The sequence below is a fragment of the Helicobacter bilis genome (genome assembly GCF_001999985.1).
Classification (GTDB): Bacteria; Campylobacterota; Campylobacteria; order Campylobacterales; family Helicobacteraceae; genus Helicobacter_A; species Helicobacter_A rappini.
The window spans coordinates 1,786,076-1,901,418 of the sequence record NZ_CP019645.1 but is presented as its reverse complement, the minus strand read 5'-3'; the positions used below and the strand labels follow the sequence as shown (position 1 = coordinate 1,901,418).

Sequence of the window (115,343 nt, the reverse complement as noted above, 5' to 3'; positions counted from 1 at the left end):
ATTTGGTAACTATATACACAAAGACCCCTATTTACATTTATATGAAGACTTTCTAAAAGAGTATGACCCCGAGCTAAGAGAGTTAAGGGGAGTATATTACACTCCAGCCCCAGTAGTTAGATTTATCATAGATTCCATAGATTTAACTTTGCAAAAAGACTTTAATAAGAAAGGGTTAAAATCCGCCCTAGATAAAGATAGCGATATTACTCTGCTAGATTTTGCCACAGGCACAGGGACATTTTTGCTAGAAGCCTTTAGAAAAGCCCTAGAATCTAGTAATAAAAACAGCGTGAAATACAACCCAAAAGCCTTGATACAAAGATTCTATGGATTTGAGTTTTTAATCGCACCTTATACCATAGCACATTTAAAAATCTCTCAAGCCCTAAAGGAAGAGTTTAGTATAGAGTTAGAATACAACGATAAGAAAAAAGAATATGAAAGTCTAAACATTCGACTTACAAATACGCTTTATTCAAACAAACAAGAAGAAGAGTTGAATAAGCAAGTTATTCTTGTTGCAGGAATGAGGGAATTGGCAGAAGAATTTAAAGAATCTCAAAAAATTAAAGATAGCCCACAGATTCTTATCATTACAGGCAATCCCCCATATAGCGGAGCTAGTGCAAATAAGGGCTTATATGAAGATGAAGTGCGTATCGCCTATGGACTAGAGCCAAAACTCGCTGAGCTTACAAAACAAGATAAGGAGCATATAGAAAAATATTTCGAAGCTAAAATAGCCATGCCCCAAAAGAAAGAAGAATATTATAAAGACTGGTATAAAACTAATGAAAGTTGCATTTCAACCTTTAAGATAATTTTCGAAAAACACAAACTCCAAAATGAGAAAAATCCCAAATGGCTACTTGATGATTATGTCAAATTTATCCGCTTTGCTGAAAGTAAGATTGAGAAGCAAGAGGGCGGAATCTTTGCCTTTATCTCTAATAACGCCTTTTTAGACAACCCTACATTTCGCGGTATGCGTTATCACTTGCTAAAGACATTTGATAAAATCTATATTTTAGACCTACACGGCAATACGCGTAAAAAAGAGACCACACCAAGTGGAACTAAAGATGACAATGTGTTTGACATTATGCAAGGCGTTTCTATCAATATTTTTGTAAAACTTCCCTGTGAGAGTAAATCCACTCATCACGCAGAATCTTTATCTCCTTGCAATACTGAATCCACACCCACTTGTCATACTGAGCGTAGCGAAGTATCTAAAAACACTAAAAATAAAGATATTTCGCATTCGCTCAATATGACAAATAATCTAGCTACAATCTACCATTATGATCTCTATGGCAAAAGAAAAGATAAATACAACTTCCTTGCTAAAAACACCTTAGATTCTATCCCTTGGCAGATTCTAAATCCACAAAATCCTTTCTATCTCTTTATCCCACAAAATGAGTCATTAAGGGTAGAATATGATAAAGGCTGGAGTGTAAAGGATATTTTTAAGGTTTCTGGTGTGGGGATTTGCTCCAAAAGAGATAAGATAGTGTTTCACAATTCTAAAGAAAGTTTAAAATCAATGCTACACGATTTTATCACTAAACCAAAAGATGAGCTATATAAAATCTATGATATAGGGGAAGATTCTAGAGACTGGAAACTAGAATCTACCATAGAAGCAATTAGAGAAAATAAAGATAATTTAGATGAGTTTATAAAACTCTGCCATTATCGTCCTTTTGATATGCGTTGGACTTATTATATCAACAAATCTCGTGCTTTTATGGCGTATCCTGTCTATGATGTGTTTCAACATTTTCTACAAGATTCCAATAAAGCACTTTTAGTTTCAAGGCAGAGTCAAGCCGTTGGTGATAACGAGTTTAACGCTGTTTTTGTAAGCGATAAAATTGTGGATTTAAACTTTTATCGTAGAGGTGGGGAAGAAGTAATGCCCCTTTATGTCAAAGATTCTAAAACTTGTCATACTAAGCCTTGCGAAGTATCTATAAAATCCAAAAATACAAAAAAGCATAATAAAGATTTTTCGCCTACGGCTCAAAATGACAAGATGGAATCTCAAAATAACACCACAGAATCTACAATGCAATGGGTAGAAAACTTTACACAAAATTTTAGGGAATTTATAGATTCTAAGTATAAAGAGCATTTTAGCCCCGAGCAAATTCTAGGCTATATCTATGCAGTGCTATTTCATAAGGATTATAGAGAGAAGTATTTAGACTTTTTGAAAATTGACTTTCCTAAAATCCCCTTTGTAGAATCTAAAGAGAAATTTCTAGCCTTAAGCGATTTAGGCTTAGAGCTACTTAATACGCATTTAATGACAGATATTACAGAGAGAGAGAGAGAGAGAGAGAACAGAAAATGATGAGAATGACTTGCAATATAGGCTTAAATGTAGCACGACAATACAAAATAAGCGGTTCGTGGCAATGTGTGATAGCGACAAATACACTAGTAGATTTATCGCTAATGGGCGGTGGCAACACGGGAGCAGGGACAATATTCCCACTTTATCTCTACAAGGAAGCTTGATGAAAAATATCGGTTTAGTCTGTGATAGGGGGAGTAAATTATCTCATATTGATAATATTTTCATCACAGATTCTATTATTGATTTGCATTTAGTAGGCAGTGGGAGCTATGTTTTCCCACTTTATTTGACACAAAGGATATAGAATGAATGAGTTAGAATCTATCGGTGATCCATTTTATAATGACAAAAATGATAAAAATCCCATTATAGAAAAGCCCAACTACAACGCAGAATCTAAAAGACTTTTTATCAACAAAAGCTTATATTTTGACAAAGTGGATTCTAGCGTATGGGGATATAAAATCGGTGGTTATCAAGTCTTAGACAAATATCTTAAATCCCACAAAGGCGAAGAGATAGACTTCACGCATTTTCAAAAGATAATCCAAACCTTGCATAAAAGCCTAGAGATAGAATCTAAAATTAGTGATATTTCATTAGATTGAAAATACCATACAAAAGCCCCTATTTATACCTGAAATACAAAAGATTCTATTTTACTCATTGAAATATCCAATCGCTTAATTGGTGCTAATACTTTATTATTCACTGCTTTTCAACTCAAAACTTTTAGATTTTATATACAATAACTTGTTTAATAAACTATCAAATCTCAATAATCTCAAAAAAGCACACATAGCCTTGGCGTATTCTATCGCTCTTAGCAAAACCGCCTTTACTAATTTTAAGAATCTAAATATAAATCAAAATATCTTAAAACTTCTTACTATCCACATCTTCTAATATCTTACTTGCAATGGAATCTACTGCATTATAGATTTCTTGTGAATGATTCGCAATGCTTACATTTTGTTCTGTAATGCTTTCTAATTGTGAGATTGTCTCATTCATATTACCTACATTTTGTGTTTGCTGCTTGATAGATTCTGCCATATCATTAATGCTTTGGACTAAGACATTTGTGTTTGCTTCAATCTCACCTAAAGACTTTTGCGTTCTCTCTGCTAGTTTTCTCACCTCATCAGCTACGACTGCAAATCCTCTGCCATGCTCCCCTGCCCTTGCTGCTTCAATCGCTGCATTAAGTGCTAGTAGATTTGTCTGATCAGCTATATCTCTAATAATACCTATAATACTCTTAATGTCTTCGCTTTGCTTGATGACTTCATCTGTTTGACTTGAGACACTTTGCATAGATTCTGTGATAGTCTCTATTTGCTCTGCTGTATTTTGCAGAGATTTACTTTGTGTATGCGCACTTTCTGTGAGATTTTCAACTGCGTTTTCTAAATCTTTGTTTTTCTCACTCAATTCATGGGCGTAATTTGCTGATACCTTTAGCATGTGTGCGATAGAATCGCCTAGTCCATTTATCGCTACACCAAAGCCCTTTGCATTCTCGATTCTATCGGTAAAATCATTATTTGCATAGGAAGTAAATACGCGTTGGCTTTTCTTCAAATCATCGCCTAGCAATTCTAACAAGGTAGAAGACATAGCATTTATCGCATCTTTTAATTCATTAATTTGTGGATTAAGACTATTACACACTACAAGCTTGCCAAATCGCCCAACTTTTGCTTCTTCTACAACATTCAACACATCTTGCACGAGTATAGAATCTTGCTCTAAAGATTTATTTGTCTGCTGTATATTATCGCCAATGGTTTGAGCCATACGACCTAACTCATCTTTAGATTTTAAAGGGATAAAATCTATATGCGGAATCTCTCGGTTAAGATAGCGGAAAAAAGACACAACATTATGTTGTAAAACCTGTATCCCTTTCATCAAATTACTATAAAACATAATAATTGAAGGGCAGAATATAATTAAGAAAATGACGACTGAAAGCCACATATTTCTATATAGAATATCTTGCATACTGGTAAGCATAAGCTTTGATATTTTCCCTGTATGGTCTTGCAAGGTATCAATATATACACCAGTTGAGATCCATATATCATTTGTATTTGGTATCATAGCCGAATACGCAACCTTTTGTGCCTCGCCAAGCCGCCCATCTGGTAGTGGTTTAGAAAATACGAAATATACAAATTTTCCCTTGCCTTCCTTTGCATTCTTATAGAGTTCTTGCACATAATAGACTCCATTGGAATCTTTTGCATTTTCTAAAGAAGTCCCGATTAAATCTTTTCTGTTTGGGTGTGCTACATTGATATGCCCTTTATATGCAAAATAATATCCAGACTTATCGTTTTCAAAGTGAAAATCCTCAATAGCTTTTGCGATGATTTCAATTTGTGCTTTTTCATCTAAACCAGCGACTAACGCACCAAGACTTGATGCCATAGAATCTGTGCCTAACTTTATCTTTTCTTCTATCTCTTTTTGTATGACTTTATCAAGGTTATCTTGCATACTTTCAGCAATTTCTTCTTTTCCAAGCAGCATAAAACCAACAAAGATTGCAAAACTCATTAAAGAACCAAGTGCTAGTGCCAAAAACTTATATTTCAATGACAGATTGCTATACATCATTATGTTACCTCCCACTCTTAAAATAAAGTTGGGATTATAGCATATTTTACAGCATTTAGAATGATCATATATGAAAAATAAAACTCTTATGACAATTTCTTACTTTGATATAATGGACGATGTAAAATAAGTAAAGCAAGAATGCAAAGCATACCTACAAAGATAACTTCCCCAAATGAATTGAGTGCTTTTGTCTTGCTTATGATTAAGATTCCAAACGATACGCCTGTTGTTAAAACTGAAAAGAATATCGCATGGGCTGTGCGTAGATTCTGCCCTTCTTTTACAGAATAGATCCCATAATCAACACTCACAACTACAAGGATAAGCAAAGCAAAAAGGTGCATAATATTAAGCGTGCCATGTGCTGCTATCACACAAAGCGTGCAAGCAAGTGGAAATAATACAAACACAACAGAATCTAAAAATGCCTCTCTAGCTGTGATAAAAAGCATACAAATCATTAAACACAACGCAATAGCAAGGACTATAAGCATAGGCTTATAAATCGTATCTGTGATATTATCCATAATATGCTGTAAGCCTCGCATTTCAATGCTAGATTCTGTGTTTTTTAGCTGTTGCATGTTGGTGTTAGAATCTTTTATGCTTTCAAGTAATTCTGCATTCTCAAGGCGTTGTGAAAAAGTTTTAATATAATCTAAATCACTATTATTTACGATAGCTAAGTAATAGAATCTTTTTGTGCTAGATTTTGTAGAATCTTTAGTTTCTGCTGTGCTGTTAGATTCTATGTTTGTATCAGTAGATTCTGTAATTTTATTAGAATCTTTAGTTATCCCAGAATCTGTAATAGCATTAGATTTTATAGAATCTACAATAGCTTTAGAATCTCTATCTTCTACAACGATATTAAAGCCCATAGCAGAGAGATTCTCTAAGCTTAGTTGTGGTTTATCACCGAGCATATAACTCTCTTTAAACATAGCGAATAAATCATCTATAAAAGCCATTTTATCTTCTAAACTCATATCTTCATCTATGGAATCTTCATGTAATATTTGTAGTATTTTTGTGCGTAAATGTGGGAGTGATTGCAATAATGCGGCTTTATTTTCTGCTACAAGCTTAGATTCTATAAATTTAGCATTTAAATCCATTTGACTTTGTGTAGGCAAGAGTGAGAGTGGGATAAAAGTCTTTGCGTTGTTTGTATGTAAAAAGTCCTGCAAATCCCTAGCAAGAGCAATTAGGCTATCAAGACTACTACTTGATAATAAAATCTGTGTCGTATTATTCTGTGCGTTTGTAAAAAATGTGCGTTCATTCTGCATACGCTTATTTTGATAATCAAGCTTTGAGAGATCAAAATCAAGTCGCAAAAACATAAACGCAAACACAAAGGCACACAAAGACAGCCCTAAAAATGTATAGCTAGAGACTTTTTGGAATCTAATCTGTGCGAGTTTGGGGAATAATCTAGGCTTACTAAAACCAATCTTTGGATACATAAACGCAAAGCTAATATAGCAAAGTGTAAGCGAAATAATCGCGTATAAAGAAAGTTGAGAAAGCAGGGGAAATGGTATAAACAAACACGCACTAAAGCCAATAATAGTGGTAATATAGCCATAAAATACAGGGCGATTAAACACCTTTTTAGCGCTTACATAGAGATTGAAGAAATTATGGTGCATCATATAATCAATAGCAATATTGCTAATCCCCATGCCAAAGCTTAATGCCATAATCGTTACCTTTGGATATACGCTTGATACCACTAAAATGGCGATAATATTTGCAGTAATAAGAGTGCAAATCGTATTTAATGTAAGTAGTGGAATGCGGATAATCACAAAATACAGCGTAATAAATGCAAGGGTTGCAAAACTTAGCAAGAAATTGACTTCATTAAGGATTAAGCCTAGATTTTCTACACTCATAAAATTTTGTGAAAAATACCGAATGTTTGGATACTCTGTTGCAATGCGTGCAAAGCCCTCCAAAGTCTCTTTTACACTCTCACTCTTTACATCTTTCATGGTTACAATCGCCATATAGCCATAATCTTTTGCCACAAAGATATAGGGCTTTGGTGTCTGCAATATTAAAAGTTGCAAAGGATCACTTGGGTGAAATATCGTATTATAAGATTGTGCGTTGTTTTTAGATTCTATGTTTTTGTCATTTTGAGCCTTTAAAAAAGGTGAAATATCCTTATTTTCATTGACTTTAGATTCTATATTTTTTTGAGTATTTTTCACATTCTCTTTTTTAGAATCTTTATTAGAATCTACACTTTGTTTAGATTCTATATCTTTAGAATCTCTCATTTTTTCTATATCAATTAATCCACTATCAAGCACTTCTTCTTCAAGCATTTGAGATTGTAGTGATTTTAATCCATTTAGCACACGCGATTCAATCTCTTCTTTTGTAAGCACCTTATCTAAAGGCTTGGGACTAGCAGTATAGAGATAATCCTGTGCGAGAAAATCTTCTAGAGATTCTGAAGCACTTGTGCGAGTAATCACACTATCTATATTTGGCATATCTTTTATTTTAAATAAAAACTCATCTAGCGTATCCCTAGATTCTCGACTAAATCCTTTTATAGCTACAAGGATATGATTTGAGTTTGCAAACTTTTGATAAATGTCAATGATTTGCTTATCCTCTGTTTGTGGGAATAAATCAAGCACTTCTTGCGTGATTTTTATCCTATCATTATAAAAAAATATTGAAAATAAAGCCACAGCAAACACCAAAGCCACAACATTTACAAAATGACGCATAAAAACCCTTAATAAATTATTTTTTCAAATATAATGCAGTGTATTTGCCCTTATTTCTGTTGATTATCTGTTTTTAAATCCCGCATTATATCCTAAAATTTATGCTAAATTACACAACAATGACTTATATTTGTTATTATAATTCACACATAAAAAAGGAAAATCATGCGACTAGAAGTTTGCAACATTAATCATACTTTCACATATAATACTTTTTTTAAAAAACACACAAAACAGATTCTAAATAATGTAAGTTTTAAAATGAAGCAAGGGGAAAACATTGCACTTATAGGACCTAGTGGTTGTGGCAAAAGCACATTGGCAAAGATTATCGCACAACTCCAAAAGCCACAAAGTGGGCAAATACTCTTTAATGGCAAGGCAGTAAATTTAGAGAATCTTCAGCAAAAAAAAGAGTTTTACAAACAAGCACAAATATTATTCCAAGACCCTTTAAGCTCTCTTAACCCACGATACAATGTCCTAGAGCATTTACAAGAGCCACTCAACCACCTTTTAAATATTCAAAGCAAATCAGCACAACTACAAAAAATATACCCCATTCTAGAGCAATTAGACCTACCAAATAGCATACTCTATCATTATCCCGCAATGCTTTCTGGCGGACAAGCACAGCGGGTATGTATCGCACGAATGCTACTTATAAAGCCCTTATTTGTTATCCTTGATGAGACTACTTCTGGGCTTGATTATGAACTACAAGAAGAGATATGGAATCTCTTTTTAGATATGCAAAAAACATATAACACAACCTTTTTGTTTATCACGCACGACCTTATACTCGCAAGAAAATATTGTCAAAGAATTATACTCATGGAAGAGGGCAAGATTATCGAAGATCTAAATGCAAACGATGAATTTAAGTCGAATTTAGGCAAAGAATTTGACGCATGTTTCCACGCGGTGTTGTAAAATCAAACTGCATGGTTTAGAGACTTTTATGTGAGATTGCATTATTAATGCGTATGAGCAAAAGATTGATCCACGGAAACACCCTGAAAAAACGAAAAATCTTTTTAAGTTCTGTATAAGATATTTCTCTTTGCCACCTACACATAAAGACTATTACACTAAATCTAAACTATTGTTTTATAAGTTTTTGCGAAGCATCCCTGTTTAAATGTCGAAACAGGCATAAGTTTTAGATCTAGAGTAATACAAAAGGCATAAAAAGTTAAATACATATCCTTAAAGAGATTCTATAAACATAAAATCTCTTTAAGCTTTAAGCAATTCTTAGTTTGCTTTTTGTGCTATGGATTGAAGTGGGTTAGAATCTAAAATTCACCCCTAAATGAAAGCTAAAAGGGCTGTTTAAATCTACCATTTGATATTTTACCTGTTGTCCCGCAACCATCGGTGGAAAACCTTGCGTTGAGTATTTCTCTGGTATATCATAGATTAAATAGCGGATTCTAAACTCAAACTCAAGAAAAGATAAAGCATAAGCCACCCCAGCATTAATGCTACCACCAAAGGCATTCATATTGCCAAGGTGTTGAGTATTAATAATATTATGAGCTAGTCCTGCCCCAGCAAACGCACTTAGTCCCCCTGTGATAACAAAGCGATAATCAGCGTTAAGTCCAATTGTGTGCATGTTATATGAACCAAGTGTCCTTTCATTGCTATTAAAGTATGAGTTCATATAATCAATATAGATTCTTACACCATGACGAGTGAGAAAATACATATCATAGCCAACTTTTGCTCCATAGCTTGCCCCAAACAAGCTTTTATCATAATCGCCGGGTAAATCATCATAGGGGTGAGTTGTGTTGTAATATTCTGATGACATTTGCATAAGACTACCACCACCAAAGATCCCTAGCACAAACTTATTTTGATTTTCTCCGTTAGTATCAGTAGAATCATTGCTTTCATCTGCATAGGTTAGCATTGATAAACACGTACATATACTCAATGAAGCAACAAGCTTTTTTAGGGTATTCACACTTATAATGTGTGATCTTGTATCACAAACTTTCATATCACTCTCCCAAATGTTAAAAATGTCAATGAAAATACGGCGGTGATTCTACCATATCATAATAAATAACATATTGATGACAATTTTTATGTAGTTTTATTACACAACATATTGTAGTAAAGATTCCAAATTTCTACAAATTCTACTCATTATCATTTTTAATACCAAAATGAGTTTTAGCTAAAACGAGATAAAAATAATAATTACATATCGTATTTATAAAAATATGCTATCATTCCAGCTTTTATTTACCACTTTTATAAAGATTAGAGCGATTAAGGCACAAAGTGATTATACTAAAAGATATTACAAAGACTTATGCGAATGGATTCCAAGCGATTAAACCCTTAAATCTTCAAGTAAAAAAGGGGGATATTATGGGGATTATCGGCTATTCTGGTGCGGGGAAATCCACACTCGTGCGTCTTATAAATAAGCTAGAGACACCAAGCACAGGCGAAGTAATAATCGATGGGACAAATATCTTAACGCTAAAGGAATCTAGTCTGCAAAAAGCAAGGCAAAAGATAGGCATGATTTTTCAGCATTTTAATCTTTTAGATTCTAGAAATGTGTTTGGCAATGTAGCCTTTGCCTTAGAGATAGCGAAGTGGAAAAAGACTGATATTAGATCGCGTGTGAGTGAGCTTTTAGAGTTAGTGGGCTTAGAAGATAAAGCAGACTTTTATCCAAATCAGCTAAGTGGCGGACAAAAGCAAAGGATAGCGATAGCAAGAGCATTGGCAAATCACCCAAAGATTCTATTATGCGATGAGGCTACAAGCGCACTTGATACTAAAACTACACAATCCATTCTGCAACTTTTACAAGATATACAAAAAAAGCTTGGATTAACCATTGTTATGATTACGCACCAAATAGAAGTGGTGCGATCAATTTGTAATAGCATGTGTGTGATGAGTAATGGCGTGATTGTAGAAGAAGGGCAAGTCGAACAAATCTTTGCAAATCCAAAGCATGAAGTAACAAAAGAATTAATCTCTTTTCTCCCTGCATTATCACAAGAAGAAATCTTGCAAAAATCACATAAGAATGCGTATAAAATCTCATTTGTTGGCGAATATATCCACGAGCCTTTAATTGCTGAAATTATTAGAGAATTTAATGTAAATGTAAATATTTTAGCAGGTAATATTGAAGCACTTGCAACGGCTGAAGTGGGACATTTAATCGTTGATTTTGGTGATGACATACAAGCAAGAGAGAGAGCAATAGAGTATTTAAGAAGTAAAGATTTAATTATAGAATCTTTGCAGGATTTAGTTAAGAGTAAGGCTAAAGATATACAAGATTCTGTATTGCCACAAGATTCTATAATAAAAGATTCTAAAACAAAAGACTAATAAGGGATAAATATGGAAGAAGCACAACCATGGATTCTAAACTTTTTTCAACTACCACAAGCCTTAAGTGATGATGAAGTCAGCTCATCACTGCAGGTGCTTTGCTATCTGCTTTTTAGTGATGAAGACACTGCAGCAAGAGTATTTGATGTGATAGATTTACTTATGGAAGGCACATTTGAGACATTATATATGGTGTTTTTATCAAGCTTTTTTACAATCTTATTTGGGCTTCCTTTAGGTGTGATTCTTACTATTACCAAAAAAAACTCTCTTTTAAGTGCGCCAACTTTTAATAAGATTCTAGGCATGATAGTAAATACTATACGATCATTTCCTTTTATTGTGCTAATCGTTGCCTTGCTGCCTATCTCAAAAATGCTAATTGGGACTAGTATAGGACCTGATGCGGCTTCTTTTGCCTTATCTATTGCTGCTATACCATTTGTAGCGAGACTTTTTGAGGGGGCATTAGAGGAAGTCAATCATGGCATAATAGAGGCGACTTTAAGCATGGGAGCGAGTAAGCTAGAAGTAATCTTTATGATGATAGCAGAATCTCTTCCTTCACTCATTAATGCTGCTACAATCGCAATTATTGCTATTATCGGCTTTTCTGCTATGGCTGGTAGCGTTGGCGGTGGTGGTTTAGGCGACTTGGCTATTAAGTATGGCTTTTATGATTCTAGACTTGATGTGTTGTATTCCTGCGTGATTGTGCTAATTATCATGGTGCAATGTGTGCAAAGCATAGGCGATTATCTCTCACGCATTTTACGCACTCATCAATATGGAATCTTAACGCCTATCGTGCATTTTGTATATAGGATATGTGGTAGAACGCAAAAATAATGTATTGTATATAATTTTATTTGATTATGTAGATTTTGCAAATCACTCAAGGGCTTCATAAGAAAGATTGTGTTTATCTTTCACTTTAGATTCTTTATGTTGCTTAATAATGTTACTTATTGTATTTAATCCATTTTTTTCGAAGACAAATAGAAACAGATTTAACAACTTATACTATTATGAAATCTTAATGCTATGAAAATTAACTTTATATAGGAGATATTATGAATACACTTGAAGTGCAAAGTCTAGGCTTCCCTATTTTTGCTACTTTTGGCTTATATGCTGTGGTAATGATAGGTATTGGATTATATTTTTGGCGAAAGACAAAAAATCCTGAAGAATTTTTCCTTGGTGGAAGAAGCATGGGTCCAGCGGTGAGTGCCTTATCTGCTGGGGCGTCTGATATGAGTAGTTGGCTACTTATGGGTTTGCCCGGGGCATTGTATGTTGCAGGGCTTTTAAACGCATGGATTGCCATTGGGCTTAGCATTGGCATGTTTTTAAACTGGCTTTTTGTGGCAAAAAGACTTAGAATCTATACAGAAGTCATTGATAATTCAATCACTATCCCGGATTATTTTGAGACAAGATTCTCTGATGATAAGCATATTTTGCGACTTATTTCAGCGATTGTTATCCTTGTGTTTTTTGTGTTTTATATCTCATCTGGGCTTATTGCTGGGGCAAAACTTTTTGAGCAAACTTTCCATATTGATTATCAAATATCACTTATGATTGGTGCTGGAATTATCGTTATTTATACTTTTTTTGGTGGATATTTGGCGGTTTGCTGGACTGATCTTTTGCAAGGTGTGCTTATGATGTTAGCCTTAATTGTAGTGCCTATTGTTATGCTAAATCAAATCGGTGGCTTAAGCGAGGCAAAAAGCTATATACAAAAAAGTGATGAAGTCCATAATGAAAAAGTATTAAAGACACAACAATACCTTGATACCGATGTCAATACAATTTTAGATGAAATCAAACAAGCACAAAACAATAAAGATATTGATACTATCAAGCAGAATCTACCCATGCTTATAGAATCTTTAAATACTCTAAGTGAAATCAGCAATAACCCTAAAGACTTTAGCACACTTGCAAATGAAGCTAGTGAAATCAATGCAACTCTCTCAAATCCACCAAAAGATGTTGATAAAAAGATTCAATCCTTGCTTTCTAGCATAGATTCTGCTATTACTGCCTCTATGGAAGAAAAAGCACATTTTTCTTTCTTTCAAGGGGTTACGCTGCTTAGTGTAATATCTGCTATTGCTTGGGGGCTTGGCTATTTTGGACAACCACATATTATTGTGCGTTTCATGTCTATCCGCTCCACAAAGGACATTCCAACAGCGACTATCATAGGTATGTCATGGATGATTATAAGCCTTATTGGTGCGTGTTTTGTGGGTATGTTGGGCTTAGCTTATGCTACAAAGTTTGATATAAGCTTTAGCGATCCTGAAAAGATATTTATCATTATGTCCCAAACGCTTTTTAATCCATGGGTTACTGGAATCTTACTTTCTGCCTTGCTTGCTGCGATTATGAGCACAGCGAGTAGTCAGCTTTTAGTATCTGCTTCAACTGTGGCAGAAGATTTTTACAAAAAGATTCTAAAGACAGATGCGACACCAAAGCAGGTTATGTTTTTTAGTAGGGCAAGTGTTTTAGTCGTGTCATTTGTTGCGTTTTTCATCTCTACAAAGAAAGATTCTAGCATTCTTAGCATTGTAGCGTATGCTTGGGCTGGATTTGGTGCGAGTTTTGGTAGTGTTGTGCTATTTTCTCTATTTTGGCGGCGAATGACTAGAATGGGTGCTATTGCTGGTATGATAACTGGTGCGGTAGTCGTGGTATTGCATAATAACTTCTTTTACACATATTTTCCTATTTATGAGATTGTGCCGGGCTTTGTATGTGCGAGTATTGCTATCATTCTTGTGAGTTTAATGCAGCCTGTGAGACCGGGGACTAAAGAAGCATTTGATAAAATGATGGTAGAAATGAAAGCAGGGAATATTTAAGCTTAAGTATCGTTCTTAGCATATTTTTTGTATAATCTTAGGCTATTGCAAATAAAGGAAGTCAATGCAAAATAAAGATTTAAAACCCATGCTTGCAAAACATGCAAGAGAAATTATACAACTACTTATCAGTCAAAATATCCACTTTTCTGTGCAATGTAGTCGGCATAGAGTGCAGTTTGACCCGGAATTACCCGAAGAGATTTCAAGTCAGTTTCACCCTATTATAGATTTTATACTTGCAGGTTTTACCTTTGAAAGCATTGAAATATGGCAAGATGATATGTCATTTGAAGCAGGTTTTGGTAAAGATAACTTTCCAAGCCTTGTTGTTATCCCTTTTGCAAGTATTATACAGATTACTATCCCAGTAAATAATAGTGCTGTGCGTGATATATGCGTATTTATGAATGCGATGAATGTGCTAGAGTTAAATATCTTTGGGCAATCAAATGCAATGCAAGATTTTGATGAAACCAAAACACAAGAGATAAAATCAAACGAAGAAGACGCATTATTAGAAAGCTCTAGAAATGCTATCCTATCAAACCCAAATAATAGATTCTAAAACAATATAAAGAGATTAACCCAAATTATGTAGAATCTAGTCATTATACATTCCAAAAAGATTCTATAACACAAGCTATAAGCTAACATATTTTGAGCACTTGTCAAGTTACAATATTTTTCAAAGTTTCATAGTAATTTATATAAAGTCTTAAAAGTTTGGTTAGAATACATTTTTCAATAATACACAGCAAGACGAAAGGGCATAAATGGGAAACAAGCAAGGCATTGTTATCGCTATCACTTCAGGTAAAGGTGGTGTTGGCAAATCTACTGCTACTGCAAATATCGGTGTTGGTTTAAGTGAGAGTGGTAAAAAAGTCATTGCAGTAGATTTTGATATTGGCTTGCGGAATCTTGACATGATACTTGGACTTGAACGCCGCATTGTCTATGATGTGATCGATGTGATGGAGAATAAATGCAATCTTTCTCAAGCCATAGTCAATCACAAAAGGGCAAAAAATCTCTACTTTCTACCCGCAAGCCAAACAAAGGATAAAACAATACTTGATAAAGATAAGGTCAAAGAGTTGCTTGAGAAGCTGAAACTAGAGTTTGATTATATTTTGCTTGATAGCCCTGCAGGTATTGAGAGTGGTTTTGAACATACGATATTTTGGGCTGATAGGGCGATCATTGTGGTAACACCTGAAGTTAGCTCAGTAAGAGATAGCGATCGTGTTGTTGGAATCATAGATTCTAAAAGTGATAAGGCAAAGCAAGGCAGTGAGCTAGAAAAACATATTATTGTCAATCGTTTGCGACCAGAATTAGTCGCAAAACAAGACATGCTATCATGCGATGATGTTTTGCAGATCTTAGCCTTGCCTTTGATTGGTATCGTGCCAGAAGATGAAAAGGTGATTGGGGCTACAAATAGCGGTGAGCCAACTATTTTTTCAAAAACAGAGAGTGGTTTAGCCTATGAGAGAATCTCGCGTAGAATCTTAGGGGAAGAAGTGCCATTTGAAACCTTTAAGCAATCAAATGGTTTTATCAGTAATTTAAAGAAATTTTTTGGTTTTTAGGGGGCTATTATGTTATTTCTTTTTAGAAACAAAAGTGAAAGTAGTGGCACCGCCACACTTGCAAAAAATAGACTAAATAATGTGTTAATGAATGAAAGAGGTTTGCAGATTACCTATCTTGATAATCTCAAAAAAGATATTGCAAACCTCATGAAACAATATGCCAAAACACCACATATCGTAGTCAATGCAACAGCACATAGGGATAATACCCTTGATGTTAAAATTTATATTGGAAAGGACGAACAATAATCTTTATTAGTTTTTAGAGTTTTAGACCATAAAATTGGCATACAAGTGGTAATTGTAATAAAAACAAGATTCTAAAAATCAGAATGTTATAAATTTTCTATATTTTCAATAGAAGTTTAGACAATACATTTCCCTTATACTGCAGAATAACTCTTAGTCCCCAGTACACAATATTTAAAGTATTCTTTTTATAAGATGTAGGTTTAAAAGAAATGCCAAGGTAATATTACAACATAATAGCACTAACTCGATTGATTACTTTTTCGCTATTCTCTCAAGCGGCGTATTTTTGCACCAAGTCTATTCAGCTTTACTTCAAGTTGCTCATATCCTCTGTCTAAATGATAGATTCTATGCACTCTAGTGATACCTTTTGCTACAAGAGCGGCAAGCACAAGGGCAGATGAAGCACGCAAATCTGTTGCCATCACATCTGCACCTATGAGTTCGCTTTTCCCATTAATCTGTGCTACATTGCCATCGATAGCTATATTTGCACCTAGTCTTTGTAACTCATTCACATGCATAAAACGATTTTCAAATAAAGTTTCTTTAATAAAACTTGAGCCATTGCATTGTGTGCTTAAAGCCATAAATTGTGCCTGCATATCAGTTGGAAAGCCCGGATATTCTGTTGTTGTAATACGGAATGCTTTTAACGGGGTCTTGCATGGATATATCGTTATCGCTTTGTTTGTATCACTAGAGCAAAACTCTGTCTCAAAGCCTATTTCATGTAGCTTTAACACAATGCTTTCAATATGGTCTTCACATACATCATGTAGCGTAATCTGTGAGTTTGTAATCGCGCCAATACACAGATAAGTCCCCGCTTCAATCCTATCTGGTATCACTCTAGTTGGTTTTAAATCAAGTAATTCCCCGCCTGTTCCCTCAATAATAATCTCTGAAGTGCCAATGCCTTGTATCTGCAATCCACTCTCTTGCAATATTTGACATAACTGCACGACTTCTGGCTCTTTTGCCGCATTAATAATACGCGTTTTGCCTTTTGCAAGGGCGGCTGCCATGACTACATTGCTTGTGCCTGTAACGGTTATCCTATCAAACACTATGTCAGCACCTTTTAGCCCATCTTTTGCATGAGCGATGATATAGCCCCCTTGCACCTCTATATTTGCCCCAAGCTTTTGCATAGCTTTTATATGTAAATCAACGGGTCTAGCCCCTATCGCACAACCTCCGGGCAAACTCACCTCGCAATGCCCAAAACGCGTTAAAAGCGGTCCTAAAACGAGAATTGAAGCACGCATTTTACGCACAATATCATATACTGCCTTTGTGTCATTCACACTTGTAGTATCTATGATTCTATGTCCTTTGCCCTTTGTTGTAATATTTGCCCCAAGCATTGTAAGCAAACGCATAAAAGTATTAATATCAGCAACTTCAGGTAGATTATAAAACTCCATAGGCTGCCTAGAAAGCAGTGACAAAGCAAGTAGTGGCAATGCTGCATTTTTTGCACCAGAGATTCTCACACTCCCATGCAATGTATTCCCACCTTCAATTTCTAAATAATCCATAAAAAAGCCCTTTTGATTCCAATGTGTATGATAAAAGTCGCTATTGTAGCATATTTTATAGAATCTATAATACAAGTCTATTTGAAATCCAACTTGCAAAATAAAACAATCTCAAAGATAATATGATGAATGCTTAAGTAAAAAAATAAATATTTGTGTTGAAATTACACAAAACAATAAAATTGTGATAAAATGCGAGAATCTATTTTAATCTTTAAGGTAATTTTGTATGTTTTCATCTTCAAAAACATTGCGACAAGAGTTGCAAGCTAAGGAACAAGAGAATAAAACTTTGACACAAGAGGCTGAATTTTATCGTCAAGTAAGTGCATTTGCATTTGAAGAGGTTATTTTTGGTATCTCTCAAGGTGAAATCGTTTTTCGCAATACGAACGCAGAGTCCATAAAGGACACAAAATCTTTATTGACGCAATTGGCAAATAAAAATGCGGTTATAACGCTAGATGATGTGTCCTACATAGCAAAACATAAGAGAGTGCAGGATACAGATTTGTATTGTCTCAAAAAATGTTCGTTTAGAGATAAGGATTTAGGTGGGCTTGATATTACGCATTTACATCATGTTGCCCTAAAGGGTGGGCTTGGTGCAGCACAAGAATCCTTTGTTGCAATCTTTAATGACTTAGGACAGATTCTAAAAAGCTCAGAAGCAGCAGCAGATATTTCACAACAAGGGCTTGATATCACAAAAAAGTCTTTGTCTGACATTGGTGAGTTATGCGATAAAATGCAGCATGCACAGACCTTAGCACAATCTCTTAGCGGAAGAAGCAATGACATTACAAATGTTATTTCACTTATTGATGATATTGCAGAGCAGACTAACTTACTTGCATTAAATGCAGCAATTGAAGCAGCAAGGGCTGGAGAGCATGGCAGAGGCTTTGCAGTTGTTGCAGATGAAGTAAGAAAGCTTGCAGAGAAAACACAAAAAGCCACAAAAGATATTGCAATCGTTGTGAAAGCAATGCAGCAAGAAAGCGGCGATATACATGTGAATACCGAAGAGATTAATACGATTTCAGAATCTATGCGATGTAATGTTGATGATATAGTGGGTATGATGCAAGACCTATCATCTTCTTCTATTAGATCCAAATATATGCTTAGCATTATAAATAACCTTGTATTCTGCTCTCTTGCAAAATTAGACCATGTGATTTATAAGAATAATCTCTATTCATTCATACTTGGCACTTCTGATGAGTTTGGCATTACAGACCATAAGGGTTGTCGTCTCGGTAAATGGTATTATGAAGGTGATGGACATAAAAACTTTAGGGATACTCAAGGCTATAAAGACTTGGAAAAAGAACATGCGACTGTGCATTCTTACGCAAATGCGATTGCTGTGCCAATGAAAGAAAAACAAATGGTAAGTAAAGATTTTGTAGATAAAAATCTTAGCATATTTGAAGAAGGCACAAAAGGCGTTGTGCGTGAAATCGATAATATGCTTAATGAGAAAAATAGCGAGTTAAGAAATCTGTGTGGCTCAAATTGTAGTGAGTAAAATGAGTAAGTCTAAGATAAGCACTACTTCTCTATCTTTCGTTAGGTGTGGTGCGAATCTAGCATTGCTCTCAATATCAAGGCTATTTTAGGGTTGCGAAGTCTAGCGTAATTATTAGACTTTGTAGCCTTGAATGTATATGAAAATATAGCGAATTTAAAAATTAATTTTATCGGTATGACCAAACTATGACTAAATAAACCAAGCAAACAGGATTAAATATATGGTATTAGCAATAGTTATTCCTTGCTATAACGAAGAAGCGGTATTGCAAGAAACTCATAAAACTATATCTAAAAAGTTAGAGCAACTCATAGATTCTAGAAGTATTTCTAAAGACAGCTTTTGTGTGTTTGTAGATGATGGTAGCAAGGATAACACTTGGTCTATTTTGAAAGATTTAAGCAGTAAAAATACAACATTTACCCCCCCCCCCCACTGATATAGCTAAGATTGATATAGACAAACATAAAGCTACTTTAAATATCTCTTTGGATAATACAGCAGAATCTAATCTCACAGAATCTACAACAAACAATAAGGTTAAAATCATCTCTTTAAAACTCTCACGCAACTGCGGACATCAAAACGCCCTTTTAGCGGGGCTAGAATATGTGGCGGATAAATGCGATTGTGCTATCAGTATAGATTGTGATTTACAAGATGATATTAGCGTGATTGATGAGTTTGTAGCAAAGGCGAAAATGGGGGCTGAAGTCATTTTAGGTGTAAGAAAATCGCGGCAGAAAGATAGTTTTTTTAAAAAGCATACCGCACTTGGTTTTTATAGACTTATGGAGATTATGGGTGTAAAAATCACTTATAATCACGCTGATTATAGACTGCTCTCAAATAGGGCTATTCAGGCTCTGCTAAGATTTAGTGAAGTAAATCTATTTTTGCGTGGTATTGTGCCCTTACTTGGCTTTCAAACGGCGGTAGTAGAGTATGATAGGCTAGAGCGTTTTGCTGGAGAGTCAAAGTATCCTTTAGGCAAAATGCTATCTTTCGCGTGGAATGGCATAACAAGCTTTAGTGTCGTGCCTTTAAGGCTTGTGAGTGTGCTAGGCATTGTGTTTTTTATACTTTCCATCGCACTTGGTTGTTACGCTCTTTTTGTGAAGCTTTTTACCGATGGTGTGGTGTATGGCTGGGCTTCTACGATTATTCCCTTATGCTTTTTTAGCGGGATTCAGCTTTTAAGTCTTGGGATTATTGGCGAGTATGTCGGTAAAATTTATGCGGAATCTAAGCGGCGACCGAGATATTTTATTGAAGAAGTAGTTTAGTTTTGTCTTCCTTTGTATCGATAATTTAAGCGTATTATTGCACTATCACATACAATTTAGTCAAAGCATTACTCATTGTATTGTGCGATAAGTTTATTACATATTTTTTAATCCTAAGTTCTACACATTCGCTTGATGCAAGAATCTAAAACTTTCAAGATAGCTTTCCATGCTTATGTTATTATTTGATTGATAGGCTTTATCAAAGCATGTGCCATGATCTGGGCTTGTGCGTAATATGGGGAGATTTAAGCTTACATTAATGCTTCTATCAAAATAGAGTGCCTTAAGTGGGGCTAATCCGCTATCATGATACATTGCGATAAATATACTATATTTTTCTCTATTGTGCGGGATAAATGCAGAATCTGGGGCAATAGAGCCGATAAAGACTTCAGCACCAATCTCTTTATTTATAATTTCTATACATTCATTAATAATCATATCTTCATGTCCCAATACGCCATTATCACCTGCATGTGGATTAAGCCCTAAGACTGCTATTTTTAACTCTTTTTTGGGTTGCAATGAGTGATTATGCGGTGCAATCTCTTGTATAGAATCTTGTGTTTTTTCTATTATAGTTTTTTCAATATTTTTTTCATCATAAAGCAGTCGTTTAACTAAATTTGCATTAATCGCATTTTGCTTTAAAGTGTTTGAAGAGAGTTCTTGCAAGGATTCTAGCTGGATTTCTTTAGAATCTTGTGTGCCATGCTTGGTGTCATTTTTTGGTGTTTGTGTTGTTTGCAAAGGTGCAAAAAGCAAACTATACGCATGATAAAAATCCCTAAAAAATTGTAAAAGTTTCTCTTTTTGTATCAAGCTTGAAACCTTGCTTAAGGGGATATGATCGGTAAAAAGTGCGACAAACATTTCCTTGCAGCCAAGCATCATAATCGCTTCTTTTTGGAATCTATGTCGCAAATACTGCGTATGTCCAGCATACTCTATACCCGCTAGCTGCCACGCATATTTATGTATAGGCAGTGTAACTAGACTTGCCTCATGCTCTATGCTTAACTCTACTGCCTTCTCAAACGATTTAAAGCTATAAAGCCCGCTTTTAGCACAGACTTGCCCTGCCTTTATTATCTCATCATCAAAAATATCTTGCATATTAAGCGGGTGGATATACATATCTTTTGGAATCTGCAGGGCTAACTTTTTTGCCGCACACTCCAACACTTCAAAATCTATGCAATAAATAGGTTTGCAATACGCCGCAATTTCTGCATGATTGCGTAAAATAAGCTCCAGCCCAATGCCATTAATATCCCCAACTGATACATATACTAGCCTTTTTGATTCTATATCTTCATCTCGCTTTTGTGTATTTTTGGGATTTTTTGCTAAATCTTTTGCAGCGTTTATGTATGGATTTTTTGTGCTATGAATGAGTGCTTCTGTCTCTAATGAATGCAGGGTTTTTGATAGATTTATCGCTTTAGAATCTTTATCTTTCATTAAAGAGTCTTTTATGGGGTGTTTTTGTGCTGTGCTAGTTTCTAATCTTTTTATAGATTCTATTTTATTGATAGAATCTTGCTTTTTAGAATCTGTATTTTGCTGCAAAGATTCTAGACTTTCAAGCGTATTTAAAGACTGCAAAGTCTCGCTTATTTCATCGCTATTTGTGCTTAAGTCTAGGCTATCTGCATTTAATAAAGCGTTTAGATTCTGTTCTCTCATATTTATCTCTAGCTAGAAACAATACTGCTCAAAGCTTGATTTTAGAATAGTCTGCCCTTCTTGTTCTTCAAACTCTAAGAGTTCTTTACCGCAAAGATTATCATCTTCTATCCTTGTATTTGTGATGGATAGCTTTCTATCCCCACTCCAAATATACATAAGCACATAGCCCATACGATCTTCATTGCTATCTGCCCTATAAGCCTTATTCATCTTTGGCAATTCCTTATGCAATATACTAGACCCAAAGCTATCTTTTGGGTGTGCTGTGATATAGGCATTATACACACTCTCTATTGTTTGATTTGGGAAGATAAAAGTCTCATACTCCTCACCAGATTTGTAATGCTTTTTTAGAAAAGCCCTTTTTTGCTCCAATGTCTTTAGCTGCTGCGGATAGAGAATCTCAAATACTTTTGTGCGTGTAGCTTCTAAAGTCGTCAATTTATCACCACCAGACTCCGCAAAACTTGAAACAGCCAGCACGCAACATAGACTAAAACCACATGCAATTTTCTTAAAATACGACATAGACACACCTTTTTTTATTAAAATAAAGTCTTTATTATAACGAAAATAAAGCGTTTTTGCAGTATTTATTGCTATGATTGCATTTTATATTTTATGGAAAGGTATGTATGCAAACTCTACTTTTTTATAGTGTTAGAATCTCTCTTTTGTTTAGTGTATTTATATTTTGCGGTTGCACTTTTTATGTATTTGACCCGCAATATTACAAAGCTAGAAAATACTCAAAAGAGTATAGTGGCACTTATGTGCTAAATAAAGCCCTATATGATGAAATCATGCAAAAACAAAAAGATTCTAAAGATACCAAAGCAGAGAATCTAAAACTAGAAGAAAAGATTTATTCACAAATAAAGCATAATAAAAATGAATTATGGCTACAAAAAAGGGAACATTACTTAAAACTTGCATATAAACATAGCGGCTATTATAGTGAGAAAAACGCTCAAAGGCTCTTTGTGCTTGATATGATTAATAGTCAAAAAGATAGGATTCTAAGCAATGGATATGCCTATTATAGCGGTGCATATAGCACTGATATTGCAGTAGAAATACCACAAGTTTTAAGGGAGAAAATCGGCGGCTTAACAGATAAAAATATGAAATTCCAACAAGTAATCTATCCGCAATTTTTCTATATTGATGATGGCGGCAAAGCCCATATTATATCACTTGGAATCTTATATCGCTATGTCAATATAAATAGAGTGTATGGACTAAAAGAAGATTCAAATATTGAGAGTGTATTTGCAAATGGCGAATGGCTCTATTTGCGTAAAAATAAGGTGAGATATGTGGATTAAAAGTGGTTACAAACATGCTTCATGCTATATTCTAAACATGCACTGAAGCACCCTAAGTAATATAAAAATAACCACATAAAATACTTTCTCCAATATGCCTTTTCTAAGATCTCATCTAGATAAAGTTATCTTTGACTTCAGGTTGCAAAATTTACAAAGTAAGGCATGAATGCAGTTATCTAGCATAAGACTTCTATAATTTTACTTTTACCCTTGACTTGTTTTTTTTTGGTAAAGTCGTGCTTTCATTTTATAAACTTTAAGGAATAAGACTATGCAACCACAAGAAAGAAATCCATACAATACAAGACATAATATAGAGACTTGGCAGGACTATTTACGCACAGATTATGCGCAAATGCAAGATGAGTTAGGTGAAATAGATAGAAATCAAACACAACCAAATGATTCTATACAAGCCCTTAGAATCCACATTGATAGTGAGTTGGAATCTACCATACAAGAGCTAGGGGAGCTGCAAGCACAGCTGCCTAAAGAGTAGAGTGCTAGCCTCTTTCAGCAGTGTGCGGATAATGCACTAAATGCGGTGGTGTGGCATTTTGGGCTAGCGGCTGCGGTGCTAGATTCTAAAGATGGCGGGAATGTCAATACTACGCATAATGTGCGACAAGGGATTTATGCAAGCGATAAAGAAAGGCAAAGATATGAACAAAGGGGAGATTATGATTCAAAGGCATACCAAGCGATGAAAACTATATCGCCATAAACAAACAACAAGGCAACCTAAAAGAGCAAGGAAAGCCGACAGATTATATGACAGGGCAACAACTTGCCCCAAACGCTAAAACTGACTTAGATCATAAAGTCGCAGCAAAAACAATCCACGATGATAGGGCAAGGGTGTTAGCCGAAGTAGATGGCACAAAGATTGCCAATACAGAATCCAATCTTGCAATGACAGATAGTAGTCTTAATCGTATGAAAAAGGATAAAACTGCACAAGAGTTTATCCAAAGGCGAGATGAACGCCTAGAAGCCATAGCAAAAAATCAGCAAAAAAGGGGCTATCTTACAGAATCTGAACAAAAAGAGCTGGCAAAACTTGAAAAACAAAAGCAAATCAATGATGAGCAATTTATAGCAGAATGTGAGAGAGCAAAAAAGGATATTGATAGGGCGGTAGATAAAGCCTATTACACAAGCTCTAAGTCCTATAAAGAAGCCGTCTTAACAGGGGCAAAGGACGCGGGGAAAATGGCGTTGCACTCTGTGATAGGCATTGTTTTACACGATTTGATTAAGGGAATGATGATTGAGATAAAAATACTTGTGAAAGAATTTGGCAATGAGAGTTTTAAAGAGATTTTTACACGCTTTAAAAATCGCTTACAAACAATTTGGGAAGATTTAAAGGCGAAGTGGAAAGACATTATTGCTGGCTCACTAGAATCCGCCATTCTTAGCTTTTTCTCAAATATTCTTGTGTTTGTCATCAATACAATCTTTACAACTTTAAAAAAGATAGTGCAGATTATCCGTGCTGGGTTTAACTCACTTTATCAAGCGATAAAGATTCTTGTAAAACCTCCAAAAGATATGCCCAAAGATGATGTGATGAGAGAGGCAGCAAAGGTGCTTGTCTCTGGACTAATTGCTGCTACTACAATGCTTGGGGCAGCGGCAATGACTGAAATGTTGGAAGGATTATGTCCGGCTTTGAAAACTGTGCGACTGCCTTTTGCGGAAAATGAGACGATTTTAGGTGCTGTTGCGCTTTGTCTCACAGCGGCACTCGGGGCAATACTTAGCACTATTGCAATTTACTATATTGATAAATGGGCAAGTGATAGCAAAGAGAGTCGCTTGCAGCTGCAAATAATGGGTAAAAGTGGTGAAATCGTGCAACTAAAGACTGCTCAAAGCTGGTTTGTCTTGCACGATGCGTGGCAATTTACATTAGGCATCACACAATCCACAATCAATAAGATCAATGAAGCACAAGAAGCTATCGCAAAAAGTTCGCAAGAGACAAAAGAGTCTTTTGATGATCTAGATTCTACTATGGCAAAACTTCGTGCATTTAGAATGCAACACAACTAACACAAAAGGAGTAAAAATGTTTGGATTTTTAATCAAACCTCAACAAGAAGAGCCCAAAGAAAGTGAAGTAGAAGTGCTACAAAAGCAAGTCGCCACGCTAAAGCCTGAAGATTTGAAAGTCCTTGCCGAAGAAAAAGCGGTAGAGATTTTTAGCAATATCCAAAGAGTAAGTAGCAAGATTGATAAAGCAAAGGATTTGACAAGACGGGCGGACAATGTCAAGAGGGGTTGGTTTGGAATTGGAAAAACAAAAGAAAAAACAGAGCTAAACACCAAAGCAATTAGTATGCAAAATGAAGCAATGGCAGAGATGAATACACTGATACAAGAGAGCATAAAGCTTACCACCATATCCTATGGCTTTGCTCAAGCGATGACGCAAACGATTGCCGCAATGCTAGAAAATGGCTTTAAAAATAAAGATGGGGATATACAGCAGCTACACGGAGTAGCCAAAGAGCAAGCACTGGTTATGCTTGATGAAGCACAAAGGTTTGTCAAACATCAGCAAGAGTATGAAACAAGACAAGAGAAGCAAGAAGAGCAAATCTCCGCATTACAGAGCGGTATCACCGAGCATAAGCAAGAGTATGAAAAAAGGCAGGAAAAGCAAGAGCAAGACATAAGCACTCAAGGAGAAAAGATACAAGAGCTACAAGAGCAGCTAGAATCTAAACGCACCAAAATCAAAGAGCTAGAATCCACTTTGAAATCTAAAGACTCCCTTGATGATAAGCAAAGCCAATCTATACAAACTCTCCAAAATGAACTAGAAAAAAAGCGTGAAAAAATAAAAGAGCTAGAATCTGCCCTAGATTCTAAAAAACTTATCGATGAAGACCAAGAAGCAAAAATCAATGAGTTGCAAAATCGTGTGCGAGAGTTAGAAAAAAGCAATGGTGGGAAAACAAGCTTTATAGTATCTATCATAGCATTGCTTGTAGGTATAGGTGGTATTGCTTTGCAATTTTTGCGATAGATTTGTGTGTTTTAGCATATTATTCCGTATTATTGTTTAAGTAAAATATTTGCAGGGATTTATTTATAAAAACTCCCAAGCAGGTGATATTCTCCAAGTAGCAATGCCAGAGCATAAAAGGCAATATACGCACAAAGTGTGATGCTTAAGCGATAGTATTTCTTAAAAATAAGAATGGTAAGTATAAAGCTATATAATAGTATCTGTGCAAGCAGATATGTCCAAAAACTATAATGACTTTGAGAAAACACATAAACACTAAAAACCCACACAAAAGCAAAAATAAGGAAAGCTTTTATATTATGCTTATAGATTCCATTGCTGATAAAAAAGAGGCAAAAAATACCATAAGAGACAAAAATATGGGGAAGTTCTCCACGCAGATGTAAGACCAAAAGCCCACCCCAAAAGAGCGTAGTATAAAAAAGCCACTTAAGCTGAAAAATAGTGATAGAATCTAGCCTTTTTCTTTGCCCTTCCTGTGTGTTTGATGACATAGGAATCCTTTTGTGCGTTAAGTTCTTATGGTTGGCAGTGGCTTTGCAGGGGCTAGATAGCCCCGCTTAGATTCTAGCCTATCATATCGGCAATACTCTAATTTTAGAATCTAGCTGCTCTTGCAACACAGATTCTATGGCATAGAGTGTGCCTGTTGCCCCACTCGCACAGCCGCTACACGCCCCAAGATAGCGGATATACACATCAATGAAGCCATCGCTTGTATCCTTAATGTCTAAAATCTCCATATCGCCCCCATCCATCATAAGCATAGGGCGGATATTTGCATCAATGACTTTATCAATCGCCTTTACCTTTTGCACCATTGTCATTTCAGCAAATGCGATGTCTCCGCCTTTATCAGCGACTTTTTTCACAGATTCTTTATCCATTTCAGCCCTTACTTCAGCAAGTATATCTACCAAATAATATTCCCTTTCCTCGTGTCCGCCGGGCTTAATACAGCTTTTACAAAACGCCCCTGCTTTTGTGTAGTTGGTAATGTCTTCTACACTTTTTAAATCATTTAGCCTTATCACTTCTTTAATGGTAGATAGGCTTACCCTCGCACATTCACACACGATGATTTCACTCTCAAAGTCCGCTGCGTCCTTACCTAGATAGATTCCTGCTGCTTTTTTAATCACATCATACGCCATAACAGAGCAGTGCATTTTCTGCCCCGGCACAGCCGGTGTATCAGGGTCATCACGCAAGGCGTGCTCTACATCAAGGTTGGTGATTTTTACCGCGTCTTGCACCTTTTTGCCAAGGCAGAGTTCTACCATCATATCACTACTTGCAATCGCCGTCCCACAGCCAAAGCTTTTAAACTTCGCGTCAATGATTGTGTCATTGCTATCCACAAGCCAATACAGCCGCACCGCATCGCCACACGCCTCTGCGCCATAGTCTGCCACGATGAGCTTTGCACCCTTTTCATCAGCGTCCTTTTGTGTCAAAACGCCCAAATGTGTGGGATTATCCATTCTTTCGCTTACTTTGTTTGAATATGCGTCCCATAACGCACCACCGATTAAGTCATTCTTTGCCATTTTCTTTTCCTTTCAAATTTATGTTTAAACAAAAAGTTAGTAACACTTTATCTTGTGTTGCTAAGTTTTTGTTTAATCTTTTCTTTCAAATTTGGTTTAGTCGCTTATTTTTGCATAAGCAACAGGGGATTAATCTTAAATTGTAGCATTTTTGCACTTTCTCTGCCACCATCGCCGCCCTTTCTTTGCATAGTAACCTTACCAATCTTAAGACTTCCTTGTAGAGAAAACACAACTTTACCGCCATAAAAATTTATCACTTCATTGATAGGTTTTAGCACCCATTCTATGTTGCTTTCTAGTCTTAAAATAACTAAAAACCATTCACTTGCAAACTGCCCCCTACCTTTTAGAATATCATTTAAAATGAGAATCTTGCTTTGTATCAAAAACATATTTAAAAACTTTTTTACTAGACACATTACACACACTCCACAAAGCTAATTTTATAATCTAACTCCTTATTAAAAAGGGCTTTAGATTCTATATCTTTTAGCTCTTCTAAACTTTTTGCTAAAAGTCTTTTTTCGTGTTCTTTTTCACTTATATTATCCCACAATACACCATAGCCCACAAGGTAAGTAGCAAGTAAGATTCTATATTTTTCTAAGGCTTCTTGCTTCGATTTAAAACTAAAAGATTCTATGAGTTTTGGTATCATATATTCGTGCATACAGCCTAAATATTCTATTTGTATTTTATACATTAAAACTTCCTTGATAGCTTGTTTGTGTGATTTGCCTACTCTGCTTGGCAAAATTAAAGCATTTTATGGGATTAAAAAATACATTTTCTCTAGGTTTTTCCTTGAGATTACTTACAATATAAAGGCAATATTTATCCTGCAAACTTTGTGCAACATTATATTCTTTTTCTGTTAGCATAAAATTCCCACTTATCTCATTTAACCCTTTCACTTCAACGCAGTAAAAATCTTTTTCATTTTGCATTTTAAAGTCAAACCCACAGCCAAAATCTCTACCATCAAACAAAGAAAAATCTTTAAAGTATTGCATAAAATTATCCCTAAAATACTGCTCTGCGGCTTTGCCTGTTGCTACTCTTTTAATAAAACTAGATTCTATTTTAGAATCTAGAAATTCATTTACTTGCAATTTTTCTTCATAATTTTCAATCAAAAAGCTAGAAACTAGATTTTTAAAAGGGTCAAATTCCATATCTTTATACTGATCAAAAATTATTCTTGTATAAGCCCTTAAATCTCTCTGCCAACCTTTTCTAGCATTATCAAAATATGGATCAAACTCATCTCTGTAGTTTTTGATATTACTAGGCTTTCCTTGCAAAGAAAGTCCCAAAATATTAAAAGCCTCTATAAAGCTAGAAAAGCCTAGCGACCTATAAGCCAATGTATCAAATTTTGCAAGAAACAAACCGCAAATAATTAATTGATCCCTGTTTTTTATTGCAATTTTAGGCATAGTTTAGCCTTTTATTTAAATTATTTGTAAATAGACTAAAACTAAAATCACGCTTTTTATCCTTTCTAATCCCTACAAAATATACTCTCTCTCTAGCTTGGGCTAAGGCAAAATCAAGGCTATTTAAAAGCTTATGAAAAACTTGATAGCCACAAGATTCTAAAAGTTTTAGAATCTCTTTTAGCGTTTGTCCTTTATTATGATTGAGCCAACCTTTAACATTTTCTAAGATAAAAAAACTAGGTTGTTTAGCCTTTAGAATCTCAGCAAGATAAAAAATAATCTGCCCTTTTTCTTTATTCTCTAAGCCCTCTCTTTTGCCAACAATACTAAAGCTTTGACAAGGAAAACCAGAAACAAGCAAATCAAAATCAGGCAAAGATTGTGGATTAATCTGCGTTAAATCGCCGAGTTCTAGCTCATTTGAAGTATTAAAAAAAGTTTTGTAAGTTTTAATGGCTGCTCTATCAATCTCACTAAAACCCAAGCATTTCAAACCACAAGATTCTAGCCCCAAACGCCCCCCGCCAATACCACTACAAAAATCTATAAAAGTCATCTTTTGCCCTATAATCGCAAATTTCTCATTAAAAATATGCGTCCCATAACGCACCACCGATTAAGTCATTCTTTGCCATTTTCTTTTCCTTTTTTTTGTTGTATAAATTTTACCGCTTAGATTCTAAAATCTAGCGCATCAAAACACATTGCGGAAGTATTTTGTAAAACACAACGCAAAACACATTCTAGCAGTTGCGGTATGGCTTTCTAAAGAAACTTCGTTTTGCGTGTTTTGTGGGGATTTTAGGGTAGGAGTTACCTAAAGCGGTAATGACTATCCTAAAATCCCCATAATCGCGCAAATTGCATACCCAAATGTGAATGTTTTTAGAATCTAGCTCCCATAGCTACTAGAGATCGCCCTAAGCCTCCCCACCGCCTTCTTAAACACTTCAATCGTGTAATCAATCTCTTCACTTGTAGTGAATCTACTAAGAGAGATTCTAATAGCCGTATGGGCTAACTCCTTATCCGCTCCAATGGCTACCATTACAGGATTTGCCTCTAAGTCTTCACTCGCACACGCACTGCCCGTTGATGCGGCAATCCCAGCCTTGTTTAAATCCCACAGCATTGCTTCACCCTCAATGCCTCGCACACTGATGAGTGTCGTGTTTGGCACACGATTTTCCCTTGTGCCAACGACAAATACATCAGGTATGCTTAAAAGCGCATCTTCTAGCCTATCTCTAAGCTTTCGCACTTGTGTAAGCTCAAAGTCTAGGTAGTCTGTGGCAAGCTTCATCGCTTCGCCCATACCGATGATATAGGGGACATTGAGTGTGCCAGAGCGTCTGCCCCGCATATGCTCACCGCCGTGCAAAAGTGGCGTTAGCTCCACGCCTTTTCTAATGTAAAGCCCACCAACGCCCTTTGGTCCGTGAAACTTATGCGCTGAAAAGCTTAGAAAATCCACATTTGCCTTTTTCACACTCACAGGAATCTTACCGATAGCCTGCACCGCGTCAGTGTGGAAAAGCACACCTTTTTGTCTGCATAATGCACCGATTTCTTCAATAGGGAAAATAAGCCCGGTCTCATTATTCGCCCACATTATGCTAACAAGTGCGGTATCTTCACGCAGGGCTTCACGCACTTGCTCGGTAGTGATTGTGCCTTGTGCGTTGATAGGCAGATAGGTAACCTCAACACCTAAAGATTCTAAAAAGCTGCAAGTTGCCCTAACTGCGGGGTGTTCCACCTCTGTGGTAACAATATGCTTCTTGCCCTTTTTTACAATCTCATCAAAATACACGCCTTTAATCACCCAGTTATTTGACTCTGTCGCACAAGAAGTGATGATAATATCATCATTATCGTCCGCATCAATGCCCTTATACAGCTTCTCTATGGCTTCAGCAATCGCTGGGTGCGTCTCTGTGCCGTATTTATGCAAACTATTTGGATTCCCAAACTTTTCGCAAAAATAAGGCTCCATCAATGCCTTAATGCTAGGGTCTAGCATTGTCGTGGCATTGTTGTCTAAATAAATCCTTTGCACTATTATCTCCTACTTTAAAATTTCACACAAAGAAATATAGCAAAAGTGTGTCATTTTATCTCGCAAAATCGGCAGTTTTTAGGAAATATATTTAAATGTGTAAAATATTTACACATTTAAATTATGTCTCATGTTTGTCGTTAATGTAATAGAGATTCTAAATAAATTTTGTATGGCATTACGAGGGATAAAATCAAGAATTATAGAATCTGTGTTAAAAAATCCTATAGTTTTATTCATAAATCTTTATTGTGTAAAACCTTAGGTAGTGTAATGCCCTTTTGTCCTTGGTATTTGCCTTTTTTATCTTTATAGCTTATCTCACAAGGCGAATCGCCCTCTAAAAATAGCACTTGGGCTATGCCTTCATTTGCATAAATCTTTGCTGGGAGTGGCGTTGTATTTGAAATCTCAATGGTGATATGCCCCTCAAATTCTGGCTCAAAAGGCGTAACATTCACAATTATCCCACACCTTGCATAAGTGCTTTTGCCAAGACAGATAGCAAGCACATTGCGTGGCATTCTAAAGTATTCTATCGTGCGTGCAAGGGCAAAAGAGTTTGGCGGCACAAGGCAGTAGCCCTTTTCACTTGCATCGACTTCTACAACATTGCGTTCATCAAAGCTTTTAGGATCAACCAAAGTCGCACCGATATTTGTAAAAATCATAAATTCACTACCCACGCGAATGTCATATCCATAGCTTGATAGCCCATAGCTTACGATATTCTGCCCCACTTGCTTTTCACAAAATGGCTCAATCATACCCTTTTTACTCATCTCTTTAATCCATAAATCAGACTTTAAACCCATGATAACCTACCCTAAAAAATACCAAGAATTATAGCAAAAACAAATCTCATTCACTCTCAAAATGTGAAAAATCAACTAAGATATAACGCAATGGAATCTGCAAGAAAAAAATCATTCGCATAGATTCTATTGTCATACTCATAGCATAAATTACTCTCAATCACATATTTTAGCTTTGTTTTATTTAGCAGACTTTTTTCTACACCGATTTCACTTCTAAAACCCATGAAAATAGACTCAAAATTAAGATCATTTTGACTTAATGCTTCTTCTTTTCTTTGAAATGGATTAGTGATATATTGCTCTAAGTTTGGTGTGGCAAAATAACGCACAGAATCCACTCTACCAACAGAACTCGCCCCAACGCCAAGATATGCCTCTCCATTCCAATAGCCTAGATTATGCCTGCATTTATTTTTATATGAAAAATTTGATACTTCATACTGCCTAAAACCTTTTTTTTGTAAAAAATCACGCACAAACACACCAAAACTCTCCCTAGATTGCAGGGAATAAGCCTTTCTATCGCCAAAACGAGAATTAGAATCTATGCTTAAACTATATGCTGAGAGATGGCTAATAGGCAGTTTTAGGGCAGATTCTAACTCATATTCCATGCGTTTGTTTGTATCAAGTTTGCAATCATAGATTAAATCAAGGCTGATATTTTCAATATGCTTATAAGCAATGTCAAACGCCCTACAAATATCATCATAGCTATGCACTCGCTCAAGCATTTGCAGTTTATCATCATAGAAGCTTTGCACCCCAATGCTTAATCGATTCGCCCCAAGCCCCTTTATCTCGCTAAGCCAAGAGTGTGTAATTAAGTTTGGATTCATCTCAAAAGTAATCTCACAATCACTCGCACACAATGGCATTAAAAGATTAAATATCTCTTTATAATGTTTGGAATCTACAAAGTTTGGTGTGCCACCGCCAACAAAAATGCTTGTAATCTTTTTTACGCTAAAATGCTTTAATGTGTGCTTTATATCCTTTAGTAATGCTTGAAAATATGGCGTAATCATATTCTCTTTATTGACTTGTGAGAAAAACGCACAATACCCACACTTAGAATCACAAAATGGAATGTGTATGTATAAAAGCAAAGAAATCCTTTTTATTGTGTGAGTTGCAGAATCTAAAGATATGCAAATGCTTCTATCTTAAGATTCTAAAACGCTCAATCATTTAGAATCTAGCTATGATATAAAGTATCAATCAATTCACCTTGTTTTAAGAAAAAGTAGTGATCACCATCTAAAACATGTGTTTTTGCATGTGGCATGAGAGAGCAAATTATGTGAAACGCACTTAATGGTGTAGCACTATCGTCTTTACCCCAAAAGATTGTAGCCTTGTGTTTGAAAGCCTTATAATACGGGGCGTAGTCTTCCTGCACGACTTGCTTAAAGACTTCATACATTATAGGACTTAGCTCTTTTGCATCATCTGCCCTTAGGGCGTTTATATTTAAAGGTAGCTTTTTTAACACTTTTGCAGTTGCTATTTTAAATTTTACTTTGAGTGGTTTTGGCAGTAAGATTCCCGCACTACTAAGCAAAATAATTTCAGAATCTAGCAATAAGGCTATCTTACCGCCAAAGCTGTGTCCAGCGATTATGCGATTTTCTTTAGCAATATTGCATGCTTGTAGAAAGAGTGAAATAATATTTGCATAATCTTGTGTAGTTAAAAAGACTTCATTAGGACTTGCACCAAATCCGGGCAAATCAATATAAAGATGATTGTAGTTACAAAAAACTTTATTAAATGCTAATGCCATAAGTTCCTTATTACTTCCCCAGCCATGTAGAAATATGATATATTTTTCTGCGTTATTATCTATCATATTATAGGCGATATGAAACTTGTTATTGTGATATAGAATCTCTTTTGCCGCCATAAATACTCCATTAATCTAAAAGGTTAATTTTAATATAAAAACATTTTTTCTATCTATTTTTTTGTATAATTATGCTTTTTATTTTTTGAAAAAGGCAATAAACATGACAGAACCAATGAGTAAATATGGATTTAATAAACTAACACAAGAATTAAAAGACTTAAAAGAAGTGCAAAGACCAAAAGTAGCCCAAGAAATAGATATAGCCCGCTCTCATGGAGATTTGAAAGAAAATGCCGAATATCATGCTGCAAAAGAAAAACAAGCATTTATTGAATTTAAGATTAATGAACTAAGCAAAATGCTATCAAACGCACAAGTCATTGACCCATCAACCCTGCCGCATGATAAAGTGAGCTTTGGTAGCACTATAACTATCCTTAATCTTAATACAGACAAGGAAGTCGTCTATACGATTGTAGGCACGACTGAAAGTAATCCTTCAAAAGGGCTTATATCCTTTAACTCACCATTAGCAAAAGAATTGATAGGTAAAGAAGAGGGTGATGAGGTGATTATAAATCTACCAGCAGGTGAGACTGAATTTGAGATTCTAAAGATTGAGTATAAACCTATTAGCTTTGAGTAGTTGAGTTAGGAATAAAGAATTTAATCGCTTATAGTATAATATTTGTTTTATTTTTAGAAAGCATAAAGGAAAGATATGTTTCATGCGACGACGATTTTAGGGTATGTTGGACAAAAAGATGGTAAGCCCTATGGTGTGATTGGCGGAGATGGGCAGGTGAGCTTTGGTAACTGCGTGATGAAAGGCAATGCGACAAAAATCCGCTCTCTTTATAATGGCAAGATTCTAAGTGGTTTTGCTGGAAGCACAGCTGATGCCTTTAGCCTTTTTGATATGTTTGAGAGAATCTTGGAGGGTAAAAAGGGCGATTTATTAAAATCTGTAATGGAGTTTAGCAAAGAATGGCGTAAAGATAAATATCTAAGAAGACTTGAAGCCATGATGATAGTTTTAAATGCTACACATATTTATGTGCTAAGTGGCACAGGTGATGTCGTAGAGCCAGAAGATGGCAAGATAGCAGCTATTGGCAGTGGTGGAAACTATGCTTTAAGTGCGGCTAGGGCTTTAGATAAATTTAGCAATATAGCGCCAAAAGATTTAGTCTTAGAATCCTTAAAAATTGCTGGAGAGATCTGCATTTATACAAATACAAATATTAAATTATTGGAGATTACAGAATGAACGAATTAATTATTACACAAACGCCACGAGAGATTGTATCCTATCTTGATGGCTACATTATCGGGCAAAAGGACGCAAAAAAGGCAGTCGCCATAGCCCTTAGGAATAGATATAGAAGACTACAATTACCAAAAGAAATGCAAGATGAGGTAACGCCGAAAAATATCCTTATGATTGGCTCTACTGGTGTGGGTAAAACAGAGATTGCAAGGCGTATGGCAAAGCTTATGGGGCTGCCATTTGTGAAAGTTGAGGCAAGTAAATATACTGAAGTGGGCTTTGTTGGTCGTGATGTAGAATCTATGGTAAGAGACTTAGTCAATGCAAGTGTAAATCTATTGCAAAATAAGCAAAAAGAAGATTCTGCTGATAAAATAGATGACTATATCCTTAATAGAATCACACAAAAGCTATTGCCACCCCTGCCAGCAGGTGTTACCGAGCAGAAAAAGCAAGAATATGATATAAGCTTTGAAAAAATGAAAGAGAGAGTAAAAAGTGGGGCAATGGATGATACAAAAATAATGATTGAGATTGCCAAGCAAGAAGAAAAGATTGATGAAAACCTGCCTGCAGAAATTATAAAAGTGCAAGAATCTTTAATCAAAGCCTTAAACATGAAAGGCGATAAAATCAAAAAAGAAATCACAATTAAGGAAGCAAAAGAGCTTTTACGCCCAGAGGCACAAAATGCTGTGCTAGATTCTGATATGATTAAAACCGATGCATTGAAACTTGCGGAGCAAAGCGGTATAATTTTTATTGATGAGATTGATAAAATCGCAGTTGCCTCAAAAGATTCTAGCAAACAAGACCCAAGTAAAGAGGGCGTGCAAAGGGATTTATTACCCATTGTTGAAGGCAGTGTGGTGCAAACTCGCTATGGACAGATTAAAACAGATCATATTCTATTTATCGCTGCAGGGGCATTTCATTTTAGTAAGCCAAGCGATCTTATCCCAGAATTGCAAGGGAGATTCCCATTGCGTGTGGAATTGCAAGTGCTTGATGAAGAAGCACTCTATCAGATTCTAACACAGACGAAAAACTCAATTATAAGGCAATATGAGGCATTGCTATCAGTCGAGGGCATTACCTTGAAATTTGAAGATTCTGCATTAAGGGCATTAAGCAGATTATCCTTTCATGCAAATGAAAAGACTGAAGATATCGGGGCTAGAAGACTGCATACCACAATTGAGAGAGTGCTAGAAGATATTAGCTTTTGTGCGGAAGATTATAAAGGGCAGGAAGTGGTTATTACAGAATCTCTTGTAGAAGAAAAGCTTAAAGATTTAGTAGAAAATGTGGATTTAGCTAGATATATTTTGTAGAATCTGCTGGGTTAGGATAGCGTATTTTAAATGTGTTATGTAGGATTTAAGATTCTACAACAAGTTGTCATGTTGAGCGTAGCGAAACATCTAGTATGGAATCCAAAAAAAGATATTTCGTGCTTACGCACTCGCACGAGCAAAGCTCTTGCCCACACTTGCAAATATGACAAGAATTTTAGATTCTATGGGATTGATGTATAAAAAGAGTTCGTATTAAAACAAGCTATTTTTATCATATAGAATCTCATCATATAGATTTTGAATTTCATAGGATATTAAGCAAGAAATTGATACAATTACAGCTTTTAAAGGAGCAAATATATGGATAATTTACTAGACAATACGATAATTAAACCTGTTCGCATTGATGATTCTATAAAAGAGAGTTATCTTGACTATTCTATGAGTGTTATTGTCGGTAGAGCTTTGCCTAATGCAAGAGATGGATTAAAGCCTGTGCATAGACGAATACTTTATGCGATGAAGCATAATCTAGGACTTACAAGTAATGCGAAATATAAAAAGTGCGCTAAGATTGTGGGGGAAGTAATGGGTAACTATCACCCGCATGGTGATATCGCAATTTATGATGCACTTGTGAGAATGGCACAAGATTTTTCTATGCGTTTAGAGTTAGTCGATGGACAAGGTAACTTTGGGTCTATTGATGGCGATAAAGCCGCTGCTATGCGTTATACTGAAGCAAAGATGACAAAAGTCGGCGAAAGCATGCTATTTGATATAGAAAAAGACACGGTAGATTTTGTCCCAAACTATGATGGCTCTGAAAAAGAACCAGCGATACTGCCGACTAGATTCCCAAATTTGCTTGTAAATGGCTCTAATGGTATCGCTGTAGGTATGGCGACTTCTATCCCACCACATAGACTTGATGAAGTAGTCGATGCCCTAATTTATAGAATCAATAATCCACAAAGCGAGATTGAAGATATACTGCCCTTAATCGAGGGACCAGACTTTCCAACAGGCGGCATTATACATGGTAGGCAGGGCATTATTGAAGCCTACAAGACAGGACGCGGTAGGATTAAGATTCGAGCAAAAGTGCATGTAGAAAAAACTAAAACAAAAGATGTTATCGTAGTCGATGAGATTCCATATCAAGTGAATAAAGCAAGGCTTTTTGAGCAAATTGACACATTAGCAAAGGATAAAGTGGTAGAAGGTATAGCTGAAGTGAGAGATGAGTCCGATAAAGATGGTATGAGACTAGTTATCGAGCTAAAACGGGAAGCTATGAGTGAAATCGTGCTAAATCATCTCTATAAATCCAGTGCTATGGAGACTACTTTTGGGATTATACTACTTGCTATTGAGGGCAGAGAACCAAAGATATTTACACTTTTAGAATTGCTTGATATTTTTATCTCTCATAGAAAAACGATAGTTATCCGCCGCATTATATTTGAGCTAGAGAAAGCAAGGGCTAGAGTGCATATTTTAGAGGGATATAGAATCGCCCTTGAAAATATCGATGAGATTGTAGCCCTTATCCGTGCAAGTGAGAATCCAGAAAAAGCACAAAGTGAGCTTATGAGTCGCTTTAGCCTTACAGAGATTCAGAGTAAAGCAATACTAGAAATGCGATTGCAACGCTTAACAGGACTAGAGCGAGATAAGATAGAGAATGAATACAGGGAGCTTGTAGCCCTTATCGCTGAATTAGAATCTATTCTAAGAAGTGAAGATAAGATTAATGGCGTGATTAAAGAAGAGTTGCTAGAAGTGCAGAAGCAATTCTCAAGCCCTAGAAGAACGCTTATTGAAGAAAATTATGATGCTATTGATATAGAGGACTTAATCCCAAATGAAGCAGTCGTTGTAACCATGAGTCATAGGGGCTATGTGAAACGAGTGTTGCTAAAAACTTATGAAAAACAGCATCGTGGTGGTAAAGGCAAAATCAGCGGCAATACGCATGATGATGACTTTATACAATCTTTCTTTGTAGCAAATACGCATGATACCATTATGTTTATCACAAATCGCGGACAGCTTTACTGGCTAAAAGTGTATAGAATCCCAGAAGCAGGCAGAACTGCAATCGGCAAAGCAGTGGTAAATCTCATAGGCTTACAAGATGGCGAAAAGATTATGACGACCATTACTACAAGTGATTTTAATGAAGACAAATCGCTTGTATTCTTCACAAAAAATGGCATTGTAAAACGCACAAATCTAAGCGAATACAAAAATATCCGCAATAATGGTGTAAGGGCAATCAATCTTGATGAAGATGATGAACTCATCAGTGCTAGCATTATAGATTCTAGTGTGAAAGAGCTTTTCATTGCTACAAAAGAGGGGCAGTGTATCCGCTTTGCCGCAGATTCTATACGCGATATTGGCAGGGTTGCTAGGGGCGTTATTGGCATTAAATTTAAAGTAGCAAATGATAGCGTTATCGCAGCGACAACGATTAAAGGCGATGAAGATAAGCTATTAAGCATTAGTGAATTAGGCATTGGTAAGCAGACATTAGCAGGAAGTTATAGCACGATTAATCGTGGTGGAAAAGGTGTGATTGCTATGAAGCTTACAAATAAAACAGGCAAACTTGTGAGTGTTTTAAGTGTGAATGATTCGAATATGGATTTAATGGTGCTAACCACTTCAGGTAAAATGATACGCGTGCCTTTAGAATCTATAAGGGAAGCAGGACGCAATACAAGCGGTGTAAAAATCGTTAGCCTTGGAAATAAGGATAAAGTAGCATTTGCAAGTATTTGCAACAAAGAAGAGAGTGAAGAAGACAGCGAATCTAGCACGGGACCAACACTTAATTTTCCAGAATGACTATAAGATTCTAAACACAGGATTTAAGAATGAACTTTTTTAATGAAACACAAAACACAATAAATGAAGATATTTTTTTAGAAAATTACAACAAAGCCCTTGCGGCATTAACACAATGCCAAAGCAGTAAGAATATAAACTCATGCTTTACATGCAGCATGCTTTTTGATTGCACGATACGAGAGCAATATGTAAGTGCCACTTATGAAAGCATGAGCAAAGGCGAAGAAGGGGCATTTGACTTTAATTAAATTTATTCTAAGAGTGAGTTAGAATCTAGTTTTTAAAGATTTTTATATCTTTATTTTGTGTTATCTTTATCAAAGGCTATAAGCATTATTTTTCATATCTTTAAATTAAGACTATTAGCATGAAGATGTAAAGCCACGAGATTTCATACAAGCAATACAAACTAAATAAGTTTCTATCAATAGCAAGTCTATTGCTTTGTTGTATCATATTCACATTTATAGCGGTTTAATAAGATTCTATCTTGTGCGCCAAATACATTTGCTATTGCCTCTAGCATGGAATCTGCCTTCTCATCATCTGCCATTGCTTTGATTTTCATCGTTGGAGCGTGTAAAAACTCATTAAATGTGCTATGTAATAATTTCTCAACATTCTCTCTCAAAGCTTCTGGGATAAAGCCTTTTTTAATCGCGCGATTAATCTCTTTATAGCTTGCAAGCTTTGCTTGTTCCCTCATTGCCTTAATCACAGGATTTACACCAAGCCCAGATAGCCAATGTGTAAAATCAAGCACAAACTGCCCGACTATACCCATCGCCATTTTTGCGCTCTCTTTTCTTGCGTTAATGTGTGTAGCTGCTTTGCTTTTTAAGCTATCCACATCAATCACTTCTATATTATCATAGCCTAAAGCCTGCAATGTAGCAGTGTCAAATGAGAGATTTCTAGGCATTGAGAGATCAAAAAATATGCGTTTTTTCTCCACTTTTTCTAGCATTTCATGCGTTACAATCACACCACCTGCCACCGCAAAAAAGATAACATCATACTCATTTATATGTGTTTGCAATAGAGTAAAATCAAGCAAAGAAACATGCTCTAAATTGTGTGTTTGTAGCAATTCTTGTGCCTTTATTTTTGTGCGATTACAAAGCGTGAGATTTACATTATGTTTTGCTAGATTCTTAAGACATAAAAGCCCCATTTCACCAACACCTACGACCAGAATCTTTGTATTTTTAAGCGTATTATCTAAATATTCAAGTCCAAGATTCACAGCGATTGAAGCAACTGATACGGGATTTTTAGAAATATCTGTAAGCGTTCTCACTTGTGCAGCACATCGAAACGCAAAGTGCAGTAGCCTTGTCAATGCTTTAGCACATAGATTATTGTCATAGCTTAGTTTATATGCGGCTTTCATCTGTCCGCTAATCTGTGTTTCACCGATGACTACTGACATAAGAGAGCTTGCTACACTGAATACATGATGCACCGCATGGCTTTGCAATGCAATATATGCACTATCTTGCAAAATATCCTTATCAATGTCTTTAAAATTTGCAAGTTTTGCGATGATTTCATGGCAGATTGTTAGAGCATGATGGTTAGAATCCCGATTGCCATTACTTTCTAAAATAGCTTTATCTTGACAAGAAGTTGCATGAAGTGCTTCATCATGTCGTAAATGGTAATGATTGGATTCTGTAGTCTTAATCTCATTTTGTGTTGCAATGAGATCTTTAGAATCTTTTGTTGCTATACCTTGCAAATACACATAAATTTCACATCTATTGCAAGTCGCAAGCAGCATAGATTCTAGGATACCATCGATATTATTTAGTTGTTTAAGTAGCGTAATGGTATCAGTATCATCAAAGTGCAACTTCTCTCGCAAAGCCACACCCACATTTTTATGCGAAAAGCTTATAACCGCATACATTATATCCCTTTCATTAAAAATCTCGCTCAATCATAGCTTGTATAATGGCATAGAGTTTTTGATTATTCAGCATAGAAGCGATATGTAATGCCTTATTGCCATACTCCAATGCTTTTTCTCGTGCTTTCTGCAATGGGGAATCTAGTAGCAAATCTTTTAGTTCTTGTGCGTCTTTTGCGTTTAGGTCTTGTTTAAAGAGTGATTTTAGCCACACTTGTTTTTCTTTTGGGAGTTCATGATAAAGGTAGATATAAGGAAGTGTTGTCTTACCTGATTTAAAGTCGCTTAGGGCTGGTTTGCCAAGCTTTGTGCTATCTTGTGTAATGTCTAAAATATCATCTATGATTTGAAATGCCATGCCTAGATTAAAGCCGTAGTCATAGTAGAGTTTATGTATATCTTTGTTAGAATCTAGATTTTGCGTTGTCTCTTTACTAAAGAAACTGCAGCTTTGCCTTGTTTTGATGCTTTTTACAGATTTTGTGGTGTCGGCTCGCTCACTTACCTTTAGGTAACTCCCTTCACCTCCCCCTTGAGAGCCACAAAACGAAGTTTCTTTAGAAAAATCACTCAAAGATACTTCTGCAGGGTCTTTATCCATATTCCCACTAGAACCTAGTTTCTTGTCATTTTGAGCCATAGGCGAAAAATCTTTTTTAGATTCCATACTAGATATTTCGCTACGCTCAATATGACAATTTGTAGCAAATTCCAATCCCCTCGCATTTTCTCCACTAGATTCCATATTTTTAGAATTTAGCAATTCCACTTCACTATTTAGCAATGCCGCACATTCCGCACTCGCAGCAATCAAACTCGCACTTTTATGTCCTATCATGCTAAGATATTTTTCTTCATATTCATTAAAGCTTTGTTCTAGATTCACATCTTCTAGCTCACCAACGCTTAATTCCACAACGCTTTTTGATAGTGATTGTGCTATGCTTTTTGGAAAATGTGAGAGTTCAAAAAACGCACGAGAATAGAGAATGTCTCCTAGCATAATCGCATTTTTATTGCCAAATTGTGCGTTAAGGCTAGGCTTCCCACGCCTTAAATCACTCGAATCTATCACATCATCATGCAATAATGACGCACTTTGTATAAGCTCAATAACCGCACAAAGCCGATATGCCTCATCGCTATCAACAACGCTTAGCACAAGCTTAGATCGAAGCATTTTCCCGCTTTCTAAATGCTTATACAAAGTAAGCGCTTCATCGCTATTAATATCTGCAATCATCTCTGTGGCAAGCTTTGCAATCCTATCAAGCTCCATTATATTCCTTTATATGTGTGCCATGTTTTTAAAATTCTAAATGCAAACTATTATTTTAACATGAAAAAGGCTATTTTTGATAATTTAGATTCTAAAGCTATGTGTTTTATTCTGTTTGCTTTTGTGTTTATATGGCATAAATTACTTAAAAAACACAAAGTTTAGAACATGCTTGCAAAATCTGTATATAATCCAAAACTTCTAGAAGTATGGAACTCATTTTGTTTCACATATCACAAATCGCATAATACAGAAGGAAATATGCAGCAAAACATTTACACAATACATAACAAAAAAGATTCCATCGCAACGCTTTTGCATATTATAGAATCTAATATGCAAAATATGCAGGAAAAAAATATAACACAATACAGCATTCATGCTGAAGTATTTGGCATGATACAAGGCGTTGGGTTTCGCCCATTTGTAGCAACTCTAGCTCATGTTCTGCATTTACATGGCTTTGTGTATAATCAAAGTGGTAGCACACTTATAGCCCTGCATATATCCACACAAAAAGAATGCAAAAGAGAATCTATCCTGCTTTTCTACACCGCATTGCTACTTGCTTGCAAATACACTATAAATCTCAGCACACAAGATCTATCCATTATACAAAAAGCGCATAGTATTTTAGAGCATACACATACACCAAAACAAGCTTATATCACTTCATTGCATATCACAATACATACAGATACAGCCCACACACAAGGCTTTCACATTTTAGAATCAAATGTAACACAACATGCAATACAAGCCCACATCCCCCTTGATACAAAAGTGTGTGAATCTTGCCTAAAAGATATGCGTGATGAAAACTCCAGATTCTATAACTATCCATTTGTTGCATGTGTGAATTGCGGTGCGAGATATAGCATTTTGCACCAGCTTCCTTATGATAGAAAAAACACAAGCATGAGTGATATGGCACTTTGCATAGATTGTGATAAAGACTATAAGAATCTAGCTAATAGACGCTTTCACACAGAACCATTAAGCTGCAATAACTGCGCTATTAAAGTGGAATTTTATCGCTATAATCACCATGAAAAACACTATGATTTAGACGCTATAAAAACCCTTGCTAAAGCGCTTATGCAAAATAATATTGTATTATTTAAAGGGCTTGGTGGCTTTGCCTATATCGCAAATGCAAGAAGTAAAGAAGCATTGCAAAAGGTAAGAAGTATTAAAAACAGATTGCATAAGCCCTTTGTCGTTATGGCAAATATACCTACTTTACGCACAATATCCCTGCTTACCCCACAGCTTGAATCTTTACTCACATCAAAAGAAGCCCCGATAGTGATTGTCCCAAAACACCCACAATATAATCTTAGCGATGAGGTGAGTAGTTTGCAGACTATTGGCGTTGTGATTCCATATACTGCTATGCTTACGCTGCTCTTTTCCTATCTATCACCTGATTTTGCAATGATTTATACTTCAGCGAATAATAAGGGTGAGATGATTGCTACCACACTGCATAATCTAGCCCTTGATAGAATCGTGGATATTGCAGAATCATTATATATACTTGACTATAATCGTGAGATTCTAAACTGCGTTGATGATAGCATTTTGCTAGGTGTTGATACGACAGAGATTGTGGAAGATCATGCGTTTGAGTGTGGCAATGATCTTTTAGAGCGAAATTTACAGAATCTAGAAACTATAATAGCGTGTCATGTTGAGCAAAACGAAATATCTAGCATAGGAGCTAGTATAGAATCCATAAAAGATATTTCGCCTTTTTCAAAGACTCAACATGAAAAGAATCTAGATTCTACAACAAGTTGTCATATTGAGCATAGCGAAATATCTAACACGGAATCTAAAAGAGATATTTCGTGCTTACGCACTCAATATGACAAGGCTTTAGATTCTACATCAACAAACCACGCAAATAAAACCACAGATTCTAGCGATTACTCTATGGCTTTGGACGGGCTTTGGCTGAATTGTGATGGTAGGAGTTATCTAAGCGATATGACTACCCATCACAATTCAGCCAATCATTCAAATTGTATAGACGGGGGCGAATTTTTACAGAAGCTAGATCCCATAAATCTAGCGCATAACACACAAATCAACTCGCATTCTCTAAGCATAAGGGCTATGCGTATATCTCGTGGATTTGCACCATTGCATATTACAAGCGATGCGATTCATTCAAGCAACTTTAGTCCAAATGCAAACCATGCAAATATCCCTTGTCAAAGTAAATCTCACACAAACAATCCTAAAATAACAAATCTCAACCCAAAGATTTTCCATCTAAACACACTATCCGCTGCATTTGGTGCAATGCAAAAAAGCTCGATTGCCTTTGGCTTTCACAATCATATTATAGTAAGTCCTTATATGGGCGATTTATTTACCCCCTATAATGTAGCAAATTTTAGAAAAACTTATGATTACTTCAGCACAAATTATGGCACACCACAAGCCTTAATCGCAGATATTCACAATCAATACATAAGCACACAAATCGCAAAAGAGATAGCAAAAGATTCTAAAATCCCGCTCTTTCAAGTCGCACATCATCACGCACATTTTAATGCCCTTTTGCTTGAATCTAGCATGAAAGAGGGGGTTGGCGTTATCTTTGATGGGAGTGGAATGGGTGATGATGGCACACTTTGGGGCGGTGAGTTTTTATGTGGAGATTCTAAACAGGTAGAGAGAATCTTGCATTTTAAACCTTTTAAAATACTTGGTGGTGAAAAACATATCAAAGACTGCAAAAGACTTGCTTATAGCTATGCTATCTGTAATGATATAGCCCCCCTTAAAGCTTTTATAGAATCTAGCTATGATGAGAATGAATGCAAGGCGTTACAAGCACTGCATGACACAGGTTTTAATAGTCCTTTGTGTAGCTCTGTTGGGAGGTTGTTTGATGTAGCAGGATTTATCTTGGGCTTAGAAAGGCTATCTTATGAGGCACAAAGTGGCGAACTCATCGCATCAAATACACTCAAACTCGCCTATGATATACTCACGCATAAAAACCAGACAATCGACTATAATACCCTTATGCAAACTTTCTCTAACATGCCCTATAATCCATATCCCTTTCATATCACACAAAATATGATCGATATGAGTGAGTGTATAGAAATGATGTTTAAAGATCAGCAAATGGGTAAAAATAGCGACATGATAGCTGCTAGATTCATAGATACACTTGCGTATTGCATTTTAGAATCTTTAAAGCATATTGGCACAGATTATGCCTTTTTTGGTGGCGGTGTATTTGCAAATTACGCCCTTTGCATACGGGTAAAAAAGCTTTTGCATACGCATAATATAAAAGCCTTTTTCCCAAAACTTCCATGTAGCGATTATAGCATTAGCATAGGACAGCTTATGTATTTGCAACATTTTGTGTAGGGGTGTGTTGCGAAACTTCGCATAACTACTAAATGTGTGAAAACTTACTTAACACAAATAAAGCATAACTTAAATAATGAAAATAGAATCTACAACGGGGCATACATGCTTCATTAATCAATATAATTTTTAGTTATAATGCTTGAAGCGTTTTTGGATAGATTACTCACAGATTCACATAAGCAAAAATATGTTTTATATGTTGCAACAAATAAGGAAATAATATGACAAGAATGATATGTGCTTTACCAATGATATTTTGCATTGGCTATGCACAAACTAGCACAATAGATTCCAATACTGAAGCATTAAGCACACAAAATAATAACGAAACACAAAATACCGCACAGAATAACAGCACGATACAAAGTCTCTCACAAAAAACACATACAAATATACAAAAAAGGGCGAGTTTATCTCCTGTTGTGGTTGTATCGCAATGGAAAAAGGATAGTCTAAATTCGCCTTTAAGTATTGAGTTATATGGCAAAGATACAATGCTTCATAATGGCGATATAGCAAAGTCTATGCTATCTATCCCCGGGTTTTCTATGACTAGAAAAGGTGGCGGGGGCAGTGAGATATTTTTCCGCTCACAAGGGGCGTCAAGGCTGCCTATCTTTTTAAATGGTGGTAGCTTAAATGGTGCATGTGGTGGCAGAATGGATACGACAATCACCTATACTTTTCCAGAGAATTATAATAGAATCAGTATCTATAAAGGACCACAAGATGTGCGATATGGGGCGTTAGTTGCTGGTGGAGTGCTATTTGAGAGAGATATAACAAGGCTAAAAAATCCAAGCTTTCATGCGGAAGCAAGTGGGCTTTATGGGAGTTTCAATCGCCTTGATATAAACGCAAATGCCCTTATAGGTAATAAATATGGCTCACTTCAAGCGATACTCTCGCATTATTCTGCTGATGACTATAAAGCTGGGGGTAATAAAAGCGTGCATTCAGCATATAATAGGGAATCTATTAGTCTAATCGGCACGATAACGCCCACAGAAAATGCGGCAATAGAGCTTGATATAGATATGGGCAGGGGCTTTGCATCGTATGCAGATAGGGGCATGGATGCTCGCACTTTTGATAGAATGTCTTATAATCTCAAGTATCAGCAACACTTCAATGAGACCTTTGACTTGCTTGATATACGCGCTTGGTATAATGAGATAGATCATATTATGGATAATTTCTCTCATCGATCTACTAATGGAGTGTATAAACTAAGCAATCCAAAAAGGACAAATATCGGCGGTAGAATTGAGAGTAAATTCTATATTAATGATATGTTTGAGTTATATATTGGCTCAAGTTATGGTAATGATTCTCATGCGATAAGAATGTCTGGGAATACAAATAGTGAAAATGAAGCAAATACTACACTTAACACGCCTTATAAAGCAAATTTTCTTTTTGAAAATGCAGGGGTTTTTACACAAGGGGCGTATTTACCAGATTCTAGCTTTGCTATTTTCTTTGGTGCTAGATATGATTATGTATCAACCCTGCAGCATAGCACAAAAATGAGACTTCATAATAATCTTTTCAGTGCGTTTAGTCGCTATGAGCAGTATTTGGGTAATGCTACAATGTATGCGGGGCTTGGTGTAGCACAGAGAGCACCAGACTTTTGGGAGAGAAGCAAAAGTGGCGGTATGAATCTAGCCGTTGAAACAAACACGCAAATTGATATGGGGATAGTCTATAAAGATACAAACTATAATGGAAAGGCAAGTCTCTTTGCTTCATATATGCCTGATTATATTGCCCTGTATTATCAGCCAAAAAGTGGCAGTAACACCGGCAATACATATGCTTTTAATACAAATGCTATGCTTTTTGGAGGTGAGATTGAGGGGGAGTATATCTTTTTAGATTCTATCCATCTTTATGGTTCTCTAGCTTATACTTACGGACAGAATCTTACTTCATATTATGGCATAGATTCTGTATTAAAAGCTGGAATGCCTTTGCCACAGATTGCACCACTGCAGGGGCAATTCTCCCTTTTTTATGATAGTAATAACTGGTTATTGCGGTTTGATGTGCTATTTAATGCAGCACAATATCGCTATGCGCTAAATTTTGGAAATGTAGTTGGCAAGGATTTTGGAGAAAGCAAAGCTTTTGCTACACTCAATCTTTATGGTGGCTATACTTTTAAGAACGTAACCTTACTTGCAGGTATAGATAATATCACAGATACACTCTATGCTTATCATCTCTCAAAATATGGGAGTGAAGCTAGTCTTGGTGTAGCACCTACGAGTAGAATCTATGAGCCGGGCAGAAGCATTTGGGCGAAGCTAAGGGTGAGATTGTAAAGTTTAAAAATGCTAAATTATATCTTTTATAAGTCTTTAGTGGCTACATGATATTTTAAAAACAGAAATTTATCATTCATGAAAAAACATAAAATCATTATCTTACTTACTCAATGTAAATACAATCTCACTAAATTCTAAGATAAAGCATACTGAGGGTTAAGAAGTTGATATAAAATTTAGATATAATGAGAACTTATAAAGCATGTTTTAAAGATTCTAAGTCTAGTTTCTTTACATAGTTGAATACAACAATACTTTATCACATAAGCTCAAGGAAATATATGGATTTTTTAGCTAATCTTTTTCAAACTATCACTTCACTCATTCATATAGACCAGATTGTGTTTTTGTTGCACGACTCACCTTTTATCTATATTATTACGATTGCTTTATTTTGCTGTGTGATGTTGCTTATGAGTGTGTTTTCATCATATAAGATTCTAAATTTACAGATATTATTTGCTTGGATTCTCTCTTGTGTTATAACCTTTATCTATCTTGTCAATTCACACACGGATATGGAGCAGATAAAGCTTAGTGCTGCACTTCACTCACAAATTATTTTATCATTTTCTAGCATTATTATATTGCTTGTATTTTATCTCTTGGGATTAGTTAGCACAAAGCCTTTTAAGGCTAGGAAAAATTTTGGACGACATACATGGTGGGTTAGCATTGTCCGCTTTATTGTTGTGCTTGCATTTTGTTGTGTGTTTAATATCGGCTTATTTGTAGCTTCTGCTTTGTTTTATTTGTAGTAAAATAGAGAATCCTTTGCTATAATACCACGATATTTTTACAAAAGTCTTGTAACCTTAAAAACAGATTAAAAATATGGAGAATTGAAGTTTGAATTTTTCAGTGCCTGCTACCAGTGCAAATTTAGGACCGGGATTTGATTGTCTAGGCATATCATTAGGGTTTCGCAATTATTTTAGCATAGAAGAAGCAAAAGAACAGCATATTACTATCAGCGGTGAAGGGAAGATGAATCCACATTTCACGCAAGATAATACATTTGTAAGAATCTTTATGCACACATATAAAAAGCTTGGTGGCAAGTCCCAATTTCACTTTACATTTCAAAATAATATACCTGTGGCAAGGGGTATGGGATCATCGAGTGCTATTATTGTTGGGGCGATTTTTAGTGCGTTTAAAATGGCAGGAAAAATACCAAATAAAGATGAAGTATTAAATCTGTCTTTGCATCATGAAAATCACCCTGATAATATCACACCAGCGACTATGGGCGGCTTTAATGCAAGTTTTTTAAAGACACATAATAATAAATCAAAAGTAGTCTATTTGCGACAAAATATGCCAAAGAATCTTAAAGCTGTAATGGTAGTCCCCTATCAGCCTATGTCTACCAAAAAAGCAAGAGGTGTATTGCCAAAAACTTATAGTGTGCAAGATTGTGTCTTTAATCTCTCTCATGCTTCGGTTTTAAGTCTTGCCTTTGGTATGCAAAGATGGGATTTATTGCGTGAGGGCTCACTTGATAGAATGCATGAGCAAGTTCGCATGGCAACCTTTCCTATACTTTTTGAGATTCAAAAACATGCTTTGCAAAATGGTGCGCTTATGAGCACACTCTCTGGCAGTGGCTCTTCTATGTTTAATCTATGTTATAGCGATGATGCAAGGCGATTAGCAAAGCAACTTATTTCTAGATTCTCAAAATTTCGCGTTTTAACACTTGATTTTGACAATGATGGTGTTAAGATTGAGAAAGGATAGGTGCATGTGAGTAAGGTTACACGATACTATGCTACAAAAAGTGTGCGTATGTGTGTTGTATGCAGACAAAGGGATTTGCAAAAAAATCTCATACGATTTAAGGTTTTAGAATCTGTATTGCAACTTTATGATGGTAGCGGGCGAAGTTTTTATGTATGCTATATGTGTTTGCCACAACGCAAAACACAGCAAATTATTAAAAGGATTGTTAAAAAAGCAGAGAATCTGCAAGAACAAATCGAGGAGATAGCACAAATATGTCAAAAGTAAGTATTAAAGAAATCGCAGATGAAGCTGCAAAAAATCCAAAAGATATACTCGATAAAGCTAAAGAGCTAGGTTTTAAAGTGCGGAATGTATCAAGCACCATTACGACAGAAGAAGCAGAAATGCTTTATAACTACATTACAACAGGAAGTTTGCCTGATGGTTTTGTGCCAGCGACTGAAAAAACAAAGGCTAAAAAAGATTCTAAGGCTAAAAAAACAGATAAAAATGATGACGCACAAACTGAAACAGAAACCGACATTACAGCACAAAAAACCACAAAAAAGCAAAAATCAACCAAAAAAGATACGCAAGAAATATTAAACAAAGATGAAACACAAGCTACACCAAAGGCGGTGCAAACAAGTGATATTAAACCTAAAAAATCTATCCAGATTGTAAGAAGAGGTGATGAAGAGCCACAAAAAGTAGTAGCTAAAGCACAAACAGAAAATACGATAAAAAAAGAGCAATCCAGCACAGCTATCATCGAAACAACAGCTCAAGAAACCATACATACAGAAACAACTTTAAAAGAAACAAAGCAAGAAGCACCAATAAAGCCTATAGAATCTACACCAAGCACAGAGGCAAAAAGAGATTCTGAACTCCCACAAGGGATAGATCCAAGTCAGTTAAAAAAACCACGAATAAGTGCAATCCGTGTAATCAGTAAAAATGACGAAGTCCAAACTACAAGCAAAAAGAAAGATGATTCAAATTCTAGTTTGCGTAGTGCTACACAAATACTTGATACCTTAAAGAATGTTGAACGCAAAGAAAAGGTAAAAAAGAAAAAGGACAAAAACACAAATAAACCGCAGCAAAAGCACTCTTCACATATCATCAGCATGGAACGCGATATGGGTGGGTTTGGCTATGATGATGAGCAAGATGAAATCATGCTTATTGATTTATACGAAGATAATAGCCCAAAAGAGAGTTTTGAAGAAGAAAGGGTGAAGAAAAATGAGCTAAACGATAAGATTAAAGTCAATCGCTATAGCCCATGGATAAGAGAAGGCTCAATTGCTAGACCTTCAAAAGGCAAGGGTAAAAAAATGCGTAATAATAAGGGTAAAGAACAAACTGAAGCCATAACTTCACTTGTATTGCCAGAAGAGATACGCGTATATGAGTTTGCTGAAAAGGCAAATTTAGAGTTAGGGAATGTGCTTGGCAAACTCTTTTTGCTTGGTGTGAAAATGCTAAAAAATGACTTCCTTGATAAAGATACAATCGAGATTCTAGCGAGTGAATACAATATTGATGTAAGCATTCAAGCAAATGTGCCTTTAGTCGAAGAAGAAGAGATTATAGAATCTGATTTAGAGCATAGACCGCCTGTTGTTACGATTATGGGACATGTAGATCATGGTAAAACTTCACTATTAGATTATATTAGAAACTCACGCATTGCAAGTAGCGAAGCAGGGGGAATCACCCAGCATATTGGTGCATATATGGTGCAGAAAAATGATAAATGGATAAGCTTTATTGATACGCCCGGACATGAAGCATTCGCACAAATGAGAAGTCGTGGCGCACAAGTTACAGACATAGCTATCATTGTGATAGCCGCAGATGATGGGGTAAAACAACAAAGTATTGAAGCCCTAAATCACGCAAAATCTGCGAATGTGCAAATCATTATCGCTATGAATAAAATGGATAAAGAAGGTGCAAATCCTGATAAACTAAAAGCGGAGTGTGCAGAGCTTGGCTTTACACCTATGGACTGGGGCGGTGAATATGAGTTTATCCCTATCAGTGCAAAAACGGGTGAAGGCGTAGATGTGCTTTTGGAAACAATCCTTATACAAGCAGAGATTCTAGAATTGAAGGCAAGTAAAAAAGCTAAGGCAAAAGCTATCGTGCTAGAGGGTAGTCAGCAGGTAGGTAAAGGGTCTGTGGCGACTATTATCGTGCAGCAGGGTGTGCTAGAAATCGGGCAAAGCATTGTAGCAGATACTGCTTATGGTAAGGTAAGGACGCTAAAAGATGACACAGGCAAAAGCATTACTAGACTAGAGCCAAGCGGTGTAGCACAAATCACTGGATTATCAGAAGTGCCAAGTGCAGGGGCTTTGCTGCAAGTGGTAGAAAATGATTCTATCGCAAGAGAGATGGCAAACAAAAGAAGTGCATATTTAAGGCAAAAACAACTCAGCAAAAGCACAAAAGTAACCTTTGATGAGTTAAGCTCAATGGTGGCAAAAGGACAGATTAAAAGTGTGCCTGTTATCTTGCGTGCTGATACGCAGGGAAGCCTTGAAGCCATTAAGGCGAGTTTAGAGGGATTAAATAATCAAGAAGTAGAAATCAATGTCATCAGCTTTGGTATCGGTGGAATCACACAAAGCGATCTAGACTTAGCAAATGCAAGTAGCAATTGTGTCGTGCTAGGCTTTAATGTCCGCCCAACAAATGAGATTAAAAACCTTGCAAAAGATTTAGGTATTACCATTAAAAGCTATGCGATTATTTATGATTTAATCGATGATATGAAAGCCTTACTCAGTGGGCTTATGTCGCCTATTATCGAAGAAGAAGTTGTGGGTAATGTGAGTGTAAGAGAGACTTTTGTGGTAGCAAAGCTTGGGACTATTGCAGGTTGTATGGTGCTTGATGGCAAGGTTGAAAAGAATTTAAGTGTGAGAGTTTTACGCAATGGTGTAGTGCTATGGAGTGGCAAGATAGCAAGTCTCAAACGATTTAAAGATGATGTAAAAGAGGTGAGTAAAGGCTATGAATGCGGCATTATGCTTGAAGGCTTTAATGATATTTTGGCACAAGATGAATTTGAAATCTACAAAGAGATTGAAAAACAAAGGGTGTTGTGAGACTTGGATTCCATATATGTTTAGGTGCTATAAACTTTGACTCCCCCCCCTCCCCATTTTTTTAAAGCCCTGCAGCCACAAATGAAATAGATTTTAAAGGTAGCATGAGGGTAATTGTTTGTTATAATAAAATACCCAACATTCTAATAACTCTCACTCTCACTAGGAAAAGCTACATTTTTTACATCATTAGCATAGTTACGCACAGCTTCTTTTAGCATACTTTTACCATCGCAATACTGCCTTACAAATTTAGGTTTAAACGCATCAAAAAAGCCAAAAGCATCACTCCATACAAGAATCTGCCCATCACAATGCACCCCCGCACCAATGCCAATAGTAGGCACTTTCACTGCTTGTGTAATCTTTTGTGCGACATTTGCTTTTACCCCCTCACAAAGTATGCCAAACACACCTGCTTCTTGCATAGCAATAGCGCTCTCTATCAATTCATTTTCTTCTAATTCATTTTTACCTTTTACTTTAAACCCACCCTCAAATCGCATAAATTGCGGCTTTAAGCCAATATGAGCCATAACTGCGATCCCCTCACTACAAAGGGCTTTTACAATATCAAGCTTAGTAGAATCTACTTCTATTTTCAGTGCATCAACACTGCATTCCTTGTAATATTTAAGCGCATTTTTTAATGCCATTTTCTTTGTCGCATAAGTCCCAAAAGGCATATCTCCAAGAATGAAAGAATGCTTTGCTCCAGCACACACCGCCTTTGTATGATAAATCATCTCATCAAGGCTTGCACGCAAAGTCTCACTCTCACCACCAAAACTCATTTTAAGACTATCACCGACTAAAATCACATCGACTTCACCATCAAAGATTCTCGCCATAAGTGCATCATAAGCCGTGATTGCTACAATTTTTTCTTTACCTTTTTTTGCACGAAGTGTATTTAGCGTTACTTTTTTGTCTAGCATTCTTGTCTAACCTTGTATGAATTTTAGGGCTTTATTGTAGCATAACTTTCATAAAATCAAGTCGTAATAACGCCTATTCCACGAAGCCCAGAAATAATCATTTTCACTCCCATAGCAATGATAAACACAAGGGCTATGCGTGAAAAAATGTATAAAATAAGTTTGCCAAATATTTTTTCAATAGTCGCTGCATAATGAAATAATGAAAACATAAATAAGAACGCACACATAATCGCCCCAATGGCAACTAACATGCTTTTATCTTCTGCGATAACAATGATAGTCGCAAGTGTGCCCGGACCCACAAGCATGGGGAATGCCATGGGGATAATGCTTTTGCGGAATAATTCATCAAACTTTAGATTCTGATAGCTTGAAAAATCTTGTATCGTGGAAGAAAAAAGTAGATTCTTTAAACTCATAACAATAAGGATCAAACCCCCTGCAATACGCACATCATCAAGGCTTACACGAAATAAATATTTCATAATAAAAGACCCGGTAAATAAAAACACAAGCACAATGCAAAAAGCAGTAAAAACGATATTTCTAAAAAGCTTTTTCCGCATGGGCTTTTTCACGCCCTCTGTCATTGAGATAAATTGCGGGAGATTACCAAAAGGATTTAAGACTGCAGTTACAGCGATAGCCCCAACAAACAATGCGTGTAAATCAGATTCCATACCGCTAAACATTTTATACCCTTTATTTCAAAATCTTGCTATTATATTCTAAAATTACATATTTTCATAGATATGACTTAAGAAAGTGTTAGAATCTATTTATAAAAGCTACTTTGAATGTCTGTTATAATTACTTCGGAAAATAACAAAAGGATAAATATGCAAACAATAGCTATCGTAGGTCTAGGCAATATCGGCACAAAATATGCGATGACAAGGCATAATATGGGCTTTTTAAGCTTGTATGCCATCACGCAAATACTAAATAATCCCTCTATGCTACACAACTCTTTGAACTATCAAAATACTAAAACTTTACTTGGCGATCTTGAAAGTCTTGTAGATAAAAAAAAGGGCATAATGCAATGGCAAAATCAAAAAAGTATGCAAAGCTTTCAAGCAAAAATTAGCCTCAAAGACTTTGTATCGCCTTTAGAGTATTTTCCATTTTTCTTAACTCAACTCAAATGTCTAAATCCACATAAAAAGCCCTTAGATAGCCTAGAACTACAAAAAATTTTTAGAGAGAAATTAGGAAGTTTATCAAATGAATATGAGATTCTATGTATCGCTCCAACCACATTTATGAATAGAAGTGGTATCGCACTTCAAAGCATTGAAAAGAAATGTAATATCGCCCAAATGATTGTTATCTATGATGATTTAGATACTCGTTTTGGGAATCTTAGCTTTCGTTATAAAGGCGGAAGTGGCGGACACAATGGTTTAAAATCAATCCATGAATATGTGAAGAGAGATTATTTGCGTGTAAAGCTTGGGATTGGCAATAATATCATATTGCATGACATGCTAGATTCTCTTGTAGCGCATAATACACGAGTAAGTATAGAATCTTTTAGGACACTTTTTTATGAAACCTATTTAGAAAAGCTATGTATGGCAAAAATCTTTAAAACAAAAAGCCTTTTTAAAGTTATGGAATCTAAAATTTTTATGGATAAAAATTTAGATTCTAAAAATTCTCATGTTAAGTATGAGTTATTTAGCCCAAACTCTCAAATAGATAGGACATTAGACCTTATGCGCAACATAGAATCTATAAAAAACACAACACAAAATACAGATTCTATCTCTTATGAGCAGTGTGCAGAGTTTAAGGCACAAAATAGTATAAATCCAGATTCCAATACTTATTATGTTGAGTGTAGCCAAACATCTAACATGGAATCTAAAAAAGATACTTCATCTTTTTCAAAGAGTTTCACAGATGAAATTCTCACTCACACTTATAAAAATGAAAAGATTTTAGATTCCATAAAAAAAGAAGACTATGAATCTATTATGAAACTCTTTTCTTCACATCAAAAAAGCGGTGATAAAGAAGTGGCAAACTATGTTTTATCGCCATTTAATACACATGAAAAAACTCTTTTAGCACCCCTTTTAGCATATAATGGACTAGTTGTTATGGCTACATTATTTGAATGGGCGTATAGAAATCACAATACTCAAACAAGCACAGATTCTACACAAACTCAAACTTTCATGCCCCTTGATCCTTTTTCTGTGCTACTCAAATAGATGAATGGATACAGGATCTTAAATTTCATAAACCATACATACTTGCAATGTAATAATTCTATTTACCTAATAACGCAATAAATTTTCCCATACAATATCATCATAAGCAACCTTAATGCTTTGTGTATGTGCGGCTTTGTAAATAGACAACACTTCATCTGTATTATCTTGCTGGGCTAGTCCTTTATGTGTGATTAATGGGGGTAAAATGCGGGTTTGAGCCTTACTATTAAACTTCGCACAAATTAATACAAGGCTAGAATCCTTTTCCATGCGGGGATATACAAAGCGTAAAAACTCAACTCCAAAACCAAAAGCCCTTAAAGATTCTAAAACCTCTGGAAGCATAGCAGGAGCATAACAAAAGATAAATTTGCCATGAGGTTTTAACACTCTTTTTGCGAGTTTTAACATTGTAGAAAGCGGTAAAAAGTGGCTTTGTGTGGCTTGTGCTTTAAAGGGATTGTTTGATTGCAAAGTCTGTGTGTGATAAAAGGGGGGATTACTTATAATAAGATCAAAATAAGGCAGTGAAGTGATATTTGCATGTGATACTGAATGTTTTGTGTCTTCATTATGGTGGCTTACTTGACTTTGAGTGGGATTTAGATTATTCTTATTTTGAGTTATTGTTGAAAAATCTCTTTTAGATTCCATATTTGATGTTTTATTTCGTTCAACATGACAAGCTTTAGAATCCTTAATCTTAGAACATAAAAGCGGTGTTTCTAAAGATAAAGATTCTGGTGATAAAACTTCTTTAAACTGAGTTTCTACTAGCATAGATTCTAACTTCTTTTTATTGCAAAGCATATTGTCTTGCAGTTCTTTTAATAGATCTTTAGATTGGATAAGCATATTGCAATCAGCATGGATAACGATAGAATCTATATGATTTATCTGTGCGTTTTTAGCATTCATAAACGCATATTCTCTTTGCTTCTCAATTTGATACAGCGTTATGGCTTTTGATTTCGCACAAAGCAGCCCGATTATACCGCTTCCACTCCCAAGATCAAGCACTTTTGCCCTAGATTTTATGTGTGGCAGTATAAAATCCCATAAAAACAAACTATCGCTATTATAGCAATAGCCCTCTGCTATTTGATAGATTTTTAATCGCCTTTTCATTGCTACTTGACTATCTCTCATTCATTATATATGTGCCTTCTTTAAGCCATAGTTTTGCAGTGCTTTTTAGCTTGGCTACATTATCACTTGCAAAAAAGTCAATGAGATTTTTTGAGTTTTTCTCTATTTTGAAATGCTCTCTTACATAACATGCGATCGCCTCACCAGAGTGGATAAACTTCACATCACTGCCAAAATATCTTTGCATGGGCAGCAATAAAAGTGGAAAATGTGTGCAACCTAGTATAACGACATCAGGTTTTAAGGTCGGTGGAAAATAATGTCTTAATACAGAATCTACAACTTCACCGCTAAATACATGCTCTTCAACTAAGCTTACAAAAAGATTTGTCGCAAGGCTTGTGATATTTGTGTAGCCTAGATTCCGCAGACTTTTCGCGTAATTATCTGATTTTATCGTGGCTTCTGTGGCTATTACAAGTATGTGCTTATCCTTTGCTATGTGTTGCTGCGTGAGTGCGGCAATGCCAGATTCTATAACGCCTATAATGGGGATTTTAGAGCATTCCTGCATCGCATGCAGGGCATGGGCTGAAGCGGTATTACACGCCACCACAAGTAAATCAAGCCCAAAATTTGAAAAAAACTCCAAAGCCTCCAGCGAAAAGCGGCGGATAGTCTCTGTATCCTTATTACCATAAGGCACTCGTGCTGTATCACCATAATATACAATGTGATTAAAGCCAACTTCTTCAATGAGACTTTTTAGCACGGTTAGCCCCCCCGCACCACTATCAAAAATGCCGATATTATTAATTGTTTGCATATATTACCTATATTTAGAATCTAAAATGTAATTGTAGCGTAAAAGGACAGAGTATGCTAAATCACTATGGCGGACTATATAAAAGCTTAATTGGCGATATAGGCATTATGATATATAAAGATAGGATTGTGAATATAGAGCTTTTTGCTAAAGACGCAAAGCCACTACATAGCATTGAAACATATAAGAATTTAAAAGAAAATCCCATAAGCAAACAAACAATCAAGGTTTTAACACTTTATCTATCAGGCAAGATTCCACTTGATATGCAGCATAAAAGTAATATTTCATTGCAATTATTTCTCAATGGAAGTGTGTTTCAAAAAGATGTATGGAATGCACTCTTACGCATTCCCTATGGTGAAACAAGGAGTTACAAAGATATTGCCAAAGAGATTGGAAAGCCAAATGCTATGCGCGCTGTTGGTAGTGCATGTAAAAAGAATCCAATATTATTCCTTATCCCTTGTCATCGCGTTATAAATAGTAATGGAAATATGGGCGGTTATCGTGCAGGACTTGATATTAAGAAACATTTGCTTATGCTTGAAACAGGGGTAAAATTTACAATTTAAGAGAGGAGGATATAGAGAAGATTTAATTCATGTAAAAATAATCTTATGAAGGCTTATTAACACTTTTACTGCTTATCGACTTTCTGCAAATCAAGCTAACTCTACTTATTATATTCCACATTTCACACACAATACAATACATTATTTAGTTTTAGATAAAATATCACAGATAAAAAATGTTTCAATAAAAAAGGTAAAACTATGCAAAAAGATGAAGTCATAAAAGAAACAACACTAGGTTTCACACATACAAATAGCACCAAACATAAAGTCCAGCTACTCTCACCAGCAGGTAATCTCACAAAGTTAAAAATCGCATTGCAATATGGAGCAGATGCGGTATATGGCGGTGTAAGTCATTTTTCACTACGTAATCGTGCAAGTAAAGATTTCACTTATGACGACTTTAGAGAGGGCATAGTCTATGCGCACAATCTTGGCAAAAAAGTCTATGTTACTATTAATGGCTTCCCATTTAACTCACAGATAGAATCTTTAAAAACTCATATCGCAAAAATGCGTGATTTAGAGCCAGACGCTTTCATCGTAGCAGCACCCGGTGTTGTGAAACTTGCAAAAAGCATTGCCCCAAATATCCCCATACACCTTTCCACACAGGCAAATGTATTAAATGTGCTTGATGCAGGGGTGTTTTATGATATGGGCGTGAAGCGGATTGTCGCAGCAAGGGAGATAAGCCTTAGTGATTGCGAAGAGATAAAAAAGGTGCTGCCAGACTTAGAGATTGAGATTTTCGTGCATGGGAGCATGTGTTTTGCGTTTTCTGGGCGTTGTTTGATTTCTGCCTTGCAGCATGGCAGAGTGCCTAATCGTGGGAGCTGTGCGAATGACTGCCGCTTTGATTATGAATACTTTGTGCGTGATGAGACAAGTGGGGAGCTTATCCGCTTTAATCCAAATGAATTTTATGCAAAGAATCCAGATAATAATGTCTTTTTGCGTTTGCAAGAAGAAGAGGGTGTTGGCACACATATATTTAATGCAAAAGATTTGAATCTAGCAAGTCATCTGCACCATATTATGCAATCAGGCGTGATTGACGCCCTAAAGATTGAGGGTCGCACAAAAAGCACATATTATGCGGGTATCACAGCGCGCACATATCGCCTTGCCCTGCAGGATTATGAGAGGCAAGTTTCTCGTCCGACTCTCTATCAATACGAGCTACATACACTAAAAAATAGGGGCTTTACTGATGGATATATCATACATCGCCCATTTGTGCGGCTTGATACACAGAATCATTTTAGTGCGATAAGTGAGGGCAGCTATCAGGTGTGTGCAGAGGTTGATTCTAGTGGGCTTTACTGCCTTTGTAAGCATACGATAAGAAAAGGCGATTTATTAGAGATTATTGCCCCATTGCATTACTATCCAAACACGCAGTTTGGGATACACTCTCATGCAGTGGCAAAACAAAATAACGCAGAATCTATGGAGTTAGATGAATTATCACATATACAAGATTCCAAAAGCCCAAATAGTATAGAATCTAGTTTAAATACACAAGATTCTATCTCATTAGATTCTAATGAGATAGAAAAGCTTACCGCACAAAGTAATGAAAATGGCATTATTTGTTGCATTGATGGTAGATATTATTTGCGATTACATAGAATCTTACTGCAAAATGGAAAAGAAGTGGATTCTATACATAGTGGCAATACAAACCCCATTGCATTGCCTTTTAAATTACCGCCTTTTAGTTTTTTGCGTGTAAGGTTATAAGGTTTAGAATCTAATAATTGTCGTGCTTGACAAAAACCAACGCCTAAGAACATAGACATCATACCTTGTGGGTGAAATCTTCTATCATCTAAAAGCTAAGCTTAAACTAACCTTTTGGTGTAAAAACATTAAAATGCAATACCAGCTTCTAATCCAGCCTGCCAGCCATTTGATTTTGGCATACTTGCATTATTTGCTGTATTACTTGCATTGAGATTATAATACTTACCAAAACCTTTGAAATAAAGACTTATATGCTCACTCACTTTAGCCTGCGTCCCAAGACTAAACATAATGACATGACTTTTCTCATTAATATCAGCATAAGATTTACCAAAAGAATACGCTCCATTAAACACATAGCCATATCCAGCACTATATATAAGCTTCATTTTTTCACTTAAAGCGATTTTTCCATCAAACCCCGCTCCAATTATCATAAAATCCCTACCGACACCGCCATTAGTCTTTGCCATATCATACCCCAAAAGAAAATTGATAAACAAAGGTGAATTTACTCCCGCTACATTCACACCAAGTTTAGCAATCCCATCGATTTGAAATAATCTATTATCCTTGCTAAGTGTGCTAAGACTAGTCCCACTCACACTATTGCTACCATAGCCAATCTTTGCATCAAGACCAAATTGCACTCGATTAAAAAATATATCAGCCCCACCCAAAGACAAGAAGCCCAAAGCGTTATTTATGTTTGCCCCATTTCCCTCTATCTTTTCATAGTATCCACCAGCACCTATATAGAAATCTGTGCAGTAGTTTTCCGATGCACATATTGCATTTGCACTCACTCCCAAAGCCCCAACTAATACGAAGCTTAAACCCAATTTTTTATATGTATTTACTGAAATCACCTGTTTCATGATTTCCTCCTTTATGTAAAATTTGTTTCGTTTATATTTGATTGACTAATTGTCAAAAAATATAAACTTGCTCGTATTGTAAATGAAAAAAATTTAACTCAAACTTAAAACCAAAAAAAAAAAAACAAAAATAATACAAAATTCTTAAACTATTGTTACTTTAAGTAAAAAACTACATAAAATGTAATGATTACTTTACATTTTATTACCATATTAATAATATTTTATGCAATGCGATAAACATGCTTTCAATATATTTATCATATTTGTAGAATAGAATCTAAATCCCACCATTTAGACTATGAAAGTATAAGAATCTCATATAAAAATAGATTCTAAATTAAAACATAGCATAATAAATCATTATGCTTTTCTGCGTTCAGCTAAACGCTATCATATAGCTATATTAAAAACTAAGTCCTGTTTCTAGCATAACACTCCACGCATTAGATGCAGGAAAATTTACCTGCTTACTATTAATAGTTAGAGCATTACTTTGTGGGACATTATAATATTTTACAATGCCTTTTACATATATCCCAAGCATACTTGTTAAACTCACATCTACACCAAGTGAGCCAAAGAGACCATACCCAAGTTTGTTTTCACTAAAGCTTTGCTTACTTTCTTTAAGCACATAAAATGGACGCACAGCACCACCACCAAAGCTATATAATAACTTTGCCTTTTGTGTTAATGTTTTCTTCCCCTCAAGTTCTGCTCCATATAATCCAAAGGCATGTCCAATCGCACCAAAATGTCCTTCTATACCAAAAACAAAATTTATGTATAAGGGCGAATTAAGACTTGCTACATTAAAACCCATTTTATACTGAGCATTTCCAAAATAGCCTGTGTTACCTGCAATAAATCTATCAGACTCACTTGGAGCATTTGTGCCAAATACACCCATTGAACCCGGACCAACTTTAAAACCTAAGCCAAACTGCAATCTTCTTAACACTAAAAAATCAATATCAAATGCACCATAGCCACCCTTGAAGTTACCATCTAAACTGCTATTACCACCAAAGTCGCTATATACAGCACCAATCCCAACATTACCACCAACGCAAAATAGGGAATCACATGCTGCATTTACACTCATCATCAATGAACCAGATAATATGATACCTAAACCTAGCTTTTTATACACATTTACCATGTTTTATTCTCCATTTATGACATAATATTTCTTAAACAAACTATTTGCAACTCACTCTCTAAGCTTAGAGAGTGAGATTTCACACTACACATATTGTTTCATAATGCCCACTTTTATGTAGATTATAATGGGTTTCTATTTGCCTTATTGTTGTCAAAATGGAAACTGAATAAATTCTATATCAAGCAAACTGAAACAAAAATTAAAACCAAAAAAAATAATTAAAAATTACCATATTATTGTTACTTTAAGTAAAAAACTACATAAAATGTAATGACTACTTGACATTTTATTACGAATATTGAAATTTTTATATCATGACTATATAGAATGGATTTTATATTGTAGAAATCTTATTGATCTAAAAAATACATTATAATATTTGTCATACTGGGTAAAACTTATAAGGGTTTTTGTGGGGATTTCGCTCATTATTCATAATCATCAGATTCATAAGGACTTATGTAAGTCTGTTTTTGTATTGCACTGCTTCACAAAGAATCATAAAAACTTGTGTTCTAAATTATGCTAAGATTACAAATTAAAATTCCATAAAACCCCCAAAAACAAGTTACTACAAGGAAAAATATGCGTAAGCAAAACAAAGCAAAGCAAAATCGCACACAAAATAAAAAAGAAAAATTTATGATTAATAGGGGAAAATACAAAGGTTTAGGGCTTTTTTTAGAATCTAATAGCACGACACGACCTACAAAAGCCCTTGTGAAAAAGTCCTTTTTTGATACCATGCAACATAACCTTTATAACAAAGTCTTTGTTGAGTGTTTTGCAGGGAGTGGTCAAATGGGCTTTGAAGCCTTGTCTCTTGGGGCTAGCTCGGCTGTATTTTTTGAGAAAAACATGGGGGCTTTTAAGAATCTATGTGAAAATATCAGTCTATTTTGGCAGAAACACAAGAACTATCATAGAGACACAAACGATTCTATAACCACGCCTTTTAGCATAAACGCACACTATAAAGATTGTCTGCAATCACAGGATTCTATAATGAATTTTGCAAAAAACACAGATTTTCAAGTAAAAAATGATATAATTCCAGCTTTAAATTCCACAATGCAAACAAATCAATTTGTATTATATATGGACCCACCATTTGCATGTCGAGAAGGTTTTAGCGATATTTATACAAAGATTTGGCATTTTATAGAATCTTTTGATGAAAATTTTACGCAAAAAGTCGATATGATAGTCATTGAAAGTATGAGTAATATCCAGCTTGATACGCAAATAGGGATATTTCAGCTTGTGAAAAAAAGTAAGTTTGGACAGACGACTTTGATGTATTTTACAAAATAAAGGAGCAAACATGGCAGAAGAAGAAAAACCAGCCGCAGAAGAAAAAAAGGGCAAAGGACTTATTTTTATCATTATAGGCGTTGTTGTTGCGGTGCTTATACTCGTTGGTGTAGTTGTTTTTCTTTTTATGGGCGGAGATGAAGAGGGCGATCATGGTGGGGGCAATGCAGCACCACCACCACAAATCGCAAATCTAACGCCAGAGCAGCAAGCATTACTGCAAAATGAAGCATATAAAAATCCTGTTGCTATCATGCCTTTAGAGAAAGATTTTATCATCAATCTAAAGTCGCCAGATCCAGAAAATATGCGTGTTGCAGGCTTTGCTAAGTTTAGAGCTACGCTTTTACTTGCTGATAAAAATGCGGTAAAAGAGGTCGATGCAAAGCTTGATATTGTAAGAGGTGTTATCGCTGATGCTACGAGTGCCTATCTTGCTACTGAGTTACAAGGCTCGCAAGGCAGACAAAAACTTGCTAATGCGATTGTAGCAAGTCTTAATTCTGTGCTTACAGATGGCAAGGTAGCAGCAGTTGTATTCCCAGACTTTATTATACAGCCTTAAGATTTCAAGGCTTTAATGCTAGATTATAAAGATTCTTAGAATCTTATAGTATAAGGAAAATTATGAAACACATATTATTGATATTATTGTGTATATTTGGTTTTAGTGTTGTGCATGCTGATGAAAACGCCTATTATGGCGTATATCGCAATGCAAAGGATTTATATCCAATTGAAAAAGAGTTTGTCATGATGCTAAAACCATCAAATCCAGATGATTTACGCACTGCTGGCTATGCCAAGTTTAATGCGACAATTATTATGAGTGATAAGGCGGCAGCTAAAGAGCTTGATGTAAAGATTGATATTGTGCGTTCCGTTGTCGTTGATACTGTGAGTGGCTTTATGAAGACAGACTTGCAAGGCGCACAAGGCAAACAAAAACTTGCTGCAACACTTACTGCGAGTGTGAATGCAGTTTTGACAGATAGTAGCATAGTAGGCTTTGTCTTCCCAGACTTTGTAATCCAGCCTTAATGTAGCTTCATTATGAATCTTGAAATTGGCACAGATATTATTGCCACATCACGCATAAAAAATGCCATTGCAAAGTTTGGCTTGGGCTTTTTAGAGCGTTTTTTACTACCAAGTGAGATATTACTTGCTTATAAAAATAAAGAGAAACTATTGCTATATAATAAAGATTCTAAAAGCTTGTCTCATGAATTTATATCCACTAAAACACATTTTTTCACACAAGAAAACCTAGATTTATATACCACGCAAATGCAGGATATTTTCAATGATTTACAAGCAAATTTCACAATAGAATCATATAAGATTGACACAATAGCAGGATTTTGGGCGATAAAAGAGGCATGTTCTAAAGCACTTGGTGTTGGCATTGGCAAAGAGCTTGGATTTCATGATATGTGTATATACAAAGATATATATGGAAAGCCGCACCTAGCCCTACATGAAAATAAATATAATAATTTTAGAATGCAAAAAATTGCAATTAGCATGAGTCATGACTGCTTAAATGCCATTGCTGTGTGTGTTATTACTTTTAATGAAGCATGATTTTTATAATTAGAAAATATATTTTCAAGTGTTTTTTGTATATTTGTGAGTTTGCCAAGCCTTAGCTTTTTAGAATCTGCATTCTAACTTTTACAACCCAGATTTTAAAACAATACTTCAAGTGATTAGTGGCATTGATATAGTTTAAAAAACACAGATCACATAATAAGTCATAGCAAGAAAATCTAATCCTTTGCAACGACTAAAGTGGTGATCATTCACGCATTTTCTATCAATATGCTTCCACTCTCACACAAGCGGCATAACCTTTTTAGCGATATATTCTAGCTCTTTTTGCATATTAGCACACTGGATTATGAGTAAATCTAGCCCTGCTTCTTTATAGGCTCTAATCTTTTGTGCCACGCTTGTCGGCGTGCCAACTAGATTTGGTCGCAAACCGCGATTAGACACGCTGTATTCCTGCTTACTTATCTCTACATCAAGCTGTGAATTGCCTGTGAAATTCTTATAGGAGTTTTCATAATCGGCGTAATTTTTAATGGTAGTAATCCTTTGCAGCTCATTTTGTGCCTCTTCTTCACTATCTCGCACAATCATATACACCGCCATACCAAAGCCCTTAAATGGCGGCAATCCCGCCTTTTTCTTTCGCTCTTTCATATCTGCGATTTTCACCCTTGCTTCATCAAGTGTGCCGCCGTGCAAGAGATAAAAGTCTGCAAATTGTGTGATAGCATTCCTGCCTATCTCACTCTCTCCCCCCGCATACACAAGCGGAATCTTAGGCGGTTTTGGCTCATTGTAGGAATTTTCAAAGCTAAAATACTTACCGCTATGATGAAATGGACTTTTACTCCAAAATCCGCGTAAAACATCGGTGTATTCGTGTGTGAGTGTATATCTATCATCGTGTGCGTCAAAGTTTATGCCATATTGCCTAGCCTCCTCTTCCCACCACGCTGATACCATATTGATAGAAAATCGCCCATTACAAATCTGCGAAATCGTGGCAATCTGCTTTGCAGTGAGTGCGACTTGATGATACTGCGGACGCAAAGCCGCTAGAATCTCAATGCTTTGTGTAACCGCTGCCAAACCATTAGCAATAGCCCACGCATCAAGGGCAGGGGCTTTTTCCCCCTTAATGTCATTCAAATACAGCTCTGGCACAAGGGTGAGTGTATAGCCTAGATTCTCCGCCTTTATCGCTAAATCGCGGATATACTCCCAAGAACACTCTGTGCTATCATCATCTACATTCCTAAGCCAACTGCCAAATACCGGACTCCAATATCCAAACTTCATCTTACGCTCCTTTATTGTTTGTCAAACTGCTCTTTTAAAAAACTCACAAGCCTATCAGCTGCTGCCACGCCGCCACTTTGTCTAATCTTAGATTCTAGTGTGGAGTTGTAGTTTGTGTTTGTGTTAATATCATAGACCACAATATCCCCACTCACACTCTCAATAAACTCAATCCCTGCCACAGCGATATTATGCAGTGCTAAAAACTGCTCCAAACATCGCACAATAGGGCTTGTAGAATCTATCTCTTTCCGCAAGCTAAACTTATCCCCAGCTCCCACTTCACACGCCGCCCCAGCAAGAGCAGGTCGCTTTGTAGATTCTGCTTTAGAATCTCCGCTAGAATCCACTTTAGAATCTAAAGAATCTATTTGACACGCATCAGCAGGGCATAGCTCAAACGCCCCATTGCTTGTATCCACTCGCACCGCATAGTGAAACTTCCCGCCGATAAACTCACATCGCGTGATAAACGCTTCCCTAGATTCTACATACTCTTGCAAAAGCGTAATGCCATCAATGGGTAGCTCAAATTCGCTAGATTCTACATAGTCTCTAAACTCTTCTATATTTTCAAAAAGCCTTACACCTAAGCCCTTGCCACCTTGATTATGCTTTGTGATAAAGGGCTTGTTACCTAGATTCTTAGCAAAGCTCCTTGCCGCATTGATTAAATCAGTTTTCCCAAATACCGCAAGTGTTTGTGGTGTCTTAAAATCCACGCCTTGAGACTTAAAAAAGGATTCTAAAAGCAGGGCTTGTTTAACCTTGCTGACTTCAAGCTCTAGCACAGAGCTACCATTTATCACTTTTCGCCCATAGCTTTCTAGCCACGCTAACAACGCACGACCATATTCCTTAGAAAAGGCATTATCACGCGTATGACTTGAGGCACTAAGCCTACTCCAAAACACACCGTTTGGCGGGATAGAATCTAGACTGATTCCTCCTTGAGTCAAAAAAATCTCACGAAATTCTACCCCAGCTCTATCAAACGCCTCTTTAAAAGGTGGTATCCACTCATTATTTTCATGGATAATATAAATTCCATCCTGTAGCGTGTTATATAACATAATATGTCTCCTTTTAGTTTGATTGGTTGCAACAGAGTTAATCTAGATTTCTATTTTTTGGAATCAAAATAACACATACGGTTGCTATGACCATTAACATGCCAAGATAAATAAAAAAACCTTGTTCAACTCCGTATTCCTTAAATTGTAAAGCTACATAATTTGCACTTCCTCCAAAAAGTGCTGCCGCAACTGCATAACTAAACCCAGTTCCAAGAGCACGAATATGTTGTGGAAAAAGTGTAGTCTTAAAAATACCTGCCACTGCACTATAAAAACCTAACATAAAGCACATCAAGCCAATTATAGCAAATAATACAAGAGGATCTGTAAATGTTTTCATTGCTATAAATGCGGGGTAGATTCCAAAAATAGCAAAAATACAAAAAACAAGCAAACACGTTTTTAACCCTATTTTATCAGACAATATTCCAAAAAATGGAACAGAGATAAATAGTATAAAAATTGCTCCAAGCATAATATTAGAGGCTATTTGTGGATCAATTCCATTATTTATCATATATATCTTGCTATATGTGGTAATAATATAGTAAGCTGGAGAGCATCCTGCGGTAATACCAAAAACAAGCAATACAGATTTATATGATTTTAATAAGGCTTTAAAACTACCTCTATCTGCATGACATTTTAGTTCCTCTGCAGAATTGTCACTCATAAACGAACGTATAAGTAAACTAAATAAAGCAAACATACCACCAATGAAAAACAATACCCTCCATCCCCACTCAGACATTTCTTCGTGTGAGATAAATAAAAACATACAACTAATACTTGCTATAGCAAGTAATTGACCACCAATAAGAGTAAAATACTGAAAACTTGAATAAAATCCTCTTTTACCATGTGGTGCCACCTCACTTAAATAAGCCGCTGCAATACCATATTCTCCACCAACAGCAAAGCCCTGTAAGAGTCTTGCCAAAAGTAAAAAGATAATTGCAGCATCTCCTATGATATTTTTGCCAGGCAAAAATGCTATCAAAAACGAACCTATAGCCATTAAAACAATAGAAAAAATCATCGAGCTTTTACGTCCTATTTTATCAGCGATAGACCCAAAAACCATACTGCCAATGGGAAGCATTAAAAAACCAATGGCAAACACACCAAAAACAGATATTTGTTGTATAACTGAGGATTGTGCATCAGAAAAGTTACTCGCAAAATAAGGTGTCGCAAATGCATAAATATAAAAATCAAACCATTCCACAAGATTGCCGCTACTTGCTGCAATGACAGAACGGATTGTCTTTGTTTTTGAAATGTCTAATTCAGACCTACTATATAACATAGTCTTGCTCCTTATTGTGTTTAAATCGCCCTGTCCCGGCATAATCATTGATCGTGCTTTTTGCCCCACCCACACGATAGCGTGAAGCGATATGACTAGAATCTAGCCTATCACCCCTGCCAAAGAGTTTATGTCGCAGTGAGCCTTGCGTGTATTCTTGCTTATACACGCCGCGATTTTGAAGCTCTGGCACGATAAATCGCACGACATCTTCAAAGCTCCCGGGCGTTGTCGTATAGGCTAGATTAAAGCCATCAGCATCGCTATATGCGATCACTTCTTGTAAAATATCGCAGACTTGCGATGGAGAGCCTACAAACTTTGGTCCTTGACAGCCTAGCCCTGTGAGCTTTAGCAAGTCTTTTAGTCGCCACTCTTTGCCAGATTCTGTTGTGGAGTTATTCAAGGCGTCTACTTGTGCGAGCATAGCGTTTGATTTAATGTTGCTTAATGGATCTTCTAAGTTATAGCGGCTTAAATCCACGCCCAGCCAACCAGAATTGATAACCAAAGAGCCTTCCTTGCTAGAATAACTAAGCAAGTCATTATATTTAGCCCGTGCTAGATTCTCATTCTCATCAGTGATGATTGTAGCTAGAATGTAGATTTTGGCACTATATGGATCGCGTCCGGCTTGTATCAAATTATCTCGCACTTGTTTTACTGCGATTTTAGCGTATTCCTTTGTAGGAGGGGCGATGAAAATCGCTTCGGCGTGAGTAGCGGCAAACTGCCTACCACGCGTAGAATTCCCCGCTTGGAATAGCACCGGTGTGCGTTGGATACTTGGCTCACACAGATGAATGCCCGGGACATCAAAATATTTGCCGTGATGTCCTATGTGATGGATTTTATTTGGATCGGCAAAGTCCCCACTCTCCCTATCTAAAATCACCGCAGAATCTTCCCAGCTACCCTCTAAAAGCTTATAAATCACTTCCATATATTCATCAGCCACATCGTAGCGTTCATCGTGGGGCAGCTCACTTGAGCCCATATTTTTATTCGCACTTGGCAGATAGCCTGTAACGATATTCCAGCCGACTCGCCCCTTTGTGAGATGATCTAGCGTGCTAAGGCGTCTAGCAAAGGGATAGGGATGCTCAAAAGGCACGCCAGCAGTTACCCCAAAGCCTATGTGCTTAGTAACCGCCGCACCAATCACGGCAAGTTGCGTGGGGTCATTGACAGGCACTTGCAGGGCAGTCTTTAACGCCCCACAATCATTGCCCCCATAAATATCATACACGCCCAAAACATCAGCAATAAACACCGCATCAAACAGCCCCTTTTCAGCGATTTGTGCGATATTCTGCCAATATTCAATGTCTTTATATTTTAGGGCTTGATCGTTTGGATACCGCCACAGCCCCGGACTTAAATGCGAAATACAATTCATTTCAAAAGCATTAAAGCTAATTTGTTTTGCTAGTCCCATATTTTTCTCCATATTTAGAATCTTGTGTTGTGATTTATAAAACGCATTATATCAGTAATTTTTTAAAAATACAATATGTAATTTTAATTTTTTACAATTTTTTAAACTTTTTTATAGATAAACTATAATATATACTTATTAAATAGCCATTTTTATAATTAAAATTATATAAAATATAGTTTTATACTGATTTTATTGTAATAAATAGTAGGTTATAAAACTCTGTTGATAATACAAAGACATAGAATCTAAATCGATATAAGAGATTCCAGAAACTCGTAACTATGCTATAATCTTGCTTTTAAAAATATGATACGAAAAGTTTAAGTGCAGGGAAATTACATGAAAGTTGGTTATATACATTTTTATGGTTTAGGTGATAATATTTTCGCACTTGAGCCACTTTTTGCATTAAAAGCAATATTTAAGTGCGAAGTAATTGTCTTTGGTAATGCGATTATGAAAAATCTATTACTACATTGTGATTTTGTGGATTTTGTGCATGATATACAAGGTGATATTGCAAGTCATATTGATTTATTTAACTCATATAATCTTGATTATGCGATTCTTACAAATTGTAAGCGGTGTTATCTCTATCCCCTGCAAGCAAGCAATGTTAAAACAATTATTACAACTACAAAGATACCTAGTCTCTTTTCCATGCGTTGCAAGACTATCCCCATGCATCTTTTACCAAAATATCGCAACATGACACGATATGAGCAGGGTCTAAGCTATGTGCGAAAAATCAATCCAAAGTTATTTGACACAAAAATAAAGACAATCTGTCTTGATAATGCGAAAGTAAAAACTACACAGGAACAAAAAGAAAGGGTAAAATCTTTTATTGCTAATCATGCAAAAACGAGGGGGGGGGGGTAATTCTAAACTCATTTTAATTAATCCCTTTAGTCATACAGCCACACATACGCTTCCTTTAGAATCTTACATAGAGATTATAGCCCATATTAGCAATATGCAAAATTGTATCCCAGTCGTTGCTGCCTATCCACAAATACATGACTACTTTTTAGAAGCACTATCTACATGGAAAAATGAAACTAAGCAAGAAATTTCAAATCTTATTATCTTTCAAAATGATGATGATATATTAAATCTTGCTGCATTGATAGAAGAAATGGATTATGTCATTAGCCCAAGCACAGGCACAATACATCTTGCTTCAAATCTAGGCGTGCCAACAATAGGATTATTTTCAGCGTATGACACAAAGAAATGGGGGACAAAGAGTAAGCAATATGTGATTTTACCTTATGAAAAAACGCAAATGAATGAAAATGATATACAACAAGCCATAACACAAACATTGCATATATTGCAAGAAAATATTAAGAATGAATAATAAAATGTAGTTATGTTTTATTAAAAAAGTTTTAGCATAGAATCTACGAGAGAAAGCATAAATTTTTCTAGATTCTTTAAGTCTTTATGCAATTCTACATACAAAAAAGCTTATTTTATAACTTTATAAATAAAAAAGATTCAATACAAAGCTAGATAAAATACAAGTAGAGTTTATGGAATCTCTAAAAAGATTCTAAGTATAACATTACAAAAAAGCTTGATAACAGAATCTAAAAGCCAAAACAGATTTAATATAAAATAAGATTCAAAACGACAATAAATCTTTAAAAACTACAAAACAAACCTTAACAACCGCATCAAAACACCACAAAATCTCCATAAAGATTCCATATAAAATCATTCAACCGTAACGCTTTTAGCGAGATTTCGTGGCATATCCACATCATTATTAAGCCGCACTGCTATCTCTAATGCTAAAAGTTGCAATACAACCATCATGGAGAAAAACTCTTCCATATAGCTTTCAAATTGCGGAATCTTTACTATATCATCAGCGAGTTCAAAATCAATGGGACTAATCGCACAGATTGTAGAATCTCTTGCAATGAGTTCTTCTACATTGCTTTTATTTTTTTCATATAATAAATTCTTAGGCATAAGCGCAAGAGTGAATAACTCACTATCAGCAAGGGCTATAGGACCATGCTTCATCTCCCCGCTAGGATAGCCCTCTGCGTGTAGATAGCTAATCTCTTTTAGCTTCAATGCCCCCTCTAATGCGAGTGGATAGAAAATATCCCTACCGATAAAGAAAAAGCCATGTCCATGCAAATATCGCTTTGATAATCGCTTGATTTTTTCATGTAGATTTTGATTTATATGTGTAGCACTTCTTGCATGTAGCATTGCGCGTGTCTCACTCTTTAAGCCAATAGAATCTATACAGCCCCTTTTATATCCAAGCAACACTGAAAAAATCCATAGCACCATAACTTGTGTTGCAAATGCCTTTGTGCTTGCCACGCCTTTTTCCGTCCCAGCCCTTGTAAGCAGACAATAATCCGCTAAACGCACCATCGAGCTATTATCCACATTGCATATCACAAGTGTTTTTAATCCCTTTTCTTTTGCAAGTTTTAGGGCTTGAAGTGTATCAGCAGTCTCACCACTTTGTGAGATAACGATAAAAAGCTCATCAGATTCTAACATAGGCTTTGCATAGCGAAACTCACTTGCAATATGCGTTGTCGTGCGGATTCTTGCTTTTCTCTCTAAAAGATACTTGCCGACTAATGCACTATGATAGCTCGTCCCACACGCACAAATCGCAATGCTTTTAAAGGCATTAAAAAAGTTAGAATCTAGCTCTTCAAAACACACGCTCCCCTCACTCACTCGCCCCACCATTGTCTCAAGCAAAACGCTTTCTTGCTCGTATATTTCCTTTTCCATAAAATAGCGATAGCCATCTTTTTGTGCCTTCTCTTTACTCGCATTAAAGGGCTCTATCTCATATTTTAAGTTTTGTATTTCATCTACACTAATGCTTCCATACACCCCATCATCAAGGTAAATCACGCTATCTATAAGCCCTATAAGTGCTGCATCACTACTTGCAAAAAAGACTTCATTAGGATTATTTTTATTAAAGCCGATTAGAAGTGGGGAGTGCTGTTTTGCGTAAAAGATTCTATTAGAATCTAGTTTTGTGATAAGTAGAATTGCAAAAGAGCCTTGCAATCGCTTAATCGTTGCTTCAAAGGCTTCCTTTGGCGAGAGAGTTTGCGTATAAGATTCAAATAAATGCACGATTACTTCTGTATCTGTTTGACTTTGAAAGCACACGCCTTTTGCTTGTAACTCTTCTTTTAATTCCTTATAATTTTCAATGATTCCATTATGGATAATCGCGCTTTGTGTGCCACTATGCGGGTGTGCATTGCATTCTGTTGGTTTGCCATGCGTAGCCCAACGCGTATGCCCTATGGCTAATCCATAGCCCTCAAATGATATGTTTTGTAGCTTCTCACTCAAATTCTCTAGCTTTCCTACCGCGCGAAAAGACTGAATCTTTTCATTTTGCAAAACCGCCATACCAGCACTATCATACCCACGATACTCTAGCTCTTTTAAACCATTTAAAATCACACTTTTTTTATCTCTATCACCGATATATCCAACGATACCACACATTGCTAACTCCCTATAATAATTATTTTTATAATACTACCCAATCTATTTCAACTCTGTTTTAATAGGCTATTGGTTTTAAATGCTTGTGCTGTATATAATGCAACAACATTCTAAAATCTCTCATCTATCTCAATGCTTTCAAGTAAATATACAAAATCTTTCTTATATATTTTCACATTATCTTTTAAAAAAATACAACCATTAACAATATTTTTTCATTTTTGAGAGAAAAAAATTATTGCCAAAAGACATGTTAAATCACCTTTTTTATTCACTCTAAGTTGTTGTGAAAAAGCAAACAAACATGAGCATATAAATGTCAAGGGGATTTTTATTTTTTATTAAAGCCATCTCTAAACGATGATAGGATTTTTTGCGATATTCAATCTCTTGCCTATCACTAAAACATCTAACTGTTGCTTTTTGAGGTAAATCAAATTCTAAAAATTCTTGATTTGATATACTCGATTATATCCTCATTGGTAAATCTAGCAAATATCTGTATAGTTATGTTTGCAAAGTTTCATCCATATCATTCAATATGTAAGTTTTTGCCTCAGTATTCATCGCAACAGTTGCACTACCAGCAAAAATATCCACAAAAGTACTAATTAGAATATGGAAAAATACCTACTAAACCACACCTAATTAAGCGACTTTTATTGCCCATATAAAAATTAGGACTAAAGATAATATTTTTTACTCATTCGTTAATTCTAGCAAAATTAGTCCCAAATTATGCGAAAAATACCCTCCCTCCCCCCTCCCCTTAAATCATATAAAATTAAAGGGCAAAATAATAAAATTAAAATAAAACTATAAACCAAGTTACTTCTTCATTTTTTCATCATTTGCTTTTCTTTCATCATCTGTATATAAATCTAACTCATATTCTATATTAGTATTTTCATAACCACCAAACTTATTTTGTAAATTAATTTTATCAGCACTAGCACAAGGCTTATCATCTTTTATAGGACACCAAATTTGAACGCCATAAAATTTACCTTTTTCTTTTTCAACAACAAAAGTAACAAAAGCTTCATCAACACCAAACATTTCAATCATTTTAGAATCCTTATAATCAGCCTTATTGCCTATAATAGATTTTCTATAATTATGATTAGGTTTTAAAATATAACCAAATTGTTTAGCAACACCTACAAAAGATACAGGGTCATATATTTTAGAATTAGGATACATCTCTTTAACTCTTTCTAATGCCCTTTTTTCTATATCCATATCAGCTGCAAACTCTTTATAATCATTACCGCCACCACATGCAATAAATACACTAGCTAAAGCACCACAAATAAACAATTTACCAAAGTTTTTAAACCCATCTTATATCCTTGTATGTTTAGAATTGAAACCATATATTAATATCTTAAAAATTACACATATCTTTACATGTAAAAGAAAAATTTATAATTTTTAAGATACAATACATAGAATGTATAGAAGAGAGTTAATTGACATACTACAATATATGAAAATACCACACAATCGCAAATTCGTAGATTCTAGTTTCTAAAAATTACGCCCCAAACCCTCTGTCCTATCCAAATTTGACAGAGTTCTAGTTTCTTAAATTTCATTCATAAGGCTAATTTCGTGAGTTTTCTCATTTTTACACTGACTTTGCTTTGCATTTATATCCGTCCTTTTAGGTTGCCTTTGTGGGTGTATAGCTCTCTTGGGGCATTGCTTTGCTTGGGGTTTGGGGTTGTAGGTTTTGCTGATGTGGCATTTGTATGGAATATGGTATGGGATAGCACGCTCACACTTGTTGGTCTCATCATCTTTTGCATTGTGCTTGAAAAGCTCTTGTTTTTTGACTTTTTAGCCTATAAGATTCTAAGATTTTTAAGTGAAAAGGGGGAGTGCGGGGGCATTTCTAGCTTTAAATTTTATGTGTTTATCGTGCTTTTTGGGGGATTTTTGGGGGCATTTTTTGCCAATGATGGTGCGATTTTAATTCTAACGCCGCTTATCATCGCCCTTTTTGGCAAACTAGATTCTAAAGATATGGAATCTAAGCTAGATTCTAAAAATTCAGCACAGATTCTAACACCGCTTGTGATTTTCCTGCTTATAGTGAGTTTTGTAAGTGATTTTGCTTCAAACACCTTTGTGATTTCAAATCTCACAAATATCATTGCCTTGCATTTTTTTAACCTTAATGCCCTAGATTTTAGCAAGGTTATGGCACTGCCACAAATTTTTATCATCATTGCTAGTCTTTGCTTTTTTATCCTTGTGCGTAAGAGATTGCCTAGAATCTTAAGGGTTAAGATTCCAAATGCGGAATCTAGCGGTGTAGAATCTAGCACAATGCCACAACAAAGCGTGATTATTATCTGTTTTGCCCTGCTTTTCTTGCTTTTATGCGGGATTTTTATAGCAAATGCTTTTTCTCTCCCGCTTTCTTCTTTCACGCTTTTATGTGCGACTCTTAGCCTTATTCTTGCGTATAAAAGGATTGAGATATTACCTTGCCTTAAGGCTTCGCCCTTTGGGATTGTGGTATTTTCTTTAGGGCTTTTTATCGTGGTGTTTGGACTACATTCTACAAGCTCTTTTATGCGTGATATTTTTGCGTTTTTCCTTGATGATTCCCTAAGCGATAGTTTTTCTACACACACTCTCACACAAATCTTTAGCGTTGGTGCGATTAGCTCACTTGGCTCAAGCCTTATTAATAATCTGCCTATGGTTATGCTTGGGAATCTTGCTTTAAGCGACTTTGTGGGGCTAGATTCTAGCTCTAGGGAGTTACTCATTTACGCTCATCTGCTCGGCTGTAATGTCGGGGCAAAGCTCACGCCCATTGGCTCACTTGCCACACTGCTTTGGCTTTTTAGCCTTAAACGATATGGCATTTATATTAGCTTTTGGCGGTATATGCTAGTGGCTTTACTTGTCGTGCCTTTTATGCTGTGTGTGGGGCTTTGCGGACTTGTGATGTATGCAAGTTTAATATCATTTTAAGTTTAAATTAATCTTAAAATACTACAATTCTAGCTTTATTTTAAGAAAAAGGGCAACTATGAAAGGTAAAGTTTTAGCACCAAATTTAATCAGCGGTGAAGATGGCAATCGCTACACTTTTGAAGCAAGTGATGTGTCAAATCTAGAGGGTAGGAGTGTGGAAAATCTCACGGGCTGTGAGGTGGATTTTGAAGCGAGTGAAAAGGTGGCAAAAAACATTTTTATCACAGGTGGCAGCATTAATATGGCAAATCTTCAAGGGCAGCTTATGGCAAATGACACACAAAGTATTCGCTTTAAGTTTTTACTTAGCATTGGGCTTTATTTTGGTGGGAACTTTATTTTTTTGATTCCATTTTTAGGCTGGGTGCTTGGAGGTGTTTTGATAATTGCTGGGTTTGTGCTGTTTGTGTTGGCTGTGCTTGGGACAAAACGCACAAGTGAAAGCCCAACTTTGTTTAAAAACTTTATTCTCTCTATCGCGGTTGTGGTGGTGGCACTTATTTTGGCTATGATTTTTGGTGGAACTGCGTTACTTGGGGGTATGGCTTATAGCTCGGATGGTGGATTTGGGCTTGTTGTAGCGGTGATATTGCTTATTGTTGGTAGTATTGCGGCACTTGTATATAATCTCTTATTTTTTAGAGAATTAGCTTTTGTTACCGAGCAGAAATTCTTGCTTTGGGCTTTCTATGCAAATATTATTGGAAGCATAACAGCAGTTATTTTTATCGGTTGGTTGGTTATTGTTGCGGCTCTTATATTGTGGATTATTGGATTCTATCAAATGAAAAATATCCGCAAACGCACTGCAACTGATGTAATGCCTTGGTTTTAGTGTGGTGATATGACTTTACATATTGCAAGATTTCTGTAAGTTTTATAACGATTGAGGCTTGTTTGTGAATCTTTTGTGCTAGAGTGAATGGGATTTGCTTATCACATGTTAATGACATTTAAGGAATATGTGTGAAACAAATTGATTGTGTGATTATCCCAGCTCGTGGTGGTAGCAAAAGGATTCCTAGAAAAAATATGCAGCCCTTTTGTGGCATACCTATGCTTGAGAGAAGTATAGATTTAGCAAGAAGGCTGAGTGATAATGTGATTGTAAGCAGTGATGACTACTCTATGCTGGAGTTTGCTAAAAACTTAGGGGCATATCCATTGCTTAGAGATAAAGCCTTAGCAGATGATATGACACCGACTTTACCTGTGATTATCCATGCTTTATTGCCTTTTATCAAGGTTGATTCTTTTGATAAGGGATTATTAGATTCTAAGTTGCTTTTCTCTAGTTTATTTGATTCTAATACACTTAGACATAAATCACAAAATAATAAGAGTTTAGATTCTAGTGATTGTCATATTCAGTGTAGAGAAATATCTAGCATATCAAATAGAGATATTTCACCTTTTTCAAAGGCTCAACATGATAGGATTTTAGATTCTAAAAATTCTATTCTAAACCCATCAGCCCACATAGAATTTGACAAGAAACTAGAATCTAACAATCACGCACAAAGCACAGAAAATGCAAATACAAGTGATTCTAAACATACTCAATCATCCCACACAAAAGATTTACCACATATAAATAATATCTTGCAAAGCGATAAAAACACAACACAAAATAAACCCGCATTGCAAATATTCCCACACTCAAAAGTCCTATGCCTTTATGCCACAGCGATGTTTGCCACAGAAGAGATTATTTTAGAATCTTGCTTTATGCTTGATAAGAATCCAAACACAGCCTATATAGTCGCCATGCTTGAAGCCTCAAAGACATTCCGCTCTTTTTGCCTTGATAAGTCTAGGCATTTAAACTTCTTATTCCCAGAGTTTATAGGCACTCGTTCGCAGGATTTGCCACAGGCTTTTATCGATGCGGGGCAGTTTTATTTGGGCAGGGCAGAGAGTTTCTTAAGAGAGATTCCTTTACTTGGGGATAAAAGTATGGGGATTGCCATGCAGCACGCACATGATATTGATACTATGCTTGATTTAGCGATTGCAGAGAGTCTTTTTAGCTATATCAATAAGGGCGGGGAATGAAAATACGCATATTAACAGAGAGTGAAAAAGGCTTAGGTTTAGGACATGTCGCAAGGTGCTATAATCTTGCTAGAGTGTTTGTTAGTATGGGGTATAATGTCGATTTTTTTGTGCGAGGGAATGCGACTTTTAAGGATTTTATCGCAACACAAGGCAGGATTGAAGGTAAAGAAGCAGCATGTTATCCACTTGCATTGCAATGGGAAGAGATAGAAAATCCTTCACTACTTCATAGCGATATTTGTATCATCGATAGTTATCAAATATGTGATTTTACCCCTTTTTTAGAATCTAGCAATGTGCTTGTAATCTTTGATGATGATGGCAGACATTTTGAGTTTTTAAAACGCATTGTGAGAGAGAGAAATAACACAAAGGCAAAGCTTTTTTTACTTAATCTCAATGGATTCTATAACACACAGACAATAGATAGTGATATAAGAGAGCATATATTTTCAGGCTTAAAGTATGCGTTATTGCACCCATTTTTGTATAGCCTAGATATTACAAATAGTAAGAGAGAGAGTGAATTTTTTGTATGTTTAGGTGGTGAAGATTCTAAGGATATAAGTAGTGAGATTTTTACGCAGTTACTAAGCTTTGCAAAAAGCATTGTAGTGGTTGTTGGACCCAATTATAAGGGCAGTTTGCTTAAAAGCAAATATCTATGCGACAACATAGATTCTATGAATCCTTATAGAATCTATTCTAACATCACACATGCAGAAGTTGCCACACTTTTAGCAAAAGCAAAGCATTGCATTGTATCAGGCGGTGGAATCTTATTTGAATCTTTGAAACTCTGCCCAAAAGTCTTTGCAATAAATCTAGCGACAAATCAAGACATACAAATAAGCACATTAGAAAAGCAGAATCTAATCCGCACAATCACACTGCCCCTGCAACCCACGATATTTGAAAGTCTAGATTCTGACAACACCTTAAAGCCAGAGATTGGCACACATATAAAAGACTTTGTTACAGGGTTAATCTTTAATGCACTTAATCACACACTAAAAGCTAAACAAGAGATAAAAGCAAAAAACTTTCAGCTTGATGGATACAGTGCATTTGATTTTTGCAACCTAAGCCATAAAGATTCTATGAATATACTCACATATAGGAATCACCCTTTTGTGCGAGAGAGAATGTATGGCAGTAGCGTAATTAGCGAACAAGCACATATTAACTTTTTGCAATCCTTGCCCTATGATGAACATGCTAGATATTTCCTTGTAAAAGACATAGAATCTTTACAAACGATAGATGGAAACACTACGCATGATATAGGTGTCATTAGCTTTTCACGCATTAATCTCAAGCACAAAAACGCCTATCTTGGAATCTATAAAAATCCATTTTTAGCAAAACATAAAACGAAGCGATATGGGCATATACTCATGCAGATGATACAGCATATTGCTTTTTGCCATTATAATCTTTACATGCTTTATCTTGAAGTCGTTGCCACAAACACACATGCACTAAATTTCTATGAAAAAGAAGGTTTTTCCTATCTTGGCACTTTACAAAATGGCTTTAGAGTCTATGAAAACAACGCTGAAACTTTCCATAATGTCTTACTTTATGGCATGAAAAATCCACATTTAGAGTGATTGGGAATTTTGTGTCTTAGAAAGCTTATGCGAGTTTAAATTTTAAAGTATGATATTGTAGCTCCAGATAGCCTTAATCAAGAGATTAAGAGTTTTGCTCACATTACACTAAGCAACTAAAAATTAGAATCAAACCAGCTAGCGATTTCACTTCGTATAGTATGCTTTAATTGTAAGCCAAATATAAAATCATCTTTTTGTGCTTTTAATAATAGACTTAAAGCCCCATTACGCAAGCGGCTAAGATAGGGGTGATCGATCTGATTGTAATCACCAAGAAATACAATGCGACTTTTCTCTCCCATACGCGTGCCTATAAGCTTAATGGTCGCATCAGAAGCATTTTGCACCTCATCGAAAATCACAAATTTATTATGTAGCGTGATACCTCTAGCATGTGCTATATCCATAACTTCAATGCGGTGTTTATCAAGAAAATATTGCGTTGCATGCTCTTTATCAAAGCCTTTACTCTCACCTTTATATTCGATACGCTTTGCAAGGGAATGCTCCTTTAAACGCTCGATAATGAAGTTTATGCTACTAAATAAGGGATACATAAAATAATGTAGCTTCTGGTCTTCATCACCTTTTCTAAAACCAAGCTCTGCTTCCTTATCATTTGCTGTGATGGTGTTTCGCAAATACACGATGCCATCGACAACGCCCATTTTTTGCAGTGCAATACCCGCTTGAAGTGCTGTTAAAGTCTTGCCACTCCCTGTGCTACCTGTGATAATGCTTACATAATTATTCGCATGTAAAAGGATCGCATAGGCGAGTTTTTGCTCGACATTTAGCGGCAATATATAGGGCTTTTGTGTGGCAATAATAGAATCTAAATCAAGTATTTCAAGTGTGTCATTTTGCTTAATGCCAAAGTGCTTTCTCCCCGTTTCATACCGCATACTATCAGTCATATCCATCTCATTGATTTCAAAAATATGCCAATTACTCAACTTTTTAAAAGTATCGCTTTGACTAAACTCTTCTGTATCGCTACCATCTCGCAATAACTCTATTTTATGGATAAAGCTGATTTCTTTTGGACTAGCGATTGCGGCTTGATTAAGTGAGGAAGATTCTATATTTTCTATCATGGATCGCACACGCAAAGCAATGTCATTTGTAAGCAACAATAGCCTATAATCCTTTGCAATCTCTCTAAGGCGCGCATCATTAAAGCCATAATCGCTATGTGCCGTGCGATATATCGTGCGTGTAATCACAAAAAGTGGCACACAAATATCTTGTGCCTGAAATACAATACAAGTAATATAGTCTGTTGAAAGCTGTGGTGTGATACTTGTCATACTCTCTTTTGAAACATTGTGAATGCGGCGGAAAAACTCACGCGCAAAATAGCCACTCTCACTTTGCTGATCCTTTTTCCTATCAAGCTCTTCTAAAACAATATCTGTAATAAAAAGTTCCATATTTTTGTTGTGTAAATCAATGAGATTCTGTGTGTTATCAAGGATAATTGAAGTATCAAGCAATACCTGCTGCATTACGCCCCTTATGCTAAAATATAGTGATAATTTTAGCATAATAATGCGGTGAAAGAGATGAGATAGATATTAGACTTAGTTTTAGCCGTATTGTTTGGAATCTAAATGTATTTGCTAAAGGATATTGTATAAGGTTTGTTATAATTTAGCTTTTATTAAAATATATCGAGTTGATAGCATATAAAGGATACAAATGCAGGTTACGATTATTGGTAGTGGGTATGTAGGGCTTGTGGCTGGGGCGTGTTTTGCCCAAATGGGAAATGAAGTGATTTGCCTTGATGTAGATTCTAAAAAGATAGAATCTTTAAAGCAAGGCAAAATCCCTATCTATGAGCCGGGCTTAGAAGAAATGGTGCGTGAGAATGCTAGGCTTAAAACTTTGCGTTTTAGCACGGATAAAAAGGAAGCTATCTCAAATGCGGAAGTGATTTTTATCGCTGTTGGCACACCGATGGGTGAAGATGGCAGTGCGGATTTAAGTTTTGTTAAAGCTGTGGCACAAGACATTGGCAGTCATATAGAGCGAGAATATGTCGTGGTGGTGGATAAAAGCACGGTGCCGGTGGGAACGGCTAGAGAGGTGAGAAGAATCATAGAATCTGTGTTAATTAAAAGGGGGAGGCATTCAGCTTGTCAAGGCAATTCGTCTTTGGGTAATCATAGTAGCGATTCACAAAGTGAAACGCCCACTTTAGAGGCGTTGTCGGGGTGGGGGATTGCTAAGGGGGAGAGAGCGACCTCGCCTAATTCAAGCCCCTCCCCCTTAGCTCAAAAAAAAGAAGCAGAACAAAATTCCTTTTTGCGAAAAGAAAATAATGAAAACAACGATGATTTTTTAGAATCTAACATTCATCACTCAACTGAAATGCAACCCATCGCCTTTGATGTCGTAAGTAATCCTGAATTTCTCAAAGAAGGCGTTGCGATTAAAGACTTTATGAGTCCAGATAGAGTGGTTATCGGCACAGATTCTACAAGGGCATTAGAAGTGATGAAAGCCTTGTATGCGCCATTTTTATTGAAAAGTGATAGGCTCATTGCTATGGGGATAGAATCTGCGGAGATGACAAAATATGCGGCAAATGCGATGCTTGCTACAAAGATTAGTTTTATTAATGAGATGAGTCAAATCTGTGAGCGTGTGGGGGCAAATATCAATGATGTGCGACAGGGCATAGGCAGCGACTCACGCATAGGATATAGCTTTATTTATCCGGGCTGTGGGTATGGGGGGAGCTGCTTCCCTAAAGATGTAAGAGCATTGGAAAAAAGTGCAAAAGATGTGGGCTACACGGCAAAGATTTTGCAGGCGGTGCAAGAAGTCAATGAAAAGCAAAAAATGCTGTTGGTAGAAAAGATTGTTAGGCATTTTGGGGAGAACTTACAAGGGCTTAGCTTTTGTGTATGGGGGCTTAGCTTTAAGCCAGAGACTGATGATATGCGTGAGGCAAGCTCTTTGGTGTTAATAGATGAGCTAACTAAGCGTGGAGCGAGGATACAAGCCTATGACCCAAAGGCATACGAACAAGCGAGATTCTATCTCAAAGATAAATTATCTTCTATTACATTTATGGAGAGTAAATATAGTGCGTTGCAGGGCTGTGCAGCGTTAGTGCTGCTGACTGAATGGCGGGAGTTTAGAAGCCCTGATTTTGGCGAAATAGCAAAGCTGTTAAAAGAGCCTGTTATCTTTGATGGGCGAAATATTTACCAGCATTGTGGCTTAGAATCTAAGGGCTTTAAGTATTATCAAATAGGCGTTGGAAATATAGAATCATAAAAACTAGATTAAGTATATTTGAAATCTCAATGCAAAAAGATTGAGAATCTTTGCGGAATATGTTAGCCAAGCTTTCAAAAGCTTGGCTGTTGGATTTATAGAGATTATAAAATCTCTATTTAATGTCTATGTGCTTAACATTGCAAGTTATTTTTTATGAATGCCATTAATATAGAATTTAATAGATTCTACACCATTCTTTTTTGCCCATTCATACGCACTTGACACAAACGCCCAGTGGATGTGTGAGAAAAACTTCTCCAAATACGCAGGACGCGCGTTTTTATGATCAATATAGTAAGCATGTTCCCACACATCAACCACAAGCAAAGGCACTTTATTATCTGTGATAGGTGTTGCTGCATTGCTTGTTTGCACGATTTCTAACTTTTTTGTAGTCAAGTTATACACAAGCCAGCACCAACCAGCACCAAATAGAGTTGTCGCAGCTTGTATAAACTTCTCTTTAAAGCCTTCAAGCGAACCAAACTCTGCATTAATCGCTGCACTCAAATCAGCACTTATATCTGTTTTACTTGGTGAGATGCAATCCCAGTAGAAGTCATGGTTATATACTTGAGCGGCATTATTAAAAAGACCACCATTTGACTTTTTGATAATATCATACAATTCCGCATTTTCAAACTCACCACCTTTGATAAGGTTATTTAGATTTGTTACATAAGTTTGATGATGCTTACCATAGTGATATTCAAAAGTCGTAGGGGTAAGGAAGTCTCCAAACGCATTAGTCTCATAGGGTAATTTTCTTAATTCAAACATATTATCTCCTGAAAAATTAAAATGAAGCTATATTATAATATACTTTGCTTAATATTTGTGTGGTTGGAAGCTAAATTATAATAATGCCTTATCTAAACCCTAATAACTTTCCTTCTTTGCAAAATACGCACCAATAAGTATAATGCAAATCCCGCATATTTCAAATATACCAAGTTTCTCACCAAGTATAAAAAAGCCCATTAACGCCGCAATTATGGGAGAAAAAAGTAGCACAAGAGATGAAGTTTGCGTATTGACTTTACCCATAATATAGTTAAAAAATCCTTGTCCAATCACCTGTCCGCATAAAGAAATAAGGGCGATTATACCAAAGTCTTTCATGTCTTTTGGGACTTCAAAGCCCTCAAAAATTAAGGCAAGGACTAAAAGTGTAAGACTTGAGCCAATGCAGGCAAAAAACATAATCTCCAAAGTCCCATATCGTTTTCTTAGTGAGTAAATCACAGCTAAAAATGAGCTATAACATAGCACACTTAAAAATGCCATAAAGTCCCCAAAGGGCGTTGCCACACTTAACTCGCCCTTGCCGCCAACCAAGACAACAATGCCACAAAATGCCACAATTGCCCCGATTAAAAGGCTTTTTCTAAACTTTTCCTTGAAGAAGAAAATGCCAATAGGAATGAGAATGAAACACGCAAGAGAGCCAAAAAGATTCACATTTGCCACGCTTGTATGCCGCAATGCGATATTAAAAAACAATAAATCAAAGGCAAAAAAGATTCCAGCAAGCATCATAAAAGCAATATCTTTGAATGGGATTTTAAACACATTTTGTCGTGCATTTGCCATAAGCCAGAAAACGGGCAACGCCAAGACTATGCGATAGAATCCTAAGTTTATAGGCGACATATCTGTAAGCTTTACAAGCACACTAGCATAGATGATAAAGCTTTCTGCAAGGATTGCAAGAATAATAAAAAAGCTAGAATTTTTAGGAATCTTTGGAAGTTTAAATAACTTTTTTTTACGATTAGATTCTGTATCCATTTTGCGTAGTGTATGATTTTTGATAGTGGAGTTTTTGAAATTTGTCTCATTTGGGTGCGTGCAGGGTTTGGGTTGCAAAAAATGAAATTTAGAATCTATTAAGGTAGAAAGTCTATTGTAAGTTGTGCCATGAAACATGAAGAAATCCTAGAGATTTAGATTCTAGAATTATAAGCAAAAATATAGGATATGTAGTTTTTAAAGCAAGACTAAAACTATATTGTGATTTAGACTTTTGGAATCTAGCCCATTTAAATGTTGAGTGTAAGCAAACTTTCCAAGGTCTTAGAATATTTACGCTAAGGATAACTGCCAAACATCAATTTTTTAGTGGTATTGGTGCGATTCCATATATATAAATCAAGTAAAAAGAGAGAAGTAGATTCTAAAATGCTATGTTGTATATCGCTTTGTAAGTCAAAAATATGGCGATTATAATGCGTTCTCAAATCCCTTTTAAACATCGGCATTAAAGGCACATTGATACACAGCTTGCCACTTGGCTTTAGCACCCGCTCACATTCACGCCATACTTTTAAAAGCTCTTGTATATAGATTTTATACTCGCCAATAGCACCTAAATCACCCTTTTTAGAATGAGAATGTATCAAATCTTGGTAGCCATTTTTCGCATAATCTTTGATATTAAAATACGGCGGTGAAGTAATAATCAAATCCACACTGCAATCACTCACTTCACACATATTTTGACTAGATTTATAAAAGATTGTATTCATTTAGTTGAATCTTTCCTTATTGACTTTATTTAGTTTTGTGTGTTTTGCAGTCTTATTTTACCACCTTTTTGTAAGCTTCTCTCTCCCTTTCTTGCCACAACACCACGCTTTTTATGCACTCTTTTTGGAGGGCTTTGATGAAGGATTCTATAAAGTCAAAATCAATATTGTTAGAATCCAAAACAGGCAGTAAAATCTCTGTTTCGTTGAAAGTCTTTTCAAAATCTCGCACCAAAACACCTTGAAAAATCTTTTGATTTTTATTTAGCCAAGTGATGAAAAATTGTGCGATTGTAGTATTTAACCCACTAAATTTTGGATATAAAGTTTTGGTAAATTGCCCTGCATAAAAGTCCTTTTGCATATAGAAAAACTGCATTCCAAGCATACCTACGGCTATGCTTTCTCCCTTGATTTTATGCTCCTCGTCTAAATACTCCACATAACCTGCTATGCCATTATTTAAACAAGTGCGGGTAAAGTAAGGATATGGGGCATTTTCACTAAAACTAAAACTATCTTTATTTAACTGCGGATTAGATTTTACGCTAAAAAGTTTTTCGCATTTAAAGCTTTTCCACTCTATGTTGTGATTTTTGTCATATTGAGCTAACTTTGTTAGCGAAATATCTTTGTTAGATTCCGCTTTAGATACTTCGCCCAAAGGCTCAGTATGACAGGGAGAAAAGTCAGTTTCAAGCAAGAAAGATTTAGAATAATAAGGCTTAAATTGAGAATCTTGTGCTTTAAGTCCCTTGCAAAACTCTTCATACTCACTAAGGGTAAAGCTTACCCCCCCCCCCCCGTTAATCACGGCATTATAGGCTTTTAGCTTACTCTCCCAGAATCTATAAAGTGTCTCAATGTGCTGTTTTTCAATGGCTTTGATGAAGGATTCCATAAAGTTAAAATCAATATTGTTAGAATCTAAAATAGGTAACAAACAAGGCAAGTCAAAAGCCCTTGATGCTCTAAGCTTGTTACCAAAATCAAATCTACCCATTAAGCTTTTTTGAATGCTCGCACAAATAAATAACATAATCTCTTTGTTAAAAAGTTTGTGTTCATTCCAAAACACCCCCACATCATCACTAGCCCCAAAATCATAATCTCTATAAAAAACATTGCCTAATATATCTATTGTAATAGCGTTAGCCTTGAATTTTCTTGCATTATCATTGCCGATAAAGCCACAAATGCCATTATTTGTAATCCCAGCCATTACAAAAGGTAAATCGCCTTGAATATGGTCTTCCTTTTTAAGTCTTGCGCCTTGCTGTATATTTTCAAACAACTCGCCGATTTTAAAGCTTTTCCACTCTATGTCATCTTTCGCACTGCTAGATTCTAGCTCTTTTTGCGCTAGGGTGCTTAGGGCAGTGTTAGCAAAGCTCTGCCACTCTCTAGAATCTGTAAGCGTAGAATCTTGTAAGGCTTTAAGCGGCATTTCGTGTGAAATGCCGCTTACTCTCTCTCTCTCTCTCTCTCGTTTAGTGCGCTTAGATTCTCAAAAGCTTTTAGTGCGTCTTTTTCTTTTTGGCTTAAAGTATAATCATTTAAGCCTGTAACCTTAAGATACGCCTCGAGTTCCTCGAGTCGCTCCGCCTCGAGTTCTTTAATATAAGATTCCATATAGTCAAAGGCTATTTGGTAGTTGTTAGATTCTATGTTTATTTTGTCATTTTCTAAAGAAGCTTTGCTTTGAGCGTTAGCGAAAAATCTAGATTCTGTATTGCTAGATACTTCGCCTAAAGGCTCAGTATGACAAGCGGTGGGCAAAACGGGCAGAGAGATAACAATATCCTTAATATCATCTTCGGTTGAACCCACACCCCAAGTGAAAGTTTCTAAAACTTTTTGATAAATTGAAGCGAAAAATAAAGCGTGGATTTTAGTAAAAGGCTTAAATTTTGGGGTTAAAACTTTTACTTTATTGCCTGTAAAATAGGGTTTTTCTTGGTAAAACACACTAAAAGTATCTTGTGCAAAAGATAAAGTATTTGCGGGGTTAAGATATTTCCTATTTTCACAAAGGTAGCCCCTAACGCCATTATTACGCGTAGAACGAACAACATAAGGGTAAGAATTTGGAATCTCATCATTATAAATTGTAATTTGATTAGCGTGAAAAATCTTTTTGCTTGAACTTACTTCAAACAACCCTCCAAGCTTAAACTCTCTCCACTCGCCCCCGTTTTGCTTGAAGTCTTTTTCAAGCTCTCTCAAACGAGGGCTAAGGGCGTTTCCCTCCAGCCCACCTTGTGTAGAATTTTGATTTTTCAGCACATTGCTTACTTCCCACGCTAGATACTCACTCACGCATTTTTTAAAGTCCTGCAAAGTTGGCGTTGTGTCTATCTTTTTGTGTTGAGAGTAAGTCCAGTCTCTGCCCTCTAAATTTATCGTGTCTTCTATATAAAAATCTTTATAGTAGTGAAGATAGCCGCTCCCATATAGCACAACATTGATAAGCTCTTCATATCTCGCTTTAGCGTTATCTGTGTCTTTCAAATTTGTGCTTGCTTTTGCCTTTTTGCGTGCGGCTCTTGTGTAGCCATCGCTAGAGAAATCAATAAATTTTACCATTTGCTTCACATTATGAGCCTTACCCACCTCAAAAACATAAATGGCTGTTTGCACACTGCTTTTCCCTGCAAACAAATCACTTGGCATTTTAATGCTTGCTAGTAGGGTGCTATGCTTTAAAATATCGGCAGTGTAGGGAAGTCCATTACCACTGCCTGCATTTTCTTGGATAATCACACACGCCCTGCCTTTGCTCATTTTCCTTAACGCCCTTTCCACAAAGATAAAGCCCTTGCCACTTGCAGAATAGGGGGGATTTAGCAAAAATACATCGGCGGGGAAACTCTGCCCCTTTTTATCGCCTTGCTCATAGCTTCCATTAAAGTCTTTCAAGCTATCTTTATGCAAGAGATTCGCCGAGCCATCATCAAGCAAAATCATATTTAAGATACCAAGCAAGTAAATATCACTTCGCTTTTCTATCCCTAAAAGTTGATAGGCTTTGATGTGAGCGATTTTAGCTTCTATTTCTTTTGGGCTTTGCAGATTTTGTGCGTCTTTTATCATCGCATTCATAGCCGAGATGAGAAATGCCCCAGAACCAGTGGCATAATCCCACACAAAAGAATCTTTATTCACCCCTGTAAGAGAGACCATCATATCTACTACATAGCGAGGGGTTAGCACTACATCATTTTTTTCATTATCAGGGACTTCAAGCCATTTTGTAATGGAATTAAAAAGCCTACCTGCGATGTCGGCAGTTTGAAGCTTTTTCACAAGGGGGAGGATATTATCAAGCACGATTTGATAAGTCTTTTTTAAAGGGCTTTCATCACTTGTATGGAGCAAGTTCTTTGTATAGGAGCTTGGTGTATGAAGCTTGGAGTGGATAAAGGCAGATTCTAAATCATTAATAACCATAGCGACTTTTTCTTGTGGGAGATTTTTCTCGCATAAAAAATCTTTGATTTTATTTAGGAAAATCTGCCCATCATTTGAGTTAGCCCCTTGCTCACATTTTAGCTCTTCTACTTTTAGGGGTGCGATTTTGCCTTTTACGCCTTGTGCTGCCATAATCATACCTACAAGCAAGGCGACTCTTGTGTTTGGATTGATATTTAAAAGCTCATCGTGTAAGAATTGATTGAGTGCGTTGAGCTTAGATTCTATATCGCTTTCTAAGTTTTCTATCGCATTTTCACGCTCTTTTTCATCTAGTGATAGAGAATCTAGCTTTGTAATAAAACTCTCTAAATGCTCTTTAGAAAAGCAACTTAAATCGCTAAAATCGCCAATTTTCTTAGGGACGGAGAGATTTTTACGATTAAGATAATAAAAAGCATATTGAGTTTTTAGCTCACTGGCATCTTCATAGCCATTAATACCAAGTGCGATAACTTCATCATAGCTATGTGTATAATCTAAAATCGCATTTGCGTAATGCACTGCACCGTTAAGAGCATATTTATTAATATTATCATAATGTGGTTCGCCCTTATTGTTGATATTTTCTATTTCTCCATTTTTAAGCTTTTCTAATCTACCTTTTGTGCCTTTGACTTCTATCATCACGGGGATTTTTCGCCGTGTCTCTGTGGTAAGAAAAAGCTTAATATCTGGGTAATTTTTCCCACTACCACCACTTTTGCTAGGGTATTTAGCAAGAGCAGAATCTATATCGCTATTGATAGATTCTGTCTTTGTATAGTAGGATATGCCAAACTCTCCTAACTGCTGCTTTGTCCTATCTTCTATGCGTTCTTCTATACTTGCCATTACTCTCCTTTATACGATTTAATAGAATAATTTTTGCTGTAATCCTATCTCTTTTCTAGTCATATTCCGATTTCTCCCTTGCTTCCTTTTTTTGTCTTTAGCCCAGCTTCTCTCTTGCGATTTGTTTTGCTAGATCTAGAGCTTCTTGGACTTTGCTAGATTCTGTAATCTTACCTCCAGCGGTGGCAAAGTCATCTCTGCCCCCACCATTGCCGCCTAAGATTTGTGCGACTTGCTTTACCCACGCTCCAGCTTTAAGGCTAGATACGCCCTTTACTCCAGCGGTTAGAGAGACTTTGCCACCAGATTCTGTTACAAGCAAAATCGCTACTTTTTCATTCTCATTTTTCGCCCTATCTATGATGTCCTTTGCCTCTTTTGCCTCCACTGAATCTAGTTTCAACACGATGAATTTCACGCCATTTATTTCTTCATAATCTAGGCTTTTGACACTCTGCTTTGCCTTGTTCGCACTCTCTCTTGCCTCTTTTAAAGCGTTTTGCAGCTTTGCCACACCTTGCAGGACATCTTGGGCTTTTAGCTGCTCTTTTAGGCTTTTTATAGATTCTAATGCTGCCTTGCCATAATTATAAGCCGCTTTGCCACACACCGCTTCAATACGCCTAACCCCGCTACTCACGCTACTTTCACGCACGATATAAAAGCTCCCAATCTCTGCGGTATTGTGGATATGAATCCCCCCGCATAGCTCAATAGAATCCCCAAGGGTTATCACACGCACACTCTCCCCATACTTCTCGCCAAAGAGTGCCATAGCCCCCTTTGCCTTGGCTTGTTCTATCCCCATAGTCTCGCACACTTGCGGGGAAGATTCTGTGATTTTTTCATTCACTAGGGCTTCTATTTGTTCTAACTCATTGACGCTTAACGCCTTTGGGTGAGAGAAGTCAAAACGCAGGCGATTAGATTCTACAAGGCTTCCAGCTTGAGCGATATGGCTGCCTAGAATCTGCCTTAGGGCGTAATGCAGTAAATGCGTGGCGGAGTGGTGTTTAGCGATTTCAAAGCGACTAGAATCCACTTGTGCTTTTACCAAATCCCCCACTTTTAGCATACTTGTGGCAACGACTTTGGAGAGATTTAGCCCAAAATATTTTTGCGTATCTAAAACTTTAGCGATTATGTTTTGCGGACTACTAGAATCCACTTTGTGAGCTACTTTGTTTGACTCTTGGCATTTTAGGCTTGCAGAATCCACAATTCTAGTATTTGCGGTGTGGCTGTGCAAGTTTTGAGAATTTTGGGGAAGGTTAGCGACCTTGTCGGTCGTGCCTTTCACAAAATTCTCAACCTTGTCGCATTGCATACCCAAAGACGAATTGCTTTCAAGTAAAACTCCCTTATCCCCAATCGGTCCGCCTGACTCTGGGTAGAACGGCGTAGATTCCAACATCACCCAGCCCTCTTGCCCTGCCTGTAAAGATTCCACTCTTTTAAAGTTAGAATCCAAAAGGGCTAGAATCTTAGATTCCACACTCATACGCTCATAGCCTACAAACTCATTCTTTCCATACTCACTTAAAAGTGCATTAAAATCGCCATCTTTTACACTATCGCCGCTTCCTTTCCAGTGTGCTTTGCTTCTATCTTTTTGCTCCTGCATACATTTTTCAAAGCCCTGCATATCCACGCCCAAGCCAAGCTCACGCAACATATCTTGTGTTAAATCAAGCGGAAAGCCGTAAGTGTCGTAGAGTTTAAAGGCTATTTCACCATTAAAACTTTTTTCATTCTTTTGCCGCATAGAATCTAGCTCGGTTTGAAACAACGCCATTCCCGATTCTATCGTCTCAAAAAACCGCTCTTCTTCTGCCCTGCATTGCTCTTGCAGGGCGTTTTTACGCTCTATCAAATAGCTATAATGTCCGCCCATAGAATCACACACTACCCCTACGACTTCATATAAAAACGCTTTTCTTAAGCCCAGCAAATAGCCGTGCCTAACTGCTCTGCGTAAGATTCTACGCAAAACATAGCCCCTGCCCTCTTTGTCAAAATTCACCCCTTGTGCGAGTAGAAAAGCGACAGCACGCGCGTGATCAGCGATGACGCGGAAGCTTGCAATGTCTTTCTTACAAGAATCTATTATATCTTTTGCAAAGCCCATCGTGTTTTTAAGCAACACACTATCGCGGTAATAGCTCTTACCTGTAAGCTCCTTAATACACTGCATTATGGGTGCAAAAAGACTAGAATCAAAATTATTTATCTCACCCTCTTTCAACGCTATCACTCGCTCTAGCCCCATACCTGTATCAATGCTAGGCTTAGGCAATGGTGTCAAAGTCCCATCAGCACTTCTTTCATACTGCATAAACACAAGATTCCATATCTCTAAAAACCTATCCCCCTCACCGCCAAAATAATCTTCTTCACTATGAAAAAACTCTGCTCCTTGATCCACATATATCTCACTGCAAGGTCCGCAAGGTCCTGTATCACCCATTTGCCAGAAGTTATCCTTATCGCCCATTCTCTTAATGCGGCTAGATTCTATATGCTCGCACCACAGCTCATAAGCTTCATCATCGCTTTCGTGTATCGTTACATACAGCACCGACTTATCAAAGCCTAAAATTTCTGTTACAAACTCCCACGCATACGCAATCGCCTCTTTTTTAAAATACGCCCCAAAGCTAAAATTTCCTAGCATTTCAAAAAGCGTGTGATGTCGTGCTGTGTAGCCGACATTCTCTAAGTCGTTATGCTTCCCACCCGCACGGATACAAAGCTGTGAGCTTGTGGCGATATTTGGACTTGGGATTGGAATCTTACCTGTGAAAATATCCTTAAACTGCACCATTCCTGCATTGGTAAAAAGCAAACTCGCATCATCTGGCACTAAAGGCATAGAATCATAAACCTTATGCCCTTTGCTTTTAAAAAACTCTATATATTTTGCTCGTATATCCATATATGTATTCCTTGATTTTTGGGTATTTTGCTTTGCATTATACATTATTTTTATGTGTGCTTTATTTACAAAAAATACGCTTAATGTAAAATGTTATTGGCTATGGTATTGCTTTTGCTTTGAGTGTGTTTATTGTGGATAGGTTTGTGCTACAATGACAAAAGGATTTTTACATTAAAAGGATTTATATGATTAGAAGTCTTATCTTAGCATTATGTTTTGTTGCGGCGCTGCAGGCTGAAAAGATTGGCGATCTCACAAATATCGCTGGTGTGAGGGATAACCAGCTTATGGGCTATGGTATTGTTATCGGGCTAAATGGCACAGGCGATAAGGGCGGGTCAAAATTTACCGCACAATCTATGGCAAACATGCTAGAGACGATGAATGTAAAGGTTACTGCCGATGATATTAAGTCTAAAAATGTCGCGGCAGTCATGGTAACCGCTTCCCTGCCACCATTTGCAAGACAGGGCGATAGAATCGATATAAAGATTTCTAGCATTGGGGATGCAAAGTCCTTGCAAGGTGGCACACTTGTGATGACACCGCTAAATGCGGTTGATGGGCAGATTTATGCGGTAGCCCAAGGTGCTATTAGTGTGGGTAAGGGTGATAGCCTTGTGAGTGGGACTATTAATGGCGGGGCAACGATTGAAAAGGAAGTGATATATAATCTTGCAAATCAGTCAAGCACGACTCTAAGCCTTAAAAAATCAGACTTTCAGAACGCTATAAAAGTGCAAAATAAGATTAATGAAGTCTTTGGGGATAACTCCGCTACTGCCCTAGATTCTAGAACGATTAAGATTAATAAGCCAAATAATTTAAGCATGATTGAGTTTCTAGCCTTAGTCCAAGAGGTAGATATCCCCTACTCTGCTAGAGAGAAAATAGTAATAGATGAAAAGTCTGGCACAATCGTATCTGGCTTAGGTATCAGCGTGCAGCCTATCGTGCTTACTCATGGGGATTTAACACTAAAGATTACAAATGAATTTGATACAAATGATAAAAGCACAAAAGTAGATTCTATGACACTTGACCCACAGACAAACACACTAAGTAGCAACGGGCAAACACCAACTGTTGCAAGTGTAGTAAGGGCATTGCAGCGACTTGGAGCAAGCCCACAAAGCATTGTGTCTATCTTAGAAACTATGAAACGAAGCGGGGCTATCGCTGCGGATATTGAGGTGTTGTAAGTTGGTTTGATAATTGTCGGAGTTGTATGGATCTTGAAAACGATATATAAACTTATGTTGGAATTATCGTTACAAAAACCTTTAAAACAATGCTATGTTGCAAAAAATAATGAAACGATCGCACAAGAAGATATAGGGCTATGTAGCAACCACTTCTTAGGGTTTATATCTATCATTACGCATTATATATGTGATTCTATATTTTCGCATATCCTTTCAAATCCTTGGTAGTAGTCCCAACTTGCTACAATATCAGGTCGGTTTTCCTTGATATGTGCTAATTCTTTGTCAAAGATTTTTTTATATTTCATAGCTAGTATTGAATCTTGTCTAAATCTTTCTAATATATCATTTTCATCGAGCCGCTTGTTATTTTCTATGTTTGCGCGATTTTCCAACTCTTTTAGGAAACCTTGTAAATATTCCCTTGTAGCCTTAAATAATTCTTGTTTTGTTTGCAATTTTGCAAATGAATCTTTAGTCATAAGTAAATATAAGTTTTGAAACGGAATAGCAATATTAAGATTTTTGCTTATATCTACATAATTATCAAGGCTTTGAATCTGTGGTGTAGTAATAATAATTCTGTATTCCACCTCATTATCCATATAAGAATCTTTAGAATCTTTTATGGCAAGATTCTCATTTTCTTGCCCTCTAAACATAAAAGGCATATCACATTCTCTAACTATTAAAACACGCGGCAATAAACCCAAAAGCATACCGCCATTTACTTTTGCTTCAAATATATCCCTCTCTTTTGGTGGTGTAAAACCATATTCTTTTGCAAGCTTTTGAAAAGTCGCAAAGGCTTGTGTTTCCAAAATCTCATTAAATGCGATATATTGTATCTTGCTTACATGTTTTAGTGCTTTTGCTCTGCGTTGTATCGACAAGGCTGTTACACCATTTTCATCGCAAGATTCTTCGCTTTCTAACGCATCAAGGCTTGGGGCTGTGGGATTAATCCAGTATCTAATGCTATCAAGAAATATTCTATAATCTGTTTTTAAAGTACATTCATATTGATATTCTCTCTCGCCTAAGTGATTGACTATAGGTCGATAAATCGATATGGGATCTCGAGCAATGATAAGCAAAGGGACATGAGAATCTATTAAGGAAAATAGCTTTTCTCTCCCATAGAGATTTCTACCGCTAAGATAGATAATGCAGTATTTTTCGCGATTATTCACAAGCGTATTATAAAAATGTTCGTATTCAAGCTGTGGTTCTATATTACCCGTCCATAGCTCTGCTACGCAAACGCCGCAATATTCAAAAAATTTCTTCATAGCCTGATAGCCCGCACCATAAGTTGCCATATAGATAAAATTGTAATAACGCGGTAAGGGCATATTGTAGTGATAAGCTATGCTAGATTGGGTTTTTTCGTAGTCAAAAAGTGTGGGATTTAAGAGTGGAAAATATTGCGTTTTAGGATTGCAATCACTTATGGGGGGGGGGGGTAATATACGGATTCTCTCCATATTTACTTTTAAACTCAGATGAATTTAACCATGCGATATGGGCTTTTAGTGTTTTTGCAAAAAAGAATGGAGAATCTAGCAAGACATTCTTGTAGGTTTCCTCCAAATTATTAGACATGAGCTTAAATTGTCTTAACTCTTTCTTATTCAGCATTATTTTTGGATAAAGCGACAAAAATAAATGTATATTGAGTGGAAAAAATGTTTTTCTACATTTTGCTAATATGCGTTTTACTTTCTTAGAATCTTTAAGTCCCATACAATTAACCTTATATTTTAAAATCTCAAAAAGTGTAATTTTAACACAATTTTTAATATATTGCATTGACATATATAAAGCAATTACAAGCGATAAAGGCATGTTGTGCGGTAAAAAATGTGTATATTTTACACATTTTGAAAGAAAAAGATTTAAAATATTTTTTACAAACTACAAAAAATCCCCATATAAGCCATTTTTTTGGAAAATTATTTATTTTTTATGCAATAATATTGAACCTAAAACGAAACTGAAAGGAAATGTATGATAGGAAACTTGAGAAATTTGACAAAATACACAAGCATTGCCCTGCTTGTTGGTAGCTCTTTTGCGATGGCAGATTGTGGTGATGAGACTGAAGGGAATCTTTTTGGCTATGAGAGATGTGCTAATGAGGATAGTAAATTCTTTACACTCACTGGAAATGTAGGGACTTTTACTAAAGCTGGTTTTAATGGTGGCAAGGTTAATACTACAAACAACTTTTATCCAACTGAAAGCTTTACAAGTGTGTTTGGTGAGGTTAATGGTAAGTTTGATATTAATGCAGTGTATGAAAATGATTATTTCTCAAAGTTTGAAGTAGGTATTGGTGCAGCGGCGGCTGGGCTTGCTTGGGATACTACGAAGTATGATGGCGGTCAAATTACTGGCAACTCAGGTTTAAGTGGCGGTAGTGGATTAAACAACCAATATATAGGTTCATGGGGTGGTTATCTTGGCAATGAAACTACATCTTATACCAACAATCGCCAAATTTTCGTGCATAATGCCTATGTTGATTTACAGGCGAACTCTTTTAACCTAAAGCTTGGTAGATATGAATCTGGCATGGATTATTTTAGTGGCTATACACAAGGTTTTAACTTTGATTGGCATACTGATTATGGCGATACAGAATCTAAACCTGCAAATGAAGTGAAAGTATGGTGGTTTAGCTCATTTGGTCGTGCATTTGCTTACTCGCAATGGTTCTTAGACTACTATGCGGTAAAAACAACCGATGGAAAAGCGAGTTATGGTATCCACTCAGTTGGTGTTGATGTTACGCATGGTGGGATTTCTGATACAGATAATGGCTTTGCTTATGGTGATACTTTGCTTGTTCGCCCATTCCTTTACTTTTATCCCGGACTTTATGAAGCACCGGGCTTAAAAGCGGTGTATGAATATCAGTTTGGTAATGGACTTGGGTTTAAGGTTACAGCTCAAGGTTTTGGACTTCATGTGCATAAAGCTTTCACTGGAGCAGGCAAGAGATACAATGAATATGTTGATGAATGGAGTGGGAATCTCAACCTAATCGCACAAGGTAATATCTATAACTATAATGTGCGTATAGGCTATTATGAAAACTTTGGTAGTGCAAACTCACACTTTGGGACCTATGGGAATCCAATGGGGCTAGACTTTTGGACTGCGAGTGTATATGACATAGGTGCAAGCATTAGTGATACAATCAACAGAAATGCAAGGACTGGGTATCTCTCTGGTGGTGGTCATTATGACTTAGAGTATGGCACACTCTCATGGGATTTGCTTGGCAGAATCACAAGAAGCCCTAGAAGTGATGAAGAGAGCATTGCCCTGTCTGTAAATCATGCTTTCAAAAATGGTTTAGCAGTGGGATTAAAACTAGAGTGGTTTAGAGATACTACAAAGGCTGGATATAATCCGGGTGCTCAACTTAATGGAAGTCAAGCTTTATCTAAAACGCAAACAGATGATAGAAGCCATGCGTTTTTCACACTTGATTATAGATTCTAGGTTGCTGTAGGATCTATCAAGCAGGATACTTTGGGTATAGGCAATTTTATATTGCTGTCATTATTACCAGATCTAGATTTTGTATGTTCTTATTTACAAAAAAAGGGGGGGGGGGTTACCCATTATTTCTTGTAATTTCTTTATATAACTTTCCTATTTTCAATATTTCTTTTTATTTTATATATTTTTTGAAGTGTCTTGCCCTTTTGTACCCATAACTTTATTCTTGCAAGCTAAAACTCATCTATTAAGATGTTATTTATATGATTTTGATAATGTTTGCTTTGTTGCAGGTGATATAAATCTAGATTTTTAACCACTTGAGAGAGTGTAGGGCTTGTGGTGTATTTTTATTAGATCTAGGTGCAAGTTTAGGGTAATTCCTAAAAAATTCTACAAATCACCGCAAGATATTCCCTTGAAGTTTTCGTTCATGTTGTTTTGTTGGAAACCAGATTCTCTCTTTTTTGCTTAGATTTAGGGCTTGTAGATTCTAGAACCTTATCATATTAAACATTACGGAAAAGGTAAAAATCTTTATCTGAATCTAAGTATAGGGTTTATTCTTTACTTGGATTCTATGCTTAGAGATTTCGCTACGCTCAATATAACAAGTATTAGATTCTAGTTTCCCACTATTTTGCTTCCCAAGCCTTGCACTCACCCATAAAGGTAGAGAATCTAGAATGCTTGTCATGCCTTGTGAGTGTGATTAAGATTTCATTTGTATGAGTGTCAAGTAAAATACTTCCCTTATAATCCTTGCTAGATTGTTTGCAATCACGCAAACAACTACTAGAATCTTACAAAGCACACACAAACACAATGCAATGATAACACAATCCCTACCGACACACAGCTTTTTAACCCTAAACACAAAATACTAGCAACAAGTTTCTCATACTAAGCAATTCCACAAAAATATTATTATGAGTAATGTTAGACAACAAAAAGTGGCAATCACACAATCATGTAAATACGATAGACATCATAGATAAACTTGCCTTTTTTTAAAACTTGTTAAACTTTCATTTACATTTTATTTAAAAGGATTTATATGAAAGCACTTCATAATTTAAAGTTTGTTGCTAAAAGCTTAATGTTGTCATGCGTTGTTGCAAGTATCGCAAATGCAAATGTTACCCCCCCCCCCCAAAGTGATGACACAAGCGAAATAGAACAAGAATATAGTAAAAACTCGTTTGGCGTTTATGTTAAAGTTGGTGTAGGCTATTCTACGCAAGTGTATTGCGATCCAACCACATATACCTGTCATACAAAATATTATTATCATTTTGTCCCCAGTGTATCAGCCTATTATGCATGGAGGGCAAGTAATGGTATGGGTGTAGAAGTCGCACTTGAATATGAGTATAATGCTAGCAATGGTATAGGGGATTATATAAAAATTGATGACACTTTGTATATTCTAAATACCCCATATAGCATGAAGGCAAGTAGAAACTTTTTTACTCCAGCACTTTATTTCTCACAAGTATCGGGCGGCGCAGTGTGGCGTGTAGGGCTCGGTTACGATATGAGTTTGCCCTCTACGCTTGGCTCTTTAACTGCAAGTTATCAAGGTGTTGCAATTATGAGTTCTAGTGAATGGATTCTCAATAAAAATAATGCTATTGGAATCTTTGTAAAAGGCTCGTTTAGGTGGCTTAACTTAACCGCAGGAAGAGAATCTACATCCGAATTTGATCACATCATGCTTACACTTGGTTTAAACTATCGCTTTAATATGGGCTTTTAAGGGGGCAGTATGATAACAAAGATTTTGCATTGCATATTGTTTTTAAGTGTTTTATTCTTTAGTGCGTGTATGTAGCGGCCCAAATATGATCCTAAAAAAGATTATAGCTTCAAGGCGAGTGATACAGATACAACTTTTTCAAATCTGCCAAAAGGTAAAACAAGGCTTTATTTTTATAGGGAAAGTGCCTTTCAAGGCTCATTGATACGCTACAATATCAGCACACATCATGGTAAGTTTAATGTCAATAAGCCGTTTTTAAAGGATTATGAGTTTGCATTTTTTTCAACACCGGGTTTTGCATATTATGTTGATATGGATACAAAGGATTCTATCACGCTTTATGCAAAGACTGAAAGTCCGCATACATTTTCTTTTACACCAAAAGAAGATTCTATATATTGCTTTATGACTGGCTTAAATATGGGCTTTTTTGTAGGCAGACCTTACTTTGTGCTTGTTGATATGCCAACATGTAAAAAGCAGGTAGCAAAACTCATAAAAAAGGATTCCAAACAATACTGGGAGAGATATAAGAAAGATTTTATTAAAAAGCGTGCTAAATCAAAGTAGTTGAAAACTCTGCTTGATAAATCTTGCTGATAGATTATGAAAAAAGTTTATTGAATAATCAATGGATATGAGCTGATACCGCTAGATGTGGTCGTGTGACACATATCCATGTGTTTAAATCTAAAAACATAAAACAACACCAACATTACAGAATTTTGATATATGTCTCATGGATTCTGCAGCAAGTTTTACTTCTAAGGGTAAAAAAATACTGGAAATAACTTTTGTGTTCCAAAACAAACAAGCTACTTTTGGTAAAATCTCACAAACAAAAGCAAATATTAAAGAATCCTTTGTGTCTATGATTTTAAATTACGGATTCTACCCTTTTCCCTTAATTTTTATCTCGTTTATAAAAAATAACAAAAATTAGAAGTAAAAAAAAGTTATAATAACATTTACCATACAATTAAAAGTCTTATTTACTATATTTTATAATCTAAAAATTAAAGGATATAAATGTTTTTTCACTCAAGCCTTGAACTTATCGGTAATACGCCACTTGTGGAGCTTTCACGCATAGCCATTCCAAATAATAATCGCATTTTTGCTAAACTTGAATCCTACAACCCCGCTGGTGGCGTGAAAGATCGCGTAGCCTTGCATATTTTGCAAAAGGCAAAAAAGCAGGGTAAGCTACATAAAGATTCTGTGGTGATAGAAGCAACCGCAGGAAACACGGGGCTAGGCATTGCCTTTGTATGTTTGCATTTTAATATCAAGGCGATTTTAGTCGTGCCGGATAAATTTTCCATTGAAAAGCAGATTCTAATGCGAGCTTTAGGGGCAGAAGTGATTAACACGCCAAAAGAGCTAGGCATACAAGGTGCGATTGATAAAGCTAAAGAACTGCTAGATTCTACTCCGCATTCTTTTAGCCTACATCAGTTTGAAAATCCGCTTAATCCTGAAGCACATTATCTTACTACTGCAAAAGAGATTTATGCGGATATGCAGGGGGTGCGGGATTCTAATATACGAGATTTTGGGGGGAATATAGAAACTTGCGAAACTAGTCTAGAGAAGTCAAGTGGCAATCCGTGCGGCAGTATTTGCGAGGAAAAATCGTGGTTTTTGCGTAATACGGGTTTGACTTCGTCTGCACCAAGCGAACAAACAAGGAGTTTATTAAACATAAATGACGCAGTTTGTGAGCGTAGAATCCACGATTTTAACCGCGTGCAGACAAAGTCAAACCCGTATTACGCAAAAGACAACGCACAAAAGCAAAAGCCAATTTTTGATTACTTTGTGGCAGGTGCTGGGAGTGGCGGCTCTTTCAGTGGGATAGCAAAATACCTAAAAGAGCAGGATTGCCGAATCAAAGCTGTGCTATGTGATCCTATTGGTTCAGTCATTGGCGGAGGACAAGAGAGCTGTGCGAATATTGAGGGCATTGGCAATAACTTTATCCCAAAGACTATGGATACAAGCCTTATAGATTTGGTGCAAAAAATTAGCGATGAAGAAGCGTATCAAGGGCTAAAGATCTTAGCTAGAGAGGAGGGAATCTTGGCTGGAATCTCATCAGGGGCGTGTTTGCAAGCGTGTTTAAAACTCGCCCAAGAAGTAGAAAACAAATTCATTGTAACGCTCTTTGCCGATGATTTAAGCAGGTATTTGAGTAAGAATCTTGTGTAGCAGGATAGTGAGTAGCAAAAAGATTCTATAAACCTGCTACAATGGTAGTTTTACAAAATTGCCACATTGCTAGGAAAGATTTATGGACTTCACACAAGAAAAAGACTTGCAAAGGGATATTTGCTCCGTGCTTGATATGGACTTTTATCAAATAAAACACTTCAATACTATTATTAAAACAATAATTTTTAAATACCTAATAGGGCTTCAACAATGACAATACCATTACACAATACATCTTTTAGCTACAAAAACACAACATTATTCAATCATACTTGCCTTGATAAAACGATTTTGCAAGAAAACTCGCTTGATTTAATCATCACTTCCCCACCTTATAATGTAGGTATTGAATACAACTCCAATGAAGATTCTAACTCTTATGAAAGCTATTTAGAATTCTCTCAAAAATGGATAGAAAATTGCTATTTTTGGGCAAAAGATGGGGCAAGATTCTGTCTTAATATCCCACTTGATAAAAATAAAGGCGGAAGTCAAAGCGTGGGGGCGGATTTAACCACTTTAGCAAAGCAAATTGGCTGGAAATATCATAGCACGATTATTTGGAATGAGGGTAATATCTCACGCCGCACAGCTTGGGGGAGTTGGCTTAGTGCATCTGCTCCTTATGTTATCGCACCTGTGGAGCTTATACTTGTGCTTTATAAAGGGGCTTGGAAGAAAAAGTATAAAGGAGAGAGTGATATAAGCAAGGAAGAGTTTATGGCTTGGACGAATGGATTATGGAGCTTTAACGGGGAGTCTAAAAAACGCATAGGACACCCAGCCCCTTTTCCTAGAGAGTTGCCGAAGCGGTGCATTAAGCTATTTTCTTATGTAGGTGATGTGGTGTTTGATCCATTTTGTGGCAGTGGCACAACAATGATAGAATCTTATCTTAACAATCGGCAGTTTATAGGCATTGAACTAGATAGGGAATATTGCGAACTAAGCAAAAAACGATTTTTAGAAACAATCCAAAAAGAAAGGGGAATTTTTGATGAAAAATAATGGCTCTCAACTTGATTTAATAATGGAATTTTTTAAGGCAAATCCAAAACGAGATATTAAACACCCTGAAGTGGTGGATTGGGTTGTTAAAGAATGGCAAAAACGCACAGGGAAAGTTTTTAGAGACCCAGATAGAGGTATTAGAAGTTTGCACCAAAAAGGCTATTTGCAAAAGATTGCAAAGGGAGTTTATCACTATGACCCAGATTCTATCAATTTAAGGCAAGATTTAGAGGATTTTAGTCAAGCTTTAAAAAAGCAAATTTTAGAGCGAGATAATTATAAATGTGTGATATGTGGAATGGGTAAAAAAGAAGGAGTTGAGCTTCATATAGACCATATAAAACCAAAGGATTTAGGTGGAAAAGCGGTTTTAGAAAATGGGCAAACTCTATGTAGTAGACATAATTTTTTAAAGAAAAATCTAAAGCAAACTGAAACGGGCAAAAAGATGTTTATCCAAATGTTAGAATCTGCAAAAGATTCTGGTGAGAGTGAGCTTGTGGCATTTTTAGAAGAGGTTTTAAGCATTTATGAAAAGCATAATATCAATGGGCATATAGTATGGAAAAAGTCAAGTGGTATATAATCTTAGAATCTTATTTTATTCTATGTGCTAGAATCTTTGCATTTAACAAACAAAGCAAAGGCGGTGATTTATGGGCGTTTTTATAAGATTATTTAAGGTTAGCACAAAGGCTAAGATTCTAATGCCTTTGGCGTTTATGGCGTTTATGGCGTTTGCTGATAGTGAGAGTTTGCAAAAGTTGTTTAAGGAATACAATGTAAGCAAAGACAAGCAAGAGTATATCAAAAAGCAATGCGATAGGGCTAATTTTGACTTCAATCCTAAAAATAAGCAAGAGCAAATCTATCTCTTTGAAACAACGCAAATTGATTGTTGGGTGCAAAACTTAGGCGAAGTGCTAGGCTCAACACAAGGCATTCTAGCTTCACTTAATTATGGCTATGATGAGTATGACAAGCTTTTAAACAAATACTACAAACTCTACCGCGCTGAAGTAAAAAAGCAAAACAAAACCACACCAACAGGGGCTTTCTCTCACGAGCCCAATATCCAAAGTATAAAAAATGGGCAAGACACACTGCTAGAAGAGCAAAGAGCGTGGCTTAAGCTCCGCGATAGCTATGAAGCATACACAAAGGCACACCACGCACATATTTATGACATAAATGGCGGTGGCACGATATATAGCATTGAAGCAAGTAATGCAAGGCTAGGATTCTTAAAAATGCGCTTAAATGAGCTATTTTCACGCTATTTGATGATGATAACAGATGGTGGCATAGGGTTTGATAGTATGTTTGGATGTAATGTAGATGGGGATATATAGCGACTTAATATGCGATAAATGATGTAAAAACTGGGTTAAGAATGCAGAATCTAAGCTAGGATTTCGAACGAACTACTTAAGATTCTAACCTAAAAGTCATATTTAAAATCTAATCAACCACCACTCATAAATTGCAAAAGCTCTAACTTATCATGTTCTTTCAAATACACTTGTGTCCATGTGTCTTTTTTTACTACATTTGCATTTAGAGAAATTGCGACGATTTTATCTTCTACTTCTAATTGCTCTAAAAGTTGTGTGATTGTGATGTTATCCGCTATATTTTGATGTTCGCCATTAATAGAAATTTGCATGATATTCTCCTAATAAAAAGATAAAAAACGCTTCATTCTAACATACTTCTGTCAAACTCACCTAAGATTCTATGTATATTTATAGCGATATGCGTTAAGTTGCGATACAAAGTTACATTCTTAATAGAATCTTATAAAAATATCACAGGATTTTTGTGCTATCATTTTATAGAAACTAAACACATTAAAAAGCAAAAAAAATGACAATTATTAATGATTTTACAATTAGAGAAGATGCCTTTTTTATAGCAGATTCACACTTTAAAGAAAATGATGTGAATCTTTTAGAATATTTTGATAATTTTCCCCCGCAACGACAGATTATTTTAATGGGTGATATATTTCATTTTCTTATCGGCAGTGTTCATAGTAGTTGCGTTGCAAATAGGGGGCTTATAGAAAAGATTGCCAAGCTAACTTTTAGCAATGAGATTATAATAATAGAGGGAAATCATGATTTTGGATTAGATTCTGTATGGAGGGGTTATGATTATAATGCTAAGAATCTAAGGATTTATGCCTATTGCATGCAGCCGCTTATCATAAAAGGCAGCAATGAGACAATATATATATTAGCCCATGGTGATTTATGGATTAATAAAAATTATGATTCTTATCGTAAGTTTATTGCTAAACCTTATGTCTTATTTATTTTTCGGTTACTTGATACACTAAGTTGTGGTATAATTTACAAAGCAATTGCAGCTCGTATAAATCAAAAACTGATTGCAGAATTTTCATTTTTTCGCACTGATTTTCTACATTTTATGTCTGAAAGGATTGTAAAATATAAATCTCATGTTATTCAGAAACTAATTAATGATGGATTTGCCACAGGTATTACAAAGTTTTGTATTATAGAGGGACATTATCATTTAGGACAACATGTAAAGGAAGAAAATGTTTTTTATAACGCATTGCAATCGTGTTATTTTCACAAAGATTATCTTAGTTTTAAACAGGGCAGCTTGTTTATAGAGGTGGCGTATGGAACAGAAAAAAGCATATCAGACAAAAATATCCTCCAATGAAATAGAATTGGTAGATTTTAGAATCAATGAACAAACTAATGGCGAAGTATATGAGGGTATCTATGGTATAAATGTCGCAAAAGTCCAAGAGATTATACAAATGCCAGAAACTTTTGAATTACCAGCTAGTCCAGATTATGTCATCGGTGTATTTGATCTTAGAGGTATTATTATACCCCTTGTAGATTTAGCAACATGGCTTAATATTAAGGATAGGGAAGCAGATTTGCCCTTGCATAAAAAACGAGTGATTATCACTGAATTTAATAATTTAAAGATAGGTTTTTTGGTGCATGAAGCAAAGCTTATTAGACGTATAGGCTGGGATAATGTCCAAGCAGCACAATTTAGCTCAAATAGCCATAATTTAGAACGCGGTAAAATCACAGGCACAACACGCATAGAAGATGGCAAAACACTTTTAATCCTTGATTTAGAGGGCATTGTTGATGATCTCGATTTTTATAGTGATAAACAAGATAAAAAAGAGTTGCAAGAAGTAACTAAGAAGTTTAGCGGACATGTATTAATCGTAGATGATAGCACTATTGCTCGCTCTTTATTGAAAAAGAATCTCAAAAAAATGGGCTTTACCGTGATTGAAGCACATGATGGCGAAATGGCATTGCAAACGCTAAATGACTTGTATGTGGAAAAAAATGGAAATCTCACTTCATTTATACGCTTTATTATCTCTGATATTGAAATGCCTAAAATGGATGGCTTCCATTTCGCAGAAATCATTAAAAGCGATGAAAGATTCCAATCTATACCATTTATATTTAACTCGTCCATTTGTGATAAATTTAGTGAGCAAAAAGGGCGAGATATTGGTGCGGATGCCTATTTAGTAAAGTTTGATGCACAGACTTTTTATGATGAAATTATAAAAATTTTGGAATAAACCAAAAATATTTTTTTTTATGTTATAATTGGCAGTTATGAAAAAGCATGGATAATGCAATACATAATTTATAGTTATTTAGAGGTGTTAAATGAATGATGATATGCAAGAGATAATGGAGGACTTTCTGATTGAAGCCTTTGAGATGGTCGAGCAACTTGACCAAGATTTGGTTGAATTAGAAAATAACCCTGAAGATTTAGATTTATTAAACAGGATTTTTAGGGTAGCACACACTATAAAAGGTTCAAGTTCATTCTTAAATTTTGATGTTTTAACACATTTAACACACAATATGGAAGATGTGCTTAACAAAGCTCGTAGGGGTGAGCTTAAAATCACACCTGATGTGATGGATGTGATTCTAGAATCTATTGACTTAATGAAAGCTCTTTTAAGCGTTATCCGTGATAATGGGACTGATGCAAATAGTGGTATTGATGTAAGTGATTGCGTAAAGCGTTTGCAAGCTATCTCAAAAGGTGAAGCGATCGATGAAGCAACCGCAGAATCTCCAGCTACAGAGGCAGCACCTACACAAGAAGCACAACAGGCTAATACAGAATCTAGTAGCACAGAGAGTGCAGAATCTGCGTCAGCAGATTCTGAAGAAGAGCCAGATTATGCTAATATGTCGCCAGAAGAAGTAGAAGCAGAAATAGCAAGATTGCTTGCAAAAAGACAAGAAGAAGATAAGAAGAGAAGGCAAGAGAAAAAGCAAGAAGAAGCACAAGCAAAAGCCACAGAACAAAAGGCAACGCCTGCTGCAGCCCCAGCCGCAAAGGCAGCACCTAAAGCGGAAGCAGGTGGGCAAAAAGCACCTTCTGTTGCAGTAGAACCAACCGTGCGTGTAGATGTAAAAAGACTTGATCACCTTATGAATCTTATTGGGGAATTAGTTTTAGGTAAAAACAGACTCATTAGAATCTATGGTGATGTTGAAGAGCGATATGATGGGGAGAAATTCCTTGAAGAGTTGAATCAAGTCGTAAGCTCAATTAGCACTGTAACGACAGATTTACAACTTGCGGTTATGAAAACAAGAATGCTTCCTGTTGGTAAGGTGTTTAGTAAATTCCCAAGAATGGTGCGAGATCTAAGCAGGGAGCTTGGCAAAAACATTGATCTAATCATTAGTGGTGAAGAAACAGAACTTGATAAATCCATTGTAGAAGAGATTGGCGATCCTCTTATCCATATTATTAGAAACTCATGCGACCATGGTATCGAAGTGCCAGATGTGCGAAAAGCAAATGGTAAAAGTGAAGTTGGTAAAGTCGAGCTTAAGGCTTATAATGAAGGAAATCATATCGTCATTGAGATTAAAGATGATGGTAAGGGGCTTGATGCTGAAATGCTGAAAAAGAAAGCTATTGAAAAAGGGCTTATTAATGAACGAGATGCTGAAAACATGAGTGAAAAGGAAGCGTTTGGCATCATTTTTAGACCGGGCTTTTCTACCGCGGCAAGCATTACGAATGTAAGCGGTCGTGGCGTGGGCATGGATGTTGTGAAAACAAATGTTGAAAAGCTTAATGGTATCATAGAAATAGATTCTGAACTTGGCGTAGGCACGACACAGAAGTTAAAGATTCCATTAACACTAGCTATTATGCAAGCCTTGCTTGTTGGAGTGCAAGAAGAATGCTATGCTATACCACTTAGCTCGGTATTAGAAACCGTGCGTGTATCACAAGAAGAGATTTACACAGTTGATGGTAAAAGCGTATTGAGACTAAGAGATGAGGTATTAAGCCTTGTGCGATTAGCAGATATTTTCAAGGTAGATTCTGTTTTAGAAAGTCTTAATGAAGTCTATGTTGTTATCATCGGTTTAGCGGAGCAAAAAATCGGTGTAATTGTGGATTATCTCATCGGGCAAGAAGAGGTTGTTATTAAAAGTTTGGGCTACTATCTCAAAGGCACAGAGGGTATTGCTGGAGCGACTGTTAGGGGAGATGGTAAGATTACCTTAATCGCTGATGTTGCCGCAATGATGGATATGGCAAAAGATGTTAAGGTAAACGTGAATAATCTTATCTCTCAAAACACTGCGGCAAAAGCTAAAAACTCACCAAGCGATTACATTGTATTGGCAATCGATGATAGCACAACAGATAGAACGATTATGAAAAAATGCTTGAAACCTTTAGGTGTTACAGTGCTTGAAGCAAGCAATGGACTAGAGGGACTTGAGATTGTAAAAAGTGGCGATCATGACCTTGATGCTGTGCTTGTTGATATTGAAATGCCTAGAATGGATGGCTACACTTTTGCAAGTGAAGTAAGAAAATACAATCGCTTTAAAAACTTGCCACTCATCGCAGTAACGAGCAGGACAAGCAAAACGGATAGAATGCGTGGTGTAGAATCTGGTATGACAGAATATATTACAAAGCCATATACGCCTGAATATTTGTTGAATGTCGTAAAACGAAATATTAACTTGCAAGTAGATGGAGAATAAGAATGGATAATAACGCATTAAAAGATGTATTTGCAAAACAGCAAAAGCAAAATGTGGGAGAAGAGTTGCATAGTGATTCTGAACATATCGTGCAATTAATTGGTTTTGTGGTGGGAACTGAAGAGTTTGCAGTGCCTATTTTAAATGTTAAAGAGATTATAAAACCTATTGATTTCACTCGTGTGCCGGGTACTCCAAATTATGTAATGGGTGTATTTAACCTGCGTGGAAATGTATATCCACTCATTAATCTTAGAATGAAGTTTGGTATCCCACAAACAAAACAGGATAAAGATACACGCTATTTAGTTGTGAATCATAATGATGAAATCGCTGGTTTTGTTATCGATAAATTGACAGAAGCCATAAGGATTGATGAGAATCAAATCGATCCTATACCCGATACTTTCAATGAGCAAGAAAACTTATTATATGGCATTGCAAAGCAAGGTGATAGATTAACTACAATATTACGCGTTGATAATCTTTTGAAAAGAAATTTCTAAGATTCAAAAAATATTTGTTTCTTAATGAAATAAAGAATGGTATATGCACTCTCGTTCTTTATTTGATCAAAAAGATGACATACCATTCATTTTAGGATATTAATAGATAGGTCTAGAGGCTTCATTTGGGGTGTTAGCTCAGTTGGGAGAGCGCAACGCTGGCAGCGTTGAGGTCAGGGGTTCGAACCCCCTACACTCCACCAAAACCAAAAAAATGGCAATATGTTGTCGTAGTACTTTTATATATTGGAGAGTGCGTGAATGCAAGTATGCTTGTAAGGTATATCCTGCAAAGAATAATCACATCAAATCACCACCAATCTTTCCCTCACTATCAAGTCGCTCAATAGCATTCGAACAATAAAGATTACATAGACTGATTGCATTTTCTCTTTTGCATATTTCAATGAGATTGTAAGAAATCACACTCTTTGATAGCACAAAAGTAGGCAAAAAATACCCCTACGCATACTTACACAACAGGAATCTAAGATCCCTACCGTTTTTCTCGATACGGAAAACACCGCGCCTAGATAAACTATGCTTGGCTTTTAATACCAACACAGCAACCCTAATATTATAGCCCTACCTTTAAAAAACTAAGCTTCCATTCTATTCTTACTGTGTTCATGCTGGCACGGATACCTTTTAAGGTATCACAAAAATTATTAACACTTTATAGTTTAGCGAATTCATGTATTTTTTAAAATTTAAATTTACCTTAATTGGATATAAACATTGTATTTAGTGTCTATTTGACGCATTGTGCAACAAGGCTAAAGGGATATAACTAGAGGTTTTTTAGGTATAAATAATATATGCTACCAACATATAAATCGCAAAAGAAATGTTAGTCTAACAGGATTGTCATTACAAGCAATCAATAAAACAATACCAAAACTTATAGAAATAAAAATATTCTCATTTCGATCTTTGCAAACACAAATTTAGTACTTGCCAGAGCAAAAGCCACAAGATTCTATATTATTTGAAAAAAAGGGAGGGGGCAAGATAATGTCAAAACCATAATAGATGACATTATCAAGGTTATATTGAGAGAACTATAAAAATTTTACAACACTATTTTAATAAGTTTCAAAAATCTTTGCAATAGCATCTGTTTTATTTGTTTTTGTCAAAGCAAGCATGAGTAAAATTCGTGCTTTTTGTGGATTTAGATCATGTGCACCGATAAATCCTAGCTTAGAATCATCACTATTTGCAAGGACAATGCCAGAGCCAACTCTTGAGCTTTGCACGACTACTAAGCCCTGCTGCATAAGACTTTTTAGCACTTCTTTTTGATATTTATGGATACTACCAGCACCAGTTCCAGCTACAACTATGCCCTTTGTGCCAGCTTTAAATAAAGCCTTAGCAGCAACACCAGAGCCATCATTTGCATAAGAATATAATATATCAACTTTTGGCAAAGATTCTATTCTATCTATATTAAAGATGCTTTTTCTTGTGTGTGGTTGCAATGGAGCATAGTTAAAAAATACATTACCATCAAGGATATAGCCCATATCGCCACTATTTGGGGACTTAAAAGTCTCAACATTTAGGGCATGTGTTTTTGTAGCACCTCTTGCACTCTGAATCCTATCATTCATAGCAATCATAACGCCTTTATTTCGTGCCTTTGGACTTGCAGCAAGGGCTACTGCATTATAGAGATTCTTAGGACCATCAGCACTCATAGCTGTGCTTGGTCGCATAGCACCTACTAGCACGACAGGCTTATCACTCTTAATTATTAAATGCAAGAAAAACGCAGTTTCTTCCATTGTATCTGTGCCATGTGTGATAACGATACCATCTACATCAGGGCTTGCTAAAAGGCTATTTACGCGTTTTCCAAGAGTGAGCCATATCTCATCAGTCATATCCGCACTATCGATATTTGCGATTTGCTCTCCTTTAATGTTAGCAAGATTCTTAATCTCTGGCACAGCATTAATCAATACATCAACACCCACAACACCCGCAGTATAACCAGTCGTTTTGATATTAGAATCAATCGATCCCGCAATAGTCCCGCCAGTCGCTAGGATAACAACATTTGGCTTTTTTGAGACTTGTGCCGTCTCAATCGATAATGCTTGTAACATCACTGCACTTCCTATCATCAGCAAAAAAGCATAGAAAAACTTCTTCATACAACACCCTTTAAAGTAAATTTGGAGTAAATCCATGCAGAATTATATCAAAATTTATAACTTTTAGCACGATAAAATCTATTGCCTTTTTGCAAGTTTCTTCAATAACTCATGCGTATCAAGGACTATTGTAAGCATTTGTGTATTTGCGATCTTTGTATCTGTAAAGTGGAATATAAAGCTAAAACGAGTAGAGCTATAAGCATTTTTATACTCCCAATACATCTCCATTCTATCATAGAATCTTGCTTGATAAAAGGGTAATCCCCAATATAAAGATTCCCCATACTCGCTAAAATACTTCATCTGCCCCTGTCCATAATACAGGCTATTCTCCACACCAAAGCCCTTGTATTGTGCTTTTAGCATGAAGTCTAATCCAAGAGAGTTGGAAAAAGGATCAAGCCCATTAGAATGCCGCCTTTTACGCTCCACAGACCCAAGCACACCAAGACTAAGATAGATAGAATCCATATAGGGCATAAATCTCTTTTGTAAGTCAAAGCCAACAAAGGCATTATAATACAGCCTATCAAGCAGCCATACATCTTTTATCGTATTTAAAGGATTGAGTAACTCATCATTTTTTGTATGATAAAGCAGGAATGAAGCCCCAAGAAAGATATTATCATGCCACAAATTCTGCTGCAAGAAGCCTTGTGCTAAAAACTCATCAATTCGTTTTTGCAGATTCCCACCATACCAGTCAAATATAAATTCTGCTTTTAAGCCCTTATTTTGATATTGCAGACCAAAGCCATTTGTCATGGGATTTTGCAGTAAAAAGTCCTTACGATAGTAGAGATTAGGATATACGCCAATCCAATGCTTTCGCGGAAAGATTCCAAAATAGCCGCTAAAATTTTTATAATGCGTATCATAATATAAACTCAAACCTACATTTTGTGGAAATTGCGGGATTTTCTCGCCCATATTCATAATGTAGTATCCGCCGACACGAAGATTCTGCCCATAAAAATGTAGTCCTATTTCAGGAAATATACTTGCTTGAAGCAGCGTGCGTGTATCCCAATATGGAAAGGAATCTTCTAAATTATCCGCAAAAAATGTAAAGTCAAAACCATATATGAAATGTAAGTCGCTAGGGAGTTTATTAGAATCTTTTTGTTGTGTTGTGCTTTGCGTATGTGTAGTGTTAGATTTTTTAGTTTCTAATTGTTGGTTTATAGAATCTTTTAGGAATGTTGGGGGGGGGGGGGGTTAAAGATTCTGCATTATTTGCAATTTTTGTATTGTTTAGAGTTATGTCATTGGAATCTGTATCGCTAGATTCTATAAAAACATACTCTTTTATCTGTTTTGCAGACACTAAGTTGATCGTAGTTAATACACATGAAAATATAAATAATAATTTATACATTATGTTGTCCCATTTAAATATTAAAATCTTTTTATCTCTAAGCTTCAAAGATACTAAAAGCTTGAGATTATACCCTACTTTTTATGCTTTATTGCTATTAGATTAGAATCTAAATTTAGTCTTTATTGAAAGTAAATATCTAAAATTTTCAATAAAGCATTTATAACAAGTTGCTCATAACACCTACACATTTTCATACAAACTAAATAAAGTTTATATACATAAACTCATATTTTATGCTATAATAACACTAAAAGTTTTACGAGGTATATATGGCAAAAAGTTTATATCAAACATTAAATATTAGTGAAAATGCAAGTGCTGATGAGATCAAAAAGGCATACAGAAAGCTTGCAAGACAATATCACCCCGATGTGAATAAGTCCGCAGAAGCTGAAGAAAAGTTTAAAGAGATAAATGGTGCGTATGAGATTCTAAGCGATCCGCAAAAAAAGGCTGAATACGATCAATATGGCGACAGCATGTTTAATGGGCAAAATTTCAGTGATTTTAGTCGCTCTTATCAAAGTGCTGATTTAAATGATATTTTAAAGAATATTTTTGGTGCGCGTGGCAGGGGTTTTAATGGTAGTAATTCAGGGTTTAGCTCATTTAACTTTGGTTTTGATAATGGTATGGGTGATGGCATTGACTTAGACATTGAAGCAAGGGCGAGTATATCGCTTAAAAGCGCGTTGTTGGGCGATACTTTGCGTTTGCACTTAAATGGGTCTAGCTTTGAGTTAAAGATACCAGAGGGCATTACAAGCGGTTCAAAACTTCGTGCAAAAGGTAAAGGTAAAAAGCTTGGCAATATGGTGGGCGATGCGATCATCACCATTGAGATAGCACCAGAAGAAGGGTATAGCATTGATGGTTATAATCTCACTCAAGTTGTAGAAGTGCCACTCAAAGCAATGCTTTTTGGAGATAAGGCAAGCATTAAAACAGCAAGGGAAGAAATGATTATTAAGATTCCAGCAAATACGCAAAATGGTAAGAAAATGCGGATTAAAAACAAAGGTTTTAAAGATAGAAAGACGGGGCAATATGGGGATTTAATCCTGCAAGTCTATGCGAAATTGCCAGATTCTAATACGCTAAGCGATGAGTTAAAAGAGTTGTTACAAAAAGAACTATAAGGAAAGGAATAGCATGGATGCAAGTTATGATGAACCGGTTTTTTTGATTAGCGTAGTAGCAAAGATACTTGATATTCACCCGCAGACTTTGCGGCAATATGAGAAAGAAGGGCTTATTGAGCCTTCACGCACTGATGGGAAAATGCGACTTTATTCACAGCGAGATATGGATAAGATTAAGACGATTTTAAAGCTTACTAGAGATTTGGGTGTGAATCTTGCTGGTGTGGATATTATCCTGCGATTAAAAGAGAGAATGGATGAGCTTGATAGCTTAAATGATGATTTGCGAAATAATTTGCATAAACAGCAAAGCACAAAGAGTGTATCAGGCGATTTAACGATTATAAAAAGCTCTTATGAGCTTGTTTTGCATTCAAAAAAGTAATGAATAGATTCTAATAAAAAGGACATATATGAAAACTTTATTTGGGAAAATTTTTGGCACTCGT

105 protein-coding genes, 1 tRNA gene and 3 pseudogenes (2 of these 109 running past the window's edge) are annotated in these 115,343 nt (G+C 36.1%); 62 read left to right on the top strand and 47 right to left on the bottom strand.

Going from position 1 to position 115,343, the window contains the following annotated elements:
* The 4 genes in view from XJ32_RS13355 to XJ32_RS08650 are tightly spaced (at most 5 nt apart) and all read left to right on the top strand, a layout consistent with a single transcriptional unit that may run on beyond the window.
* Window positions 1–2,365: the 3' portion of a type ISP restriction/modification enzyme gene (locus XJ32_RS13355; RefSeq protein WP_367635180.1), read on the top strand. 641 nt of this gene lie to the left of the window's left edge; 2,365 of the gene's 3,006 nt are visible here — the last part of the coding sequence; its start codon lies off the left edge, out of view; its stop codon occupies window positions 2,363–2,365.
* 5 nt (window positions 2,366–2,370) lie between these two features.
* Window positions 2,371–2,532 (top strand): hypothetical protein, encoded by a 162-nt coding sequence (locus XJ32_RS12300; RefSeq protein ID WP_167619995.1) that lies wholly within the window; start codon window positions 2,371–2,373, stop codon window positions 2,530–2,532.
* Window positions 2,532–2,675, top strand: coding sequence for an adenine specific DNA methyltransferase (locus XJ32_RS08655; protein WP_077389106.1), 144 nt, complete (start codon window positions 2,532–2,534; stop codon window positions 2,673–2,675). The genes XJ32_RS12300 and XJ32_RS08655 overlap by 1 nt, the downstream gene beginning before the upstream one ends.
* A gap of 1 nt (window position 2,676) precedes the next feature.
* Window positions 2,677–2,979: a type ISP restriction/modification enzyme gene (locus tag XJ32_RS08650; RefSeq protein ID WP_077389104.1), complete on the top strand. Its 303-nt coding sequence runs from the start codon at window positions 2,677–2,679 to the stop codon at window positions 2,977–2,979.
* 268 nt (window positions 2,980–3,247) lie between these two features.
* On the opposite strand, the gene XJ32_RS08645 is transcribed toward XJ32_RS08650, so the two are convergent.
* Window positions 3,248–4,996: a methyl-accepting chemotaxis protein gene (locus XJ32_RS08645; protein WP_077389102.1), complete on the bottom strand. Its 1,749-nt coding sequence runs from the start codon at window positions 4,994–4,996 to the stop codon at window positions 3,248–3,250.
* Between the two features lie 86 nt (window positions 4,997–5,082).
* Window positions 5,083–7,752, bottom strand: coding sequence for a hypothetical protein (locus tag XJ32_RS08640; RefSeq protein ID WP_077389100.1), 2,670 nt, complete (start codon window positions 7,750–7,752; stop codon window positions 5,083–5,085).
* A 165-nt stretch (window positions 7,753–7,917) separates the two neighbouring features.
* On the opposite strand from XJ32_RS08640, the gene XJ32_RS08635 reads away from it, so the two are divergent.
* A complete protein-coding gene (locus tag XJ32_RS08635) occupies window positions 7,918–8,685 on the top strand; it encodes an ABC transporter ATP-binding protein (protein WP_077389098.1) in 768 nt (255 codons plus the stop codon).
* Between the two features lie 358 nt (window positions 8,686–9,043).
* On the opposite strand, the gene XJ32_RS08630 is transcribed toward XJ32_RS08635, so the two are convergent.
* Window positions 9,044–9,763, bottom strand: coding sequence for a putative outer membrane beta-barrel protein (locus XJ32_RS08630; RefSeq protein WP_077389096.1), 720 nt, complete (start codon window positions 9,761–9,763; stop codon window positions 9,044–9,046).
* Window positions 9,764–10,050: 287 nt separating this feature from the next.
* Between XJ32_RS08630 and XJ32_RS08625 the strand changes: the two genes are divergently transcribed.
* The 7 genes and pseudogenes from XJ32_RS08625 (at window position 10,051) to XJ32_RS08600 (ending at window position 15,862) form a co-directional block, all read left to right on the top strand.
* On the top strand, window positions 10,051–11,127 hold the full coding sequence (locus XJ32_RS08625; RefSeq protein ID WP_077389094.1) for a methionine ABC transporter ATP-binding protein: 1,077 nt from the start codon (window positions 10,051–10,053) through the stop codon (window positions 11,125–11,127).
* A 165-nt stretch (window positions 11,128–11,292) separates the two neighbouring features.
* On the top strand, window positions 11,293–11,979 hold the full coding sequence (locus XJ32_RS08620; protein ID WP_051053870.1) for a methionine ABC transporter permease: 687 nt from the start codon (window positions 11,293–11,295) through the stop codon (window positions 11,977–11,979).
* A gap of 224 nt (window positions 11,980–12,203) precedes the next feature.
* Window positions 12,204–12,884, top strand: a pseudogene (locus XJ32_RS13350) (sodium:solute symporter family transporter); the annotation flags it as partial.
* Window positions 12,885–13,211: 327 nt separating this feature from the next.
* Window positions 13,212–14,012 (top strand): annotated as a pseudogene (locus tag XJ32_RS13345) (sodium:solute symporter family transporter); the annotation flags it as partial.
* Window positions 14,013–14,076: 64 nt separating this feature from the next.
* Window positions 14,077–14,580 (top strand): hypothetical protein, encoded by a 504-nt coding sequence (locus tag XJ32_RS08610; RefSeq protein ID WP_005217231.1) that lies wholly within the window; start codon window positions 14,077–14,079, stop codon window positions 14,578–14,580.
* 208 nt (window positions 14,581–14,788) lie between these two features.
* Window positions 14,789–15,610 (top strand): septum site-determining protein MinD, encoded by an 822-nt coding sequence (gene minD / locus XJ32_RS08605; protein ID WP_004088580.1) that lies wholly within the window; start codon window positions 14,789–14,791, stop codon window positions 15,608–15,610.
* A 9-nt stretch (window positions 15,611–15,619) separates the two neighbouring features.
* Window positions 15,620–15,862 (top strand): cell division topological specificity factor MinE, encoded by a 243-nt coding sequence (locus XJ32_RS08600; protein ID WP_077389088.1) that lies wholly within the window; start codon window positions 15,620–15,622, stop codon window positions 15,860–15,862.
* 266 nt (window positions 15,863–16,128) lie between these two features.
* On the opposite strand, the gene murA is transcribed toward XJ32_RS08600, so the two are convergent.
* Complete coding sequence (gene murA / locus XJ32_RS08595) at window positions 16,129–17,409, bottom strand: UDP-N-acetylglucosamine 1-carboxyvinyltransferase (protein WP_077389086.1); 1,281 nt, start codon at window positions 17,407–17,409, stop codon at window positions 16,129–16,131.
* Window positions 17,410–17,638: 229 nt separating this feature from the next.
* Here murA and XJ32_RS13220 point away from each other — a divergent pair, with 229 nt between their 5' ends.
* From XJ32_RS13220 to XJ32_RS08585, 3 genes are all read left to right on the top strand, one after another.
* Window positions 17,639–18,943, top strand: coding sequence for a methyl-accepting chemotaxis protein (locus XJ32_RS13220; RefSeq protein WP_077389084.1), 1,305 nt, complete (start codon window positions 17,639–17,641; stop codon window positions 18,941–18,943).
* Window positions 18,944–19,166: 223 nt separating this feature from the next.
* Window positions 19,167–19,385: a glycosyltransferase gene (locus tag XJ32_RS12955; protein ID WP_004084927.1), complete on the top strand. Its 219-nt coding sequence runs from the start codon at window positions 19,167–19,169 to the stop codon at window positions 19,383–19,385.
* Window positions 19,386–19,434: 49 nt separating this feature from the next.
* A complete protein-coding gene (locus XJ32_RS08585; RefSeq protein ID WP_254422332.1) occupies window positions 19,435–20,232 on the top strand; it encodes a glycosyltransferase in 798 nt (265 codons plus the stop codon).
* A gap of 120 nt (window positions 20,233–20,352) precedes the next feature.
* Here the strand turns inward: XJ32_RS08585 and XJ32_RS08580 are convergent, their stop codons facing one another.
* Complete coding sequence (locus XJ32_RS08580; RefSeq protein ID WP_437339620.1) at window positions 20,353–21,546, bottom strand: 4-hydroxythreonine-4-phosphate dehydrogenase PdxA; 1,194 nt, start codon at window positions 21,544–21,546, stop codon at window positions 20,353–20,355.
* A 390-nt stretch (window positions 21,547–21,936) separates the two neighbouring features.
* Window positions 21,937–22,455, bottom strand: coding sequence for a hypothetical protein (locus XJ32_RS08575; RefSeq protein WP_077389080.1), 519 nt, complete (start codon window positions 22,453–22,455; stop codon window positions 21,937–21,939).
* A 107-nt stretch (window positions 22,456–22,562) separates the two neighbouring features.
* On the opposite strand from XJ32_RS08575, the gene XJ32_RS08570 reads away from it, so the two are divergent.
* From XJ32_RS08570 to XJ32_RS08560, 5 genes are all read left to right on the top strand, one after another.
* Window positions 22,563–23,255: a hypothetical protein gene (locus tag XJ32_RS08570; protein WP_077389078.1), complete on the top strand. Its 693-nt coding sequence runs from the start codon at window positions 22,563–22,565 to the stop codon at window positions 23,253–23,255.
* Between the two features lie 274 nt (window positions 23,256–23,529).
* A complete protein-coding gene (locus XJ32_RS12950; protein ID WP_155761497.1) occupies window positions 23,530–23,757 on the top strand; it encodes a hypothetical protein in 228 nt (75 codons plus the stop codon).
* Between the two features lie 48 nt (window positions 23,758–23,805).
* The gene (locus XJ32_RS12945) at window positions 23,806–23,982 is read left to right on the top strand and encodes a hypothetical protein (RefSeq protein ID WP_155761496.1); all 177 of its coding nucleotides are present in this window, start codon (window positions 23,806–23,808) and stop codon (window positions 23,980–23,982) included.
* A gap of 47 nt (window positions 23,983–24,029) precedes the next feature.
* On the top strand, window positions 24,030–25,316 hold the full coding sequence (locus tag XJ32_RS12940; protein ID WP_254422331.1) for a hypothetical protein: 1,287 nt from the start codon (window positions 24,030–24,032) through the stop codon (window positions 25,314–25,316).
* Between the two features lie 16 nt (window positions 25,317–25,332).
* Window positions 25,333–26,295 carry a hypothetical protein gene (locus XJ32_RS08560; protein ID WP_077389076.1) on the top strand — a complete coding sequence of 321 codons (963 nt, stop codon included), beginning with the start codon at window positions 25,333–25,335 and terminating at the stop codon, window positions 26,293–26,295.
* A 59-nt stretch (window positions 26,296–26,354) separates the two neighbouring features.
* Here XJ32_RS08560 and XJ32_RS08555 read toward each other — a convergent pair whose 3' ends face one another.
* From XJ32_RS08555 to estV, 11 genes are all read right to left on the bottom strand, one after another.
* Complete coding sequence (locus XJ32_RS08555) at window positions 26,355–26,792, bottom strand: hypothetical protein (RefSeq protein WP_077389074.1); 438 nt, start codon at window positions 26,790–26,792, stop codon at window positions 26,355–26,357.
* Between the two features lie 81 nt (window positions 26,793–26,873).
* Entirely contained in the window at window positions 26,874–27,848 is a 975-nt protein-coding gene (locus tag XJ32_RS08550; protein ID WP_077389072.1) for an iron-sulfur cluster assembly scaffold protein, read from the bottom strand.
* A gap of 104 nt (window positions 27,849–27,952) precedes the next feature.
* Window positions 27,953–28,270, bottom strand: a complete 318-nt coding sequence (locus XJ32_RS08545; protein ID WP_077389070.1) for a PDDEXK family nuclease — start codon at window positions 28,268–28,270, stop codon at window positions 27,953–27,955.
* Window positions 28,270–28,554 (bottom strand): hypothetical protein, encoded by a 285-nt coding sequence (locus XJ32_RS08540; protein WP_077389068.1) that lies wholly within the window; start codon window positions 28,552–28,554, stop codon window positions 28,270–28,272. Before XJ32_RS08540 ends, XJ32_RS08545 begins: the two co-directional genes overlap by 1 nt.
* The gene (locus tag XJ32_RS08535) at window positions 28,547–29,290 is read right to left on the bottom strand and encodes a protein NO VEIN domain-containing protein (protein ID WP_034322651.1); all 744 of its coding nucleotides are present in this window, start codon (window positions 29,288–29,290) and stop codon (window positions 28,547–28,549) included. The genes XJ32_RS08540 and XJ32_RS08535 overlap by 8 nt, the downstream gene beginning before the upstream one ends.
* Window positions 29,283–29,903 carry a DNA cytosine methyltransferase gene (locus XJ32_RS08530; RefSeq protein WP_254422330.1) on the bottom strand — a complete coding sequence of 207 codons (621 nt, stop codon included), beginning with the start codon at window positions 29,901–29,903 and terminating at the stop codon, window positions 29,283–29,285. Before XJ32_RS08530 ends, XJ32_RS08535 begins: the two co-directional genes overlap by 8 nt.
* Before the next feature lie 282 nt (window positions 29,904–30,185).
* Window positions 30,186–31,355, bottom strand: a complete 1,170-nt coding sequence (locus tag XJ32_RS08525; RefSeq protein WP_174566037.1) for a NifS family cysteine desulfurase — start codon at window positions 31,353–31,355, stop codon at window positions 30,186–30,188.
* A gap of 105 nt (window positions 31,356–31,460) precedes the next feature.
* Window positions 31,461–31,592, bottom strand: a complete 132-nt coding sequence (locus tag XJ32_RS13215) for a hypothetical protein (protein WP_281651402.1) — start codon at window positions 31,590–31,592, stop codon at window positions 31,461–31,463.
* Entirely contained in the window at window positions 31,589–32,167 is a 579-nt protein-coding gene (gene dcd / locus XJ32_RS08520) for a dCTP deaminase (protein WP_077389064.1), read from the bottom strand. Before dcd ends, XJ32_RS13215 begins: the two co-directional genes overlap by 4 nt.
* A gap of 71 nt (window positions 32,168–32,238) precedes the next feature.
* Complete coding sequence (hemW, locus tag XJ32_RS08515) at window positions 32,239–33,279, bottom strand: radical SAM family heme chaperone HemW (protein ID WP_077389062.1); 1,041 nt, start codon at window positions 33,277–33,279, stop codon at window positions 32,239–32,241.
* 89 nt (window positions 33,280–33,368) lie between these two features.
* A complete protein-coding gene (gene estV, locus XJ32_RS08510) occupies window positions 33,369–34,076 on the bottom strand; it encodes an EstV family lipase (RefSeq protein ID WP_077389060.1) in 708 nt (235 codons plus the stop codon).
* Window positions 34,077–34,179: 103 nt separating this feature from the next.
* Here estV and greA point away from each other — a divergent pair, with 103 nt between their 5' ends.
* The 6 genes from greA (at window position 34,180) to XJ32_RS08485 (ending at window position 39,694) form a co-directional block, all read left to right on the top strand.
* The gene (gene greA / locus XJ32_RS08505) at window positions 34,180–34,665 is read left to right on the top strand and encodes a transcription elongation factor GreA (protein ID WP_004084148.1); all 486 of its coding nucleotides are present in this window, start codon (window positions 34,180–34,182) and stop codon (window positions 34,663–34,665) included.
* Window positions 34,666–34,740: 75 nt separating this feature from the next.
* The gene (gene hslV / locus XJ32_RS08500) at window positions 34,741–35,289 is read left to right on the top strand and encodes an ATP-dependent protease subunit HslV (RefSeq protein WP_077389058.1); all 549 of its coding nucleotides are present in this window, start codon (window positions 34,741–34,743) and stop codon (window positions 35,287–35,289) included.
* Window positions 35,286–36,623, top strand: a complete 1,338-nt coding sequence (gene hslU / locus XJ32_RS08495; RefSeq protein ID WP_077389056.1) for an ATP-dependent protease ATPase subunit HslU — start codon at window positions 35,286–35,288, stop codon at window positions 36,621–36,623. The genes hslV and hslU overlap by 4 nt, the downstream gene beginning before the upstream one ends.
* A 30-nt stretch (window positions 36,624–36,653) precedes the next feature.
* Window positions 36,654–36,827 carry a hypothetical protein gene (locus XJ32_RS12290; protein WP_167619975.1) on the top strand — a complete coding sequence of 58 codons (174 nt, stop codon included), beginning with the start codon at window positions 36,654–36,656 and terminating at the stop codon, window positions 36,825–36,827.
* Window positions 36,828–36,947: 120 nt separating this feature from the next.
* Window positions 36,948–39,443 carry a DNA topoisomerase (ATP-hydrolyzing) subunit A gene (gene gyrA, locus XJ32_RS08490; RefSeq protein WP_077389054.1) on the top strand — a complete coding sequence of 832 codons (2,496 nt, stop codon included), beginning with the start codon at window positions 36,948–36,950 and terminating at the stop codon, window positions 39,441–39,443.
* 29 nt (window positions 39,444–39,472) lie between these two features.
* Complete coding sequence (locus XJ32_RS08485) at window positions 39,473–39,694, top strand: hypothetical protein (protein ID WP_077389052.1); 222 nt, start codon at window positions 39,473–39,475, stop codon at window positions 39,692–39,694.
* Window positions 39,695–39,882: 188 nt separating this feature from the next.
* On the opposite strand, the gene hemA is transcribed toward XJ32_RS08485, so the two are convergent.
* The gene (gene hemA / locus XJ32_RS08480; protein WP_077389050.1) at window positions 39,883–41,358 is read right to left on the bottom strand and encodes a glutamyl-tRNA reductase; all 1,476 of its coding nucleotides are present in this window, start codon (window positions 41,356–41,358) and stop codon (window positions 39,883–39,885) included.
* A gap of 13 nt (window positions 41,359–41,371) precedes the next feature.
* The gene (locus XJ32_RS08475; protein WP_077389048.1) at window positions 41,372–42,637 is read right to left on the bottom strand and encodes a polyprenyl synthetase family protein; all 1,266 of its coding nucleotides are present in this window, start codon (window positions 42,635–42,637) and stop codon (window positions 41,372–41,374) included.
* Between the two features lie 261 nt (window positions 42,638–42,898).
* Between XJ32_RS08475 and XJ32_RS12935 the strand changes: the two genes are divergently transcribed.
* The 6 genes from XJ32_RS12935 to infB all read left to right on the top strand — a co-directional run bounded on the left by XJ32_RS12935 (window position 42,899) and on the right by infB (window position 53,225).
* Complete coding sequence (locus XJ32_RS12935) at window positions 42,899–46,036, top strand: Kae1-like domain-containing protein (RefSeq protein ID WP_254422329.1); 3,138 nt, start codon at window positions 42,899–42,901, stop codon at window positions 46,034–46,036.
* Window positions 46,037–46,260: 224 nt separating this feature from the next.
* Complete coding sequence (locus XJ32_RS08460) at window positions 46,261–48,369, top strand: TonB-dependent receptor domain-containing protein (protein WP_077389046.1); 2,109 nt, start codon at window positions 46,261–46,263, stop codon at window positions 48,367–48,369.
* 284 nt (window positions 48,370–48,653) lie between these two features.
* Window positions 48,654–49,130, top strand: coding sequence for a hypothetical protein (locus tag XJ32_RS08455; protein WP_077389044.1), 477 nt, complete (start codon window positions 48,654–48,656; stop codon window positions 49,128–49,130).
* A gap of 91 nt (window positions 49,131–49,221) precedes the next feature.
* Window positions 49,222–50,115 carry a homoserine kinase gene (thrB, locus tag XJ32_RS08450; RefSeq protein ID WP_077389042.1) on the top strand — a complete coding sequence of 298 codons (894 nt, stop codon included), beginning with the start codon at window positions 49,222–49,224 and terminating at the stop codon, window positions 50,113–50,115.
* 6 nt (window positions 50,116–50,121) lie between these two features.
* Window positions 50,122–50,385 carry a DUF448 domain-containing protein gene (locus tag XJ32_RS08445; RefSeq protein ID WP_233706107.1) on the top strand — a complete coding sequence of 88 codons (264 nt, stop codon included), beginning with the start codon at window positions 50,122–50,124 and terminating at the stop codon, window positions 50,383–50,385.
* Window positions 50,373–53,225 (top strand): translation initiation factor IF-2, encoded by a 2,853-nt coding sequence (gene infB / locus XJ32_RS08440; RefSeq protein ID WP_077389038.1) that lies wholly within the window; start codon window positions 50,373–50,375, stop codon window positions 53,223–53,225. Before XJ32_RS08445 ends, infB begins: the two co-directional genes overlap by 13 nt.
* 143 nt (window positions 53,226–53,368) lie before the next feature.
* Here the strand turns inward: infB and panB are convergent, their stop codons facing one another.
* Together panB and XJ32_RS08430 are read right to left on the bottom strand one after the other, a co-directional pair.
* The gene (gene panB, locus XJ32_RS08435) at window positions 53,369–54,163 is read right to left on the bottom strand and encodes a 3-methyl-2-oxobutanoate hydroxymethyltransferase (RefSeq protein ID WP_077389036.1); all 795 of its coding nucleotides are present in this window, start codon (window positions 54,161–54,163) and stop codon (window positions 53,369–53,371) included.
* Window positions 54,164–54,219: 56 nt separating this feature from the next.
* Complete coding sequence (locus XJ32_RS08430) at window positions 54,220–54,858, bottom strand: MarC family protein (protein ID WP_004084009.1); 639 nt, start codon at window positions 54,856–54,858, stop codon at window positions 54,220–54,222.
* A gap of 147 nt (window positions 54,859–55,005) precedes the next feature.
* Here XJ32_RS08430 and XJ32_RS08425 point away from each other — a divergent pair, with 147 nt between their 5' ends.
* The gene (locus XJ32_RS08425) at window positions 55,006–56,388 is read left to right on the top strand and encodes an aminoacyl-tRNA hydrolase (protein WP_254422328.1); all 1,383 of its coding nucleotides are present in this window, start codon (window positions 55,006–55,008) and stop codon (window positions 56,386–56,388) included.
* Window positions 56,389–56,454: 66 nt separating this feature from the next.
* Here XJ32_RS08425 and XJ32_RS08420 read toward each other — a convergent pair whose 3' ends face one another.
* Together XJ32_RS08420 and murI are read right to left on the bottom strand one after the other, a co-directional pair.
* Window positions 56,455–57,540, bottom strand: coding sequence for a tRNA1(Val) (adenine(37)-N6)-methyltransferase (locus tag XJ32_RS08420; RefSeq protein WP_077389032.1), 1,086 nt, complete (start codon window positions 57,538–57,540; stop codon window positions 56,455–56,457).
* Window positions 57,530–58,306 carry a glutamate racemase gene (gene murI / locus XJ32_RS08415; RefSeq protein WP_077389030.1) on the bottom strand — a complete coding sequence of 259 codons (777 nt, stop codon included), beginning with the start codon at window positions 58,304–58,306 and terminating at the stop codon, window positions 57,530–57,532. The genes XJ32_RS08420 and murI overlap by 11 nt, the downstream gene beginning before the upstream one ends.
* Before the next feature lie 53 nt (window positions 58,307–58,359).
* Here murI and XJ32_RS08410 point away from each other — a divergent pair, with 53 nt between their 5' ends.
* Together XJ32_RS08410 and XJ32_RS08405 are read left to right on the top strand one after the other, a co-directional pair.
* Window positions 58,360–58,881, top strand: coding sequence for a methylated-DNA--[protein]-cysteine S-methyltransferase (locus XJ32_RS08410; RefSeq protein ID WP_077389028.1), 522 nt, complete (start codon window positions 58,360–58,362; stop codon window positions 58,879–58,881).
* A gap of 201 nt (window positions 58,882–59,082) precedes the next feature.
* Window positions 59,083–60,630: a peptidase U32 family protein gene (locus tag XJ32_RS08405; RefSeq protein WP_077389026.1), complete on the top strand. Its 1,548-nt coding sequence runs from the start codon at window positions 59,083–59,085 to the stop codon at window positions 60,628–60,630.
* Window positions 60,631–60,758: 128 nt separating this feature from the next.
* On the opposite strand, the gene XJ32_RS08400 is transcribed toward XJ32_RS08405, so the two are convergent.
* Together XJ32_RS08400 and XJ32_RS08395 are read right to left on the bottom strand one after the other, a co-directional pair.
* Window positions 60,759–61,511, bottom strand: a complete 753-nt coding sequence (locus XJ32_RS08400) for a hypothetical protein (protein ID WP_077389024.1) — start codon at window positions 61,509–61,511, stop codon at window positions 60,759–60,761.
* A gap of 406 nt (window positions 61,512–61,917) precedes the next feature.
* Window positions 61,918–62,676: a hypothetical protein gene (locus XJ32_RS08395; protein ID WP_077389022.1), complete on the bottom strand. Its 759-nt coding sequence runs from the start codon at window positions 62,674–62,676 to the stop codon at window positions 61,918–61,920.
* A gap of 588 nt (window positions 62,677–63,264) precedes the next feature.
* Here XJ32_RS08395 and XJ32_RS08390 point away from each other — a divergent pair.
* The 4 genes from XJ32_RS08390 (at window position 63,265) to acpS (ending at window position 65,580) form a co-directional block, all read left to right on the top strand.
* Window positions 63,265–63,993, top strand: a complete 729-nt coding sequence (locus XJ32_RS08390; protein ID WP_077389020.1) for an RsmD family RNA methyltransferase — start codon at window positions 63,265–63,267, stop codon at window positions 63,991–63,993.
* Between the two features lie 10 nt (window positions 63,994–64,003).
* Window positions 64,004–64,558, top strand: coding sequence for a flagellar basal body-associated FliL family protein (locus XJ32_RS08385; RefSeq protein ID WP_077389018.1), 555 nt, complete (start codon window positions 64,004–64,006; stop codon window positions 64,556–64,558).
* A gap of 62 nt (window positions 64,559–64,620) precedes the next feature.
* On the top strand, window positions 64,621–65,034 hold the full coding sequence (locus XJ32_RS08380) for a flagellar basal body-associated FliL family protein (RefSeq protein WP_077389016.1): 414 nt from the start codon (window positions 64,621–64,623) through the stop codon (window positions 65,032–65,034).
* 12 nt (window positions 65,035–65,046) lie between these two features.
* A complete protein-coding gene (acpS, locus tag XJ32_RS08375; protein WP_077389014.1) occupies window positions 65,047–65,580 on the top strand; it encodes a holo-ACP synthase in 534 nt (177 codons plus the stop codon).
* A 249-nt stretch (window positions 65,581–65,829) separates the two neighbouring features.
* On the opposite strand, the gene XJ32_RS08370 is transcribed toward acpS, so the two are convergent.
* The 4 genes from XJ32_RS08370 to XJ32_RS08355 are packed head-to-tail and all read right to left on the bottom strand — an operon-like array spanning window position 65,830 to window position 70,672.
* Window positions 65,830–66,849, bottom strand: coding sequence for an LLM class flavin-dependent oxidoreductase (locus XJ32_RS08370; RefSeq protein WP_077389012.1), 1,020 nt, complete (start codon window positions 66,847–66,849; stop codon window positions 65,830–65,832).
* Window positions 66,850–66,860: 11 nt separating this feature from the next.
* A complete protein-coding gene (locus tag XJ32_RS08365; RefSeq protein ID WP_077389010.1) occupies window positions 66,861–67,922 on the bottom strand; it encodes an ATP-grasp domain-containing protein in 1,062 nt (353 codons plus the stop codon).
* Between the two features lie 37 nt (window positions 67,923–67,959).
* A complete protein-coding gene (locus tag XJ32_RS08360; RefSeq protein ID WP_077389008.1) occupies window positions 67,960–69,234 on the bottom strand; it encodes an MFS transporter in 1,275 nt (424 codons plus the stop codon).
* A complete protein-coding gene (locus XJ32_RS08355; RefSeq protein ID WP_077389006.1) occupies window positions 69,224–70,672 on the bottom strand; it encodes an LLM class flavin-dependent oxidoreductase in 1,449 nt (482 codons plus the stop codon). The genes XJ32_RS08360 and XJ32_RS08355 overlap by 11 nt, the downstream gene beginning before the upstream one ends.
* Window positions 70,673–71,014: 342 nt before the next feature.
* Here XJ32_RS08355 and XJ32_RS12930 point away from each other — a divergent pair, with 342 nt between their 5' ends.
* Both XJ32_RS12930 and XJ32_RS12925 read left to right on the top strand, forming a co-directional pair.
* Complete coding sequence (locus tag XJ32_RS12930) at window positions 71,015–71,557, top strand: hypothetical protein (protein WP_254422327.1); 543 nt, start codon at window positions 71,015–71,017, stop codon at window positions 71,555–71,557.
* Window positions 71,532–72,038, top strand: a complete 507-nt coding sequence (locus tag XJ32_RS12925; protein WP_254422326.1) for a glycosyltransferase family 9 protein — start codon at window positions 71,532–71,534, stop codon at window positions 72,036–72,038. The genes XJ32_RS12930 and XJ32_RS12925 overlap by 26 nt, the downstream gene beginning before the upstream one ends.
* Window positions 72,039–72,397: 359 nt before the next feature.
* On the opposite strand, the gene glmS is transcribed toward XJ32_RS12925, so the two are convergent.
* From glmS to XJ32_RS08340, 3 genes are all read right to left on the bottom strand, one after another.
* A complete protein-coding gene (gene glmS / locus XJ32_RS08345; protein WP_077389004.1) occupies window positions 72,398–74,194 on the bottom strand; it encodes a glutamine--fructose-6-phosphate transaminase (isomerizing) in 1,797 nt (598 codons plus the stop codon).
* A gap of 507 nt (window positions 74,195–74,701) precedes the next feature.
* Window positions 74,702–74,761, bottom strand: coding sequence for a hypothetical protein (locus XJ32_RS13340; RefSeq protein WP_367635305.1), 60 nt, complete (start codon window positions 74,759–74,761; stop codon window positions 74,702–74,704).
* Window positions 74,762–75,022: 261 nt separating this feature from the next.
* Complete coding sequence (locus XJ32_RS08340) at window positions 75,023–75,514, bottom strand: hypothetical protein (RefSeq protein WP_077389002.1); 492 nt, start codon at window positions 75,512–75,514, stop codon at window positions 75,023–75,025.
* 294 nt (window positions 75,515–75,808) lie between these two features.
* On the opposite strand from XJ32_RS08340, the gene XJ32_RS08335 reads away from it, so the two are divergent.
* The 4 genes from XJ32_RS08335 to pseH all read left to right on the top strand — a co-directional run bounded on the left by XJ32_RS08335 (window position 75,809) and on the right by pseH (window position 80,859).
* Window positions 75,809–77,185 (top strand): arsenic transporter, encoded by a 1,377-nt coding sequence (locus XJ32_RS08335; protein WP_077389000.1) that lies wholly within the window; start codon window positions 75,809–75,811, stop codon window positions 77,183–77,185.
* A 58-nt stretch (window positions 77,186–77,243) separates the two neighbouring features.
* Window positions 77,244–78,023, top strand: coding sequence for a 2-amino-4-hydroxy-6-hydroxymethyldihydropteridine pyrophosphokinase (locus XJ32_RS08330; protein WP_077388998.1), 780 nt, complete (start codon window positions 77,244–77,246; stop codon window positions 78,021–78,023).
* A gap of 131 nt (window positions 78,024–78,154) precedes the next feature.
* Window positions 78,155–79,243: a cytidylyltransferase domain-containing protein gene (locus XJ32_RS08325; protein WP_077388996.1), complete on the top strand. Its 1,089-nt coding sequence runs from the start codon at window positions 78,155–78,157 to the stop codon at window positions 79,241–79,243.
* Window positions 79,240–80,859: a UDP-4-amino-4,6-dideoxy-N-acetyl-beta-L-altrosamine N-acetyltransferase gene (gene pseH, locus XJ32_RS08320; protein WP_077388994.1), complete on the top strand. Its 1,620-nt coding sequence runs from the start codon at window positions 79,240–79,242 to the stop codon at window positions 80,857–80,859. Before XJ32_RS08325 ends, pseH begins: the two co-directional genes overlap by 4 nt.
* Before the next feature lie 116 nt (window positions 80,860–80,975).
* Here the strand turns inward: pseH and XJ32_RS08315 are convergent, their stop codons facing one another.
* Window positions 80,976–82,370 carry a PhoH family protein gene (locus tag XJ32_RS08315; protein ID WP_155761495.1) on the bottom strand — a complete coding sequence of 465 codons (1,395 nt, stop codon included), beginning with the start codon at window positions 82,368–82,370 and terminating at the stop codon, window positions 80,976–80,978.
* Between the two features lie 193 nt (window positions 82,371–82,563).
* On the opposite strand from XJ32_RS08315, the gene XJ32_RS08310 reads away from it, so the two are divergent.
* A complete protein-coding gene (locus XJ32_RS08310) occupies window positions 82,564–84,153 on the top strand; it encodes a UDP-glucose dehydrogenase family protein (protein WP_077388991.1) in 1,590 nt (529 codons plus the stop codon).
* 147 nt (window positions 84,154–84,300) lie between these two features.
* Here XJ32_RS08310 and XJ32_RS08305 read toward each other — a convergent pair whose 3' ends face one another.
* The 6 genes and pseudogenes from XJ32_RS08305 to alaS form a co-directional block, all read right to left on the bottom strand.
* Window positions 84,301–84,936: a superoxide dismutase gene (locus XJ32_RS08305; RefSeq protein WP_077388990.1), complete on the bottom strand. Its 636-nt coding sequence runs from the start codon at window positions 84,934–84,936 to the stop codon at window positions 84,301–84,303.
* A 99-nt stretch (window positions 84,937–85,035) separates the two neighbouring features.
* A complete protein-coding gene (locus XJ32_RS08300; RefSeq protein WP_077388989.1) occupies window positions 85,036–86,085 on the bottom strand; it encodes a DMT family transporter in 1,050 nt (349 codons plus the stop codon).
* A gap of 164 nt (window positions 86,086–86,249) precedes the next feature.
* Window positions 86,250–86,684, bottom strand: a pseudogene (locus tag XJ32_RS08295) (DNA methyltransferase); the annotation flags it as partial.
* A 52-nt stretch (window positions 86,685–86,736) separates the two neighbouring features.
* Window positions 86,737–88,131 (bottom strand): restriction endonuclease subunit S, encoded by a 1,395-nt coding sequence (locus XJ32_RS12920; RefSeq protein ID WP_077388988.1) that lies wholly within the window; start codon window positions 88,129–88,131, stop codon window positions 86,737–86,739.
* A gap of 17 nt (window positions 88,132–88,148) precedes the next feature.
* Window positions 88,149–90,989: an N-6 DNA methylase gene (locus XJ32_RS08285; RefSeq protein ID WP_254422325.1), complete on the bottom strand. Its 2,841-nt coding sequence runs from the start codon at window positions 90,987–90,989 to the stop codon at window positions 88,149–88,151.
* Between the two features lie 97 nt (window positions 90,990–91,086).
* The gene (gene alaS / locus XJ32_RS08280) at window positions 91,087–93,924 is read right to left on the bottom strand and encodes an alanine--tRNA ligase (protein WP_077388987.1); all 2,838 of its coding nucleotides are present in this window, start codon (window positions 93,922–93,924) and stop codon (window positions 91,087–91,089) included.
* Between the two features lie 191 nt (window positions 93,925–94,115).
* On the opposite strand from alaS, the gene XJ32_RS08275 reads away from it, so the two are divergent.
* Entirely contained in the window at window positions 94,116–95,129 is a 1,014-nt protein-coding gene (locus XJ32_RS08275; RefSeq protein WP_372446116.1) for a flagellar basal body P-ring protein FlgI, read from the top strand.
* Window positions 95,130–95,311: 182 nt separating this feature from the next.
* Here the strand turns inward: XJ32_RS08275 and XJ32_RS08270 are convergent, their stop codons facing one another.
* Window positions 95,312–96,619, bottom strand: coding sequence for a DUF2972 domain-containing protein (locus tag XJ32_RS08270; RefSeq protein WP_254422324.1), 1,308 nt, complete (start codon window positions 96,617–96,619; stop codon window positions 95,312–95,314).
* Window positions 96,579–96,878, bottom strand: a complete 300-nt coding sequence (locus XJ32_RS11975) for a hypothetical protein (protein ID WP_155761494.1) — start codon at window positions 96,876–96,878, stop codon at window positions 96,579–96,581. The genes XJ32_RS08270 and XJ32_RS11975 overlap by 41 nt, the downstream gene beginning before the upstream one ends.
* Window positions 96,879–97,142: 264 nt before the next feature.
* On the opposite strand from XJ32_RS11975, the gene XJ32_RS08260 reads away from it, so the two are divergent.
* Window positions 97,143–98,645: an outer membrane family protein gene (locus XJ32_RS08260; protein WP_254422323.1), complete on the top strand. Its 1,503-nt coding sequence runs from the start codon at window positions 97,143–97,145 to the stop codon at window positions 98,643–98,645.
* 635 nt (window positions 98,646–99,280) lie between these two features.
* On the opposite strand, the gene XJ32_RS11970 is transcribed toward XJ32_RS08260, so the two are convergent.
* A complete protein-coding gene (locus XJ32_RS11970; protein WP_155761493.1) occupies window positions 99,281–99,433 on the bottom strand; it encodes a hypothetical protein in 153 nt (50 codons plus the stop codon).
* A 269-nt stretch (window positions 99,434–99,702) separates the two neighbouring features.
* Between XJ32_RS11970 and XJ32_RS08255 the strand changes: the two genes are divergently transcribed.
* From XJ32_RS08255 to XJ32_RS08230, 6 genes are all read left to right on the top strand, one after another.
* Entirely contained in the window at window positions 99,703–100,404 is a 702-nt protein-coding gene (locus XJ32_RS08255; protein WP_077388985.1) for a hypothetical protein, read from the top strand.
* A gap of 201 nt (window positions 100,405–100,605) precedes the next feature.
* On the top strand, window positions 100,606–100,977 hold the full coding sequence (locus tag XJ32_RS08250; protein WP_077388984.1) for a hypothetical protein: 372 nt from the start codon (window positions 100,606–100,608) through the stop codon (window positions 100,975–100,977).
* A 459-nt stretch (window positions 100,978–101,436) separates the two neighbouring features.
* Complete coding sequence (locus tag XJ32_RS08245) at window positions 101,437–102,618, top strand: PLP-dependent cysteine synthase family protein (RefSeq protein WP_077388983.1); 1,182 nt, start codon at window positions 101,437–101,439, stop codon at window positions 102,616–102,618.
* 213 nt (window positions 102,619–102,831) lie between these two features.
* Window positions 102,832–103,629: a DNA-methyltransferase gene (locus tag XJ32_RS08240; RefSeq protein WP_077388982.1), complete on the top strand. Its 798-nt coding sequence runs from the start codon at window positions 102,832–102,834 to the stop codon at window positions 103,627–103,629.
* Window positions 103,619–104,218, top strand: coding sequence for an HNH endonuclease (locus tag XJ32_RS08235; protein WP_077388981.1), 600 nt, complete (start codon window positions 103,619–103,621; stop codon window positions 104,216–104,218). The genes XJ32_RS08240 and XJ32_RS08235 overlap by 11 nt, the downstream gene beginning before the upstream one ends.
* Window positions 104,219–104,288: 70 nt before the next feature.
* Complete coding sequence (locus tag XJ32_RS08230) at window positions 104,289–104,984, top strand: lysozyme inhibitor LprI family protein (RefSeq protein WP_077388980.1); 696 nt, start codon at window positions 104,289–104,291, stop codon at window positions 104,982–104,984.
* A gap of 113 nt (window positions 104,985–105,097) precedes the next feature.
* On the opposite strand, the gene thiS is transcribed toward XJ32_RS08230, so the two are convergent.
* Window positions 105,098–105,298, bottom strand: a complete 201-nt coding sequence (thiS, locus tag XJ32_RS08225; protein ID WP_034564104.1) for a sulfur carrier protein ThiS — start codon at window positions 105,296–105,298, stop codon at window positions 105,098–105,100.
* A gap of 200 nt (window positions 105,299–105,498) precedes the next feature.
* Here thiS and XJ32_RS08220 point away from each other — a divergent pair, with 200 nt between their 5' ends.
* The 5 genes from XJ32_RS08220 (at window position 105,499) to XJ32_RS08200 (ending at window position 110,409) form a co-directional block, all read left to right on the top strand.
* Complete coding sequence (locus tag XJ32_RS08220) at window positions 105,499–106,329, top strand: metallophosphoesterase (RefSeq protein ID WP_077388979.1); 831 nt, start codon at window positions 105,499–105,501, stop codon at window positions 106,327–106,329.
* Window positions 106,286–107,233: a chemotaxis protein CheV gene (locus tag XJ32_RS08215; protein WP_005218354.1), complete on the top strand. Its 948-nt coding sequence runs from the start codon at window positions 106,286–106,288 to the stop codon at window positions 107,231–107,233. Before XJ32_RS08220 ends, XJ32_RS08215 begins: the two co-directional genes overlap by 44 nt.
* Window positions 107,234–107,324: 91 nt before the next feature.
* On the top strand, window positions 107,325–109,700 hold the full coding sequence (locus tag XJ32_RS08210) for a hybrid sensor histidine kinase/response regulator (protein WP_077388978.1): 2,376 nt from the start codon (window positions 107,325–107,327) through the stop codon (window positions 109,698–109,700).
* 2 nt (window positions 109,701–109,702) lie between these two features.
* Entirely contained in the window at window positions 109,703–110,206 is a 504-nt protein-coding gene (locus tag XJ32_RS08205; protein ID WP_005218356.1) for a chemotaxis protein CheW, read from the top strand.
* A 127-nt stretch (window positions 110,207–110,333) separates the two neighbouring features.
* Window positions 110,334–110,409: transfer RNA gene (locus tag XJ32_RS08200), tRNA-Ala, on the top strand.
* A gap of 97 nt (window positions 110,410–110,506) precedes the next feature.
* Here the strand turns inward: XJ32_RS08200 and XJ32_RS11965 are convergent.
* From XJ32_RS11965 to XJ32_RS08185, 4 genes are all read right to left on the bottom strand, one after another.
* Window positions 110,507–110,659 carry a hypothetical protein gene (locus XJ32_RS11965; RefSeq protein WP_155761492.1) on the bottom strand — a complete coding sequence of 51 codons (153 nt, stop codon included), beginning with the start codon at window positions 110,657–110,659 and terminating at the stop codon, window positions 110,507–110,509.
* A 632-nt stretch (window positions 110,660–111,291) separates the two neighbouring features.
* Window positions 111,292–112,320 carry a type II asparaginase gene (locus XJ32_RS08195; RefSeq protein ID WP_077390255.1) on the bottom strand — a complete coding sequence of 343 codons (1,029 nt, stop codon included), beginning with the start codon at window positions 112,318–112,320 and terminating at the stop codon, window positions 111,292–111,294.
* Window positions 112,321–112,446: 126 nt separating this feature from the next.
* The gene (locus XJ32_RS08190; RefSeq protein WP_077388977.1) at window positions 112,447–113,307 is read right to left on the bottom strand and encodes a hypothetical protein; all 861 of its coding nucleotides are present in this window, start codon (window positions 113,305–113,307) and stop codon (window positions 112,447–112,449) included.
* A 226-nt stretch (window positions 113,308–113,533) separates the two neighbouring features.
* Window positions 113,534–113,749, bottom strand: coding sequence for a hypothetical protein (locus tag XJ32_RS08185; RefSeq protein WP_077388976.1), 216 nt, complete (start codon window positions 113,747–113,749; stop codon window positions 113,534–113,536).
* 272 nt (window positions 113,750–114,021) lie between these two features.
* On the opposite strand from XJ32_RS08185, the gene XJ32_RS08180 reads away from it, so the two are divergent.
* The 3 genes in view from XJ32_RS08180 to secA are tightly spaced (at most 28 nt apart) and all read left to right on the top strand, a layout consistent with a single transcriptional unit that may run on beyond the window.
* On the top strand, window positions 114,022–114,891 hold the full coding sequence (locus tag XJ32_RS08180; protein ID WP_077388975.1) for a DnaJ C-terminal domain-containing protein: 870 nt from the start codon (window positions 114,022–114,024) through the stop codon (window positions 114,889–114,891).
* A gap of 13 nt (window positions 114,892–114,904) precedes the next feature.
* On the top strand, window positions 114,905–115,279 hold the full coding sequence (locus XJ32_RS08175) for a heat shock protein transcriptional repressor HspR (protein ID WP_004087982.1): 375 nt from the start codon (window positions 114,905–114,907) through the stop codon (window positions 115,277–115,279).
* 28 nt (window positions 115,280–115,307) lie between these two features.
* A protein-coding gene (secA, locus tag XJ32_RS08170) for a preprotein translocase subunit SecA (RefSeq protein ID WP_077388974.1) crosses the window boundary here: on the top strand, window positions 115,308–115,343 show its beginning. 2,583 nt of this gene lie beyond the right edge of the window; 36 of the gene's 2,619 nt are visible here — the first part of the coding sequence; it begins with the start codon at window positions 115,308–115,310; the stop codon falls past the right edge of the window.

Bases quoted from the DNA above. Each gene is read 5' to 3' on its own strand.
- XJ32_RS08310 (WP_077388991.1), top strand. From the start codon at position 82,564: ATGCAGGTTACGATTATTGGTAGTGGGTATGTAGGGCTTGTGGCTGGG.
- XJ32_RS08260 (WP_254422323.1), top strand. From the start codon at position 97,143: ATGATAGGAAACTTGAGAAATTTGACAAAATACACAAGCATTGCCCTG.
- XJ32_RS08245 (WP_077388983.1), top strand. From the start codon at position 101,437: ATGTTTTTTCACTCAAGCCTTGAACTTATCGGTAATACGCCACTTGTG.
- hslV (WP_077389058.1), top strand. From the start codon at position 34,741: ATGTTTCATGCGACGACGATTTTAGGGTATGTTGGACAAAAAGATGGT.
- XJ32_RS08575 (WP_077389080.1), bottom strand. From the start codon at position 22,455: ATGTCGTATTTTAAGAAAATTGCATGTGGTTTTAGTCTATGTTGCGTG.
- XJ32_RS08610 (WP_005217231.1), top strand. From the start codon at position 14,077: ATGCAAAATAAAGATTTAAAACCCATGCTTGCAAAACATGCAAGAGAA.
- XJ32_RS08365 (WP_077389010.1), bottom strand. From the start codon at position 67,922: ATGTTATATAACACGCTACAGGATGGAATTTATATTATCCATGAAAAT.
- XJ32_RS08620 (WP_051053870.1), top strand. From the start codon at position 11,293: ATGGAAGGCACATTTGAGACATTATATATGGTGTTTTTATCAAGCTTT.
- XJ32_RS08555 (WP_077389074.1), bottom strand. From the start codon at position 26,792: ATGTCATCAAACACACAGGAAGGGCAAAGAAAAAGGCTAGATTCTATC.
- XJ32_RS08230 (WP_077388980.1), top strand. From the start codon at position 104,289: ATGGGCGTTTTTATAAGATTATTTAAGGTTAGCACAAAGGCTAAGATT.
- XJ32_RS08650 (WP_077389104.1), top strand. From the start codon at position 2,677: ATGAATGAGTTAGAATCTATCGGTGATCCATTTTATAATGACAAAAAT.
- dcd (WP_077389064.1), bottom strand. From the start codon at position 32,167: ATGGGTTTAAAGTCTGATTTATGGATTAAAGAGATGAGTAAAAAGGGT.
- XJ32_RS08205 (WP_005218356.1), top strand. From the start codon at position 109,703: ATGGATAATAACGCATTAAAAGATGTATTTGCAAAACAGCAAAAGCAA.
- XJ32_RS08475 (WP_077389048.1), bottom strand. From the start codon at position 42,637: ATGGAGCTTGATAGGATTGCAAAGCTTGCCACAGAGATGATTGCAGAT.
- XJ32_RS08330 (WP_077388998.1), top strand. From the start codon at position 77,244: ATGAAAGGTAAAGTTTTAGCACCAAATTTAATCAGCGGTGAAGATGGC.
- hslU (WP_077389056.1), top strand. From the start codon at position 35,286: ATGAACGAATTAATTATTACACAAACGCCACGAGAGATTGTATCCTAT.
- alaS (WP_077388987.1), bottom strand. From the start codon at position 93,924: ATGGATATACGAGCAAAATATATAGAGTTTTTTAAAAGCAAAGGGCAT.
- murA (WP_077389086.1), bottom strand. From the start codon at position 17,409: ATGGATTATTTAGAAATTGAAGGTGGGAATACATTGCATGGGAGTGTG.
- XJ32_RS08285 (WP_254422325.1), bottom strand. From the start codon at position 90,989: ATGGCAAGTATAGAAGAACGCATAGAAGATAGGACAAAGCAGCAGTTA.
- XJ32_RS08315 (WP_155761495.1), bottom strand. From the start codon at position 82,370: ATGCAGCAGGTATTGCTTGATACTTCAATTATCCTTGATAACACACAG.
- XJ32_RS08360 (WP_077389008.1), bottom strand. From the start codon at position 69,234: ATGTTATATAGTAGGTCTGAATTAGACATTTCAAAAACAAAGACAATC.
- XJ32_RS08640 (WP_077389100.1), bottom strand. From the start codon at position 7,752: ATGCGTCATTTTGTAAATGTTGTGGCTTTGGTGTTTGCTGTGGCTTTA.
- XJ32_RS08460 (WP_077389046.1), top strand. From the start codon at position 46,261: ATGACAAGAATGATATGTGCTTTACCAATGATATTTTGCATTGGCTAT.
- XJ32_RS08385 (WP_077389018.1), top strand. From the start codon at position 64,004: ATGGCAGAAGAAGAAAAACCAGCCGCAGAAGAAAAAAAGGGCAAAGGA.
- XJ32_RS12935 (WP_254422329.1), top strand. From the start codon at position 42,899: ATGCAGCAAAACATTTACACAATACATAACAAAAAAGATTCCATCGCA.
- XJ32_RS12930 (WP_254422327.1), top strand. From the start codon at position 71,015: ATGAAAGTTGGTTATATACATTTTTATGGTTTAGGTGATAATATTTTC.
- infB (WP_077389038.1), top strand. From the start codon at position 50,373: ATGTCAAAAGTAAGTATTAAAGAAATCGCAGATGAAGCTGCAAAAAAT.
- XJ32_RS08550 (WP_077389072.1), bottom strand. From the start codon at position 27,848: ATGGCAAAGAATGACTTAATCGGTGGTGCGTTATGGGACGCATATTCA.
- XJ32_RS13215 (WP_281651402.1), bottom strand. From the start codon at position 31,592: ATGAATAAAACTATAGGATTTTTTAACACAGATTCTATAATTCTTGAT.
- XJ32_RS08600 (WP_077389088.1), top strand. From the start codon at position 15,620: ATGTTATTTCTTTTTAGAAACAAAAGTGAAAGTAGTGGCACCGCCACA.
- XJ32_RS12940 (WP_254422331.1), top strand. From the start codon at position 24,030: ATGACAGGGCAACAACTTGCCCCAAACGCTAAAACTGACTTAGATCAT.
- XJ32_RS08630 (WP_077389096.1), bottom strand. From the start codon at position 9,763: ATGAAAGTTTGTGATACAAGATCACACATTATAAGTGTGAATACCCTA.
- XJ32_RS08535 (WP_034322651.1), bottom strand. From the start codon at position 29,290: ATGCCTAAAATTGCAATAAAAAACAGGGATCAATTAATTATTTGCGGT.
- XJ32_RS08175 (WP_004087982.1), top strand. From the start codon at position 114,905: ATGGATGCAAGTTATGATGAACCGGTTTTTTTGATTAGCGTAGTAGCA.
- XJ32_RS08215 (WP_005218354.1), top strand. From the start codon at position 106,286: ATGGAACAGAAAAAAGCATATCAGACAAAAATATCCTCCAATGAAATA.
- XJ32_RS08400 (WP_077389024.1), bottom strand. From the start codon at position 61,511: ATGAAACAGGTGATTTCAGTAAATACATATAAAAAATTGGGTTTAAGC.
- XJ32_RS08270 (WP_254422324.1), bottom strand. From the start codon at position 96,619: ATGGAGAGAATCCGTATATTACCCCCCCCCCCCATAAGTGATTGCAAT.
- XJ32_RS08220 (WP_077388979.1), top strand. From the start codon at position 105,499: ATGACAATTATTAATGATTTTACAATTAGAGAAGATGCCTTTTTTATA.
- XJ32_RS08545 (WP_077389070.1), bottom strand. From the start codon at position 28,270: ATGTGTCTAGTAAAAAAGTTTTTAAATATGTTTTTGATACAAAGCAAG.
- XJ32_RS08390 (WP_077389020.1), top strand. From the start codon at position 63,265: ATGCGTAAGCAAAACAAAGCAAAGCAAAATCGCACACAAAATAAAAAA.
- XJ32_RS08410 (WP_077389028.1), top strand. From the start codon at position 58,360: ATGCTAAATCACTATGGCGGACTATATAAAAGCTTAATTGGCGATATA.
- gyrA (WP_077389054.1), top strand. From the start codon at position 36,948: ATGGATAATTTACTAGACAATACGATAATTAAACCTGTTCGCATTGAT.
- XJ32_RS08185 (WP_077388976.1), bottom strand. From the start codon at position 113,749: ATGTATAAATTATTATTTATATTTTCATGTGTATTAACTACGATCAAC.
- XJ32_RS08210 (WP_077388978.1), top strand. From the start codon at position 107,325: ATGAATGATGATATGCAAGAGATAATGGAGGACTTTCTGATTGAAGCC.
- XJ32_RS12925 (WP_254422326.1), top strand. From the start codon at position 71,532: ATGCAAAAACGAGGGGGGGGGGGTAATTCTAAACTCATTTTAATTAAT.
- XJ32_RS08655 (WP_077389106.1), top strand. From the start codon at position 2,532: ATGAAAAATATCGGTTTAGTCTGTGATAGGGGGAGTAAATTATCTCAT.
- XJ32_RS08195 (WP_077390255.1), bottom strand. From the start codon at position 112,320: ATGTTACAAGCATTATCGATTGAGACGGCACAAGTCTCAAAAAAGCCA.
- XJ32_RS08420 (WP_077389032.1), bottom strand. From the start codon at position 57,540: ATGAGAGATAGTCAAGTAGCAATGAAAAGGCGATTAAAAATCTATCAA.
- XJ32_RS08425 (WP_254422328.1), top strand. From the start codon at position 55,006: ATGCAAACAATAGCTATCGTAGGTCTAGGCAATATCGGCACAAAATAT.
- panB (WP_077389036.1), bottom strand. From the start codon at position 54,163: ATGCTAGACAAAAAAGTAACGCTAAATACACTTCGTGCAAAAAAAGGT.
- greA (WP_004084148.1), top strand. From the start codon at position 34,180: ATGACAGAACCAATGAGTAAATATGGATTTAATAAACTAACACAAGAA.
- pseH (WP_077388994.1), top strand. From the start codon at position 79,240: ATGAAAATACGCATATTAACAGAGAGTGAAAAAGGCTTAGGTTTAGGA.
- XJ32_RS11975 (WP_155761494.1), bottom strand. From the start codon at position 96,878: ATGGGACTTAAAGATTCTAAGAAAGTAAAACGCATATTAGCAAAATGT.
- thiS (WP_034564104.1), bottom strand. From the start codon at position 105,298: ATGCAAATTTCTATTAATGGCGAACATCAAAATATAGCGGATAACATC.
- XJ32_RS08255 (WP_077388985.1), top strand. From the start codon at position 99,703: ATGAAAGCACTTCATAATTTAAAGTTTGTTGCTAAAAGCTTAATGTTG.
- XJ32_RS12290 (WP_167619975.1), top strand. From the start codon at position 36,654: ATGTGTTATGTAGGATTTAAGATTCTACAACAAGTTGTCATGTTGAGC.
- XJ32_RS08235 (WP_077388981.1), top strand. From the start codon at position 103,619: ATGAAAAATAATGGCTCTCAACTTGATTTAATAATGGAATTTTTTAAG.
- glmS (WP_077389004.1), bottom strand. From the start codon at position 74,194: ATGTGTGGTATCGTTGGATATATCGGTGATAGAGATAAAAAAAGTGTG.
- XJ32_RS08570 (WP_077389078.1), top strand. From the start codon at position 22,563: ATGCAAACTCTACTTTTTTATAGTGTTAGAATCTCTCTTTTGTTTAGT.
- XJ32_RS12920 (WP_077388988.1), bottom strand. From the start codon at position 88,131: ATGCCGCTTAAAGCCTTACAAGATTCTACGCTTACAGATTCTAGAGAG.
- XJ32_RS13220 (WP_077389084.1), top strand. From the start codon at position 17,639: ATGTTTTCATCTTCAAAAACATTGCGACAAGAGTTGCAAGCTAAGGAA.
- XJ32_RS08190 (WP_077388977.1), bottom strand. From the start codon at position 113,307: ATGAATATGGGCGAGAAAATCCCGCAATTTCCACAAAATGTAGGTTTG.
- acpS (WP_077389014.1), top strand. From the start codon at position 65,047: ATGAATCTTGAAATTGGCACAGATATTATTGCCACATCACGCATAAAA.
- XJ32_RS08380 (WP_077389016.1), top strand. From the start codon at position 64,621: ATGAAACACATATTATTGATATTATTGTGTATATTTGGTTTTAGTGTT.
- XJ32_RS08635 (WP_077389098.1), top strand. From the start codon at position 7,918: ATGCGACTAGAAGTTTGCAACATTAATCATACTTTCACATATAATACT.
- XJ32_RS12955 (WP_004084927.1), top strand. From the start codon at position 19,167: ATGGTATTAGCAATAGTTATTCCTTGCTATAACGAAGAAGCGGTATTG.
- XJ32_RS08355 (WP_077389006.1), bottom strand. From the start codon at position 70,672: ATGGGACTAGCAAAACAAATTAGCTTTAATGCTTTTGAAATGAATTGT.
- XJ32_RS08485 (WP_077389052.1), top strand. From the start codon at position 39,473: ATGAACTTTTTTAATGAAACACAAAACACAATAAATGAAGATATTTTT.
- XJ32_RS08395 (WP_077389022.1), bottom strand. From the start codon at position 62,676: ATGGTAAATGTGTATAAAAAGCTAGGTTTAGGTATCATATTATCTGGT.
- XJ32_RS08405 (WP_077389026.1), top strand. From the start codon at position 59,083: ATGCAAAAAGATGAAGTCATAAAAGAAACAACACTAGGTTTCACACAT.
- XJ32_RS08455 (WP_077389044.1), top strand. From the start codon at position 48,654: ATGGATTTTTTAGCTAATCTTTTTCAAACTATCACTTCACTCATTCAT.
- XJ32_RS08180 (WP_077388975.1), top strand. From the start codon at position 114,022: ATGGCAAAAAGTTTATATCAAACATTAAATATTAGTGAAAATGCAAGT.
- XJ32_RS08305 (WP_077388990.1), bottom strand. From the start codon at position 84,936: ATGTTTGAATTAAGAAAATTACCCTATGAGACTAATGCGTTTGGAGAC.
- XJ32_RS12950 (WP_155761497.1), top strand. From the start codon at position 23,530: ATGCAACCACAAGAAAGAAATCCATACAATACAAGACATAATATAGAG.
- XJ32_RS08540 (WP_077389068.1), bottom strand. From the start codon at position 28,554: ATGTATAAAATACAAATAGAATATTTAGGCTGTATGCACGAATATATG.
- XJ32_RS08560 (WP_077389076.1), top strand. From the start codon at position 25,333: ATGTTTGGATTTTTAATCAAACCTCAACAAGAAGAGCCCAAAGAAAGT.
- XJ32_RS08240 (WP_077388982.1), top strand. From the start codon at position 102,832: ATGACAATACCATTACACAATACATCTTTTAGCTACAAAAACACAACA.
- minD (WP_004088580.1), top strand. From the start codon at position 14,789: ATGGGAAACAAGCAAGGCATTGTTATCGCTATCACTTCAGGTAAAGGT.
- XJ32_RS08370 (WP_077389012.1), bottom strand. From the start codon at position 66,849: ATGAAGTTTGGATATTGGAGTCCGGTATTTGGCAGTTGGCTTAGGAAT.
- murI (WP_077389030.1), bottom strand. From the start codon at position 58,306: ATGCAAACAATTAATAATATCGGCATTTTTGATAGTGGTGCGGGGGGG.
- XJ32_RS08300 (WP_077388989.1), bottom strand. From the start codon at position 86,085: ATGTTTCATGGCACAACTTACAATAGACTTTCTACCTTAATAGATTCT.
- XJ32_RS12300 (WP_167619995.1), top strand. From the start codon at position 2,371: ATGACTTGCAATATAGGCTTAAATGTAGCACGACAATACAAAATAAGC.
- XJ32_RS08645 (WP_077389102.1), bottom strand. From the start codon at position 4,996: ATGATGTATAGCAATCTGTCATTGAAATATAAGTTTTTGGCACTAGCA.
- hemA (WP_077389050.1), bottom strand. From the start codon at position 41,358: ATGTATGCGGTTATAAGCTTTTCGCATAAAAATGTGGGTGTGGCTTTG.
- XJ32_RS08430 (WP_004084009.1), bottom strand. From the start codon at position 54,858: ATGTTTAGCGGTATGGAATCTGATTTACACGCATTGTTTGTTGGGGCT.
- estV (WP_077389060.1), bottom strand. From the start codon at position 34,076: ATGGCGGCAAAAGAGATTCTATATCACAATAACAAGTTTCATATCGCC.